The organism is Gaoshiqia sp. US2, assembly GCF_059705485.1.
On sequence record NZ_AP048550.1, the window covers coordinates 2,940,811 to 3,056,153 of the forward strand.

The 115,343-nt window shown below is 45.0% G+C and carries 101 protein-coding genes and 1 pseudogene (2 of these 102 only partly in view); 62 read left to right on the plus strand and 40 right to left on the minus strand.

Annotated features, from left to right (window positions below; genetic code table 11):
• From AC6H3C_RS11705 to fucP, 9 genes are all read left to right on the plus strand, one after another.
• A protein-coding gene (locus tag AC6H3C_RS11705; protein ID WP_497521003.1) for a sulfatase/phosphatase domain-containing protein crosses the window boundary here: on the plus strand, positions 1 to 439 show its final stretch. 809 nt of this gene lie to the left of the window's left edge; 439 of the gene's 1,248 nt are visible here — the last part of the coding sequence; its start codon lies off the left edge, out of view; its stop codon occupies positions 437 to 439.
• Between the two features lie 26 nt (positions 440 to 465).
• Positions 466 to 2,499, plus strand: a complete 2,034-nt coding sequence (locus AC6H3C_RS11710) for an alpha-L-fucosidase (RefSeq protein WP_497521004.1) — start codon at positions 466 to 468, stop codon at positions 2,497 to 2,499.
• A gap of 16 nt (positions 2,500 to 2,515) precedes the next feature.
• Positions 2,516 to 2,938, plus strand: a complete 423-nt coding sequence (tnpA, locus tag AC6H3C_RS11715; RefSeq protein WP_497521005.1) for an IS200/IS605 family transposase — start codon at positions 2,516 to 2,518, stop codon at positions 2,936 to 2,938.
• 453 nt (positions 2,939 to 3,391) lie between these two features.
• Positions 3,392 to 4,729, plus strand: coding sequence for a rhamnogalacturonidase (locus AC6H3C_RS11720; RefSeq protein WP_497521006.1), 1,338 nt, complete (start codon positions 3,392 to 3,394; stop codon positions 4,727 to 4,729).
• A gap of 190 nt (positions 4,730 to 4,919) precedes the next feature.
• Positions 4,920 to 6,113, plus strand: a complete 1,194-nt coding sequence (locus tag AC6H3C_RS11725; protein WP_497521007.1) for a C1 family peptidase — start codon at positions 4,920 to 4,922, stop codon at positions 6,111 to 6,113.
• A gap of 163 nt (positions 6,114 to 6,276) precedes the next feature.
• Positions 6,277 to 7,284: a LacI family DNA-binding transcriptional regulator gene (locus tag AC6H3C_RS11730; RefSeq protein WP_497521008.1), complete on the plus strand. Its 1,008-nt coding sequence runs from the start codon at positions 6,277 to 6,279 to the stop codon at positions 7,282 to 7,284.
• A 47-nt stretch (positions 7,285 to 7,331) separates the two neighbouring features.
• Entirely contained in the window at positions 7,332 to 8,489 is a 1,158-nt protein-coding gene (locus tag AC6H3C_RS11735; protein WP_497521009.1) for a glycoside hydrolase family 172 protein, read from the plus strand.
• 15 nt (positions 8,490 to 8,504) lie between these two features.
• A complete protein-coding gene (locus AC6H3C_RS11740) occupies positions 8,505 to 9,764 on the plus strand; it encodes a DUF6786 family protein (RefSeq protein WP_497521010.1) in 1,260 nt (419 codons plus the stop codon).
• Between the two features lie 6 nt (positions 9,765 to 9,770).
• The gene (gene fucP / locus AC6H3C_RS11745) at positions 9,771 to 11,207 is read left to right on the plus strand and encodes an L-fucose:H+ symporter permease (protein ID WP_497521011.1); all 1,437 of its coding nucleotides are present in this window, start codon (positions 9,771 to 9,773) and stop codon (positions 11,205 to 11,207) included.
• A gap of 12 nt (positions 11,208 to 11,219) precedes the next feature.
• Here the strand turns inward: fucP and AC6H3C_RS11750 are convergent, their stop codons facing one another.
• Complete coding sequence (locus AC6H3C_RS11750) at positions 11,220 to 11,954, minus strand: FadR/GntR family transcriptional regulator (RefSeq protein WP_497521012.1); 735 nt, start codon at positions 11,952 to 11,954, stop codon at positions 11,220 to 11,222.
• A 138-nt stretch (positions 11,955 to 12,092) separates the two neighbouring features.
• Here AC6H3C_RS11750 and AC6H3C_RS11755 point away from each other — a divergent pair, with 138 nt between their 5' ends.
• From AC6H3C_RS11755 to AC6H3C_RS11795, 9 genes and pseudogenes are all read left to right on the plus strand, one after another.
• A complete protein-coding gene (locus tag AC6H3C_RS11755) occupies positions 12,093 to 15,449 on the plus strand; it encodes a SusC/RagA family TonB-linked outer membrane protein (protein ID WP_497521013.1) in 3,357 nt (1,118 codons plus the stop codon).
• Positions 15,450 to 15,469: 20 nt separating this feature from the next.
• Positions 15,470 to 17,023 (plus strand): RagB/SusD family nutrient uptake outer membrane protein, encoded by a 1,554-nt coding sequence (locus AC6H3C_RS11760; protein WP_497521014.1) that lies wholly within the window; start codon positions 15,470 to 15,472, stop codon positions 17,021 to 17,023.
• Positions 17,024 to 17,276: 253 nt separating this feature from the next.
• Complete coding sequence (locus AC6H3C_RS11765) at positions 17,277 to 18,911, plus strand: sialidase family protein (protein WP_497521015.1); 1,635 nt, start codon at positions 17,277 to 17,279, stop codon at positions 18,909 to 18,911.
• A gap of 175 nt (positions 18,912 to 19,086) precedes the next feature.
• Positions 19,087 to 20,889: a family 20 glycosylhydrolase gene (locus AC6H3C_RS11770; RefSeq protein WP_497521016.1), complete on the plus strand. Its 1,803-nt coding sequence runs from the start codon at positions 19,087 to 19,089 to the stop codon at positions 20,887 to 20,889.
• Positions 20,890 to 20,915: 26 nt separating this feature from the next.
• Complete coding sequence (locus AC6H3C_RS11775) at positions 20,916 to 21,836, plus strand: dihydrodipicolinate synthase family protein (protein WP_497521017.1); 921 nt, start codon at positions 20,916 to 20,918, stop codon at positions 21,834 to 21,836.
• Between the two features lie 78 nt (positions 21,837 to 21,914).
• A complete protein-coding gene (locus tag AC6H3C_RS11780) occupies positions 21,915 to 23,018 on the plus strand; it encodes a Kelch repeat-containing protein (RefSeq protein ID WP_497521018.1) in 1,104 nt (367 codons plus the stop codon).
• Between the two features lie 41 nt (positions 23,019 to 23,059).
• Entirely contained in the window at positions 23,060 to 24,265 is a 1,206-nt protein-coding gene (locus AC6H3C_RS11785) for a n-acyl-d-glucosamine 2-epimerase (RefSeq protein WP_497521020.1), read from the plus strand.
• Positions 24,266 to 24,275: 10 nt separating this feature from the next.
• Positions 24,276 to 24,632: pseudogene (locus AC6H3C_RS11790) on the plus strand (MFS transporter); the annotation flags it as partial.
• Between the two features lie 61 nt (positions 24,633 to 24,693).
• On the plus strand, positions 24,694 to 25,524 hold the full coding sequence (locus AC6H3C_RS11795; protein WP_497521021.1) for an MFS transporter: 831 nt from the start codon (positions 24,694 to 24,696) through the stop codon (positions 25,522 to 25,524).
• A gap of 33 nt (positions 25,525 to 25,557) precedes the next feature.
• Here AC6H3C_RS11795 and AC6H3C_RS11800 read toward each other — a convergent pair whose 3' ends face one another.
• The gene (locus AC6H3C_RS11800) at positions 25,558 to 26,370 is read right to left on the minus strand and encodes an alpha/beta fold hydrolase (RefSeq protein WP_497521022.1); all 813 of its coding nucleotides are present in this window, start codon (positions 26,368 to 26,370) and stop codon (positions 25,558 to 25,560) included.
• A 7-nt stretch (positions 26,371 to 26,377) separates the two neighbouring features.
• Positions 26,378 to 27,094, minus strand: coding sequence for a pyridoxine 5'-phosphate synthase (locus AC6H3C_RS11805; protein WP_497521023.1), 717 nt, complete (start codon positions 27,092 to 27,094; stop codon positions 26,378 to 26,380).
• Between the two features lie 69 nt (positions 27,095 to 27,163).
• Here AC6H3C_RS11805 and AC6H3C_RS11810 point away from each other — a divergent pair, with 69 nt between their 5' ends.
• The 8 genes from AC6H3C_RS11810 to murI all read left to right on the plus strand — a co-directional run bounded on the left by AC6H3C_RS11810 (position 27,164) and on the right by murI (position 35,117).
• Positions 27,164 to 27,829, plus strand: a complete 666-nt coding sequence (locus AC6H3C_RS11810; protein WP_497521024.1) for a CBS domain-containing protein — start codon at positions 27,164 to 27,166, stop codon at positions 27,827 to 27,829.
• Positions 27,830 to 27,843: 14 nt separating this feature from the next.
• Positions 27,844 to 28,725: an NAD kinase gene (locus tag AC6H3C_RS11815; RefSeq protein ID WP_497521025.1), complete on the plus strand. Its 882-nt coding sequence runs from the start codon at positions 27,844 to 27,846 to the stop codon at positions 28,723 to 28,725.
• Between the two features lie 186 nt (positions 28,726 to 28,911).
• Entirely contained in the window at positions 28,912 to 29,688 is a 777-nt protein-coding gene (locus tag AC6H3C_RS11820) for a DUF6089 family protein (RefSeq protein WP_497521026.1), read from the plus strand.
• A gap of 5 nt (positions 29,689 to 29,693) precedes the next feature.
• On the plus strand, positions 29,694 to 30,437 hold the full coding sequence (gene uppS / locus AC6H3C_RS11825) for an undecaprenyl pyrophosphate synthase (protein WP_497521027.1): 744 nt from the start codon (positions 29,694 to 29,696) through the stop codon (positions 30,435 to 30,437).
• A gap of 13 nt (positions 30,438 to 30,450) precedes the next feature.
• Entirely contained in the window at positions 30,451 to 33,072 is a 2,622-nt protein-coding gene (gene bamA, locus AC6H3C_RS11830; protein WP_497521028.1) for an outer membrane protein assembly factor BamA, read from the plus strand.
• A 64-nt stretch (positions 33,073 to 33,136) separates the two neighbouring features.
• Positions 33,137 to 33,649, plus strand: a complete 513-nt coding sequence (locus AC6H3C_RS11835) for an OmpH/Skp family outer membrane protein (protein WP_497521030.1) — start codon at positions 33,137 to 33,139, stop codon at positions 33,647 to 33,649.
• Between the two features lie 42 nt (positions 33,650 to 33,691).
• Positions 33,692 to 34,201, plus strand: a complete 510-nt coding sequence (locus AC6H3C_RS11840) for an OmpH/Skp family outer membrane protein (RefSeq protein ID WP_497521031.1) — start codon at positions 33,692 to 33,694, stop codon at positions 34,199 to 34,201.
• A gap of 79 nt (positions 34,202 to 34,280) precedes the next feature.
• Positions 34,281 to 35,117, plus strand: a complete 837-nt coding sequence (murI, locus tag AC6H3C_RS11845; protein ID WP_497521033.1) for a glutamate racemase — start codon at positions 34,281 to 34,283, stop codon at positions 35,115 to 35,117.
• Positions 35,118 to 35,146: 29 nt separating this feature from the next.
• Here murI and AC6H3C_RS11850 read toward each other — a convergent pair whose 3' ends face one another.
• Positions 35,147 to 36,046, minus strand: coding sequence for a nucleotidyltransferase family protein (locus AC6H3C_RS11850; protein WP_497521034.1), 900 nt, complete (start codon positions 36,044 to 36,046; stop codon positions 35,147 to 35,149).
• A 26-nt stretch (positions 36,047 to 36,072) separates the two neighbouring features.
• A complete protein-coding gene (locus AC6H3C_RS11855; RefSeq protein WP_497521036.1) occupies positions 36,073 to 36,594 on the minus strand; it encodes a gamma carbonic anhydrase family protein in 522 nt (173 codons plus the stop codon).
• Positions 36,595 to 36,808: 214 nt separating this feature from the next.
• On the opposite strand from AC6H3C_RS11855, the gene AC6H3C_RS11860 reads away from it, so the two are divergent.
• The 3 genes from AC6H3C_RS11860 (at position 36,809) to AC6H3C_RS11870 (ending at position 42,828) form a co-directional block, all read left to right on the plus strand.
• A complete protein-coding gene (locus tag AC6H3C_RS11860) occupies positions 36,809 to 38,647 on the plus strand; it encodes a 2-oxoacid:acceptor oxidoreductase subunit alpha (protein WP_497521037.1) in 1,839 nt (612 codons plus the stop codon).
• Positions 38,648 to 38,650: 3 nt separating this feature from the next.
• Positions 38,651 to 39,724 carry a 2-oxoacid:ferredoxin oxidoreductase subunit beta gene (locus AC6H3C_RS11865; protein ID WP_497521038.1) on the plus strand — a complete coding sequence of 358 codons (1,074 nt, stop codon included), beginning with the start codon at positions 38,651 to 38,653 and terminating at the stop codon, positions 39,722 to 39,724.
• 116 nt (positions 39,725 to 39,840) lie between these two features.
• Complete coding sequence (locus AC6H3C_RS11870) at positions 39,841 to 42,828, plus strand: PEP/pyruvate-binding domain-containing protein (RefSeq protein ID WP_497521039.1); 2,988 nt, start codon at positions 39,841 to 39,843, stop codon at positions 42,826 to 42,828.
• On the opposite strand, the gene AC6H3C_RS11875 is transcribed toward AC6H3C_RS11870, so the two are convergent.
• The 5 genes from AC6H3C_RS11875 to AC6H3C_RS11895 form a co-directional block, all read right to left on the minus strand.
• Positions 42,825 to 43,574, minus strand: coding sequence for a shikimate dehydrogenase family protein (locus AC6H3C_RS11875; RefSeq protein ID WP_497521040.1), 750 nt, complete (start codon positions 43,572 to 43,574; stop codon positions 42,825 to 42,827). The genes AC6H3C_RS11870 and AC6H3C_RS11875 overlap by 4 nt on opposite strands.
• A gap of 10 nt (positions 43,575 to 43,584) precedes the next feature.
• Positions 43,585 to 44,523, minus strand: a complete 939-nt coding sequence (locus AC6H3C_RS11880) for a polyprenyl-phosphate transporter (protein WP_497521042.1) — start codon at positions 44,521 to 44,523, stop codon at positions 43,585 to 43,587.
• Between the two features lie 237 nt (positions 44,524 to 44,760).
• Positions 44,761 to 45,489 carry a hypothetical protein gene (locus AC6H3C_RS11885; protein WP_497521044.1) on the minus strand — a complete coding sequence of 243 codons (729 nt, stop codon included), beginning with the start codon at positions 45,487 to 45,489 and terminating at the stop codon, positions 44,761 to 44,763.
• Between the two features lie 179 nt (positions 45,490 to 45,668).
• Positions 45,669 to 46,619: an aldolase catalytic domain-containing protein gene (locus AC6H3C_RS11890; protein WP_497521046.1), complete on the minus strand. Its 951-nt coding sequence runs from the start codon at positions 46,617 to 46,619 to the stop codon at positions 45,669 to 45,671.
• Positions 46,620 to 46,622: 3 nt separating this feature from the next.
• Entirely contained in the window at positions 46,623 to 46,931 is a 309-nt protein-coding gene (locus AC6H3C_RS11895; RefSeq protein ID WP_497521048.1) for a chorismate mutase, read from the minus strand.
• Between the two features lie 425 nt (positions 46,932 to 47,356).
• On the opposite strand from AC6H3C_RS11895, the gene AC6H3C_RS11900 reads away from it, so the two are divergent.
• From AC6H3C_RS11900 to AC6H3C_RS11925, 6 genes are all read left to right on the plus strand, one after another.
• Positions 47,357 to 47,587: a DUF2061 domain-containing protein gene (locus AC6H3C_RS11900; protein ID WP_497521050.1), complete on the plus strand. Its 231-nt coding sequence runs from the start codon at positions 47,357 to 47,359 to the stop codon at positions 47,585 to 47,587.
• 5 nt (positions 47,588 to 47,592) lie between these two features.
• Positions 47,593 to 48,057: a precorrin-2 dehydrogenase/sirohydrochlorin ferrochelatase family protein gene (locus tag AC6H3C_RS11905; protein ID WP_497521052.1), complete on the plus strand. Its 465-nt coding sequence runs from the start codon at positions 47,593 to 47,595 to the stop codon at positions 48,055 to 48,057.
• Positions 48,047 to 49,840: an assimilatory sulfite reductase (NADPH) flavoprotein subunit gene (locus tag AC6H3C_RS11910; RefSeq protein ID WP_497521054.1), complete on the plus strand. Its 1,794-nt coding sequence runs from the start codon at positions 48,047 to 48,049 to the stop codon at positions 49,838 to 49,840. The genes AC6H3C_RS11905 and AC6H3C_RS11910 overlap by 11 nt, the downstream gene beginning before the upstream one ends.
• A gap of 112 nt (positions 49,841 to 49,952) precedes the next feature.
• Positions 49,953 to 51,647: an NADPH-dependent assimilatory sulfite reductase hemoprotein subunit gene (locus AC6H3C_RS11915; RefSeq protein ID WP_497521056.1), complete on the plus strand. Its 1,695-nt coding sequence runs from the start codon at positions 49,953 to 49,955 to the stop codon at positions 51,645 to 51,647.
• Positions 51,648 to 51,652: 5 nt separating this feature from the next.
• Positions 51,653 to 52,390 carry a uroporphyrinogen-III synthase gene (locus AC6H3C_RS11920; RefSeq protein WP_497521058.1) on the plus strand — a complete coding sequence of 246 codons (738 nt, stop codon included), beginning with the start codon at positions 51,653 to 51,655 and terminating at the stop codon, positions 52,388 to 52,390.
• A 60-nt stretch (positions 52,391 to 52,450) separates the two neighbouring features.
• Complete coding sequence (locus AC6H3C_RS11925) at positions 52,451 to 53,275, plus strand: NAD-dependent epimerase/dehydratase family protein (protein WP_497521060.1); 825 nt, start codon at positions 52,451 to 52,453, stop codon at positions 53,273 to 53,275.
• Between the two features lie 8 nt (positions 53,276 to 53,283).
• On the opposite strand, the gene AC6H3C_RS11930 is transcribed toward AC6H3C_RS11925, so the two are convergent.
• Positions 53,284 to 54,219, minus strand: a complete 936-nt coding sequence (locus AC6H3C_RS11930; protein ID WP_497516243.1) for an IS982 family transposase — start codon at positions 54,217 to 54,219, stop codon at positions 53,284 to 53,286.
• A 182-nt stretch (positions 54,220 to 54,401) separates the two neighbouring features.
• Here AC6H3C_RS11930 and cobA point away from each other — a divergent pair, with 182 nt between their 5' ends.
• A complete protein-coding gene (gene cobA / locus AC6H3C_RS11935) occupies positions 54,402 to 55,169 on the plus strand; it encodes a uroporphyrinogen-III C-methyltransferase (RefSeq protein WP_497521062.1) in 768 nt (255 codons plus the stop codon).
• Between the two features lie 55 nt (positions 55,170 to 55,224).
• Here cobA and AC6H3C_RS11940 read toward each other — a convergent pair whose 3' ends face one another.
• The 9 genes from AC6H3C_RS11940 to AC6H3C_RS11980 all read right to left on the minus strand — a co-directional run bounded on the left by AC6H3C_RS11940 (position 55,225) and on the right by AC6H3C_RS11980 (position 64,697).
• Complete coding sequence (locus AC6H3C_RS11940; RefSeq protein WP_497521064.1) at positions 55,225 to 56,091, minus strand: enoyl-ACP reductase FabI; 867 nt, start codon at positions 56,089 to 56,091, stop codon at positions 55,225 to 55,227.
• 90 nt (positions 56,092 to 56,181) lie between these two features.
• On the minus strand, positions 56,182 to 56,931 hold the full coding sequence (locus AC6H3C_RS11945; protein ID WP_497521065.1) for a tetratricopeptide repeat protein: 750 nt from the start codon (positions 56,929 to 56,931) through the stop codon (positions 56,182 to 56,184).
• A 22-nt stretch (positions 56,932 to 56,953) separates the two neighbouring features.
• Positions 56,954 to 58,780, minus strand: coding sequence for a BatD family protein (locus AC6H3C_RS11950; protein ID WP_497521067.1), 1,827 nt, complete (start codon positions 58,778 to 58,780; stop codon positions 56,954 to 56,956).
• Positions 58,781 to 58,868: 88 nt separating this feature from the next.
• A complete protein-coding gene (locus tag AC6H3C_RS11955; RefSeq protein WP_497521068.1) occupies positions 58,869 to 59,675 on the minus strand; it encodes a tetratricopeptide repeat protein in 807 nt (268 codons plus the stop codon).
• Positions 59,672 to 60,700, minus strand: a complete 1,029-nt coding sequence (locus AC6H3C_RS11960; protein ID WP_497521069.1) for a VWA domain-containing protein — start codon at positions 60,698 to 60,700, stop codon at positions 59,672 to 59,674. The genes AC6H3C_RS11955 and AC6H3C_RS11960 overlap by 4 nt, the downstream gene beginning before the upstream one ends.
• 16 nt (positions 60,701 to 60,716) lie before the next feature.
• Positions 60,717 to 61,709 (minus strand): vWA domain-containing protein, encoded by a 993-nt coding sequence (locus AC6H3C_RS11965; RefSeq protein ID WP_497521070.1) that lies wholly within the window; start codon positions 61,707 to 61,709, stop codon positions 60,717 to 60,719.
• 7 nt (positions 61,710 to 61,716) lie between these two features.
• Positions 61,717 to 62,709: a hypothetical protein gene (locus tag AC6H3C_RS11970; protein WP_497521071.1), complete on the minus strand. Its 993-nt coding sequence runs from the start codon at positions 62,707 to 62,709 to the stop codon at positions 61,717 to 61,719.
• Between the two features lie 3 nt (positions 62,710 to 62,712).
• Positions 62,713 to 63,594 (minus strand): DUF58 domain-containing protein, encoded by an 882-nt coding sequence (locus AC6H3C_RS11975; protein ID WP_497521073.1) that lies wholly within the window; start codon positions 63,592 to 63,594, stop codon positions 62,713 to 62,715.
• Between the two features lie 107 nt (positions 63,595 to 63,701).
• The gene (locus AC6H3C_RS11980; RefSeq protein ID WP_432205910.1) at positions 63,702 to 64,697 is read right to left on the minus strand and encodes an AAA family ATPase; all 996 of its coding nucleotides are present in this window, start codon (positions 64,695 to 64,697) and stop codon (positions 63,702 to 63,704) included.
• 165 nt (positions 64,698 to 64,862) lie between these two features.
• On the opposite strand from AC6H3C_RS11980, the gene truA reads away from it, so the two are divergent.
• Complete coding sequence (truA, locus tag AC6H3C_RS11985; RefSeq protein WP_497521075.1) at positions 64,863 to 65,627, plus strand: tRNA pseudouridine(38-40) synthase TruA; 765 nt, start codon at positions 64,863 to 64,865, stop codon at positions 65,625 to 65,627.
• Between the two features lie 11 nt (positions 65,628 to 65,638).
• On the opposite strand, the gene AC6H3C_RS11990 is transcribed toward truA, so the two are convergent.
• Entirely contained in the window at positions 65,639 to 66,505 is an 867-nt protein-coding gene (locus tag AC6H3C_RS11990; RefSeq protein ID WP_497521077.1) for a transglutaminase-like domain-containing protein, read from the minus strand.
• A gap of 13 nt (positions 66,506 to 66,518) precedes the next feature.
• Positions 66,519 to 67,388 (minus strand): nucleoside phosphorylase, encoded by an 870-nt coding sequence (locus tag AC6H3C_RS11995; protein ID WP_497521078.1) that lies wholly within the window; start codon positions 67,386 to 67,388, stop codon positions 66,519 to 66,521.
• Positions 67,389 to 67,554: 166 nt separating this feature from the next.
• Here AC6H3C_RS11995 and AC6H3C_RS12000 point away from each other — a divergent pair, with 166 nt between their 5' ends.
• Positions 67,555 to 68,370 (plus strand): prohibitin family protein, encoded by an 816-nt coding sequence (locus tag AC6H3C_RS12000; RefSeq protein WP_497521080.1) that lies wholly within the window; start codon positions 67,555 to 67,557, stop codon positions 68,368 to 68,370.
• 43 nt (positions 68,371 to 68,413) lie between these two features.
• Positions 68,414 to 68,905 (plus strand): PaaI family thioesterase, encoded by a 492-nt coding sequence (locus AC6H3C_RS12005; protein WP_497521082.1) that lies wholly within the window; start codon positions 68,414 to 68,416, stop codon positions 68,903 to 68,905.
• Between the two features lie 59 nt (positions 68,906 to 68,964).
• On the opposite strand, the gene AC6H3C_RS12010 is transcribed toward AC6H3C_RS12005, so the two are convergent.
• Entirely contained in the window at positions 68,965 to 73,302 is a 4,338-nt protein-coding gene (locus AC6H3C_RS12010) for a translocation/assembly module TamB domain-containing protein (RefSeq protein WP_497521084.1), read from the minus strand.
• A gap of 152 nt (positions 73,303 to 73,454) precedes the next feature.
• On the opposite strand from AC6H3C_RS12010, the gene tsaD reads away from it, so the two are divergent.
• Both tsaD and AC6H3C_RS12020 read left to right on the plus strand, forming a co-directional pair.
• Positions 73,455 to 74,492 carry a tRNA (adenosine(37)-N6)-threonylcarbamoyltransferase complex transferase subunit TsaD gene (gene tsaD / locus AC6H3C_RS12015; RefSeq protein WP_497521086.1) on the plus strand — a complete coding sequence of 346 codons (1,038 nt, stop codon included), beginning with the start codon at positions 73,455 to 73,457 and terminating at the stop codon, positions 74,490 to 74,492.
• A gap of 207 nt (positions 74,493 to 74,699) precedes the next feature.
• On the plus strand, positions 74,700 to 75,671 hold the full coding sequence (locus AC6H3C_RS12020; RefSeq protein WP_497521088.1) for a CobW family GTP-binding protein: 972 nt from the start codon (positions 74,700 to 74,702) through the stop codon (positions 75,669 to 75,671).
• Here the strand turns inward: AC6H3C_RS12020 and AC6H3C_RS12025 are convergent.
• The 3 genes from AC6H3C_RS12025 to AC6H3C_RS12035 are packed head-to-tail and all read right to left on the minus strand — an operon-like array spanning position 75,668 to position 77,353.
• On the minus strand, positions 75,668 to 76,366 hold the full coding sequence (locus AC6H3C_RS12025; RefSeq protein ID WP_497521090.1) for an LrgB family protein: 699 nt from the start codon (positions 76,364 to 76,366) through the stop codon (positions 75,668 to 75,670). The two genes, AC6H3C_RS12020 and AC6H3C_RS12025, sit on opposite strands and share 4 nt — an antisense overlap.
• Positions 76,347 to 76,715, minus strand: a complete 369-nt coding sequence (locus AC6H3C_RS12030) for a CidA/LrgA family protein (protein WP_497521092.1) — start codon at positions 76,713 to 76,715, stop codon at positions 76,347 to 76,349. The genes AC6H3C_RS12025 and AC6H3C_RS12030 overlap by 20 nt, the downstream gene beginning before the upstream one ends.
• A gap of 44 nt (positions 76,716 to 76,759) precedes the next feature.
• A complete protein-coding gene (locus AC6H3C_RS12035) occupies positions 76,760 to 77,353 on the minus strand; it encodes a beta-phosphoglucomutase family hydrolase (protein ID WP_497521094.1) in 594 nt (197 codons plus the stop codon).
• Between the two features lie 228 nt (positions 77,354 to 77,581).
• On the opposite strand from AC6H3C_RS12035, the gene rpsF reads away from it, so the two are divergent.
• Genes rpsF through rplI form a run of 3 tightly spaced genes read left to right on the plus strand, consistent with a single transcriptional unit; the run spans position 77,582 to position 78,670 of the window.
• On the plus strand, positions 77,582 to 77,935 hold the full coding sequence (gene rpsF, locus AC6H3C_RS12040; protein ID WP_423127343.1) for a 30S ribosomal protein S6: 354 nt from the start codon (positions 77,582 to 77,584) through the stop codon (positions 77,933 to 77,935).
• 3 nt (positions 77,936 to 77,938) lie between these two features.
• Complete coding sequence (gene rpsR, locus AC6H3C_RS12045; protein WP_282590340.1) at positions 77,939 to 78,208, plus strand: 30S ribosomal protein S18; 270 nt, start codon at positions 77,939 to 77,941, stop codon at positions 78,206 to 78,208.
• A 15-nt stretch (positions 78,209 to 78,223) separates the two neighbouring features.
• On the plus strand, positions 78,224 to 78,670 hold the full coding sequence (gene rplI, locus AC6H3C_RS12050) for a 50S ribosomal protein L9 (RefSeq protein ID WP_497521097.1): 447 nt from the start codon (positions 78,224 to 78,226) through the stop codon (positions 78,668 to 78,670).
• A 97-nt stretch (positions 78,671 to 78,767) separates the two neighbouring features.
• Here rplI and AC6H3C_RS12055 read toward each other — a convergent pair whose 3' ends face one another.
• Both AC6H3C_RS12055 and AC6H3C_RS12060 read right to left on the minus strand, forming a co-directional pair.
• Positions 78,768 to 79,316 (minus strand): hypothetical protein, encoded by a 549-nt coding sequence (locus AC6H3C_RS12055; RefSeq protein WP_497521098.1) that lies wholly within the window; start codon positions 79,314 to 79,316, stop codon positions 78,768 to 78,770.
• A gap of 192 nt (positions 79,317 to 79,508) precedes the next feature.
• Complete coding sequence (locus tag AC6H3C_RS12060) at positions 79,509 to 80,015, minus strand: thioredoxin family protein (protein WP_497521099.1); 507 nt, start codon at positions 80,013 to 80,015, stop codon at positions 79,509 to 79,511.
• 177 nt (positions 80,016 to 80,192) lie between these two features.
• On the opposite strand from AC6H3C_RS12060, the gene AC6H3C_RS12065 reads away from it, so the two are divergent.
• From AC6H3C_RS12065 to dinB, 3 genes are all read left to right on the plus strand, one after another.
• A complete protein-coding gene (locus tag AC6H3C_RS12065; RefSeq protein ID WP_497521101.1) occupies positions 80,193 to 80,879 on the plus strand; it encodes a NigD1/NigD2 family lipoprotein in 687 nt (228 codons plus the stop codon).
• A 159-nt stretch (positions 80,880 to 81,038) separates the two neighbouring features.
• Complete coding sequence (locus AC6H3C_RS12070; protein ID WP_497521102.1) at positions 81,039 to 82,241, plus strand: anaerobic sulfatase maturase; 1,203 nt, start codon at positions 81,039 to 81,041, stop codon at positions 82,239 to 82,241.
• Positions 82,242 to 82,350: 109 nt separating this feature from the next.
• Entirely contained in the window at positions 82,351 to 83,424 is a 1,074-nt protein-coding gene (gene dinB / locus AC6H3C_RS12075) for a DNA polymerase IV (protein ID WP_497521104.1), read from the plus strand.
• Positions 83,425 to 83,442: 18 nt separating this feature from the next.
• On the opposite strand, the gene AC6H3C_RS12080 is transcribed toward dinB, so the two are convergent.
• Positions 83,443 to 84,471, minus strand: coding sequence for a LacI family DNA-binding transcriptional regulator (locus tag AC6H3C_RS12080; RefSeq protein WP_497521106.1), 1,029 nt, complete (start codon positions 84,469 to 84,471; stop codon positions 83,443 to 83,445).
• 132 nt (positions 84,472 to 84,603) lie between these two features.
• Between AC6H3C_RS12080 and kduI the strand changes: the two genes are divergently transcribed.
• From kduI to AC6H3C_RS12095, 3 genes are read left to right on the plus strand one after another with little or no spacing between them, the layout of a single operon-like run.
• Complete coding sequence (kduI, locus tag AC6H3C_RS12085; protein WP_497521108.1) at positions 84,604 to 85,446, plus strand: 5-dehydro-4-deoxy-D-glucuronate isomerase; 843 nt, start codon at positions 84,604 to 84,606, stop codon at positions 85,444 to 85,446.
• Positions 85,447 to 85,498: 52 nt separating this feature from the next.
• Complete coding sequence (locus AC6H3C_RS12090; RefSeq protein ID WP_497521109.1) at positions 85,499 to 86,293, plus strand: gluconate 5-dehydrogenase; 795 nt, start codon at positions 85,499 to 85,501, stop codon at positions 86,291 to 86,293.
• A gap of 11 nt (positions 86,294 to 86,304) precedes the next feature.
• Positions 86,305 to 86,826 (plus strand): DUF4861 family protein, encoded by a 522-nt coding sequence (locus AC6H3C_RS12095; RefSeq protein ID WP_497521110.1) that lies wholly within the window; start codon positions 86,305 to 86,307, stop codon positions 86,824 to 86,826.
• A gap of 8 nt (positions 86,827 to 86,834) precedes the next feature.
• Here AC6H3C_RS12095 and AC6H3C_RS12100 read toward each other — a convergent pair whose 3' ends face one another.
• On the minus strand, positions 86,835 to 87,770 hold the full coding sequence (locus tag AC6H3C_RS12100; protein ID WP_497516243.1) for an IS982 family transposase: 936 nt from the start codon (positions 87,768 to 87,770) through the stop codon (positions 86,835 to 86,837).
• 118 nt (positions 87,771 to 87,888) lie between these two features.
• On the opposite strand from AC6H3C_RS12100, the gene AC6H3C_RS12105 reads away from it, so the two are divergent.
• Complete coding sequence (locus AC6H3C_RS12105; RefSeq protein WP_497521265.1) at positions 87,889 to 88,650, plus strand: DUF4861 family protein; 762 nt, start codon at positions 87,889 to 87,891, stop codon at positions 88,648 to 88,650.
• A 153-nt stretch (positions 88,651 to 88,803) separates the two neighbouring features.
• Here AC6H3C_RS12105 and AC6H3C_RS12110 read toward each other — a convergent pair whose 3' ends face one another.
• On the minus strand, positions 88,804 to 90,444 hold the full coding sequence (locus tag AC6H3C_RS12110) for an alkaline phosphatase family protein (RefSeq protein WP_497521111.1): 1,641 nt from the start codon (positions 90,442 to 90,444) through the stop codon (positions 88,804 to 88,806).
• A 183-nt stretch (positions 90,445 to 90,627) separates the two neighbouring features.
• On the opposite strand from AC6H3C_RS12110, the gene AC6H3C_RS12115 reads away from it, so the two are divergent.
• From AC6H3C_RS12115 to AC6H3C_RS12150, 8 genes are all read left to right on the plus strand, one after another.
• Positions 90,628 to 91,377, plus strand: coding sequence for a sensor histidine kinase (locus AC6H3C_RS12115; RefSeq protein WP_497521112.1), 750 nt, complete (start codon positions 90,628 to 90,630; stop codon positions 91,375 to 91,377).
• A complete protein-coding gene (locus tag AC6H3C_RS12120) occupies positions 91,340 to 92,059 on the plus strand; it encodes a LytR/AlgR family response regulator transcription factor (RefSeq protein WP_497521114.1) in 720 nt (239 codons plus the stop codon). The genes AC6H3C_RS12115 and AC6H3C_RS12120 overlap by 38 nt, the downstream gene beginning before the upstream one ends.
• Before the next feature lie 121 nt (positions 92,060 to 92,180).
• Entirely contained in the window at positions 92,181 to 92,954 is a 774-nt protein-coding gene (gene ntrB, locus AC6H3C_RS12125; RefSeq protein WP_497521116.1) for a nitrate ABC transporter permease, read from the plus strand.
• A 5-nt stretch (positions 92,955 to 92,959) separates the two neighbouring features.
• Positions 92,960 to 94,336, plus strand: a complete 1,377-nt coding sequence (locus AC6H3C_RS12130; RefSeq protein ID WP_497521118.1) for a CmpA/NrtA family ABC transporter substrate-binding protein — start codon at positions 92,960 to 92,962, stop codon at positions 94,334 to 94,336.
• A gap of 12 nt (positions 94,337 to 94,348) precedes the next feature.
• Positions 94,349 to 95,173, plus strand: coding sequence for an ABC transporter ATP-binding protein (locus AC6H3C_RS12135; RefSeq protein WP_497521119.1), 825 nt, complete (start codon positions 94,349 to 94,351; stop codon positions 95,171 to 95,173).
• Positions 95,174 to 95,194: 21 nt separating this feature from the next.
• A complete protein-coding gene (locus AC6H3C_RS12140) occupies positions 95,195 to 95,647 on the plus strand; it encodes a hypothetical protein (protein WP_497521121.1) in 453 nt (150 codons plus the stop codon).
• Positions 95,648 to 95,670: 23 nt separating this feature from the next.
• On the plus strand, positions 95,671 to 97,752 hold the full coding sequence (locus AC6H3C_RS12145; RefSeq protein ID WP_497521123.1) for a cation:proton antiporter domain-containing protein: 2,082 nt from the start codon (positions 95,671 to 95,673) through the stop codon (positions 97,750 to 97,752).
• Between the two features lie 4 nt (positions 97,753 to 97,756).
• Complete coding sequence (locus tag AC6H3C_RS12150) at positions 97,757 to 100,030, plus strand: cation:proton antiporter domain-containing protein (RefSeq protein WP_497521125.1); 2,274 nt, start codon at positions 97,757 to 97,759, stop codon at positions 100,028 to 100,030.
• 136 nt (positions 100,031 to 100,166) lie between these two features.
• On the opposite strand, the gene AC6H3C_RS12155 is transcribed toward AC6H3C_RS12150, so the two are convergent.
• Positions 100,167 to 100,682: a hypothetical protein gene (locus AC6H3C_RS12155; protein WP_497521127.1), complete on the minus strand. Its 516-nt coding sequence runs from the start codon at positions 100,680 to 100,682 to the stop codon at positions 100,167 to 100,169.
• Between the two features lie 133 nt (positions 100,683 to 100,815).
• The gene (mltG, locus tag AC6H3C_RS12160; protein WP_497521129.1) at positions 100,816 to 101,877 is read right to left on the minus strand and encodes an endolytic transglycosylase MltG; all 1,062 of its coding nucleotides are present in this window, start codon (positions 101,875 to 101,877) and stop codon (positions 100,816 to 100,818) included.
• Between the two features lie 157 nt (positions 101,878 to 102,034).
• Here mltG and AC6H3C_RS12165 point away from each other — a divergent pair, with 157 nt between their 5' ends.
• The gene (locus AC6H3C_RS12165) at positions 102,035 to 103,222 is read left to right on the plus strand and encodes an FprA family A-type flavoprotein (RefSeq protein ID WP_497521131.1); all 1,188 of its coding nucleotides are present in this window, start codon (positions 102,035 to 102,037) and stop codon (positions 103,220 to 103,222) included.
• 105 nt (positions 103,223 to 103,327) lie between these two features.
• On the opposite strand, the gene AC6H3C_RS12170 is transcribed toward AC6H3C_RS12165, so the two are convergent.
• Together AC6H3C_RS12170 and AC6H3C_RS12175 are read right to left on the minus strand one after the other, a co-directional pair.
• Complete coding sequence (locus AC6H3C_RS12170; RefSeq protein WP_497521133.1) at positions 103,328 to 104,815, minus strand: UxaA family hydrolase; 1,488 nt, start codon at positions 104,813 to 104,815, stop codon at positions 103,328 to 103,330.
• Positions 104,816 to 104,840: 25 nt separating this feature from the next.
• On the minus strand, positions 104,841 to 106,361 hold the full coding sequence (locus AC6H3C_RS12175) for a tagaturonate reductase (protein ID WP_497521135.1): 1,521 nt from the start codon (positions 106,359 to 106,361) through the stop codon (positions 104,841 to 104,843).
• A gap of 551 nt (positions 106,362 to 106,912) precedes the next feature.
• Here AC6H3C_RS12175 and AC6H3C_RS12180 point away from each other — a divergent pair.
• The gene (locus AC6H3C_RS12180; RefSeq protein WP_497521137.1) at positions 106,913 to 107,680 is read left to right on the plus strand and encodes an SGNH/GDSL hydrolase family protein; all 768 of its coding nucleotides are present in this window, start codon (positions 106,913 to 106,915) and stop codon (positions 107,678 to 107,680) included.
• Positions 107,681 to 107,750: 70 nt separating this feature from the next.
• Here AC6H3C_RS12180 and AC6H3C_RS12185 read toward each other — a convergent pair whose 3' ends face one another.
• From AC6H3C_RS12185 to AC6H3C_RS12205, 5 genes are all read right to left on the minus strand, one after another.
• Entirely contained in the window at positions 107,751 to 109,778 is a 2,028-nt protein-coding gene (locus tag AC6H3C_RS12185; protein WP_497521139.1) for a transketolase family protein, read from the minus strand.
• 160 nt (positions 109,779 to 109,938) lie between these two features.
• Positions 109,939 to 111,108: a phosphoglycerate dehydrogenase gene (locus tag AC6H3C_RS12190; RefSeq protein WP_497521141.1), complete on the minus strand. Its 1,170-nt coding sequence runs from the start codon at positions 111,106 to 111,108 to the stop codon at positions 109,939 to 109,941.
• A gap of 99 nt (positions 111,109 to 111,207) precedes the next feature.
• Entirely contained in the window at positions 111,208 to 111,777 is a 570-nt protein-coding gene (locus tag AC6H3C_RS12195; RefSeq protein WP_497521143.1) for a DUF2179 domain-containing protein, read from the minus strand.
• 45 nt (positions 111,778 to 111,822) lie between these two features.
• Complete coding sequence (locus AC6H3C_RS12200) at positions 111,823 to 113,397, minus strand: peptide chain release factor 3 (RefSeq protein WP_497521145.1); 1,575 nt, start codon at positions 113,395 to 113,397, stop codon at positions 111,823 to 111,825.
• A gap of 66 nt (positions 113,398 to 113,463) precedes the next feature.
• A complete protein-coding gene (locus AC6H3C_RS12205; RefSeq protein ID WP_497521147.1) occupies positions 113,464 to 114,567 on the minus strand; it encodes a gamma-glutamyl-gamma-aminobutyrate hydrolase family protein in 1,104 nt (367 codons plus the stop codon).
• Between the two features lie 122 nt (positions 114,568 to 114,689).
• On the opposite strand from AC6H3C_RS12205, the gene AC6H3C_RS12210 reads away from it, so the two are divergent.
• On the plus strand, positions 114,690 to 115,343 hold the 5' portion of the coding sequence (locus AC6H3C_RS12210) for a glycoside hydrolase family 16 protein (protein ID WP_497521149.1). It continues 369 nt past the right edge of the window; the window shows 654 of its 1,023 coding nt (coding positions 1–654); the start codon lies at positions 114,690 to 114,692; its stop codon lies off the right edge, out of view.

The window sequence follows — 115,343 nt, forward strand, 5'->3', positions numbered from 1 at the left end:
TACGCCTTTATTGATGCGTTTCCCGAAAAACGATCAGGCACATGGACAAATCAGACAGTTGGTCCAGAATATTGACTATGCGCCGACTTTACTGGAGTTGGCTGGTGTACCGATCCCCGAAGATATCCAGGGAGAATCTCTTTTGCCTTTGGTTCGCGGCGAACAAACAGACAACTGGCGCAAAGGCTTGTATTACCACTATTACGAGTATCCGGGCGAACATGCGGTGAAACGCCATTACGGTATTCGTACAGACCGGTATAAACTCATTCATTTTTATAACGATCTGGATGAATGGGAATTGTACGATCTGCAAAACGATCCAACTGAAATGCACAATCTCTGTGACCGGCCGGAATATCAGGAACTGGTTGACAGTCTGAAAACGGAGTTACGTGAACTACAACTATATTATAAAGAACCTCATATAGCTCAATAAACGATTCTTATTACATAACTGCTACCATGAAGATACAAATAATCCCGGGTTTCATTTTTTTCCTGATCAGTGGCTTGGCGGCACAGGAGCAATTACCCAAACCTACCGCTTTGCAGATGCAATGGCAGAAAATGGAAACCATTGCTTTTGTGCATTTCAGTATCAACACCTTCACCGATATGGAGTGGGGTTATGGTAACGAGTCTCCCGACTTGTTCAATCCTACAAACCTGAACTGTCGACAATGGGTAAAGATTTGCAAAGATGCCGGTTTAAAGGGCATCATTCTCACTGCCAAACATCATGATGGCTTTTGTTTATGGCCTTCGGCCTACACCGAACACAGTGTAAAAAATTCGCCCTGGAAAAACGGAAGGGGCGATGTCGTGCGCGAATTTGCCGACGCATGCAACGAGTACGGATTGAAAATGGGACTTTACCTTTCACCGTGGGACTGTAATCATCGTGACTACGGAGAACCCGGATACAACCAATATTTCAAAAACCAGCTGACCGAGTTGCTTGTCAATTACGGAGAACTGTTTGAGATCTGGTTTGACGGAGCCAATGGCGGTCGTGGCTATTACGGGACCGACTCATTACACAATCGCAGTATATCAGACAATTATTGCGATTGGAGGGGATTTGTTGATTTGGTTCGGAATTTACAACCTAACTGTATTGTACACGGAGGCGGGCTTCCGGATATCCGCTGGGTAGGCAACGAAGACGGCTATGCTGGCGAAACACATTGGAGCACATTGTTTCCCAATGACCGGTTCAGTAACGATAAGAGCAGTCAGGAACAACTAAATGAAGGTCATGAGAACGGCTCCCGCTGGCTGCCTTCCGAAACAGATGTTTCTGTACGCCCCGGTTGGTATTATCATACCGCAGAGGACCATCAGGTGAAATCTTTACCTCGTTTAACGGACATTTATTATGAAAGTGTCGGGCGAAACAGCTTGCTCTTGCTTAACCTGAGCCCCGATAAACGCGGATTGGTACATCCGGTCGATTCGCTTCGCCTGTTGGAATGGAAGCTTCAGCTTGACAGGGATTTCAGTGAAAACCTGATGACTTCGGCCTGTCGCTTTTTCTCGAATAGAAAAGAAAATTTAAAAAAGGCGTTTGACGACGACTATGAATCGTACTGGGAAGCCTCAGGCGAAGCCGATTACCTGGAAATTGACTTTGTAAAGCCTTTTTCCATGAATCGTCTGCTGATTCAGGAATACATTCCGGAAGGACAGCGGGTTAAGGCATTCCGGGTCGAATACTTGCACAACGGGAGTTGGGAAAGGCTGGTTTCGGCGAGCACCATCGGCTACAAGCGTATCCTTCGTTTTAAACCGGTTAAAACCCAAAAGCTCCGGATTTCTTTCGAACAGATGCTGGCTCCGGCGATGATAACGAAAGTTGCCGTTTTTAACGCGCCTATTTTGTTGGACGAACCTGTTATTTGTCGAAACCAGCAGGGGATGGTCACCATTCTTTCTCCTGAAAGATTTGGCGAAGTGTTTTATACAACCGACGGTTCTGCTCCCTCCCGGTTTTCTTCAAAATATACCGAACCGTTCATGATGGATGATAAAGTATTGATAAAAGCCGTTGTTTATCATGGTGACGTCCACGGCGAAACCGGCAGGCAACTGTTTGGCATTTCCAAAGCAAACTGGCGATTGGCCGGGAGCGATCAACCCAAATTACCGCTGTTTGACGGTAATCCGAATTCCAGTTGGGTGAGTACGCATGGCATGAAAGAAGCGATAGTCGAATTTGGTCAGCCAGTCCGGTTTTCCGGAATAAGGTATCTGCCCGATCAGGCGCGCTGGCCTCGAGGTGTTGCGCTCGACTACCGGATTTCTGTTAGCGACAATGGTGAAAACTGGCTGCCCGTTGCTACCGGAGATTTTTCGAATATTCGCAATAATCCGGTCGTGCAAACCATTAATTTCGGGAAAACGATAGAAGCGGGCTTCCTGAAATTTGAAACATTCTCAGTTGCAGACAGTCAGCAAATGCTGGGCATTGCCGAGCTTGATCTGATAGACGAATAATTATAAATAAAAGAAAATGTTTAGTTTTAAGAAGTTGTCGCATGCGATCTGGCATTGCATGTACCATATCGTATGGACCCCTAAATATAGGTATAGAATATTGAAGGGAGAAATCAAAATTGAAGTGGAACACTGCATCAAGGCTTTCTCGGAGCAGAAAGGCTGTATTATTGAGGAGTTGAACGTACAGGAAGATCACGTACATCTGGTTTTGATGGTTCCGCCGAAAGTCTCTATTTCTGACATGGTTGGGATTTTTAAAGGACGAACAGCAATTCGGCTGTTCAACAAATATAAGAGCTTGAAGAGCCGCCCCTATTGGGGCAATCATTTCTGGTCAAAAGGCTACTGTGTGGATACAGTAGGACTGGATGCGGAGATGATCAAGAGGTACGTCAAGTATCAGGAAAAGAAAGATAAACGAGAAGAAGAAAAGTAGTCATTAACCTGTGGGGACAACAACTTTTACCTTCTTTGAGGGTAAAAGCAAATTACCCCTTCCAGGGGTTATCCCAAAGCCACATCCTTTGGGTGTGGATTTTTAGTCCGGTGGTCAGCAAATAATGAGCCGACATCGGGGTAGAACTTCAGGGCTACCGGGATGTCACCCTCCGGGGTGGGAGGTCAATCAGTAATCGGTGGTGAGTTGGTGGCGGAGTTTTGGATAATTGGTCGCATTGCAGCTTGGGGCATGGGGCATGGGGCTTGGAACTAAAAAGTACCTGAGTAAAACCGAAACTGATTACTGAACACTGGCACTCAGCTTTTTTATAAAAAAAACAATTTGACAGGTCTGTTACGTACAAATCTACCCCTTGTAATTTCAGTTAAAACCGATTTTTGTTCTTCTAAAATGAACTTATAAAAGAACAAAACCAATTAGCAGTTTGATATGAAAAGATTGACAACAATACTGGGGATATTTACAATGCTTTTTCAACTGATTTCATGTAATACGGCCGTGAAACAGCAGGTGGATTATTTTCCGGACGGAACTGAAATTCCGGCATGGTTCAGCAATACGGGTAAGATTAATCCCGATACGCTGGGTGTGCAACTCGTTGTAACCGGCTATGGGGCGGTAGGCGACGGACAAACCATGAATACCGAAGCCATACAACGGACAATCGATGACGCAGCCAGCCAGGGAGGAGGAGTGGTTATCATTCCGGAGGGACGTTTTTTAACCGGCGCCTTGTTTTTTAAACCCGGAACACATTTGCACGTGCAGGAAGGCGGGGTTTTGCTGGGTTCGGATGATATTGCAAATTTTCCTTTGATGCCATCGCGGATGGAAGGACAAAGCATCGATTATTTCCCGGCTGTGGTAAATGCTTATGGGGTCGATGGCTTTACCATTTCGGGAAAAGGGACCATCGATGGAAACGGGCTCAAATACTGGGAGGCTTTTTGGCAGCGAAGGGCTGAAAATCCGCAGTGCACAAACCTGGAAGTATCCCGCCCCCGCCTCATTTTCATCCAAAACAGTAATCATGTTCAGTTGCAGGATGTGAAGCTGCTGAATTCCGGGTTCTGGACCACTCACCTTTATAAATGCAACCAGGTAAAATTGCTTGACTTACATATTTATTCTCCTGCAGAACCGGTGAAGGCTCCAAGCACCGACGCCATTGATCTTGATGCCTGCGCTGATGTATTAATTGATGGTTGTTACCTGTCGGTAAATGATGATGCCATTGCCTTAAAAGGAGGGAAGGGGCCGTGGGCCGATACCGATCCGGACAATGGCCCGAACATCAATGTAATTATACAAAATTGTGAGTTTGGTTTTTGTCATTCGGCGGTCACCTGCGGCAGCGAATCGATCCACGATCGCAACATTATTGTGCGAAATTGTTCGGTTGACGGACCTTCCCGGGTTTTATGGCTGAAGATGCGACCCGATACGCCGCAACATTACGAATACATCCTGGTTGAAAATATCACAGGGCAGGCTCAGCGTTTGATTTATGCCAAACCGTGGCGCCAGTTTTTCGATTTGCAGGGACGCGAGAGTATGCCCTTGTCATTGTCCGAACAGGTGGTGTTCAGAAATATCGATCTGAAATGTGCGATTTTTGCCGACCTGGACGTTTCTGAAAACGACATTCTGAAAAATTTCACCTTCGAAAATGTAAACATCGTGGCCGAAAACGGTGAATTGAGAAAAGACCTTTTTGACGGACTGACCCTGATTAACCTGACCGTGAACGGCGAAAAAATTAATTAAACAGGAATCCGGGTGTAATTCATATTAATTTTTGAATACCCATACCGAAAATTAATCCGGAAACATGTTGTAAAGATTAATTCTAAGTTAGTTTTTCAGTCAAAATCCGATGCGTCCTGTTAATAAAATATGATTATCTTGGGCGTCAGAAGGGAATATAATAAAAGGGAAGATGAAGAATTTTGGAAAGATGGCACTGTTTACAGTGTTTGCCGTGTTATTAAACACGTTTGTATTTGCGCAGAATGAAGCCGTTCAGGCCGATGAGGGTTTTCAGTTTACCGACATCAATATATTGCCGGTTACATCAGTTAAAGATCAGTACCGCTCGGGAACCTGCTGGTCGTTTTCAGGTCTCAGCTTTTTGGAGGCAGAGATGCTCAGGTTGGGTAAACCCGATGTTGATTTATCGGAAATGTTTATCGTGTGGCACACCTATGATGAAAAGGCCATTAAAACAGTTCGTTTGCACGGTAACCTGAATTTTTCGGCTGGTGGCGCTTTTCACGATGTGACCCATATGATCAGAAAATACGGGATTGTGCCTGAATCGGTTTATGCCGGATTAAACTACGGTGAAGAGAAACATGTACACGGCGAAATGGATCGTGTGCTCGAAGAACAGGTGAAGGCCATTGTTGAAAACCGGAATAAAAAATTGAGTTCTTCGTGGGAATCGGTGATTCGCCGAACCCTGGATTCATATTTAGGAAAGCTTCCTGAAAAGTTTGTTTATGAAGGAAAAGACTATACGCCGATCAGCTTTGCCAGAGATTATGTCGGCCTGAATATGGACGATTACGTGGAAGTTAGTTCCTATACGCATCATCCGTTTTATACCAAATTCATTATTGAAGTGCCCGATAACTGGATGTGGGACGAAGTTTACAATGTTCCCATGGACGAACTGGAGGAAATTATCGATTTCTCCATAGCGAGCGGTTATACCGTCGCCTGGGCTGCCGATGTCAGCGAGAAAGGATTCAGCACCTCCAAACATGGAGTGGCTGTTGTTCCCGAGCGTGACAAAACGGAAATGTCGGATGCGGAGATTGGCAAATGGGAAAAGCTCTCGGAAAAAGAAAAAGAAGAACAGCTCTACTCCCTGAATAAGCCGGGTAAAGAAAAACAAATTACCCAGGAAATAAGACAAATTGATTTTGATAATTATCAGACCACCGACGATCACGGGATGCTGATTTTCGGAATGGCAAAAGATCAGAACGGCAATTTGTATTACAAAGTGAAAAATTCGTGGGGCGATTACAACGATTACGGCGGTAATTTTTACGCATCAAAACCATACGTGAAATATAAAACCATGAGTATTATGGTCCATAAAGATGCCATCCCCAAACACATCCGGAAAAAACTGGATTTATAATAAGCTGAAAAGCAAACTTGGAATCACAAAAGGCTGTTACGAACTATTCGGACAGCCTTTTGTGATTTTATGGCTTGCATCATCATCTGCTGTAAAACATCGGTTCTTTTCTGAATTGATTAAACGATTAAGCATATATTTATTGGCGCTATTCACTACGAAAATGTCAAAAAAAGTATCGTTAAAAGATATTGCCAATAAGGTCGGTGTTTCAACCGCGGCGGTGTCGTATGTCTTAAACGGATTGGAGAAAGAAAAGCGTGTTGGCGCGGATGTGGTTAAACGGATTAAACAGGCAGCCAAAGAGTTAAATTATCAACCGAACCAAATCGCCCGGAGTTTACGCAAAGGGGCTACCAGTACGATCGGACTGATTGTTGCTGATATTGCCAACCCGTTTTTCGGACATTTGGCACGAATCATCGAAGATGAAGCCATCAGGTATAATTATACGGTCATTTTTGGGAGTTCGGATGAAAGTTGTTCAAAATCGGAGTCACTGCTCGATACTTTTTTAAACCGGCAGGTCGATGGCTTTATCATCGTGCCATCGGAGGGATGTGACGAACAGGTGAGATCACTTTGGAAGAAGAATATCCCCGTTGTTTTAATCGACCGTTATATCCGGGAACTGGAAACAAATTATGTGATCCTGGATAATTTTAATGCGGTTTACGATTCTGTTACCCACCTGCTGTCTAAAGGTCATAAACGAATTAGCCTGATTGTTTACCGGAGTTCGTTGATTCACATGGAGGAACGAATAAGGGGTTATGTCCGGTCGATGAGCGACCACGGTTTGGACGATTTTATCTGTATCGAAGAAGTGACTTATCATTCGATGAATGATGAAATGGACGGTGTTATTCGGCGAATTTCGCAGGAAGATAAAACAGATGCCTTAATCTTTGCGACCAATGCCTTATCGCTGGCAGGTTTGTATGCGCTGAAAAAATATCAGATTAAAGTACCTGATGAACTGGCCATTGTTGGATTCGATGGCAATGAGGCCTTTGATTTTTTTGATCCTCCGCTGACCTATATTCAACAACCCCTGGAAGAGATGGGCCAACTGGCCGTTCAGTTGCTTGTGAGCCAGTTGAAAGGTGTCGGTGAAATATCCCAAGTGATACTGAAACCCCAGTTGGTTCTGAGAACATCGTGTGGCTGAATTTTTTGAATAGGATGAATGACCAATTAAACTAAAATAAATACATCATGAAAAAAATCGGATTTTTAGTCGTCATCTGCTTCATGGCGTTTGACGTTTTCTCCCAGTCGGGCTTTAACGGACTGGAATTGAATATGGGTAATTTATACCGGCTTTCGAATGCCGAAACACGCTCAATCAGTCCTGAAAATTTCACAGGTGAAAAAGGGAAAGGTGGTATGGCAAAGATCGAAGACAAAGATCAGCGCAATGTTGCCAATGCCTCTCATGCTGCCCGTGATCTGGGGCAGGGCTGGAAAGTTAACCCTTTCATCATCATTAACCCGGGCGAAACTTTTACATTGGCCGAAATTGACGGCCCCGGAGCGATACAGCATATTTGGATGACGCCTACCGGAAACTGGAAATTTTCGATTATCAGGTTCTACTGGGACGACGAGAAAGAACCTTCCGTGGAGTGTCCGGTTGGCGATTTCTTTGCGATGGGATGGAATGTATATGCGCCCCTGAGTTCGCTGGCGGTTTGTGTCAATCCGGGGAGTGCTTTTAACTGTTACTGGCCCATGCCGTTTAGGAAGAAGTGCAGGATTACGATGGAAAATATTAACGATCGTGAAGAAATGCGCCTGTACTATCAGGTTGATTATACGCTTGCCGATGTGCCGCAGGACGCCGCTTATTTTCATGCCCAATACCGGCGGGCAAATCCGAACGTCACCTCCGATTATACGATTGTTGACAACATTAAGGGACAAGGCCATTTTGTGGGCGTTTACATGGCCTGGGGTGTCAATAACAATGGCTGGTGGGGCGAAGGCGAAATCAAGTTTTTTATAGATGGCGACAAACAATTCCCCACGATTTGCGGTACCGGCACCGAGGATTATTTCTGTGGTTCCTACAATTTCGACCGGGAGGGACAATATAAAGAATTTTGTACCCCTTATGCCGGTCTTCACCAGGTCATCCGACCCGACGGAACCTATAAATCACAACAACGTTTCGGCTTATACCGTTGGCATATTCTCGATCCGGTCCGGTTTAAAAAAGACTTGAAAATTACCATTCAGGATTTGGGCTGGCGTCACGGAGGAAGGTATTTGCCCCAGAAATCGGATATCTCATCGGTTGCATTCTGGTATCAGACAGAGCCCCATGCGAAATTCCCCAAATTACCCTCGTGGGAAGAACTGGAGGTTAATTAACGAAGACAATTTAGGATGAGCTACCATAAATTTTACCGGATGAACCTTCCGCTCCTGCTGTTGGTTTTGGCGCTTGCCTGTACATCAGGCGGCAAAAAGTCGCAAAAAACCGAAGACAATCAGAATGAATATCTCCCGGGCACCTATGGCTATGATGTTGCATTTTTGGAAGCACATCAGATCGGAACCATTGAACTGAAAGATGAGCATGCAAAAGCCAGTCTGTTGCTGGTCCCTGAATACCAGGGAAGAGTAATGACCTCGTCGGCAAATGGAAGAAAAGGCGCCAGTTTCGGCTGGATCAATTACGACTTGATTCGCTCCGGCATCCAAAGCAAGCAGTTTAACCCGGTGGGCGGTGAAGAACGTTTTTGGATCGGCCCTGAAGGAGGCCCGTTTTCAATCTATTTTAAAGAAGGAGAGGAGCAGGTATTTAAAAACTGGCTTGTTCCGCCGGTGCTCGATACCGAAGCTTACAAGGTGAAAGAACTGGATTCGCGGCATGTTGTTTTCGAGAAAAATACCGTGCTTAAGAACGCTTCGGGTACGGAATTTCAGGTAGACATTGTTCGGAAAGTATCGCTTGTCGGCCGGGACGAACTATCTTCGGTATTTCATGTCGGCCTGCCAGAAAAAGACCTGGACGTGGTGGCCTATCAGACTGATAACACCATCACAAATACGGGGAATAACCCGTGGGTAAAAGAAAGCGGCTTGCTGTCAGTTTGGTTGCTGTGTATGTTTAATCCCTCTCCGTCTACTACGGTTTTTATTCCTTATAACGAAGCGGGCGACGGAGTCGTTGTGAATGACGAATATTTCGGAAAAGTTCCTTCAGACCGGTTGATTGTTGAAAAGGGGACAGTTTATTTTAAGATCGACGGCAACTACCGGAGTAAAATAGGCTTGCCGCCGGGAAGAGCCAAAGAGTTGTGCGGAAGTTACGATTCGGAGAAAAACATCCTCACGCTGCTCTGGTGCACCTTGCCCGACGAACCCCGGGAATACGTAAATTCAAACTGGGGAATGCAGGAAAATCCGTATGCCGGCGATGTGATTAATTCGTATAACGACGGACCGGTGGACGACGGATCAATGATGGGGCCTTTTTATGAAATTGAGACTTCGTCGCCGGCAGCAGCGCTGGCGCCGGGCGGGTCGCTTACACACAGCCAGCGGGTCGTGCATATTCAGGGCGAAAAAGCAGAACTGGCCAAAGTGGTCAGCAGCTTGTTTGATCTGGATCTTTATGCTATTGAGTCGAAATTCAAGTAATCTTTTATGGAAAAGAAACCCATTATACCGAAAGGAATTGTTCTGGCCTTCATTTTGCTGACCTCGCTGTTTTTCGCATGGGCTTTGCCCAATAACCTGACCGATACGATGCTGGCGGCATTTAAACGGATTATGAGCCTCTCCGATTCCAAAACGGCCTGGATTCAGGTTGCCTGTTACCTGTTTGGTTACGGTTGTTTTGCGGTTCCGGCTGCTTTGTTTATCAAACGGTTTACCTATAAAGCCGGGGTGATGCTGGGCCTGGGCATGTACTCGGCCGGGACCTTTCTTTTTTATCCCGCGATGCTGATTGCCGGCTGGAACATCAACATCAGTTTTTTGATGTTCTTGTTGGCGATCCTGGTTCTTTTCGCCGGACTTTCAATTCTTGAAACTTCAGCCAACTCTTATGTTTGTGCGATCGGACCCGAAGAAACGGCCACGCAGCGATTAAATTTTGCCCAATCGTTTAACCCGTTTGGAGCCATAACCGGAGTGGTCGTCAGCCAGGTTTTTATTCTATCGCAGTTGAATACCATGAGCGCTGCCGACCGGGCAGCCCTTCCGGCAGAAGAGCTAATCAAGATACAAGGGGCCGAGTTAAATGCCGTCACCATGGCCTATATGGCTGTTGGTGTGGTCATTGTTGCCTTGCTCATCACGATTTATTTTACCCGGATGCCCAATCTGAGAGAGGAGGATGATAAAAGTCTGGATTTTGCTGGTACGCTCAAACGGCTGAAAAAGAATAAGAATTATGTGTGGGGTGTAGTCGCCCAGTTTTTTTATGTTGGCGCTCAAATAGCGGTCTGGTCGTTTATTATCCGCTATGTCATGCAGCAACTGCAGCTCGAAGAAGTGGTAGCCGGTTTGGGAAGAGATGTTTCATCAGAGGAAATTATTATCAGCTTGCGCAATCTTGAGCCATTGGCGGCAGGTTTTTATAATTTGTTTGAATGGATGGGCCTCGAAGCCATGCTTCCCCGGACACCGGAGCAGGCAGGAGCTACCTATTATATCATCTCTCTTGTTCTGTTTGTGATGGTCCGTTTTATCAGTACGGGACTGATGAAATTTATTAAACCGCGCCTGTTACTGACTGCCCTGGCTTTATTCGCTGTTGTTTGCAGCCTGGTGGTTATTTATGCAAATGGCTGGATCGGGGTTTATGCGTTGATCGGAATTTCAGGCTGCATGTCGCTGATGTTTCCTACAATCTACGGATTGGGAATTGCCGGTTTGGGCAGCGATACCAAGATGGGGGGCGCCGGAATGGTGATGGCCATTGCCGGGGCAGCCGTTCTCACCCAGATCCAGGGAATTGTTTCCGATCAGTCAGGAAGCATCAAACTGGCCTATTGGGTTCCGGCCGTTGCCTTCCTCATTATTGCCTATTACGGCGGCATTGTTTGCCGAAATCAACAACGGTTAGCGAAAGCGTAAAACAGTTCGGCCTTATTCGGCGTGGTTGTTTCCATGCTGCTCAAGGGTGAGTATTCGTTGAAAATGGTTCTCCAGGTGTTTTCTCATGGCTACGCGGAATTCATCGGGAGAACCATTTTTTAATATATTGACGATTCCCTTGTGGGACACATATCTTTTGTTGGTAACATTTTTGTGGATTAATCCACTGTCATATACGTAGTTGAATACGGGTAATAACAGTTTCTGGAAATTCTTCAGCGTCTTGTTTCCCGTGATTTCATACAGCTTGCCATGAAAGGTAATCTCGTGGCTGATATCGAAAAGAATATCTTCGCTGAATTCGGGTTCCTGATCAACGATTTCCTCCAATTCTTTGATGTCGTCGCCTGTAATATGTCTGAAAATCAAATCCCCCATGCCGATTTCGAGGACGAGCCGGAGTTCAAAAATATCTTTTAACGTGCTGTTGTCTAGAATGTGAGGAATCATCGATTTTTCAAGGAGTGAAGAGATGTCCGGACTGGTGATAACGGTTCCGATGTGCTTTTTGGATTCAATCATCCCCATTGTTTTTAAGCGGTTCAGTGATTCCCTGATCACGGTACGGCTAACGCCCATCGCGGTGGCCAATTCTATTTCCTTCGGAATGACATCGCCGGGTTGCAGGGCTTTCCTTTTGAAAAAATCAACCAGGTTCATTTCCACTTTATCTACTAAACTCCTCGTATCAATAGCAGCGATCAGGGTTTTATCGTCTTGGCTCATAAAGATGTGTTTTGTAATATGTAGGACATAAGACGCAAATTTCGGAAAAATGTTTGGAATAAAAAAAACAATTTCTATTTTTGTTGTGTATTATGTAGGACATAAGACAAAATGTATAAAAATGAAAAACTAAAACCAATGAGAAAGATGAAAGAAAAGACGCTGTTAATCAGTTTGTTGTTGCTGCTGGTGCTGATGAGTAGCTATACCTTTGCCCAGCGGAGTATCACCGGGCATATTACTGAGGCCGACAGTGGCGAGCCATTACCGGGGACTGCCGTGGTGGTATCGGGAACCACAATCGGGACAATCAGTGATCTTGACGGAAATTATGCGCTAACTGTTCCGGCAGGAACGTCACAGCTTGAGTTTTCGATGATCGGGTTTGAACATCAGGTGGTGAGGATAGCTGGCTCGGATGTAATCCATGTAGCCATGAAAACCTCGACAACCGCGATTGATGAAGTCGTTGTTCTGGCCTACGGTGGACAACAGGTCCGCTCAAAGGTGACCAACTCCATTTCCAAGGTAAGGGAAGAGTCTCTGTCTATTGGTTTGCATTCGAATCCGGCGCAGGCTCTTTCGGGCGCAGTGGCTGGTTTGGTGGTGCAACAAACTTCGGGTAATCCGGGAGCCACACCAACGCTTATTCTTCGCGGCGGCACCAACCTCAACGGAACCGGTTCTCCGTTGGTGATTGTTGACGGACAAATCCGCACCATGAGCGATATTAACCCCAATGATATCGAATCGATGGAGGTCATGAAGGATGCAGGCGCAACAGCTATTTACGGGGCCCGCGCCAATAATGGCGTTATTTTGATTACGACTAAAAAAGGAAAAACCGGAGCAGGTAAAATCGAATTCTCAGCAAAAGTTGGTTTAAACTATTATAACGAAGGGATTTATGATTTTTTGGGAGCAGAAGACTACCTGACTTATATGCGCACCGCTTACTGGCGTTCATCAAACATATACCAAACTAAAGCCGGAAACTGGACGGGGACAACCAACCTGAACAGTTTGTCGGCAGCCCAGCCCTATGGTACCGGCAACAGGTATTTCGATACCGAAGGGAATGTTCTTGACGGAAACAAGAATTCGGCAGCAGTATGGAGTCCGATGGTCTATACGAGTGATTTGGCATTTTTGCTCAACAAAGGATGGCGAAAAATGACCGACCCGTTGGCTGTCTACAGCTCTGCCTATGATCAGGAGATTATTTTTAAAGAATTTCATCTCTCCGATGTAAACCTGCGTGATCCATCTGTTTCACAGGATTATAATATAAATTTTAGCGGAGGCAACGATAACGGACATTATTATGCCGGATTGGGGTACAACTACAGCAATGGTACTGCTATTGAGAACTGGTACCAGCGAATTACCTTCTTATTCAATGCCGATTACAAAATCCGTGACTGGCTGACTTCGTATTCATCAATTAATTTTGCTGATGCAAAATGGCGCGACTTGCCCGAAACGGCTACTTCGGAACAGGAGTATTTCTCAAGGATTTTCTCGTTGCCTCCAACGTTCAGGGAAACCAATGAAGATGGCGAGTGGCTGATTGGTACCCGCGGCACAGGAGATGCCAATCAGAAAATTAATGCCGATAAATTTTATCGCAGTAAGAATACCGATAAGTTCACCTTAAATCAATCATTTAAAATAGATTTGATGAAAGGCCTTTATTTTAAGGTTGCAGCCAATTGGTACTTCAATGAAGGCAAATACGAGTCGTTCAACAAAGATTTTATGACTAATGTCGGCCCAAGATACAATACAACAAGAAATTCTTCTGCTGAGTTTGACCGTACTTTAGACCAGACTTACAATGGGATACTGAATTATGATCTTTCCATTAAAGATCTTCATAACATCTCGGTTATGGGAGGTGTTGAATATTACGACTCCTACAACAAAGGTTTTTATGCGGGCGGTTACGGAGCTCCGACGGACGATTTTATGGATTTAGGCTATACATCAACCGATGAAGGAGCCCGCACAATTGATTCGTGGCATAGTCGGCAGCGCATTATGTCGTTCTTTGGCCGGCTTAATTACGACTACGATGGCAAATATCTGCTTTCGGGTGTTCTCCGTCACGATGGTTATTCAAAGCTTGCTTCCGGCAACCGTTGGGGCACATTTCCCGGTATTTCGGCAGGTTGGGTGATAAGCAAAGAAGAGTTTATGGAAAGGTTCGGCAATATGATTTCATTCGCCAAACTGCGTTCGAGTTATGGTTTAAACGGGAACGTGTCCGGCATTGGTAACTACGACGTGCAGGGCGCTTATACCAGCAACAAATATGCGGGCGAAACAGGTTTCCTGATCAGTACGCTTCCGAATCCCGGACTTAAATGGGAACGTTCCCGGACCGCCGAACTTGGTTTGGATTTGGGTTTCATAAAGAACCGCTACAACCTGAGTTTGACTTATTACGACCGTCTTACAAAAGACAAATTTGCCGATATCACTCTTCCTTCTCATTCGGGTATCTCTACCTTCCGGTCGAACAATGGTGAAATCAGAAATAAGGGGATCGAACTGGAAGCAGGAGCCAGATTGTTAAACAGAAAGGATTGGAAGTGGAGCGTTAATGTGAACGCGGCACGTAACCAAAATGAGATTGTTTCGCTTCCGTACAACGGATTGGAAAATAACCGCCAGAATGCCTTCCAGGTGTACAACCGCGATGGCAGTTTAAGCTGGGTAGGCGGTTACCAGGAAGGCAAGCGTCCGGGCGATGTTTATGCTTTCAAGGCCCTGGGGATTTACAAAAATATAAACGAAATTCCGGCAAAATGGGTTGATAAATCAACCGGTAACAATGGGTCCAACAACCGTTTCCTGTACGGTACAAGTTCATGGGATGCTGTTTATGAGGCCGGCACACAGGGAACAGGCCTTCCCATTCAACCCGGCGATGTTAAATTTTTGGATGTGAACGAAGACGACCTGCTTGACAACTTCGACCTGGTAAAAATTGGCAATACCACCCCCACATGGACCGGTGGCCTTTCAACCAGCCTGAGCTGGAAAAACCTTACCCTGAACGTTCGTACCGACTTTGCATTGGGACATGTTGTTACCGATACCCGCTTCCCCTGGATCATGGGCAACATGCAGGGCACCTACAATACGATCGAAAAGGTGAAGAACACCTGGTCGGAGAGTAATCCCAACGGAAAATATCCTGTTTATGTATGGGCCGACCAGTTAGGCAAACGCAACTACGCCCGTAACTCATCAATGTTCATTTACAACGGCGATTACCTTGCTTTCCGCGAGATCAGCCTTTCATACCGCTTACCCGGAAACCTTGTTAAAAAGATGAATATGGAAGGTCTGGAATTTTCGGTGACAGGTCAGAATCTGGGTTACTGGACGGCGGCCAAGAATATTTATTCGCCTGAATACGGTGCTAACGGATGGGGAGGATACTCCCTGCCACGCACAATTATTTTCGGCGCAAACTTTACCTTCTAATCAGAAAATACGAGATCATTATGAAAAAAATACTTTATAGTTTAATGGTGATTGTAGCAGCAGTTTCCTTTTCCGGCTGCGATGATACACTCGATTTGGGCCCGATTGATTACTACGGTTCCGGAAACTTCTGGAATAACGAATCGCAGGTAGCAAGTTTTATGGTGGGCCTCCACCAGGATTTGAGGTCGATGTACCAAATGTTTTACTACCTGGGCGAGGCCCGCGGCGGCACATTGAGACTTGGTACTTCTTCCATGGGAACTTCAATGGATAATGAAGCGCCTGTTAAAGCGAACACGTTTACGGCAACCAGCACCGGAATTTCGAACTGGTACGGCATCTATGCGAAATTGCTGCAGGTTAACCACTTTATTCAGAGTGTGGAAGATGGGGCCAACTTTTTAACTGCCGATAAAAAAGGCTATTACCTGGGACAAGCCTATGGCTTAAGGTCGCTGTACTATTTTATGCTGTACCGGACCTATGGCGGAGTTCCTCTTGAATTAACGGTGAAGGTTCTGGGTGGGGTCATTCAGGCCGAAAATCTGTACCTGGCCCGTTCAACTGCCGCGGAAACGCTGAACCAGATAAAAGCTGACATCAATAAATCGGAAAGCTATTTTGGAACAGGCACAACGGTGGCAAGCAAGTACTTGTGGTCTCCTTATGCCACGGCCATGCTGAAGGCCCAGATTTATTTATGGTCGGCCAAGGTAACGACCGGTGATCATACGGCAACCGGCACAGCCGACTTGCAGGTGGCAAAAACGGCTTTACAGAAAGTGACCGGCAGTAATTTTTCGCTTCTGACCGATTTCTCCAAAATCTTCACTCAAAAAGCAAACAGTGAAGTGATTTTTGCACTGTATTTCGACCGGGAAGAATCAACCAACTGGGGACACAATTTCCTTTATCAGCCCAACGACTTGTTGGCAAGTGCTACCGATCTCAATGGCAACCCGTTTTCCTCCGATCCGCTAAATCTGGTGAATGGCGGTGTCATGCGTCACGAGTACAAAGAATCGTTTGTGAAAAGCTTTGATGTGACCGATACGCGTCGCAGCGGTACTTTCTTCGAGTACATCCGGGCCGTACACGGCGCTGCTATGAAAAAACTTATTGGCAACTATTCAACAACACTGGGAACCCGGGCCTATGATTCCGATATCATGATCTTCAGGTATGCTGATGCCATCCTGATGTTGGCTGAAATTGAAAACAGCTTAGGCGGCGATCCGGCAACATACATCAATCAGATTCGCGAACGGGCTTATGGCAGCGAATACCCGGTTTTCACCAGCGGTACTTTTGAAGAAAACGAAATAGCAATTTTGAAAGAACGCGATAAGGAATTTGTGAACGAAGGCTCGCGTTGGTTCGATCTGATCAGGATGCAGGATGCCGGTAAAAAGCCGCTGGTGTTTACGGCCGGCGTAAATTATGCCGGCGTTTACGGAGAAGCCCCGGCTCCGGTTCTGACATCTGATCAGGCGTATATGATTTTATGGCCGATTGATGTCAATGTGTTAAACGGTGATCCGCTCCTGGAGCAAAATCCGGGTTATAATTAAGCAACAAACTAATTCGATCAGCTTTTGAATAACATGAGGCAGTACCAGAAGTCTTGAATCTTTGGGAATCTGGTCACCCCGAATTTATTTCGGGGTCTGTCATTCAACGGGTTGAGATACTGATCCGGCAACTGTCGGCCAGGATGACTCTATTCAAGACTTCTGGTACTGCCTCATATGTTCCGCCAAATATTTTTTACGGGTCCTTAATTTCCTTAAATTTAAGCTGATGAATAATCTAATACCTGTGTTAATGAGTAAAAATCAATTAATCATACTGGCGTTTCTGGCGGCTGCTTTTTGGAGTTGTTCAGACACCGAAAATATTCAGGGCATTCATGATGTCCGCTTGATTCAGCCTCATGTGCCTCTTTTTGTCGGAAGAGACAATCCGGGTGCGCTTGAATTCAGTTTTACAGTCACCGGCGGGACGACCTCGCTTGAATTGCAATCGGTAGAGTTGTTTTTTGCCGAAGCCGGACCAAGCGGAATACTGGATGCCGTTACCGGAAATTTAACGGCAATTGACGGGGATAACACCGAAAAATCCTTATTCGGAGAAACCGGAACGATTGCTTCGTCGCTTAAACTGACCGGTTCGCTCGAATTTGGTGAAGGCGTTCATACGCTTTCTTTCAGTTTCAGGGTGAAAGAGGATGCCGGATTGGAACAAAACGTGCAGGTGGAAAAAATTGTAATGCGTTTTGGAAAGCATAAAAAATTAGCTGTCGAAGCCGATAAAAATCATCGCTATCGTCTTGCCAAAGTGCTTCGAGCAGCCGGTCAGGACCATTGCGATACATACCGGATCCCGGGTTTGGTAACCACCAAAGAGGGAACGCTTATTGCCGTTTACGATAACCGCTACAACAACAGCAAAGATCTTCAGGAGGACATTGATATTGGTATGAGCCGAAGCATCGACGGCGGACAAACCTGGGAACCGATGAAGGTTATTATGGACATGGGCGAATGGGGAGGCCGTCCGGAGCGGCTTAACGGCATTGGCGACCCCTGCGTGCTCTACGATCATCATACTCATACCCTTTGGGTTGCGGCTCTGTGGATGAGTGGCGCAACTGAAAAAGACATGCTGTGGTGGGCCTCAAAACCCGGGACGAGTCCCGAGGTCACCGGCCAGTTTATGATTGCCAAAAGTACCGACGACGGACTGACCTGGTCGGAACCCATCAACATCACCGAACAGGTTAAGGATCCGTCGTGGCAGTTGCTGTTGCAGGGCCCGGGACGGGGAATTACCCTCGGTGACGGAACGCTGGTTTTTCCGGCGCAGTTTAAAGCCGGCCTCGGCGAGAAAGCGCTTGACGGCGGCCAATATACCTGCCATTCTACGATTGTGTACAGCAACGATGGAGGAAAAAGCTGGCAGATTGGCTCCGGCGCCAAATCCAACACCACCGAAGCGCAGGTGGTTGAACTGACCGACGGTAGCCTGATGCTGAACATGCGCGACGACCGCAACCGGACCGATAAAGGTGACACCAACGGCCGGGCGGTGGCCATAACCAACGACCTTGGTAAAACCTGGGCTGTGCACCCGTCATCCAATTCAGCGCTGCCAGAGCCGAACTGTATGGCCGGCATCATTTCAACCGACCTGAACCTGGGCGGCCAAACCAAACGGGTATTATTCTTTTCAAACCCGAGCCATAAAAGCCAGCGAACCAATATGACCATCAAAGCCAGTCTGGATGAAGGGCTTACCTGGCCCGAAGAACTCCAGCTGGAGTTGAACGAAACGGCCGGATACGGGTATTCGTGCATGACCATGATCGATGAACAAACGATTGGTATTTTGTACGAAGGTGTTAAAGATCTTTATTTTCAGAAGGTTTTGGTTGCAGATGTTTTAAAATCAGGTGATTAGTATTTTTTGGAGATTGAGAGACATGAAAAAACAGTTGATCCTGAAACTTGCAGGTGCTTTGTGTTTGTTGTTGTTTATTTCTTGCAATACACCCGAAAGCCTAAAGCCAGCACTTATTCCTAGTCCACAGCAACTCAGATGGAATCAGCTTGATTTTGATTTAAAAGATAGCAGCTTGGCCTTCGTTCAGCGACTGGTGTCTCAAATCACTGCGGTGCCTTTTAACGACGAAGAGGCATACAAATTGAGCATTTCCCGCGATTCGGTTGTTTTAGAAGCCACAACCAAAACCGGACTTTACAGGGGATTACAAACAATAAAACAACTGACCTTTGAAAACAACGGAAAACGTTACCTGAAAGGATGTTCAATTGTTGACTGGCCGGCTTTTAAGGTTCGTGGTTTTATGCAGGATGTTGGCCGCAACTATATGCCGGTTTCGCTTTTGAAGGAACAGATTGACGTGATGGCGGCCTACAAATTCAACGTATTTCATTTTCATGTGACCGATAATCCTGCCTGGCGGCTCGAGAGCAAGCGTTATCCTGAGTTGTCCGAAGCCTCATCCATGAGTCGTTGGCCCGGCAAATTTTACCGGCAGGAAGAATTTGTTGATCTCCTGGCGTACTGTGAAGAACGTTTCATTACCCTTATTCCTGAATTCGATATACCCGGGCACAGTGAGGCTTTTCGAAAGGCGTTTGTCATCGACTCGATGAGCGATCCCCTGGTACAGCCGATCTTGCTGAATTTGGTTGATGAGTTGTGTGACTTAGCCCCGGCGGGAAAAATGCCCTATATTCATTTGGGAACCGACGAAGTATGGCATGCGCGTGAGCGTTCGGCCCCGGGATTACTATCGGCATTGGTTGAACGCGTGAGGCAACACGGACGCGAAGTGATTGTGTGGCGTCCCGGCCAACCCATTGATGGCGACGATTCTTCCGTCACACAACTGTGGTCATCGGATGGAAGTCCGAAACCGGGGCATCGTTACCTGGATTCCAGACTCAACTACCTCAATCATCTGGATCCGTTGGCCGGTATAGCTCAGCTGTATTTTGACCGTATTTGTGGAGCTGCTCAGAGTGACTCCCTGCGTCTGGGAGGCATTCTGTGCTGTTGGAACGACAATATGGTGGCTGACCCCAACGATATCATCAGGCACAATATGGTTTATCCGGGGATGCTCACCTACAGCGAAACATCCTGGACGGGACAATCAAAAGATCTGGGGGAAAACTATTTGGCTAAAATACCAATGCCCGACAATCCTTTGTATGATGAATTTCGGGATTTTGAAGAACGGCTTTGCCAGCATCGCGACCTTTACTTTAAAGGAAAGCCCTTTCCGTATGTCAGGCAAACGCAAATCGTCTGGAGTCTCTTGGGACCTTTTGATCATGAAGGCGATTTATCCCTTGAGTTTCCGGTAGAAGAGCTGTTGAATGATCACAAGGCATTTGAACAATTGGATTGGAGCGGTCCGTATTACGGAGGAACCATCCACATCAACCATTTTTTTGGATACCCTTCCCATTTTTCAGAGAAAGAAGGAACAATCTATGCCGCAACAGATATCTGGTCTCCTGCGAATCAGGAAGTCTACTGCTGGATTGGTTTTCACGATTGGTCACGATCCGGAGGTCGTCGGGGAGGGCCTTTCCCCGAGCAGGGCCAATGGCACAATACCGATCCAAAGATCTGGCTCAATGGATCGCTGATAGAACCGCCCGTCTGGAATAATCCCGGATTGGCAGCGAAAACGGAAGAAATTCCTTTCACGGATGAAAATTATGCGATACGCCAGCCAACTTCGATCGACCTTCGGAAAGGATGGAATCGTGTGGTTTTAAAGCTTCCCCATAGTAGAAGCTCCTGGAAATGGATGTTCACCTTCGTTCCCATACGCCTGGATGCCGATGGACTGTGCGAAGTGGAAAACGTAAAATTTTCAGTAAATAAATTAGTGAATTGAACAGAAAAAAATAAAGCTTGAACATCATGATAAAAAAAATTGAAGGACTTATTGCGGCGCCATTTGCCCCGATGTTTCCAAACGGCGAAATAAATATTGATCAGATACCCGCTTATTACGATTTTCTGATTAAGAATGGGGTCGTTGGCGCGTTTATCAACGGCTCAACCGGCGAGGGCGTTTCGCTTTCACAAAAAGAAAAAATTAAAATCACGACGGCCTGGACATTTCAGAATAAGAAACAAAAGGCATTAAAAGTAATTGATTTGGTTGGAGGGACATCGTATGCCGAGTGTATTGAAAATGCTCAAACTTCAGCTGCGCTGGGCGTAGATGCGATTGCCATTCTGGCGCCGTTTTATTTTAAACCTGCGGGAGCGAAACAATTGGCCGAATTTTGTGCCAAAATTGCAGAATCAGTCCCGCAACTCCCGGTTTATTTTTACCACATTCCCGTTTTAACCGGTTGCCACGTGGCAATGTTTGATTTTTTGCAGGAAGCGGAGACGATGATTCCCAACCTCGCCGGGATCAAGTACACCCACGAAGACTTTATGGATTACTTGAGCTGTTTGAATTTCAGGGATGGCAAATACGACATGCTTTGGGGACGGGATGAAAATCTACTTTCGGCCCTTATTTTGGGAGCTCGTGGCGGTGTTGGAAGTACGTTTAATTATGCAGCGCCACTTTATCATCAGCTAATGACAGCGTATGATGAAGGACACTTCGTTGAAGCCCGGAAGTTGCAACAATTGTCAATCGATATGATCCGGCTGCTCGGCAAGTACGGCGGTATTGCCACCGGAAAAGCTTATATGCGTTATGTCGGACTGGAATGCGGCGAATTCCGCTTGCCGGTTAAAAATATGACAGCCGAAATTTATCCGTTATTCAAAGCGGATGTAATGGCGCTGAACATGGAAGATTTATTCTCTAAATTTTAAGGTGTGAAAAACAGGATGTGGATTTGGCTTGCGTCTGTGCTTTTAACATCGTGTAATCCAAGTCAACAAAAAGACAGAATGAACATGAAAATCAACTGGGATACCCTGGCTATTATTCCTCCGGCTGCAGGGCGGAAGATTCAGCACGGTTTGGCCGGACCAGTGGCCGGAGTTTATCAGGATCACCTGTTGATTGCCGGAGGAACAAACTTTGAAGATGCCATGCCCTGGCAAGGGGGAACAAAATTATATCACAACGACTGTTATATTCTTACAAAAAAAGCCGAAAACCAGTTGGAATGGTCTCAACCTGAATGGAAATTGCCTTCTCCAATCGCTTACAGCGCCTGTATTTCTACCGGAATGGGAATCTTAAGCATAGGCGGTGAATCGGCTGATGGACCTGTTACCCGGGTTTTTATGCTTTCGGTGGAAGGTAATAACATCCGGTCGGTAGATTTCCCGGACTTGCCGGTTGCTCTTTCGAGTTCGTGTGCTGCGATCAAAGGAAGCCGGGTTTATTTAGCCGGCGGACTCGACCGGGACGGAGCTACAAACCATTTCCTTTCACTCGACCTCTCTGCCGAAGAGTTGACATGGCAAACGCTTCCTGAATTGCCGGTACCGCTTTCACATGCGGTGGCAGCCTGTCAGTTTGATGGAAAAGAAGTCTGCATCTATGTGTTGGGTGGACGGAATAAAACAGGTATTACCTCAAACTTTCTGAGCGACATCTGGAAATACATTCCGTCGGAACAGAAATGGCTAAAAGCCGGAACACTGAAGGTCGGCGATGAACCGGCTTTTGGATTATCAGCCGGGACCGGACTGGCTTTTGGTGAGCATGCTATTTTGCTTTTTGGAGGCGATCAGGGACCGATTTTCAACCAAACAGAGCGATTGATCGACGCGGTTTTAAAAGCAGCTACGCCGGAAGAACGGGACGTTTTTTTGAAACAAAAAGAAAATAATCTGACAAACCACCCGGGCTTTTCCGGAGATATTTACCGGTTTAATACGCTCACCGAAAAATTGAGCCGTTTGGGGCAACTTCCAGGGATGACTCAGGTGACGACTAATGCCTTTTGGTGGGATCAGCAAATCATTATTCCCGGTGGCGAAGTCCGTCCGGGAGTTCGATCTGCAAAAATCACCCGGGGAACAATTTTGTTGGGCGAGTAGTTTGTCCTGACGTGCTCAATTCAACAAAAACAGGCAGAAATATGAGTTTGGATTTAAATAAAACAGCATCAAAGTACCAAAAGGAATTGCTCGAAAAGGTGATTCCTTTCTGGGAAAAAAATTCAAAAGACGAGCAGTGTGGCGGGTATTTTACCTGTCTCGACCGGCAGGGAAAGGTGTTTGATACCGACAAGTTTGTGTGGCTGCAAGCCCGGCAGGTATGGATGTTTTCATTACTGTATAACAAGGTCGAAAAAAAAGAACAGTGGCTTGACATGGCAGAACATGGCGCCCGTTTTTTGCGCCAATTCGGACACGACGGGCAGCTTAACTGGTATTTCTCGCTTACCCGCGAAGGGAAACCGCTGGTTCAGCCATACAATATTTTTTCGGATTGTTTTGCAACAATGGCCTTTGGGCAGCTTTACCAGGCTAGCGGCAACGACGAATATGCTGATCTGGCTAAACGTACGTTTGACAATATTCTGGCGCGCCAGGACAACCCCAAAGGGCGATTCAATAAACTGGTTCCGAAAACCCGGCCATTGAAAGGTTTTTCGCTGCCGATGATTCTGAGTAATCTGGCTCTCGAAATCGAACACCTTTTGCCGGAAGAATTGGTCGAGAAAACCAGTAGTGAGGCTATTCATGAGGTGATGGATGTATTCTATCAAGCCGATTCCGGATTAATCCTGGAAAATGTAAATCCAAACGGCAGCTTTTCCGATTCCTTTGAAGGCCGGCTTCTGAACCCGGGACACGCCATCGAAGCCATGTGGTTTATGATGGACCTGGCTGAACGTCAGAATAATCAGGCACTGATGCGAAAGGCTGTTAAAATTTTACTCGATACCTTGGCGTATGGTTGGGATGAGGAATTCGGCGGTATTTTCTATTTTATGGACATCAAGGGATACCCGCCGCAGCAACTGGAGTGGGACCAAAAACTGTTGTGGGTACATGTGGAAACATTAATCAGTCTGATTAAAGGATATGATCATACCCAAAATGAGGAATGCCTGTGCTGGTTCGAAAAGGTGCACGACTACACCTGGTCCCATTTTGCCGATCAGGAACACGATGAGTGGTTTGGTTACCTGAATCGTAGGGGAGAGGTGTTATTGCCGCTGAAAGGCGGAAAATGGAAAGGTTGTTTCCATGTTCCCCGCGGATTATACCAGGTATGGAAAACACTGGAAAAAATAAACGGATCATCTGACAAACCTTCTGAGAAGGTTTCAGAATAAAAAAAAGAACATGCAAATCAACGAAAAGAAGTGGTACCCCTGGCTGGTTGTCGGCTTATTGTGGGTAGTGGCTTTGCTGAATTATATGGACCGGCAAATGCTTTCGACCATGAAAGTGGCGATGATGGGAGATATCAAACAGTTGGAATCGGCCGAAAATTTTGGACGGCTGATGGCTGTTTTTCTGTGGATATACGGGCTGATGAGCCCAATGGCCGGCCTGATTGCCGACCGGATCAACCGCAAATGGCTGATTGTAGGCAGTCTCGGGGTATGGTCGGGCGTAACCCTGGCGATGGGTTATGCCACCACCTTTGATCAGTTGTATGTTTTACGGGCCGTGATGGGCGTAAGCGAGGCCCTTTATATTCCGGCAGGTTTGGGCCCTGATTGCCGATTATCATCGCGGAAATACGCGTTCGCTGGCCGTGGGCATCCACATGACCGGTTTGTATTTCGGGCAGGCCCTGGGCGGTTTTGGGGCCACGGTGGCCCACACCTGGACCTGGCAGACCGCTTTTCACAGTTTTGGATTGGTGGGCATTGTTTACAGCGTGGTGCTCCTGTTCTTTTTGCGTGAAAAACGAACCGTTCGTGAAAGTCCTAAAAAAGAAGTGAATCTTCAGTCAGGCTTCGGTTCCGTGAAACACAGTCTGAGTCTGCTGCTCGGAACAGTCAGTTTTTGGGTAATCCTGTTTTATTTTGCTGCTCCCAGTTTTCCGGGCTGGGCGACTAAAAACTGGCTTCCAACCTTGTTCTCCGAAAGTTTGGGAATTGATATGTCAATGGCAGGGCCGCTCAGCACCTTCACCATTGCATTTTCGTCATTTATCGGAGTGATTGGCGGTGGAATTCTGGCCGACCGCTGGATTGTACACAACCTGCGCGGGCGGATTTACACCGGTGTAATTGGTTTAACCCTCATGATTCCGGCGCTGGTGCTTTTGGGTTTCGGGCACAGTTTTTCATTTATCGTTGGTGGCGGCGTGTTGTTCGGGATTGGTTATGGCATGTTCGACGCTAACAATATGCCTATTTTGTGCCAGTTTGTATCGCCGCGCCATCGGGCTGCCGGCTATGGACTGATGAACATGACCGGTGTTTTTGCAGGCGCCTTCATTACCAGCTGGCTGGGTAAATCAACCGATGCCGGCAATCTGGGCCATGATTTGGCATTTCTGGCGATCCCGGTTGCGTTGGCTATTATTTTACAACTGATTACCTTAAAACCAAAATTTGCAGACAAAATTGAGGATTAAATTGCCTGTTTTGCAGGATTGTTTTTGTGATTTCTATATAAACCGGTGCAAGGTTTCCCAAAAGAGTGCAGGCTGCTCGGCATGAAGCCAGTGCCCTGCACCGGGAATGCTTACAATTTGTGCTTCCGGGTATATTTTTTTGATGACGATTTCATCTTCCGCTTCCAGGTAGTTCGATTTTTCGCCCCGGATAAATAAAACCGGGTAGGCAACGATTGGGATCCGGTCTTCCAGCCAGCGGTAATTTACCCCGCTAATGATTTCGTCCAGCGAATTGTACAGAACATCCACGTTAAAACGACACTCAAATAAGTTGGTTTCTTTGTTCAGATAAATGCTTTTTAAAAGAAACCGGACCAACTCCTGGTTTCCCAACCGGAGCTCCAGAAAACCGGCAATTTCTTCTCTTGACGCGTAATCTTCGCGGTGGTAGCAAAATTCACGGAGCGTTTGCAAAATAAGTTCGTGTTGGTAATACTGGCTGGTTTCCTGATATTTTGTGTAATCTTTTGGCGCGATATCAACAACAATTAATTTTTCTACCTTTTCGGGATATTCGGCTGCAAAGTACATGGCTGTTTTTCCGCCCATGCTATGTCCGATCAGCGTGGCTTTTTCGAGTTGCTGACCTTCAAAAAAACCGGCCAGATCATCTTTCATGCTTTCGTACGAGTGTTGGTCCGAATTGGGAGAACGGCCGTGGTTTCGTTGATCGACCAGATAAACATGGTAACGTGCGCTTAATTTTTTTCCAACAGTCAGCCAGTTATCCGATGAACCGTACAGCCCGTGCACGATAACGATATTATTTGTTCCCTGACCCTCTTCCCTGAAAAATAATTCCATAAACGATTTACGGTTTGATGCATTCCAGGTATTCCTGAATGGTGTTGCGAAGTCCGAGGTATAAGGCATCTGCAATTAACGCATGTCCGATTGAAACTTCTGCAACATCAGGAATCATGTCGGTGAAGTATTTTAAGTTCTTCAGGTTTAAATCGTGTCCGGCATTGATACCCAAGCCAAGTTCTTTCGCCAGTTTGGCTGCTTTAAGAAAAGGAGCAATGGCTTTTTCCGGGTCAGCTTTGTAATTACTGGCATAAGGTTCGGTGTATAATTCAATGCGGTTAGTTCCCACTTTTTTTGCTCCTTCAATCATTTTCAGGTCAGGATCAACAAAAATAGACGTGCGGATTTTATGTTCCTGCAGGCGTTTGATCACTTCGGTCAGGAAAGCTTCGTGTTTAATCGTATCCCAACCATGGTCGGATGTTAATTGCCCCGGTGCGTCGGGAACCAGGGTTACCTGGTCGGCTTTCACATCAATGACCAATTTTAAAAAATCTTCATCGGGATACCCTTCAATATTTAATTCGGTGGTAATGTGTGGTTTAATATCGTAAACATCTTGCCGGCGAATATGTCGTTCGTCGGGGCGGGGATGAACGGTAATGCCTTCTGCCCCAAATTTTTGACAGTTAATTGCGGCATCAACGACGTTTGGGATTGATCCTCCGCGGGAATTTCTTAATGTCGCTATTTTGTTTATATTTACACTAAGTCTGGTCATAATCATATGAAATAGGGCTGCAAGTTACGATTTACTATTGAAAGAAGCAGAATTCAAACTTGAAAAGTTTTGCTGGCAAAAGATCTCATATCAGATGTAATTCCTTCGTTGAGGCTAACCGACAACGGGCAAAAAGCCTTGAACTGGATGGAAATTTTCCGGATTTCTCACTTACCGGTTGTTGATAATCATGAATACCTGGGTTTGATTTCGGACAAATCGATTTATGATCTGAATCTGAATGAACGGCCCATGGGAGAGTGTCTCGAGTTTGTGCTTCACCCTTACGTTCGCGTTAACCAACATATTTACGAAGTTGTTTCGGTTGTTTCTGAATTGAAAATATCGGTCGTTCCCGTGTTGAGCCTGGAACAACAATATACCGGGGTGATTACGGTTTTTGATATGGCTCAGCAGTTTGCCGATTTGGTTGCCGTGAGAGAACCCGGTGGCGTGATCGTGCTCGAATTAAATCCGATCGATTATTCGTTGGCCGAAATTGCCCGGATTGTCGAGGGAAATGATGCCAAAATCCTGAGCCTGTATGTATCGCGGGGTGACGATTCGAAAGAAATTACCGTTACCCTTAAAATTAACCTGATCGACCTTTCTCCGGTGATTCAGACCTTTGTGCGGTACGATTACCAGATAAAATCTGTTTTCATGGACGACTCCGTGTTAAAGCATATGTACGACGACCGGTTTGAATTATTGATGAAGTACCTGAACATTTAGATTATAAAACGAATATGAGTATCGCGATTTTTGGTCTGAGTATCGACCCATCGTTTTCGCCTGATTTAGCCAGGCTTTTTTTATTGCTGAAGGAAAGGCAAATCAAAGTTTATTTGTACAAACCATTTTTTGAGTTTGTTAAAGAACAGTGCAGTATCCAACCTGATATCGCGGGCCTTTTTATTTCGGGGCACGAATTGCCCGCGACTGTGCGCTATCTTTTTAGTATTGGTGGCGACGGAACCTTTTTGAAATCAATTCTCACCCTGAAAAATAAATCCATCCCGGTGATTGGAATCAATTTGGGACGAATGGGATTTTTATCGGCTATTTCGCGTGAAGATATGGGTGAAGCCATTGACCATGTTCTGAACGATAACTTTGAAATCGAAGAGCGTTTGGTGTTACAGGTTGACGGAGAACCTGATTTATTTGGCGATTTTAATTATGCCCTGAATGAAATTACGGTCACTAAAATGGATAGCTCTTCGATGATTAATATCCATACCTATTTAAATGGGGAGTACCTGACGACTTATTGGGCCGACGGATTAATCATTGCCACGCCTACCGGCTCCACCGCCTATTCGTTAAGCGTGGGCGGGCCTATTCTTACCCCCGATTCAAAAAGCATCATCATTACGCCAATAGCGCCCCATAACCTGACCATGCGCCCCATTGTTGTACCCGATTACAATAAATTGACTCTGAGGGTAGAAGGGAGGGGGCAGCAGTTTCTGGCTTCACTTGATTCTCGCTCCGAAGCCGTGAACTTCCCCGGCGAGATAAAAATCCGAAAGGCCGACTTTCAGGTGAAAACACTGAAACTTGCAGGACATGGATTTTTCAGTACGCTTCGTAATAAATTGATGTGGGGTACCGACAAAAGAAATTAATCTTCATGCTTAACAATTTTTAACCTCTATTTCGGTTTTATAGTAGGCAGTGGGCATGATGTTTTGAGAATTATATTACTTTTGTAGCTCTTGAAAGGTGTTATGTTTAAAATGTAGATTTTAATGCCGGAACAAAATGCGAAGCTGTCTTTTTTATTATAATCTTTCATGTAAATAAAAAAGTCAATGAAGAGATTGTTTTTACTTGCAGTCGGTTTATTCGTGTTTGAAGTATTATCAGCACAAAAGACAGCAGACATCGGTATTTGGGGTGGCATTGGAAGTTACACCGGAGACATGACGGAAATTGAACACCAAAGTTCTTTGGGGCCTGCAGGAGCAGTATTTGTCCGGTATAATTTTAATCCGCGTGAAAGCGTACGCGCTACGATTATGCTGGGAAATATAAATGCGACAGGAGCATTTGAATCTCATCCGTGGGAATTCAGTAAGACAGTAACCGATCTTTCACTGATGTATGAGTTTAATTTTTTTCGTTACATCATGGGGAGCAAAAAGCACTGGATTACTACCTACCTGATGGGAGGTCTTGGGGTAAGCGTTTACCCTTACGAATATGATCCGGTTGCGTTGACCGGAGTGGTTGCCTATTTGAATGCATCGGCTCCGGCGCTGCCACCTGAATATGCAGATGCTTATAAAGAAACGGTTACAGGTGTCAATATTCCGCTGGGCTTTGGTTTTAAGTTCAACATTGGTGAACGTATGGCTGTTGGAATGGAGGCACAACTGAGAAAATATTTGGATGACAGAATGGATAACCTTGACGATCCGAGAAAATTCTATACTGAAGGTCCAACTAATTCAGGTGCAGCAGGTTACTGGACTACCTACACCGATGCTATCCATAACAACGACTGGACATTTCATTTAGGGATACACGTCACCTATCTGTTTTACAGGGGAGGCAAAAAGTGCCCTGCGTACGATGAAATAAATTAGTTTGGATGACATTAAAAAAACAAATCAGTACAGGTAAATTACCTCAACATGTGGCGATAATCATGGATGGTAACGGCCGGTGGGCTGCCCTTCATGGCAACGAACGAACTTTTGGACATGAACACGGCGTTGAATCTGTTCGTTCGGTTGTTGAAGGGGCAGGCGAAATTGGGCTGAAATACCTGACCTTGTATGCTTTTTCTACCGAAAATTGGGGAAGACCCCGCGACGAAGTTGATGCACTGATGAGCTTATTGGTACAGGCGATCAATAACGAAACCGCAAAACTGAAAGAAAGTAATGTCTCGTTGCAGGTAATCGGCGATTTCTACAGCTTGCCGGATGAAGTACAGGAGAAACTCAATTGGTCAATTACCGAATTAGCCGGTTGTACGGGGTTGTCACTCATACTCGCCCTGAGTTACAGCTCAAAATGGGAGATTACCCAAGCCGTTAAACGCATCGCGTTGGATGTAAAAAACGGTAAACTCGACATTGAAGACATACAAAAAGAATTAATCGATACATACCTTACAACCAATGGAATTCCAGACCCGGAATTACTTATCCGTACCAGCGGGGAAAACCGGATAAGTAATTTTTTATTATGGCAGATAGCCTACACCGAATTTTATTTTACCCCAACTTTATGGCCCGATTTCAGAAAAGAGGATCTTTTTGAAGCCATTCGTGAATTCCAGAACCGCGAGCGGAGGTTTGGAAAAACCAGTCAACAAATAGAGAGCTAACCAATTTACAGAAATGCGAAAACTGAAAATTTTCTTAGTATTATTTTTATTGAGCTTAGGGACTTATGCTCAACAAGAAGGGACAAATTTTTCAATTTATTATTCCAGCCCCAGAAAATATATCATTGCAGGAATTGATGTTATGGGAATCCGTTATCTTGACACCGATGTATTGATCCAAATCTCCGGTCTGGCTGTTGGCGACGAAATTTTGATCCCCGGCGAAGAAATCTCAAACGCCATAAAAAAACTTTGGGGACACCAGATGTTTTCGGATGTGAAAATAGAGGCAAGCAAAGCGGAAGAAAATTTTATTTGGCTGAATATTTACCTTCAGGAAAGGCCGCGCCTCTCTGATGTAAATTTCTTTGGTGTTTCGAAATCGGAAAAAGATGATATTACCAAGCGTGTCCTTTTATTAAAAGGAAGCCAGGTAACCGATAACCAGCTAAACAATGCCGAACGGATCATTAAAAGTATTTTTCTGGAGAAGGGCTTCCTGAATACCGATGTGAAAATCGTTCAGCGCGATGATACCGCCCAGGTAAACAGTGTTATTCTCGATATCCGGGTTGATAAAAAGGAAAAAGTAAAAGTGGATGAGATCGTATTTCATGGCACGGAGAACCTGAAAGAAGTGACCCTTAACCGGGCTATGAAAAAAACCAATGCCCGGAAACTCAGGAATTTCTTCAAAACCAAGAAATTTTTGGAAGAAAAATTCACGGAAGATAAACGGAATGTTGTTGCCAAGTATAACGAGAAAGGTTATCGCGATGCGACCATTGTAACCGATACCATAACCCCGGTTGGTGAAAATCGTGTTCGTTTGGATATTTGGGTCGACGAAGGAAATAAATATTACTTCGGAGATGTAAAGTGGATGGGAAACACCATCTACCCTGCGGAATACCTGGATGCCAAGCTGGGAATCAAGAAAGGTGATGTGTTTGATCAGAAACTGCTTGATAAACGTTTGACCAGTGACGATGATGCCGTAGGGAACCTTTATCTGGATAACGGGTACCTGTTCTTTAACCTTGATCCGGTTGAAGCAAATATCAAAGGAGATTCGATCGACTTTGAGATGCGGATTTATGAAGGAACCCAGGCTACCATTAACCGGGTTATTATTGAAGGAAATACAAAAACACATGAACACGTTGCCCGCCGCGAATTGAGAACGTATCCGGGAGACCTGTTTAGTAAATCAGATATCATTCGTTCGGTGAGGGAATTGTCTCAGTTAGGGCATTTCGATCCCGAAGCGATCAACCCGGTGCCAATTCCACAGCCGGAAGACGGAACGGTGGATATCAAATACGAATTGCAGGAAAAAGCGAACGACCAGATTGAGTTATCCGGAGGTTGGGGTGCCAGAATGTTTGTTGGTACCGTTGGTTTAAGATTTTCCAACTTCTCCGTGCGGAATATATTCAACAAAGAAGCCTGGCGTCCATTGCCCACCGGCGACGGCCAAACGCTGAGTATCCGGGCCCAGACAAGCGGTAAGTTTTATCAATCATACAGTGTTTCATTTGTTGAGCCCTGGATGGGGGGCAAAAAGCCGAACTCGTTCTCTGTATCGTTTTCGCGTTCTAAAATCAATTACACAGCAAATAATTATTATAACAGGGCTTACAGTCCTTACGGAAGCGGTTATGGCGGTTACGGCAGTTATGGCTATGGATACGGATCTTACTACGGGGGCAGTTATTATGATCCGTATAGCGCCTATTCGAGCTATAAGGGCGAAAGCGAAGATGATCAAGTTCAAATCACCTCGTCATTGGCCTTGGGTTACGGGTACCGCTTAAAGTGGCCCGATGACTATTTCACCCTTTATCACGAAGCGTCCATTCAGCATTACGATCTTCAGAATATGGCTAATTACTATTATTTTTTGAATGACGATAGTGGCGACGGAAGCGGTAGCTTTTTCAACCTCAGTTTTAAAACGAGTTTCGGCCGTAACTCGGTTGATAACCCCCTGTATTCGCGGCGCGGTTCGGATATTTCACTCGGATTACAGTTTACTCCGCCCTATTCCTTATTTAACGGAGTAGATTACAGCGACCCCACCTTGTCGAGTGAAGACCGGTATAAATGGATTGAATATCACAAGTGGAAACTGAAAGGCGCTTGGTTTACGCCGATCTCGGGTAATAATAACCTGGTGTTGCATACCAAGTTTGAATATGGATTTTTGGGATATTATGACAAAAATCGTCGGTCGCCTTTTGAACGTTTCCGGGTAGGAGGATCCGGGATGTCGGGGTATAATTTCTATGGCGCGGATATCGTCTCATTGCGCGGTTACCAGGACTACAGCTTAAGCCCGACCACCGGTTCAAACCTGTATGATAAACTGACGATGGAGTTGCGTTATCCGGTTACCCTGAAACCATCGGCCACGATTTACCTGCTGGCCTTCCTTGAAGGAGGTAATGCCTGGATGAATTTTGAAGATTACAATCCGTTTGACCTGAAACGATCTGCCGGACTTGGTGTACGAATCTTTCTGCCCATGTTTGGTTTAATGGGGATCGATTGGGGATATGGATTCGATCCGGTTAACGGCGATAAATCGGTTGGCGGAAGCCAATTCCACTTCGTTATGGGTCAGCAGTTCTAATAGTTACGAATTTGGCTTAGTATTTGATAGAACGAACCAGTACAAACTTAAAAATAGTGTAGTCATGAAAAGAATCATATTAGTTGTGGCTTTTTTGATTGTTGCAGGAGCAACAATGGCTCAGAAATATGCATTTGTCGATACCGACTATATTCTTGAAAATATACCGGCGTATACAGCTGCTCAGGAACAATTGGACCAAATCTCAAAACAATATCAGAAAGAGTTGGAAACCATGTATAATGAGATCGAGAAAATGTATAAAGATTTTCAGGCAGAGTCGGTTCTTTTGTCGGATGATATGAAGCGCCGGCGCGAAGACGTCATCATTACCAAAGAGAAAGATTACAAAGCTCTGCAACGGAAATATTTTGGTCCGGAAGGCGACTTGTTCAAAAAACGGCAGAGCTTGGTTCAACCGATCCAGGACGATATCTTTAATGCGATTCAGGGCATAGCCAACGAGGGGAGTTATGCGGTTATTTTTGATAAAGCAGGAAGCCTTTCGATGGTTTACACCAACCCCAAATTTGACCTGAGCGATCAGGTTCTTCAAAAACTTGGTTATAAAAATTAATATCCTATATTTGTGTTCAAAAATTAAAATTCAAGGAATAACATGAAAAGTATTTTCAAAATTTGTCTGATCGCGATCGTGCTGTTTTCAGCAGGACTGGTACAAGCGCAAACGCTTAAGTTTGCCCATATCGATTCGCAGGCGTTGATTTCGGCCATGCCCGAAACTGCAGCTGCTCAAAAAACATTGGAAGAACAAGCCAAAGGACTGGAAGATCAATTGGCAACCATGCAGAAAGAATTCCAGACGAAATTGGGAGAATACACACAAAGCGTTGAATCATTAACTGATCTTGTCCGTCAGGCGAAAGAAGAAGACCTGCAAAACCTGCAGCAACGTATTCAAAGCTTTAACTCAACGGCCTCACAAAAGTTACAGCAAAAACAAGGCGAGTTGATGGAGCCCATTTTCGACAAGGCAAACAACACCATCGAAGCCGTTGCCAAAGAACAAGGCGTAATTTACGTATTCGATAGCAATGCGGTTTTATACAAATCCAACGCAAGTATCGACCTGTTGCCGCTTGTTAAAGCTAAATTGGGCATAAAATAAGATAAAGCGAACTATTTATTATAACGAAAAGCCATCTGTATTTCAGGTGGCTTTTTTAATTTTGCTGAAAAGCTTTTGTATGACAATGAATTTTCAACCGATTGGCGTTTTTGATTCCGGCTACGGGGGTTTGACTGTACTGAAAGAGTTTCTTCACGATTTGCCGCAATACGATTTTGTTTATCTGGGTGATAATGCCCGGACACCTTACGGAACGCGTTCATTCGACGTGGTTTATGCCTATACGCTCGAAGCGGTGACCAGGCTGTTTGATCTGGGCTGCCACCTGGTTATTTTGGCCTGCAATACAGCATCGGCAAAGGCCCTGCGTTCAATCCAGCAACGCGATTTACCTCAGCTTGATCCGGATAAACGCGTGCTGGGTGTTATCAGGCCAAGCGTTGAAATAGCCGCTGAGCTGACCGGAAACGGGCATGTCGGGGTATTGGCCACTTCGGGGACGGTCGCATCCGGATCTTACCCGATTGAATTGGAAAAATGGTCAAACGGCCGGGTAAAAAGAACAAGTCAGCAAGCCTGCCCGATGTGGGTGCCGATTGTTGAAAATGACGAAATCGGAACGCCGGGAGCCGACTACTTTATTGAAAAGAACATCGGTCAATTGTTTGAACAAGATCCGGATATTGATAGTTTGATCCTCGGATGTACGCATTATCCGCTGCTAATCGACCAGATTAAACGGTTTTTGCCACGGCCGGATATCCGGGTCATTGAACAGGGAAAAATTGTTTCAGCCAGTTTGATCAACTACCTGGAAAGGCATCCCGAAATAGATGCAAACTGTTCGAAAGGCGGCAGGGTAAGTTATTACACCACCGAACAGGTTGAGCTGTTTGAGGCCCGCGCCGGATTATTCATGGGACAGGCCGTCAATGCTCAAAAAATTCAGCTTTGATAGCTGCAAGCTGCAATGAACAACATTAACTACCAAAGCTTTTCCGGGTAAATTCCCTGTTCCGACAATTTTTTTACCTGTTCGGTGACAAAAGCTTTATCCTGGGGATATGTGACTCCAAACCAGGGCGAATCAGCCTGCAGCACCTTGGCCTTTACCGCTCCCGACCTGATCAGGTTAAACACCACGCTGGGGATGTAAAATTCAGATTTGGGTAAGTGTTTGTTTTTATCCAGAAAACTCGTGAACTGATTTTCGAGGTGAGTGAATAAGCTGGGATGAAATCCCCAGAAATTCATCGACACGGGGGTGTTTTCGTCCACTTGTACTTTTCGTTCCTCTTCGTCCGAAAAAAACAGGGCATTGCCTTCGCGTGCAATCTGGTGACGTTCGGTAATTTCAACCAGATTTCCAGCTTCATCTGTTTTGCAGATTCCCCTGGAGACCGTGCCAAAATCAGACAGGGTATTTTTCAGTAAATATCCAACCATGCTGTAGTTCTTTTCTGACACATCATTTTTTAAGAATCCGGCAATAGCCTGGAACGCCTGTGCTCCGTAAAAGTCATCTGCATTGATGGCGGCAAATGGTTCTCTAATGATGTCTTTGGCCATTAAAATGGCATGACCGGTTCCCCAGGGCTTTTCTCTTCCTTCGGGAAGCTGGTAACCATGCGGAAGCTTATCTAATTCCTGGTAAACATATCCGACTTCAATTTTTCCGTTTAGCTTGTTTTCAAAACGCGATTTAAAATCGTCGGCAAAGCTTTTACGGATCACAAATACCACCTTGCCAAAGCCTGCGCGGATGGCATCGAAAACAGAATATTCGAGGATGGTTTCGCCGTTAGGGCCTACCGGTTCAATTTGTTTTAAGCCCCCGTAACGGCTTCCCATGCCAGCCGCCAGAATGAGTAATGTTGGTTTCATTTTAAATAATTCAGTTTAAGGTATATTTATAGGTCCTCCTGATACCATCCGGCGTACATGCTGTAAGCATTTGCAATGCGGTGTAGTTCTCCTTCAAGCAGTTCAGGACTGAGTGTTTTTATTTTTTTTGCCGGGATCCCCGCATATACGCTGCCGCCTTCGAGCCGGGTTCCCTTGGTCACAACCGATCCGGCGGCGATGATGGTATTCCTTTCAACCACGACATCGTCCAGCACCACTGCATTCATCCCAACCATCACATGATCATGAATGGTACATCCGTGAATGATGGCGCCATGAGCGATGATCACATGATTCCCGATATTCGTTGGCGATTTTTGATAAGTAGCATGAATGACTGCCCCGTCCTGAACATTGGTATTGCTCCCGATTTTGATTGAGTGAACATCACCGCGCAGGACAGCGCTGTACCAAACACTGCAATGGTCTCCAATTTCTACATCCCCGATAATTGCAGCGGTTTCTGCCAAAAAACAGTTGTTTCCGATTACCGGTGTTTTTCCTCTGAGTGACTTGATAAGTGCCATTATCTGTATTCATTTTAAATTATTTGCAAAGATAAGAATCCCTTCAAATTATTGGTTGGATCATGAAAAAGGTATTAATAAATGGTTATTTTTGTTTGCATCGCTAACTGAAAACGATCCATTTTAATGCTTCTGAAGTGATAAATCATTATTTTTATGGGCATTTTTATGAGAGATCGAAAGAAAATATACTGGATTTTTAAAAATATGTCACATGAAAGACGCTAAAGTAATTGAGCTTGAGGAAGTATCCATACGATTTTCCGGTGATTCAGGAGATGGAATGCAGTTGACCGGAACGTTATTTTCGGACACCTCTGCACTTTTCGGTAACGATATTTCCACCTTTCCTGATTATCCTTCCGAGATCAGGGCTCCGCAGGGAACCGTGGGAGGTGTATCGGGGTTCCAGGTACAATTTGGGAAGAAACAGGTCAATACACCGGGAGATTATGCACATGTGTTGGTTGCCATGAATCCGGCGGCCGTAAAAGCGAATGCCAGCTTTATGAATCCGGGCGGAACCATCATTTTTGATGTGGATTCATTCACCGAAAAAAATATGGAGAAGGCTAATTTTAAAACAAATGATCCTTTTGCCGAATGCCATCTGGATGATTTCAATAAAATTCCGGTTCCAATTACCAGTTTGACCAGAGAAAGTTTGAAGGAGTACGGGCTGGACAATAAATCAGTACTGCGTAGTAAAAATATGTTTGCGCTTGGTCTGGTTTGCTGGATGTTTGGCCGTCCGCTCGATTATATTGAGACTTATCTGAAAAAGAAGTTTGCTAAAAAGCCGCTTGTGGTTGAAACTAACCTGAAAGTTTTACGGGACGGGTACAACTACGGGATGAATATGCAGCATATGACGCCGCAATATATGGTACACCCTGCGGCAATCGAAAAAGGATTGTACCGGAACATCAACGGTAACCACGCGACTGCGATGGGGCTTCTGGCTGCTGCTGAAAAAGCAGGATTGGAACTTTTCCTGGGATCATACCCCATTACCCCGGCTACCGATATTCTTTCAGCTTTGTCTGAGCGCAAGGACCTGGGGGTGAAAACTTTCCAGGCTGAAGATGAAATAGCCGGTATCTGTACCGCGATTGGCGCTTCGTTTGCCGGCGATTTGGCGGTTACAACCACTTCCGGTCCGGGCTTCGCGCTGAAATCGGAAGCGCTTGGTTTATCTGTTATGACAGAACTTCCGCTGGTGGTCGTGAATGTTCAGCGCGGGGGGCCGTCAACCGGCTTGCCAACCAAGACAGAACAATCGGATTTGTTGCAAACGCTTTACGGGCGAAACGGCGAAAGCCCGGTTGTGGTCATCGCGGCCAGTACGCCGTCCGACTGCTTTTACTATGCATATTTGTCGGCTAAAATAGCGCTTGAGCGCATGTTGCCGGTTGTATTACTGACCGACGGCTTTTTGGGTAACGGCAGCGAACCCTGGCGTGTGCCGGCCATGGATGAGCTTCCGGAAATTAAACCTCGTATCGCACAAAATAAAGATACTTTTAAGGCCTATGCCCGTGATCCGGAAACTTTGTCCCGTGAGTGGGCAGTGCCGGGAATGGCCGGCTTTCAGCACCTTGTCGGCGGTTTGGAAAAGAATGTTGCCGGCTCGGTGAGCCATGCCCCGGAACAGCACCAGAAAAATACCGAATACCGGACAGAGAAGGTGGAACGTGTTGTCGAAATGATTCCGACGCTGGATGTATGCGGCGATGCTTCAGGCGATCTGCTGGTTGTAAGCTGGGGTGGAACATACGGACATACGCTCAGCGCGGTCAGGGACATGCGCCTGGAAGGAAAAAATGTTAGCCTGGCGCATTTCAACTTTATCAAACCGCTTCCAAAAAATACCAGGGAAATATTCAGCCAATTCAAAAAAATTGTTGTTTGCGAATTGAATATGGGGCAGTTTGCCGCTTATCTGCGCGATAAAGTTCCGGGATTTGAATACCACCAGGTGAACAAAGTGCAGGGCCTGCCTTTTACGGTGCTTGAATTGAAAGAGAATTTTAACAAATTGCTGGAGGTTTAAATCATGCAAGAATTCAACTATACGATCAAAGATTTTAAGAGTGAGAACGAAGTTCGCTGGTGTCCGGGATGTGGCGATTATGCGATCATGAATGCCGTGCAGCGTACGATGGCCGAAATGAATGTTCCGCATGAGAAATTTGCTGTCATCTCCGGTATCGGATGTTCGTCACGCTTCCCTTACTACATGAGTACTTACGGGTTTCACTCGATTCACGGACGGGCCACGGCGATTGCCTCGGGTGTTAAAGTGGCCAATCCCGATCTGAATGTTTGGGTTATTACCGGCGATGGCGATGCGATGGCGATTGGCGGAAATCATTTTATCCACCTGGTTCGCCGTAATATCGACCTGAACCTGGTTCTCTTCAATAATAAAATTTACGGTTTGACCAAAGGGCAATATTCACCGACGTCCGACCGGGGAGTGGTTACCAAAACCTCGCCTTTCGGTACGGTAGAAGATCCTTTTGTGCCGGGACAACTGGTACTGGGGGCCCGGGGTACTTTTTTTGCGCGGGCAGTCGACAGTAACGTGAAACACACCCAGGCGGTGCTGATGGAAGCAGCCAAACATGCCGGCACTTCGGTGGTTGAAATATTGCAAAACTGCGTTATTTTCAACGATGGAATCCACGAACAGATTGCCGATCCGAGATACCGCGCTGAACGTCAGTTATTTCTCGAGGACGGTAAGCCCATGATTTTCGGACAGGAGAATGAAAAGGGACTGGTGTTTGAAAATGCCCGCTTGAAAGTGGTGACTATCGGACAGGATGGTTACACTGCAGATGATATCCTGGTACACGATGCCAAAAATCCGGATCCGATACTTCATATGGCATTGATTAACATGAGTTTTCCCGATTTTCCGGTAGCGATGGGGGTTATTCGCAGTGTGGAGGCTCCTGTTTATGACCGGGAAGTGGTGAAACAAATTCAAACGGTACAGGAAACCCGAAAAATCTCCAAGGTGGAAGAATTGCTCCGTTCAGGGAATACCTGGGAAGTGAATGAACCGGGCAGCAAAGAACCGGTTCCGTTTTTTCAGAAAAAATGCCAGCTTAACGGGCAATAAGATAAAAAAATGTTTCAAAAAAGAGGCTTCGGCCTCTTTTTTTGTTTTCGGCAGACAGATTTTCTCCTTAACTTCACTAAGTTCATTTTCTCGCGGGCAATTTTAAACCGAATATTATGGAAAAGCTCGAACATATTAGCCTTGCATCAATTTACAAGCACAAAAAAAGTGATCGCGATATCTTTGAAGAACTCATGCCGACAAAGGTCAAAGAGGTCATGTTGGTGGCTACTTTGTACGACAGTTACTCCATCGTGCGCGAGGGGCAGTTTACCGATAAAATATTTGGCGAGTTTTTGCAACTCAACCTGTACACCTATCCGCGGTTTACCAGTGTGAACTCTGAAGCCGAAGCGCTGCGAATGCTTAGGGTCCGCGATTTTGACCTGGTTATTATCATGGCTGGCGTTGATAAGGTGATTCCCGTAAAAATGGCCGATGTCATCCATCACCGGAAACCGGATGTTCCGATCTTGCTTCTGGTGAACAACAACGGGGACCTGCGTTATTTTCAGAAATCAGCTCATCAATTCGCATCAATCGACCGTGTTTTTGTTTGGAACGGCAATTCCAACGTCTTTTTGGCCATGATAAAATATATTGAGGATAAAAAGAATATCGAAGCCGATACAAAAAACGGAAACGTAAGAGTTATTTTGCTGGTAGAGGATTCCATTCAATATTATTCGCGCTATTTACCGATGATGTACACCAACATCATGACTCAAACGCAAAACCTGGTACAGGATGAATCGGCCGATGAATTGCACATGATCTTAAAAATGAGGGCGCGTCCTAAAGTAATTCTGGTAAGCACCTACGAAGATGCGGTCAAGATTTTGAATAAATACCGCGATTACCTGCTGACGGTCATATCGGATGTTAAGTTTCAGCGAAACGGTGTGGAAGATGAAGATGCCGGGATTGAATTGCTTCGGTATGTGAACCAGATTTTACGTTTCCCGATTCCTGTTTTATTGCAAAGCCATGATATCAAGAATGCAGCAAGAGCAAAAGAGGTGGGGGCCGAGTTTATCAACAAGAACTCGGAAAATCTTTCCATGGATATCCATAACTTCATTTACAAGCGTTTGGGCTTTGGGAATTTTGTTTTTAAAGATGAACAGGGTAATCCGATTATGGTCGCTCATAACCGGCAGGAATTTCAGGATATGTTTAAAGTGGTGCCGGATGAGGCTTTAGCTTATCACGGAAAACGTAATTCTTTTTCAACCTGGCTGATGGCCCGGGGCGAAATTAATATTGCCGAGCAATTGTTGCCCTACCGTTTCGAAGACTTTAGCAGCCCGGATGAACTGCGGCAATTTTGTCTGGATGTATTTGAACGGGTGCGCCTGAAAAAACTCAGGGGGCGTATTGTTAATTTTGATCCGGACCTGTTGAAAAGCGAACGCTATGTGGTTCGCATGGGAAAAGGTTCACTGGGAGGAAAAGGGCGTGGTGTCGCCTTTATGAGTAATTTTATTGAAAATATCGACTTCAAAAAGATTATTCCGAATATTAACATCCGCATCCCGGCCACGGCGATCATCGGAGCCATTGAGTTTGATAAATTTCTGGAAATAAATAACCTGCACGAAGATATTTACAGCAGTAACAACTACGAACATATCCGGTCGCTCTTTTTGGAGTCAGGTTTGAGCGAAGGTCTGCGCGAAAAGCTGTATAAATATGTCGAAAAGATAATACGCCCCTTGGCAATCCGCTCGTCCGGTTTGTTTGAAGATTCGTTGTTGCAGCCCTTTTCCGGAGTTTATTCTACCTACCTGATTCCCAATAACCACCCGGATATACAGGTCAGGTACCGCCAATTGGAAACAGCAGTTAAATTAGTTTATGCCAGTATCTTTACCGACTCGGCCGTGGCTTATTTTGATGCGGTAAACTATAAGATTGAAGAAGAAAAAATGGCGGTAATCATTCAGGAAGTGGTGGGGCACGAGCATCACGGCCGGTATTACCCGACGATCAGCGGGGTAGCCCAGTCGTACAATTATTACCCGGTATCGTATATGGAACCGGAGGATGGTTATGCCGTGGCAGCCTTGGGTTTGGGAATGTACGTGGTGGGTGGTGAAAACGCCTATCGGTTTTGTCCGAAGTACCCCCATATTAATCCCAGCAGTATCAAAGATCAGGTACGGGATTCACAACGAGAGTTTTATGCTCTGGACATGAGCCGGCACGATATCGACCTGGTGAAGGGCGGCGAAGATGCAGCCATCGTCAAACTCCATATTCGGGAAGCCGAAGCCGACGGCACGCTGGAACATTGCGCTTCGGTATATGATCCGGAAAACGACGATTTATTACCCGGGCTTGAAGTACGCGGGCCGCGGGTGATTAATTTTGCCAACGTATTAAAATACAATCAGATTCCATTGGCAGCAACACTTAGCTTCTTGTTGCGCCTGTTTCGCGAAGCGATGGGCTCGCCGGTGGAAATGGAATATGCCATTGATCCGGAAGGCGGCGACGATGGAGAACCGACATTTTACCTGCTTCAGATCAAACCCCTGATCCGGCTCGAAGAAGATTTGGTGATTGACCTGGGAGATATGGACCGGGAGAAAACTTTATTGTATGCCAAGCGGGGCATGGGCAACGGGAAGCTGGAGGGAATCCGCGATGTCATTTATGTTCCGGCAGAAAAATTTGATAAAACAAAAACAAAAGAAATTGCCCGCGAAATAAGCCATTTTAATAAAAAGATGGACATCGCTGGATGTGAGTATATTTTGATTGGTCCTGGTCGCTGGGGAACCCGCGACCCGTTTACCGGTATACCGGTTACCTGGGCTCAAATTTCGAGGGCGCGGGTCATCCTCGAACTGGGTCTGTCGGATTTTCCGCTTGATGGTTCGCTGGGCTCTCACTTCTTCCATAATGTCACCTCCATGAATGTGGGCTACTTCTCTGTTCCGCATAATTCACGGGATGTCATGGTCAATATGGATATGTTGAATAAACAAAGCCTTGTTGAAGAACTCAGCTTTGTCAAACATGTACGCTTCGATCGCGAACTGAACGTTTTGATGGACGGGCGTAAACGTGAAGCCTTAATCAGTATCGGCGGCGATTAGCTGTTCCAGATTTCCCAGGACTTTTTCGCTTGTAAATGAAGCATTTCCAGTCCGTTTTTAATCGTGGCGCCCTGCTCTTTCCCTTTTTTCATGAACAGGGTTTCTTCGGGGTTGTACACCAGGTCAAACAATACATGATCGCTGGTTAGTTTTTCATACGGAATGTTCGGACAGGCATCAACTTTCGGGAAGGTTCCCAGCGGCGTGGCATGTATGACGATCAGGTATTCTTTCAGCAGGTTGCCGTCAATCTGTTCATAACGGATTTCTTTTTCAAAAAGTTCGGCTTCGATCGAGGCCGAAAGATAGTCGATACCCAATTTGCCGAGAATGTATTTGATGGCTTTTGACGCGCCCCCGGTGCCAAGAATCAGGGCTTTTTCGTGCTTCTCATTCAGCAGGGGTTTCAGCGAATTTTCAAAGCCGTACACATCGGTATTGTATCCCTTTAATTTCATCTTTCCGGCATCTCGGATAATTTTTACCGTATTGATTGCGCCTACTGCTGCAGCCTCCTGGTCAATCTCGTCCATAAACGGCATAATTTGCTGTTTGTACGGAATGGTGCAGTTTAGGCCTGCAATGTGGTCATTCTTTTCAAAAATTCCGGGAAACTCATTGATGCTGTTTAGTTCAAAGTTGACATATTCATGTTCTTGCAGATTTTCTTTTTCAAATTTTTCCGTAAAAAATCCTTTCGAAAATGAATATCCCAGGCGATGCCCAATTAATCCGTATGTTTTCATCTTTATTTCTTTATTTCTTTATCAGTTTCTTGCTTAATCCTTCAACAACAAAAATAAGAGCAAAACCACCGGCGGCAAGCAGTAAGGCATAAGCCAGTTGCGGGGCCTGCCCGGTCAGTTCGAGGTAATTTGTGGGCAATACGTTTTGTTCAATCAGTGGTTTTTCGAGTCCGTGGCGGTCAATAAAGGTTTCGATCACCTGTTTCCAGGGCCAGACTTTATTCAGCGAGCCGATCATAAAACCGGCAAGCAGGGCGATTGTGAGGTGATAATATTTTTTTAGCAACCACGACAGAACATTGGAAAAAGCAATGATCCCGATAGCCGCACCCAACAGGAAAATGGCGATCACCGGAATGTTAAAGTCGGAAACGGCTCCCAGGATAAACCGGTACATGCCCAGTAAAACCAAGATAAAACTTCCTGAAATCCCGGGCAGGATCATAGCGCAAATGGCAATGGAACCTGACAGGAAAATGAACAGATAGCTGGTATTGGCTTCAGCAGGGGTGATCACCGTAATAAACCAGGCGATAACGACCCCTGTGATCAATGAAATAAAGGTGCTTAACGACCATTTTTTGATGTCTTTGGCCACATAAACGGCCGATGCGACAATTAAGCCAAAGAAAAATGACCACACCAGGATGGGATGATGATCAAGCAAATATTTCAAACCTTTTGCCAATGAAACGATGCTGATGCCAATTCCTAAAACCAGGCTAAGCAGGAAGCGGGCGTTTACAGCTTTCATGAAATCACTGAATTTACCGGAGAGTAATAATTTCAGGGCCGAAAAATTGATCGATTTGATTGAGTCGATCAATTCCTGGTAAATACCGGTAATAAAAGCGATTGTTCCGCCCGAAACGCCGGGAACAACGTCGGCAGCGCCCATGGCTAACCCTTTAAGCGTAATTAAAAGGTAATCTTTAGTGGTTCTTTTCATTTTTAGAAAATTAAGTGGTCCGGCCGTTCTCCCGGGGTTCGCTGAAAACGGAATTTGGCAAAAATAGTGTTTCGGGAGCAAATATGGCGGAGTGAATCGAAAAATTTATTTATGGTTAGAAACGCAGCACCGTGATATGCAAAATATGCCGCCTGTTTACAAGCTAAAATAAAAACGATCTCACCGGTATGTTGTTCCCGTGGAGATCGTTTTTGCAGCTAAATTAACGGATGTCATTTAATCGTCGTCGTCGTCATCGTCATCGTCATTTTCAAAGCAGGTAATCTCTTTTATCCTCTTTTTGAGCAAATGAGTGAGATTCGGGTTCGTTTCATCGTTAAAAATCAACACGCCGTTTTCGTCAGCCTGTGCGTAGGCAAGATTAATGCTTTTAAAAAGATTTTCGAGTTTAAAAAGGACTAAAATGTCAGTGATGACACCTTCACTGATCATAATTCCGTCATCGTCCTCAACCTCAACTTCAAATTCGCTTGATGTACTGAATTCAAAAGGAACTTCACTGTTATCGGCCAGTAGAATTATTCCGTTTAGCATGATCGACTTTCCCCCTTCCAGTACACCCGCTGTTTCAAATTCGATCTCTTCATACAATCCGGGCGTCACGGTTGTCCAGTTTATTTCAGGAACGGCAACTCCTGTGAGCAGATTAACCGCAAAGGGTCCGGTAAATACAACTTTTTCAGGGGTATCCGCATTTTCGTGCTCAAACGGTTCTAATTCAATTTTCTCGATTCCGATATGAGCGTCGCTGATTTCTACCGATTTTGCATAGATACCTGCAGGATCGGAACTCAGTGTGGATGCACTCTTCATCGTGCCGGAAGTACTGGCTTTAAAGGTAAGTTTTACGCCAGTTTGCCCTTCAGGGTCGTCATGATTACAAGCCGTCATCACCAAAAGACATACAGCTATTACCATCTCCAAAACATTCTTTACTGTTTTCATGTAACTTAGCTTTAAGTATGGATAATTTTGGTCTATCGTTACTTGAACGTTTTAGGTGTGCCTGATATTGTAATTTGCTTTTTTTTGAAGGTCAATGTCTTTTGGAGCGTAGAAAAAGTCTTTCACATTGCGAAAGGCTTAAAAATAACTTATAGACCGGATTGTCTGCTGTGCTCCGCTTATTCTAACAGTTCATAGTCATGCATTTCTTTCATGAACGACACAAAATCGTCTTTTCGTTCCGAGTCCATCCAGGTCATGGCGCTTCTCGGATGTTCATTCAAGGCTCCTGTGATCAGGTAGGGGACATGGTAGCCCCAGTCTATCTTTTGCTGCCAGGGCAGAATCTCTTCCTGAATGGCCCGTAATAAAGGTAATAAACGGTATTTCGGATTTTTTAGAAAGGCGATCAGGATTTCAATCGGGCAATTTCCTGCGCCACGTCCCATGCCCAACAGGGTCGCGTCGAGGTAAGTTGCGCCTCCCATCAGGGCGGTAATGGTATTCGACATAGCCAACTGCATATTATTGTGTGCATGGATGCCGATTTCTTTGTCTCCCAGGGCGTTTTTGTATTTATTCAGTAAATGATCAACGGTTTCGCAGTACATACTCCCAAAACTGTCAACCAGGTAAAAAACCGGAACACGGGATTGGGCGACATCTGATAGCGCTTCTTCGAGGTCGCGTTCGTTGACCTTCGAGACAGCCATCAGGTTAATCGTCGTTTCATATCCTTTATCCATACAGTGGTGAGCCAGATCGATGGCTTTATCCATTTGATGTACGTAACAGGCCACACGCATCATGTCGATAGCGCTTTCGCCGGCAGGGGGGATATCATCGGGATCAATCCGGCCAATGTCGGCCATGGCCGATATCTTAAGTTTGGTGTTGTTCTCTCCCACAATACGCCGTAAATCACCATTTGAACAAAACTTCCAGGGACCGACCTCATTCCGGTTAAAGGCTTTTTCGCTGCTGATATAGCCGATTTCCATATAATCAACTCCGGCTTCCAGGCAGGCATCGTAAACACCCTTCACAAATTTATTGTCGAACTGCCATTTATTCATCAATCCGCCGTCGCGAACAGTACAGTCCAGCACTTTAATATCCTTTTTATACATAAGTTAAGTAATACTGATTTTTGATTGGCTGAATAATTCCAGCTCTTTTTTTATGTTATGATGGATCATTGTTTTATAGACCTCTTCAATCATATCGGCCGAAAGGTTTAATTCTTCGGCCCAGGCCCGCCTTTGTCGATAAACCTGATCCTGGCGCGATTCAGCAACAATACTGGCTTTGTCGGTTTTAAAACGTATTATTTCGTTGACATATTCCTGGCGTTTGGCGATCAATTCGACGACCATTCGGTCAATCCGATCAATTTCGTGCCTGATTTCATGAATATTTGTACAGGATTTTGCCTCTTTCATAATTTCATGATAATTGTCACAAATATAATAAAATGAAGATAAATTGAGGCTAATTATTGGAAAATGAAATATATTTCAACGATATAGTTGATTTTCTTAAAACATTTTTCTGTTTTTTAATAAAAAAAGTATCCTATTTTTTTGGATAATTGGATTTAGTCTCTATTTTTGCATCATCAATAAAAAAAGAGTAGAATATCTGAGATGAAAAATACAACTTCTGCAATAATGAATCTGAATAACGCAAACATGATGATGTGTATGTGTTGTGGTTCTTTTTTGCAGAAGGAAAGAAGTTAGATTTGGTATATTAGATTGAATCTGAATAAAACGAAAAGCCCTTCTGCAACAGCAGAGGGCTTTTTTGTTTTTAGGCGGTTGAGAAAGATTTAAAAATTGACATAACAGAATGAACAAAGAGCGAAATGAGAGAGAAACCTTACCGTAGTGTTGTAAAAAGTATTTCGTGGAGAACGATCGGAACCATGGACACCATGCTGATTGCCTGGCTGGTGACCGGACATCTTGATTTTGCTGTGACTATTGGCGGAGTTGAATTGTTTACCAAAATGTTTCTATACTTTTTGCACGAACGTACCTGGAACAAGATCAAATTCGGGAAAATTGACAGTTCAAACATCGAGTATCAAATCTGATAGCCATGAAGAAAAACTTTTTACCCATAGCCATCAATATTGCCGGAGAAAAAATCCTGATTATTGGAGGAGGGCAAAGCGCCTGGAAAAAGATACAGATTTTTAACCGTTTTGATGCCTCGCTGGAGGTGGTTGCGCTAACCGTTTGTGACGAAATTAAAAACAGCGGGATTTTATATCGGGAAAAAGCCTACGAAAAGACTGACCTGAAGGGCTTTCTGCTTCTCTGTTCGTGCACAAACAACCCGGAACTTGACCGGCAGATTGCACTTGACGGAAAGCAAACAGGTGTTCTGGTCAATATTCACGATCAACCGGCTCTTTGCCAGTTTGTATCTCCGGCTATTTATCAACGAAATAATATGCGGGTGGCTGTTAGCTCAAATGCAGAAGATGTGTTTGAATCCATCCGGCTTAGAGACGAAATAAAAGAATATTTGGAAAATAAAAACAAAACTGATGAGTATTAAATTGAATCCTTTAAATGAAGCGCAGGCAAAAGCGCTTGAGCAATTACTTGAGGGCGCTCAGCCCCAACAGTTGATCTGGCTGAGTGGTTATTTTCAAGGGTTGACGGCGGGTGGGGATCAACAAGTGAAGCCGGATGCTCTTGTTCAAAGCCAACCAGAGGCGCTTGCGGCCGCGATTTCACTGACTATTTTGTACGGTTCGCATACCGGCCGCAGTGAAAGCCTGGCCAAAAAACTGAAAGAAAAGTTTGCCCGGCAATCGCTCAGCGCTTCGGTTTTTCCGATGGATGATTATAACACGAAGCAGCTGGAAAATGAAAAAAATGTATTCATCATCGTGAGCACGCACGGAGAGGGCGAACCGCCCGAAATGGCTGAGGATTTTCACCGCTTCATCACCGGCAACCGGGTCCCGAAACTTCCGGGTCTGAATTACTCGATCCTGGCCTTGGGCGATAAGAGTTACAAATTGTTTTGCCAGACAGGACTGGATATGGACGAAGCCTTACGAAAAGCAGGAGCCAGTGAATTGGTTCCCCTCGTCGCCTGCGATGTGGATTATGAAGAAGACGCTGCCAAATGGATAGATGCCGTTGTGGCTAAAATAGCGACTCAGGTTCCGGTGAGCCCGTCATTGTCGTTGAATGGATCTGAAGTTTTGGAAGCGGTTGTCTATAACCAGAAAAATCCATACCGGGCAACAATCCTGGATAAAGTGAAAATTACCGGACGCGAGTCTGACAAGGAAGTTTATCATGTTGAAGTTTCACTTGCCGGATCCGGTATTTCTTATCAACCGGGTGACTCGCTTGGCATCCTGGCCGATAATCCGCCTGCACTGGTTGAGAAAATACTCGAAAGCTTAAAGCTGGATGCCGGAGCGATCGTCAAAATTAAGAAGGGTGAATTTACACTGGAAAATGCACTGCGGCATCAATTGGAAATTACGCTGCTCACAAGGGATGTTATTCAAAAATATGCTGAAAAAACCGGCTTGGAGGCCGTTACAAAAATAGTGGATGAAGAAGCATTACTCGATCAGTATTTATGGGGGCACGATGTGCTTGATTTGATCCAGGAGTTTCCCTTTGCGCTGACTGCCCAGGAACTGGTTGATCTGCTGCGGCCTTTGCCTCCGCGTTTGTATTCGATTTCCTCCAGCCAGGATTTCGTCGGAGATGAAGTCCACATCACGGTGTCAACCGTTCGCTACGAAAACAAAGGAAGGGAACGTCAGGGAGCAGCGTCAACTTATCTGTCCGACCGGATTGAGATTGATCAGGAAATCCCTGTATTCATTGAACGTAACCCGGGCTTCAGATTGCCTCAGAATGAAGAAACGCCTATTATTATGGTGGGGGCGGGAACCGGAATTGCTCCATACCGGGCATTCCTGCAGCAACGCGAAGCTTCGAACCAGAAAGGAAAAAGTTGGCTGTTTTTCGGCGAGCGCCGGTTTAGCTCCGATTTCCTGTACCAGATTGAATGGCAGAAGTACCTGAAAAAAGGCTATCTCGGAAAGATTGATCTGGCCTTTTCACGCGATCAGCATGAGAAAGTTTACGTGCAGCACCGTTTGGCCGAGCAACAAGCCGAGCTGTTCAACTGGCTGGAAAATGGCGCCAGTTTTTACCTGTGCGGCGATATGAAACACATGGCCAAAGATGTACAATCAACCTTGCTGGATATCCTTCAAACACAGGGTGGTATGAGTGAAGAGCAAGCCAGGGAATATTTCAGAAAACTGAAAAAAGAAAAGCGTTTTCAGGCCGATGTGTATTAAGTGATCGTGTTATTTAATTGTTAAAAATAAAAATAAACCACTGAGATAGTAAGTATAAATACGTATATTTAATTCGTATAAATGCTTACTAATCGAAAAAAGAGGATTTGAAATGAGCGAGCAAATAGATTGGAGCATATTATCAGAAACGGAAAAGCTGAAGTACGAGAGCAATTACTTACGCGGAACCCTGGTGGAAAGCCTGGCCGATCCGGTAACCGGAGCAATTGCCGATGGAGATACCCAATTGTCGAAATTTCACGGTATTTATCAGCAACACGATCGCGATCTGGAAAAAGAGCGCAAACGCCAGAAACTGGAGCCGGCCTACTCTTTCCTGATTCGTGTCCGGCTGCCGGGAGGAGTTGCCACGCCGGCGCAGTGGCTGCAATTGGACCGTTTGGCCGATGAACACGCCAACGGAACCTTAAAGTTGACGACACGTCAGGCTTTCCAGTTGCACGGCGTCATTAAAAAGAAACTGAAGCTCACCATTCAGGGAATTAATGAGGCTTTGATGGATACCATTGCGGCTTGCGGTGATGTCAACCGGAACGTGATGTCTCATGCCAATCCCGAAGAGTCGGAGATTCATGCGCAGGCATATCAACTCGCCGGAGACATTTCGGCTCATTTAACGCCGCAAACAACCGCCTATCACGAGATCTGGCTCGACAAAACGCTATTGGTTGACGGTAAGAAAGATGTGGAACCTATTTACGGTAACCGCTATCTTCCAAGGAAGTTTAAAATAGGAGTTGCTGTTCCGCCGTATAACGATGTTGATGTGTTTTCGCAGGATTTAGGTTATATCGCGATACAGGAAAACGGAAAACTGGTCGGCTATAATATCGTGGTTGGCGGTGGCTTTGGTTCAACTTTCGGTATTCCGGAAACCTATCCGCGCCTGGGCGATGTGATTGGTTTTTGTACGCCCGAACAGGCAGTGGATGTAGCCGAAAAAGTCGTTTTGGTTCAAAAAGATCATGGTAACCGGCAAAACCGGAAGCAGGCCCGCCTGAAATATACCATCGATCATAATGGCCTGGATTGGTTTAAGGGCGAGCTGAACAAATACCTGGGTTATTCGCTCCAGCCCGCCCGTGCGTATCAGTTTACGCGTAATGGCGATCGTTATGGCTGGGTAAAAAGCACGAATGGAAAATGGAGTCTGAACTTGTTTGTCGAAGGCGGTCGTGTTAAAGATACCGAAGTGCTGAAACTGAAAACCGCTTTGCGGGAAATTGCCCGGCAGGTGGATGCCCGGTTTATTTTGACGGGAAACCAGAACCTGATTATTGCCAACACCACAGAAAAGGACAAGGTTAACCGGATTCTTGGAAAATACGGCGTGTGGCCGGTGCCGCTATCCGGGTTGCGGCAAAACTCAATTGCCTGTGTTGCCTTAAACACCTGTGCGCTGGCCTTTGCAGAGGCTGAACGTTACCTGCCCTCGCTGATCTCAAAACTGGAACTGATTCTGGATGAGTATCATTTATTAAAAGAAGAAATTGTGATTCGTATGACCGGTTGCCCCAACGGATGCGGAAGGCCGTATCTGGCTGAAATTGGTTTTATTGGCAAGTCCCCCGATCATTACAACCTCTATTTGGGAGGAAATTTAAACGGTACGCGTTTGAATACCCTCTACAAAGAAACGCTTTCCGAAGAAGAAATTCTTGCCGAACTTCGCCCGGTTATTGCCGATTTTGCACAGGAGCGAAAACAAGGCGAGGGTTTTGGCGATTTCGTTATTCGTAAAGGATATGTAAAGGAAACAGTACAAGGAAAAGATTTTAAACACTGATAAAAATGGAATTACCTTCAATATTTATAGGAAGAAGTTTATCGGCTGCTACCCGGCGTTGGTTAAAAAAACAGCCGATCCGGTTTATCGAACATCCTTTTATCCGTATTCAGTTCCGCAAACCGAAGGTGGAATTTCTGCAATCGATAAAAGATGAAAAGGTGAGCCTGGTTGTTACCAGCTCGTACGCCGCTCACTGGCTGCTGCGGTTTCGGCGGCACTTTGGTTTACGTTCGAAACACGAAATTTACTGCCTCTCGGAAAAACAGCGGGATATTCTGCGCAAAACACGTATGAAGATTCATTTGGCCGCTGAGCCCAACACCTTGTCGCTGGCGCAACTCATTGCTGAAAACAGCAGCGGGCAACGTGTGGTTTATCTGCGTGGCGACAAAGCCTTGAATGATTTGTATGAACGTTTGTTTGTACTGGGAGTTCCGGCGCATGAAATGGAAGTTTATAAAAATACACCGATTGAAAAGTGGATTAATGAAGCTTTTGATGCTTACCTGTTCTTCAGCCCTACGGCTATTGAAAATTATAAAGCATCCGGTAACTTTCCGCCTCCCAAGGCCCAGATTATGGCAGTTGGCGAGAATACGGCCATGACTGCCTGGAAAGTTTTCCCGAACTCGGTAAATGTTTCTCCCGATCAGGAAGAACTTTCATTTGTGAAGTACTCGGTCGACCGGATTATCAAAAAGATGAACCAACCGGAACCCAAAAGAAAGATTATTTATTGAGTATTGGCAGAAAACCGGGTTATCAAATAACCCGACAGCCAAAACATTGTTACAGGGAGTATGATAAAAAGAATATCCGTATTAGGTTGCGGCTGGCTTGGTTTTCCGCTTGCCAAAGTATTGCTGAATGACGGTTTTGAAGTGAAAGGGTCAGTGACTGAACCGATAAAGTTCGGAAGAATGGAACAGGCCGGAATCCGTCCGTACCGGTTGGTGATTTACGAAGACCGTGTGGAGTTTGACAATCCGGGATTTTTCGGCAGCGACCTGGTTATCGTGGCCATTCCGCCGCGGAGAATACCCGATATCGAAACGGTATTTCCAAACCAGATCAGGCAACTGACCGCTTTACTGGAGAGACATAAAACCGAAAAGGTATTGTTTATTTCATCTACTTCCGTTTATGCCGAATCGGAGGGTACAGCTACCGAAGAAGACGAGCTAGTTCCCGACAAACCTTCGGGAAGGGCACTGGTTGCTGCGGAGAATTTACTCAGGCGCAATCCGAACTTCAGGACAACCGTTTTGCGCTTCGGCGGCTTAATTGGCGCCGACAGAAACCCGGCCCGCTTTTTAAGTCGCCAGCGGGAAGCTTTGGGAGGCACGAAACCCGTGAACCTGATCCATCAGGATGACTGTATCGGGATTATTCGTGAATTGATTCGTCAACAGGTGTGGGGAGATACCTTCAATGCCTGCTGTCCGGCGCATCCAACGCGAAAAGAATTTTATGAAAGAGCATCAGCTGTATCCGGATTGCCTGCGCCGGAATTTGCAGATGTGAGGGAACCATACAAGATTGTCGACAGCACCAAATTGATCCGGAGTTTGGGATACCAATTTAAATATCCAAGCCCGATGGATTATTTGACTAAAATAACGTGAGTTTTGGGTTAAGCGACTAATGGTAAATAGTTCAGGAATAAATACTCCCGGAACCTTATATTCTTATTTTTAACCGATGGTTTATGGTCAAGGAACGAGTATGCAGCAAGGCCTGCCAGGACATTGACCATCGCATTTACCGGGCTTCTGTGTCTTGAATGCTCTATATCACAGATATGCTTTAGCAGATCGATGACCGATTCGATCACCCCCCGGCTTTGCAGCCACCTCTTGTCTTCGAAAAACATTAACTTATTTTTCATGTTCTTTTTGGTTTTTGTAATCAACAGGAGCCCTTGTCTTGCCAATGCTTCCCGGAGCTTTTCACTAATGTAGCCTTTGTCCCCGAAAAGCTTTCCGCACAGACCTTTACATAGCTTGACGCCCAATTCAAGGTTGTTGTCCGCCACATTTCCGGGGGTTATAATGAAGGAAACAATCTCCCCAAACTGGTTGATGGCCAAATGCAGTTTCAAGCCAAAAAACCAACCTGTCGAGGTCTTCCCCCTTTTGGCCAGCCCTTTAAAAACCTTGTGCGAATGTATCCGCAGGTTATGGCAAACCACCAGTTTGGCCGAATCAATGTAATAAGTTCCGGTAACTGCCCCCATCCTGCAGGCCAGCAAAAAACAAAAAAGGTATAGCAGCATCCTGGGTTTGAGTTGGACAAAACGGTTGTAGGAAGGCAAGCCTGGAAAATAGCCTTTCAGGTGTACCTCTACAAAGTACCTGTAATAATATTTGAAACATTTGCTCCCCTGTAAATGGTAAAACATTTCAACGGCCATCATCTCACTCATTGATAACCCGCAGGGGACTTTGGATTTTTTGTTTTGCAATACCACGGGTATTAATTTATGCTCTATTTCTTTCTCAAATTGTTGGCAGAAATCATCGGCACAACAAAAAATTTCAATTAATTTTAGTTCCAAATTTTCTGTCATGGGAGCTTTGTTTTATGTTTTGCACTTAAAAGCTCCCATTTTTTTAAATACAATCTCTATTGAACTATCATAAGTTATTAACTAATAGCTGTTTATATCCAAAACTCACGTTAAAATAGAGTGTTAAGTGACCAGTGACCAGTGACCAGTAACCAGTAACAAATCCAATCCAATCCAATCCAATGTCCAATATCCCTAACCACTTGATTTCTATCGTTGGCGCGGGCCCGGGTGATCCGGAATTGCTTACCCTACGTGCTCTTCGCAGGATTGAGCAGGCTGATGTGATTTTGTACGATGCTTTGCACGGCGACGAAATCCTGGAACTGGCCTCTGTTCATTGCCTGAAAATATATGCGGGCAAACATTATCAGGATGGGCAGCTTCAAACAGAGCGTCAGCACGAAATACTCAGGCAACTCCGGGAATTTGCCCTTGCCGGGAAGCGCGTTGTGCGCCTGAAAGCCGGTGATCCGTTCATTTTCGGGCGTGGGGCAGAGGAGCTCGAATTTTGTCTTTCCGAGAATCTGAATGTTGAAGTTATTCCGGGTATTACTGCCGGACTGGCGGCTACTGCACACTTCCACATTCCGGCGACCCTGCGGGGAGTAAACAGCATGGCGCTTTTTTACACCGGCCATAAACGGAACGGCGGGTTCGACGATATTGAGGTCGTGGCGTCGGTGTTGAAAACAGATGCTCCTGTCATGATTTATATGGGATTGAAGAATCTCGGATTTTTGTCAGAAGAATTACAAAAATTTGCTATCCCCGCCGGAACTCCTCTGCAAATTGTCAGCCGGGTGGGGCATCCCGACCAGAAAATTTTTACATCAACCCTGGGCGAAATCGCCTGTTTTTTAAAAGCAGAAGATCCGCCTATGCCTTCTCTGATTATTCTGGGTACATATGCGCAGCCGCTTAAAGGCGATGGTTCGGTTTTGAAATAAAAAAAGCCATCCGGTTCAGTTTCGGACGGCTTTTCTGTTTATCATGAATTTGGTCTTAATCAAATTGGTGATCGCCTTCAGCAGGTCCGCACTCACAGTCGCAACCCAATCCTTTTTCGTATTGTTCCAGGGCACGCAGGCTCATCCCCATCGACGAGAATCCGCCATCGTGGAAAAGGTTTTGCATGGTCACTTTCCGTGTCAGGTCGGAGAAGAGGGTGATACAGTAATTGGCGCATTCGTCACCTGTTGCATTACCCAGGGGAGACATCCGTTCTCCAAAATCGAGTAATTTATCGATGCCTTTTACCCCGCTTCCTGCGGTTGTCCGCGTTGGCGACTGCGAAATGGTGTTGATGCGTACATTCCGTTCTCTTCCGTAAATGTAGCCAAAGCTTCGGGCAATTGATTCGAGCAGGGCTTTGGCGTCAGCCATATCGTTATACCCGTAAAAGGTACGTTGGGCTGCCACATAGGAAAGGGCGACGACTGATCCCCACTCATTGATGGCATCCAGTTTACGGGCAACCTGTAATACTTTGTGAAAGGAAACAGCTGAAATATCAAGTGTTTTCTCCAGGTAATTATAGTCCAGATCGCTGTAATGGCGGCCTTTTCTTACGTTGGGGGACATCCCGATGGAATGCAGGATGAAGTCAATCTTTCCTCCCAAAATCTTCACCGATTCCCGGATCAGGTTTTCCAGGTCTTCAACACTGGTTGCATCTGCCGCAATTAGTTGTGCATTGCATTTTTCAGCCAGTTGGGCTGTATCGCCCATACGCAGGGCTACGGAAGTATTGGTTAATGTGAAGGTTGCGCCTTCTTCAAAAGCACGCTCGGCCACTTTCCATGCAATGGATTCGGCGTTCAGCGCGCCAAAAATAATTCCTCTTTTACCTTTTAGTAAATTATAAGCCATGATTTTAAATTTATGAGTTAAACAACTCGCGTTTAAAATGGTTTTAAAAATCTCTTCAACAAAAAAAACCGGCGTTTGCCGGCATTTATATCATATCTTTTCTAAACTGCTTTCAGGTAACCACCCCTGGTTGCCATTCGCTAAGCGGATTTCTCTCCAGCTTCCGATGCTGTCCTTAATCTCAACTTTTAATCCTTCGTGAATTAAGAACAGGTCGGTGCCGCTTTCAGAGGGTGAGCTTTTCACGGTTACGCTTGCCTGCGTGATAATCGCGAATTTATGCTCCGTCATCCGGTTTTTCTGCCGGGCGGCAAAGTTAAAACTTAAAATGGAAATAACTACAATTAAAATTCCGAACCAAAATGAGATTCGTTTTACAGCCGGGATTTGGCTGAAAAAGAAAAATCCGGCTAAAACCAAGGTGATCAGGAAGGAAATGACACTGATTTTGGCCCAGCCGTCGGTCGAAAATTTATTGGTGATGTCGTTCCACCAGCGGATGAAAAAAACCTGAGGCAGCGGCTCAATGGCATCGATCACGTACTGGTTGGCCAATTCCAGGTTAAACTGAATGTCTTCGTCGTTAGGCGCCAGTAATTTGGCCCGTTCGTAATGGAGGATTGATTTGGTGTATTGTCCTGATTTGTAATAAGCATTACCCAGATTGTAATAAACTTCGGCAGACTCCAGGTTGCTGTTCAGTATCTCCTGGTAGGCTTCAATGGCTTCGGCATATTCGCCGGCTATGTAATGCTGGTTTGCTTTTTCAAGAACGGTTTCCTGAGCAAAAATTCCCGTTGAAATGACCAGGAAGAATATGATGTGAATGATCGCTTTCATTTTTCCTACTTTTTTATTTAACTCAACGAATTTGTTTTTCCAGTCTTCCCATCAAACTGACTGACTCGCGGTACAACTCTTCAAGTGTACCTCCTGCTGCACTTGGCGCGTAGCGGGCAAACTCACAGGTGTCAACAATCCGGATAAATTCATCAATGACTTCGCCGCTAACCTGGCGGCTGGCTAACGATTTTGTTGCCTTATCCCGGTTCAGGTCGGCTACCGGGATGCTCAGTTTATCGCTTAAATATCCCCAGAATGCCCTTAGGGTTGCTTCGTAAAACTCTTCTGCTTTATTGTTTTTCATGAAGTTGGCTGCTTCTTTTAAGCGTTTGCGGGCAACTTTATTGGCTTTTTTATTTTTTACCAGTTGTAAGTTGGCATTTTCACGCAGTTTCTTCCGGTAAACCAATGCGATCATCAGGAAAACCAGCAACGAGCCGAGATAAGAAAGCCAGAAGGCCGGACTGCCATAAAAAGAACTCGATTTTTCGTGCAATTTATAACGGTTCTGCTTGATGTAACGGATGTCTTTCCCGAGGTAACGAACATCCGATTTCGAGAAAGCGCTGGTAACGGTCGCATTTTGTTCGTCGCTGCCTTTTTCAATGTGCAACCGAAAAACGGGTGAACTCTGAGTTTTGTATTGTCCGGTGGCCGGGTTAAATGTTGAGAAATTGATTGGCGGAATGGTGAAATCGCCTTCGACGCGCGGAATGACGAGGTATTCGAAGGTCTTGTTGCCGGTTAACCCGCTTTCGGCTGACCGGAGATTTTCTGTTGTTTTTGGATCATAGGTCTCAAAATCAGCTGGAAATTCTACCTTGGGCGCTTCAATTAATCTTAAATTTCCGCTCCCGGAGACAGTTATCTTCAAGTTAAGAGCTTCATTGGATTTTGCATCGGTTTTATCAAATGAAGCAGAAAAATTAAGATTACCAACTCCGCCATAGAAACCGGCAGGAACGGGAGAGGGCAGTTCCTTAACCGACACGGTAACCGGGGTACTGGCAACCCGAGCGGTTACGGTACGGTAATTATCAAAAAAGTCGTCAAAAAAACTGCGCTGTCGTTTCACTTGCTGGCGGACCATACAGGTAATTTCGAAAGGATCAATCCTGATTCGTCCGGTTTGCTGAGGGAAGAGGATGGTCTTTTTCAGCACGCCAACCTGGTAGATCTTATTATTGTATACTTCGCGCGAAAAACTGATTTGGTTAGGTATGTCGATGTTTTGAGTCCAAAACCCTTCAAAGGAAGGAATTTTTACATCATCGAAACTGGTAATGGGGACATCGGGAGAAACATAGATTTTTACCGTGGCAAGGATTTGTTCTCCTTTATATACATTTTGTTTGTCGAGTTCAACCCGTACAAATAAATCTTCTTTACTGAGTTCGGTTGAAGCACTTGTTTGTTCCTGTGGTTGCGCTTGTTGCTGTTGAGGCTGGCTTTGCTGAGAAGCCTGTGCCTTCACAACTTGTATTTTCAGGTCGTTTGATTCATAAACTTTCCCGTCAACTTTGATGGATGCGGGACGAATGGTGAAGCTGCCTTCTTCTTTTGCCCGAAGAATGAAGATATACGAAAAAGTGACCGATTGCGTGGTTTGACCATTTATCATCTGAAAGCTGGAGCTTTGCGAGGTTGATGGTCCCATTAAGATGTCAAAACCAGACATGTCGGGCAATTTGAGGTCGCTCCCTCTGTCGTTCAGGGTAAACGAAAGCCTGAATTGTTCGCCAATTGTCACCACATTAGGGCCCGACATAACAAAACGAACGTTGTCGGCCATCACATACATGGCAGAAATCAGCAGAAAAACAGAGATCATGATTCTTCGAAACATTTGGCTCATCCTATTTTGATTAAATCCGGTTTAAAAGTAACAAATAATCAGTTTTTTTATTTTGTGGAAAGGGCTTTAAATTTTATGCTTACCAGTCTTTATCCGTTTGTCGCTGCCGGGCCTTTTCAGCTTGTGCTTTTTTTACTTTTTCCTGTATTTTTTCTTCATCGTTTTGCAAGGCTTGCAACAATCGTTCCGCATTTTCCTTTGAAATCTTTTGTTCCTGCGGTTGCTGATTTTGCTGATCCTGCTTTTTATCCTGGTTCTGATCCTGATTATCTTTATTTTGATCTTTCTCCTTGTCCTTGTCCTTGTCCTTGTCCTTGTCCTTGTCCTTGTCCTTGTCTTTGTCTTTATTCTTGTCCTTGTCCTTGTCCTGCTGATCCTTGTTTTGATCTTGTTTTTGCTTTTGTTCGTCCTGACGTTTTTTCAGGTTCATGGCATAAAGCAGGTTGTATTTGGTTTCCAAATCATTCGGGTTGTTTCGCAAGGCATTTTTGTAGGCCGCAATGCTTTCGTCCAGTTTGTTTTGCATCAGCAGGGAGTTTCCTGTGTTGTGGTAAGCCCGTGATTTTTCGGTTTTATCGGTACTTTTCTCTGCTATTTCATTGAATTTACCTGTCGATTCTTCAAATTTCATTTGTTTGTAAAGCGCATCGCCCAGGTTGAAGTTCCATTTTAAATCATCCGGGCGTTTGTCTAACGCGCGCCGGTACGCCGTTTCGGCCAGGCTGAAACTCAGGGTATCCAGCCTGGTGGTATCGGCCAGGGCGTTCTCGTAAATTTTATTTCCCTGGCGGACGAATTTTCGTTCATTTTGCGCCTGAACCCCAAGGCTGGTCAGGCAAACAAGGAGGATGGATAATCCTGAATATGTCAGCAATTTTGTTTTCATTTTCCAAATAACCTGATGTTTTTCAAATATTTGTTTTTCCGTTCCAAGATCAAAAAATCAAGCAGAATAAATAGTAGAGCCAGCCCAATAAACCATTGAAACTGATCTTCATACTCCGAGTAAACCAGTGATTCCAGTTCCGCTTCCTCCATCTTGTTAATTTCGTTGAAAAGGGTATTTAAACCGACCTGCGCATTGTTTGCCCGCACATAAATCCCGTTTCCGGCAGCTGCAATTTTTTGCAGCATCTGTTCGTCGAGCTTGGTGATCACCACCTGTCCGTCTTTATCTTTCCGGTAATCGCGTTGTCCGTTGCGAATGACCGGAATTGGCGCTCCCTGTGGTAAGCCCATTCCGATGGTATGGACAATAATTCCGTTTCCGGCGGCAGCAGTGGCTGCTCCAACCGCGTCATCTTCATGGTTTTCTCCGTCGGTAATGATGATAATGGCCTTGTTGCCTTGAAACTGAGGGCTGAATGAATTAACCGCCAGGTTGATTGCCGCGCCGATCGCTGTTCCCTGCCGGGGAACAATGTTTGTGCTGACGGCATTCAGGAATAACTTGGCCGATGAATAATCGGAGGTAATCGGCAATTGAGTATAGGCGTCTCCTGCAAATACAATTAAGCCGATTTTGTCGTTATTGAGGTTGTCTACCAGCCGCGAAATGGCCCGTTTGGCCCGCTCCAGCCGGTTGGGCTGAATATCTTCGGCCATCATGGAGTTCGAAACGTCCAGTGCGATGATCAGTTCGACGCCCGATCGTTTTTCGGTTTTTAGTTTGCTGCCAAATTGAGGTCGGGCAATGGCTAAAATGACCGAACTGATAGCCAGCATCCATACGAAAAATTTTATGAACGGCCGGTTTTTGCTGACATTGGGCATCAACTGGTCGACAATTTCTTTCTGCCCGAATTTAGCCAAAGCTCTTCGGCGGTGCAGTCTGGTTAAGACAAACACAACCAGGAGCAGCGGAACGATGGCCAGGGCGTAGAGGTATTCGTTATTTGCAAATCTGAACATTTCCATATCGTTTCACTTAAGGAATGTTTCGGAATAGGGTTGTTTTTAAGAATAAACCGGCAAGCAGGATTAATCCGGCCAGGATGGCGTATCGTTCGTATTCTTCATCTTTCCGGCTGTATTCTTTTACTTCGATTTTCGATTTCTCGAGCTGGTCGATTTGTTCATAAATCTGTTTCAGCTTATCGTTATTGGTAGCTCTGAAATAACTGCCGTCGGTGAGATCGGATATTTTTTGCAGGGTTTCTTCGTCAATTTTAACTTCCACGTCGCGAATTTGTGTGCCAAAGGGCGTTTGCATCGGGTAGGGGGCTGTGCCGATCGTTCCTACTCCGATGGTGTAAACCCTGATCCCAAATGTTTTGGCCAGTTCGGCCGCTGTTACCGGTGCAATTTCTCCCCGGTTGTTCTCTCCGTCGGTCAGCAGAATGATGACTTTGCTAATGGCGTCGCTTTCTTTCAGCCGGGCAACAGAAGTGGCCAGACCGTTGCCGATAGCTGTCCCGTCTTCAATCATACCGCTGTGGATGTCTTTGAACAGGTTAATCAGTACCGCATGATCGGTGGTCAGCGGACACTGGGTGAAACTCTCGCCCGAGAAAACGACCAGCCCGATCTTGTCATTCGACCTTCCCGAAATAAAACGGGTGGCCACCTCTTTCGCTGCTTCAAGCCGGTTGGGTTGAAAGTCGCGGGCAAGCATCGAACTGGAAATGTCGAGGGCGATTACCATGTCGATTCCTTCAGTGGTTACATTTTGCCAGCTGTTTGACGATTGGGGCCGCGCCAGCGCTACCGTAAGCAACGAAATACCTGCCAGTTGCAGCACAAAAGGCAAATGGCGCAGGTAATGCTTCCAGGTAGCCGGTATCGTACTAAATCCCATTGTCGTAGAGTACCTGATACTCGCACCGGCTCGCCGGTATCTGAAAATGTACCAGGCCAGCATGGGGACCAATACAAACAACAAATAAAAAAACTCCGGATTTTTAAATGTAATTCCGTTCATTTCTTCTCTATTTTAAAACAACATCGTCGCCTTCCCGTTCATCTTTCTCCTGAGTCGTTTTCTTTTCTTCCGCTTTCGTATCATTTACAAAGAAGTAGGCGTTCATCAGGGTCATATTGTGGTCATCGGGCAGCGGGTGGTATTTGGCAAATTTTACGAGATCCGACAAACTGAGGATGTCCTTCAGCTCGTTGAAGTTTTTCCCGTTCAGCAATCCTTTCTGAGATTCAAATGCCCGGATGGTTTCGTCGGTTGTGTATTCCATCGCATTAATGCCAAAACGTTCTTCAATATAAATACGCAACGTGTCGGAAATGTCGCTGTAGTACAATTTTACCTGGTTTTGCTGCCACAATTTTTGTTCCTTAATCCGATCCAATTCCCGAAGCGCCACGACATGAGCAGGATCTTTGGGTTTTTCTGTCCATCCGAAAACAGGTTTGTTCCTTTTCCGGCGTTCGATGTAATAGAACAGGAAAAAGATCAGGGCTCCGATCAGGATGGTGCCTAAGATATAAGGCGAAACTTCCTTTAAGGTAACCGGGGCAGCATAGGGCATTTTGATATCCACCGGTCCTTTGGTGGTATCAATTTCCATCCCGTGCACATAAAATTCGGCTGGTTGGCTTTCGATAATTTGCGCGATGTCCTGGTATTTCAACTGAAATTTTAATGACGGAACCACTTGTTTGCCGGTGTCGAAAGAGGTGATGGTCAGGTTTTGAATGATCTTGATTTGTTCACTTGCATCCAACTGAAAAGTATCCAGCGGCGAGCTGGCCACGATTTCGACGGTTGCCGACAAGGAATCGCCAAATTCCGGGAATTCTACACGGGCGCTTTTGGGTTGGTCCACTTCAAGACGTAGGTTAAACTGATCGCCGATCAGCACATTTGTCGAATCAATCACCGCCCGTACATGGACTTGCTGGGCCCGAAGCGGATTGAAATGAATTGTCAGAAGGCCGACGAAGATGATTGTATAAATGTATAATTTCATTATTTATGCTTTTAGCCCCCGCTTTTTAAACAGGGTCATCAGGGATTTGACATAGTCTTCTTTCGTGTTGATGTTGGCATAATCCACACCGCTTTTTTTGAAGGCATAATCAAGCCTGCTGTTGGTTTCGCGCCACCAGTTCGCGTAAGTGTCCCGTACCTTTTTACTGCCGCTGTCGACCCAGACGTACTTTCCGGTTTCGGCATCTTTTAATTTGACTAAACCGATCGGAGGGAGGGCGCTTTCGCGTTCGTCGAAGATCCGCAGGGCCACCACGTCGTGTTTGCTGTTGGCAATGGTCAGCGCTTTCTCAAATTCAGCTTCATTCTGAATAAAGTCTGAAATGATGAAACAGGTGCTTCGTTTTTTTATGGCATTGGTCATGTACCGAAGAGCGCCGGTAATATTTGTTCCTTTGTCTTCGGGCTCAAAATCAATCAACTCACGAATGATACGCAGGATATGAGATTTCCCTTTTTTAGGCGGAATGAATTTTTCAATTTTTTCGGAAAAGAAAATAACGCCAATTTTATCGTTATTCTGAATGGCCGAAAATGACAGGATGGCCGAAATTTCGGTGATGACATTCTTTTTAAATTTTTCGAACGATCCGAAATCCCGCGACCCGCTGACATCAATCAGCAGCATGACCGTCAGTTCGCGCTCTTCTTCAAAAATTTTGATATACGGTTTGTTGTAACGGGCTGTCACATTCCAGTCGATGCTACGGACATCATCTCCGAACTGGTACTCCCGAACCTCGCTGAATGCCATACCCCGCCCTTTAAACGCCGAGTGGTATTCACCTGCAAAAATATTCCGGCTTAACCCGCGGGTTTTAATCTCAATCTTCCGAACCTTCTTAAGTAATTCCGTATGTTCCATCAAATAAAGATATTAAAGTTCCAAATTTCAGGTTTCAGATTCCAGGTTCCAAGTTCCATGTTTCAAAAATGACCTTCCTTTTGATTGTGCTTGGAATTTTGGCTTCGTTACGGAACTTCAACTGTATTCAGTATTTCAGTAATAATTTCTTCGGTTGTGACGTTGTTGGCCTCTGCTTCGTAGCTCAATCCGATCCGGTGACGCATCACATCCGGACAAACTGCACGAACATCTTCAGGGATGACATAGCCGCGCCGCTTGATGAAGGCAAAGGCTTTTGCCGCCTGGGCCAGGCTGATGCTCGCACGCGGCGAGGAGCCATAAGAGATCATATCGACATATTTATGGAGTTTGTAATCGGCCGGTGTTCGGGTGGCAAACACGATATCGACAATGTATTTGCTGATTTTTTCGTCGAGGTAAACGTCTTTTACCACATCACGTGCTTTGATGATGTCTTCAGGTTTCAATACCGTTGATGCCTGGGGAAATTGTTTCAGTAGGTTTTGCTGGATGATGAGCTTTTCTTCTTCTTTCCCGGGATAATTGATGACCACTTTAAGCATAAACCGGTCGACCTGTGCTTCGGGCAGGGGATAAGTTCCTTCCTGCTCAATCGGGTTTTGGGTGGCCATCACCAGGAATGGTTCTTCAAGCTTAAATGTTTTATCGCCGATGGTAATTTGCCTTTCCTGCATGGCTTCCAACAAGGCCGACTGCACTTTTGCCGGGGCGCGGTTAATCTCGTCGGCCAAAACAAAATTGGTAAAGATGGGCCCTTTTTTAACCACGAATTCTTCGTTTTTCTGGCTGTAAATCAAGGTACCCAGCAAGTCGGCAGGAAGCAGGTCGGGCGTGAACTGAATACGGGCAAAATCGGCGCTGATGGTTTTTGCCAGCGTGTTGATAGCCAGTGTTTTTGCTAAACCGGGTACTCCCTCTAACAAAATATGGCCGCCGGAAAGTAAGCCGATCAATAAGCTTTCTACTAAGTGCTTTTGTCCGACAATCACTTTGTTCATTTCCATGCTGATCAAGTCCACGAAAGAACTTTCTTTTTGGATTCGTTCGTTAAGCTCACGAATGTCAACTGCTTGGTTCATACTGTTCTGATATTATTTTTTAATGGTTGACGAAAATAATTCATTTGTATACAAAAAAGGGTATAACTTTGTTAAAAGTTGTTAAGCCCCAAAGCTGATGAAAGAGCTGTAAAAATAATAATTTCGGCCTTTCGGCAAGCTGTTATTTTTTATTTATTTAAAGGAATGATTTTGAAACAGCGCTATTTTATTGAATTAGCCTATAATGGTACCCGCTTTCATGGTTGGCAGATACAACCGAATGCCAAAAGCGTACAGGAGGTGCTTGAAATTGCGCTGAGTACCATTTGCCGCGAAGAAATTGCAGTGACCGGCGCCGGTCGTACCGACACCGGGGTGCATGCCGGTTATTTTGTTGCACATTTTGATTCAGAAAAAGATAGGCTCGATCATCCTGATTTTGCGTATAAACTGAACAGTTTTTTGAATGCCGACCTGGTGATTTTCCGCCTGACGAAAGTTGGTCCCGAAGCCCATGCCCGGTTCGATGCAGTTTCGCGCACTTACCACTATTTGATCAACCGGCAAAAAGATCCTTTTTCGCAGGAAACTTCCTGGTACTACCTACGCCAACTGGATGTGGATAAAATGAATGATGCTTGTGCTGTTTTGTTCGATTATGACGATTTTACCAGTTTTAGTAAATTACATTCCGATGTAAAAACCAATTACTGTAAGATTTACGAAGCTAATTGGAAACAGCAGGAAAACCGGTTGATTTTTACGATAAAGGCCGATCGTTTTCTTCGGAATATGGTGAGGGCCATTGTTGGAACAATGGTCGAAATTGGCCGGTATAAATTGACCATCGACGACTTCAGGCAAATTATCGAAGCAAAAGACCGGGGCGCTGCCGGCGCTTCAGCTCCTCCCGAAGGACTTTTTTTGGCAGATATCGCGTACCCGGAATCGGTATTTCGGAGAATTTGAAATTCCTGTTTTTACAATAAACCCGCGATGGAAGTCAAGTCGTCCACCTTATCCTGAAAGCCTTGCGCATCGTAAGCTTCAATTAAACTTTCGATGAGTTTTTTAATAATAACGCGGTCTTCGCAGGGTTCGTAAAAGATTTCTTCGTTGATCTGTTCATTTTTTTTGAGAAAAAATTCAATCTCCTTTCGTCCGATAATAGCGCCCCGGTTCGATGGATTGATGTAAAACAAAACCGGCGAAGGATAATCTTCGCCATGCGCTTTTCTGGCGGTTTCAGGATCGATGTAGGCAAGCAGCGGATTTCGGGGAAAGTCGATGAGTTGCACCGGGAAATTAAGCTCCCGGGCAACGAGGGTATACAAAATGGCAATGGATACGGCATTCCCCTTTTTGGTCTCGAGTAATTGGTTGAGGTAGCAGTTTTGAGGCGATTGCAGGTTGCTCAGGTTGATGGTAAACTTGTTCACATCGTAAAATATGTGATTCAGGATAGTTACTTTCTCAATTGACGTGAGCTTGTTGCTGATTTCCAGCCAAACGTCGCTGCTGATTTTTCTGATCTTGTTTTTGATTGTTTTCAGCTTTAACTCCGGATATTGGTATTGACTGATCAGGAAAAATCCCTCAAACAGATCTACTTTTTCCTGTTTAGACCAGTTCCTGATTTTCCTGCGGGTGTCGGCAAACTGGATCTGCTGGATCAGGTTTTCAATCCGGTTTTGCATTAGTTCATCCAGACTGGTTTCCCAGACCTGTTCCAACTGGTCGATGATTTTAACATCCTCCTGCAACAGCTCTTTTTCAACCATCCGGTAAACCGCCTGATCGGGGTCGTCGAGCAACGCGATGAGCGCCTGTAATTTTTCTTCTTTCATCCTGCTTGCCTGATTAAGATGTTAACCGGTCCAGTATCAATTTGATTAGTTTTTTCATCTCTTTCTGGTAATCGCCATTGGCATTTTTACTTAATCGGTTGGCAATAATCAGGCAAACCGTTAAGGCCTGATGACCCAGCAAGGCAGCCAAGCCGTATATGGCCGAACATTCCATTTCGTAATTGGTGATTTTATATTGGCCATAACTGAACGATTCAATTTTCTTATTGATATCAGGATCAATGATTTCCAGTCGTAAAACCCTTCCCTGAGGCCCGTAAAATCCCGGAGCCGAAATAGTTACACCGGACGTAAAATCGTCGTTGGCCATTTTATTGTACAAGAATTTTGAGCAGCTGACTACGTAGGGCGAAGTCAGAATGGGGTTCCAGTTAAGGTGGGTTTTAAACTGTTTTTCAAAATCGGGTTCCGAAACCGTGTTCCGGTCAGCATAAAAATTCAGCAGGCCGTCAAACCCGATGGCTTTTTCGGACAGGACAAATGAATTCAGATCCAAAAAATCCTGCAATCCGCCCGATGTGCCGATACGGATGATGTTCAGCGAACGTTTCACGGGCCTGATTTCACGGGTTTTGAAGTCAATATTCACCAAAGCATCCAGTTCGTTCATTACGATATCAATGTTGTCGGTACCAATTCCGGTAGAAACAACGGTAATCCGCTGATTATTGTAGACGCCGGTAACCGAAACAAACTCCCGGTTCCGGATTTTCATTTCAATAGCCGAAAAGTAAGCCGAAATCATCTCAACCCGTCCGGGGTCGCCAACCAATAGTACATGATCTGCCAGTTGTTCAGGTTTCAGATGCAGGTGGAAAATACTCCCATCCTGATTAATAATGAGTTCGGAAGGACCTATCATGTCAAATTTTATTTTTGAATATCTTCAAAACTAAATAAAAAATCGAATCAGACGGCAATCCTTTTTGGATTATCACCGGTGTTTTTTACTTTTATTAACCGTGAACAGGCTGAAATTGGGCAAAATCCGCTATTTTTACAGAAATCATAATTGAAAACTTACCACGATGAATTCCTTAAAAAAATCTTACCTCATTATCGCTGCAGTTGTGTTTGTTGTGCTCATCATTTTTGGCAGCAACATGTTTGTGACCATTCAGCCCGGCGAGCGGGCGATCATTTTCCGTCCGTTCAGTTCGGGACTGGATAAGGAACATATTTATATTCCCGGGTTTCATATTGTTGCTCCCTGGAATGATATGATTGTCTACGATGTGAAAGAACAGCAGCGGGAAGAGACCATGGATGTGCTGGATAAAAACGGTTTGTCGTTAAACGTCGACGTGTCGGTCAGGTTTAATCCCATGTACAACCAGATCGGTTACCTTCACGAAGTATTTGGGAAACGGTTTATTGAGCAACTGATTGTTCCCGAGGTCCGTTCATCGGTCCGTCAGGTAGCAGGTCGGTACACTGCCGAAGAAATTTATTCGACGAAACGAAGCGAGGTGGAATCTTCCATTATTAACGAGACGAAAGAGATTCTGGAAGCAAACAATATCGACATGCGTGCCTTGCTAATCCGTTCCATCAATCTGCCCGACCAGATCCGGATCGCGATCGAAAACAAGCTGAAACAGGAACAGGAAGCGCTTGCTTACCAGTTCAGACTGACCCGGGAAACTTCGGAGGCTGAACGTAAACGGATTGAGGCAGAAGGTATCGCGGCATTTAACCGGATCATTAACTCCAGTTTGACGGATAATATTCTGAAACAACGCGGTATTGAAGCTACGCTGGATTTGGCTCAATCACCGAATGCAAAAGTCGTGGTGGTAGGAAGCGGAAAAGACGGACTCCCGCTTATTCTTGGAAATAACTAAACACGTATAGCCGGTTCTGTAGCCGGCTTTCTTTTTTTATCGCATGAAGAAAATACTCAATGTACACCTGAACGATGATCCGGATCAATATCAGTGTATTGGTTGTTCTCCCCATAACCCGGTCGGGATAAAGCTGGAATTTTGGGACGATGGGGAAGGACTTTATGCCGAATGGCTGCCACGGCGTGAGTTTATGGGATGGGTTAACGTATTGCATGGAGGAATTCAGGCTACTTTGCTTGACGAGATAGCGGCCTGGGTGGTGTATACCAAATGCCAAACAGCGGGCGTGACCACGGAGATGCAGGTTAAATACACGAATCCGGTTTATACCAACCAGGGAAAAGTTGTCCTTCGTGGCCGCTTGCTGGAACAAAATAAACGGATTGCTACAATCCTCGCACAATTGTTTAATGCCGAAGGTACTTTGTGCACCGAGGCAAGGATTAACTATTTTATTTACCCCGAAAATGTGGCCCGTAAGAAGTTTCATTATCCGGGTGTTCAGGCATTTTATGAGCAAACGGAGGAATGAATAAGTGAAGAAATCCGGTAGTTTGAAATGAATCTCAGCCGAACCGGGTATTTTTCACCTTAACGGGACGTTACAGTAGTTTTCTTCCGGAACAAGCGGGTGAATTTCGCCCACAGTTCGTCAAAGGTGTCGTAATTCTCTCGGTAAACAAGACCGATTCCCTGTGTATAGGGCGAAGTTTCGTAAATAATGTTGGTATTGGAATGATTGTAGGCTTTAAACTGTAATTTCCCGTTGCGGGTGAGTTTTACATTAATATCGAAGTCGCCGACAATATTGGCATTGTTGGCAGCCACCGCCTGCGTACTGTTATTGCCGATGTTGCCGTTTACCGTAACGCGGTCGTTGAAAATCTGCGTACTCAGCGCCAGTTCAATCTCGTCGTTACTCATCTGGCTGCCGGGGCGGTAATTTACCCCAATGTCGAAGTCATTGCTGATTTGCGACAGCCAGTTACTCAGCTGGTTCGAGAAAAGCTCGCTCGATGTAGTGCCCACCAGGTTTGGATTCGATGCTTCATACGAACCCCGCAGGTATTCCGGAGTATAAAAACGCCCCAGTACCAGTAACGACAAAATCTGGCGGTTCATATCTTCTTCGGTGCTGAAAAATTGCCTGACCTGCTCTTCGATTCTTTTTTCGGCTGAGGGGAAAGCAATATCGAACGCGATGGACGGATTGTTCAGGTTGTCGGTCAGCCGAATTTTACAATTAACCGGGATACGCATGTTCTGGTCAATATATTCATTCGTCCCGGCAAATAATTCGTTTAAAGTGGCCCGCAGCCGGTAGATCGCGCTCAGGTTGATGTCGGCGTTGTACGGGTCTCCGCTCCACCTGATGGACCCGCCCTGTTCGATTTCAAACTTTTTGTTGATCACATTTTGAAGGGTAAACAGGTAATCTCCTTTCTCTACATGAAAGGTCCCGGACATATTGATATTAAAATCCGGATCAATTTCGATCTGAAGGTTGCCGTTCCCCTGCGACCTGATCATATCGCCGATCTGCGAATTATAAATTAACTGGAACCGGGCGTCGGGACTGATGTCGACATCAAAATTCATCCAGGTTTTTGATCTGCTTTTAGGCAAGATCCGTTCCTTGCTGACAACGGAGTCCTTGCTGTTGATAAAGCGGATGAAGTCGTAAACCTGCGCTTCCTTATCGTAATCGAGCGAGATGTTAATGGTGGTGCCGTTCATGGTCCGGGCGGAGCCGTTCAGCCAGATTTCCGATCCTTTCCCGGTAATATGAAGTATTCCGTTCGCGTATATTTTGCCGTAAAACTGTTCGTTGTGGCGGGAGGTGGTATTGATGGCCAGAAATCTGGACGATTGAAGCCGGAGGTCATAGTCCATATTTTCAAAGTTATCGTGCCGGATCGATCCGTTGAACGTTCCTTTATTTCCTTCGAAATCGTAGACTGTAATCTTGTCGAAAACGATGGAATCGCCACGAAATTTAACCAGGTCGCTGAAATAATAGCTCATCTGCAAATAATCGAGCGAAAATCCGGCATTGTTTCCGTAAACGTCTCCCCGCATCAGTATTTTATCCGGGTTCCCGTATATTTTGATTTCGCCGGTTGCGTTGCCGTGGATATTACTAAAACTGTTTTCGAGAACCGGCTGAAGCACAGTCAGGGACAGGTTATCGACATTGACCGTAAAGTCGAGGCTGTCGCGCGAAGGCATATAACTGCCATAACCGTATAAGACTTGCCGGTTGTTGTTGTCAACAATCAATTCCGATTGGATCGATTGCGAAGGTCGGTCCCATTTACTCAGGATGCTGATGTCGCCGATATCTCGTTCGCCGTATTTAAAATCCCGGATCTTAAGATCTGACATGAGCAGCGCTTTCTCGTAAATGTCAAAAACACTGGCTGTGCCGCTTAATAAACCCTGAAAGTTGAGCTTTTTATCGACAACCAGATTCAGGTTGTTCAGGTTAAATTCGTTTACTTTCAGATTGATGCGTTCGCTTTTGTCCTTCGAAATGACCCCGTCGAGTGCAAAATACTGTTTGTTGTTGGAAATGACGAAATTGTTCACCTCAATCCGGGACGAATCAATTTTAATGGTCGACGGCTGGATATTCCACAAGGTATCGGCCAGGTAAATTTTGGTTGGCAAAACAGAGAGATCGATATGCGGTTCACCTGGCGTTTCCATCGAAAAATTGACTTTCGTTTCAATTTCGCCGCTGTATGTCCGGGTATCGTAATTATTCCATACCACTTTGGCTTGCATGCCGTTATTTTTTGCGTCCGACAGGAAAGCCACGTTATACAGTTTTTGTCCGTTGCTGGTCTGAAATTCTTCGAGCCGGCTTTTTGCGCTAAGTTGTTCAGCCGAGTGAAGAGACAATGAATATCCTTTAAAAACCATGTCGTTATACTCAATCAGGGGAATTTCGGTGTACAGATCGATCTGATGCTTTTTTTCGTCAAACCGGCCGAGTATATTGGATGGACTGATATACAGGTTCGGAAACAAGGTTTGCGTAACGAGGTCGGCATTTTTGATTTTTATTTCAAAGTTGAAATTATTTAAACCCGGGGTTGCCTGGTATTCAATTCCCGACGCGGGGATATAATGGTGAATCAGATTTTCAAAACCCTGTTTGATGGTGACGAAAGAGTATGAGCCCTTGATATCCAAATCGACAAAATCGGACCGGAGTTGCAGATTCTTATCCTGGTCGGTAAAGGTGGAAATTATCAGGCTGTTTAACAGGAAAAAATCGTTTTCGTTGGCATATAAACCATCGTCGAACCAAATGGTTCCGTTCAGGTTGTCAATGCTATTCCCGGTAAAATTGGCTTTCATGTCTAAGGTGAGGTCCGAATACCGATACTTTTTGTCAATATTCAAAGCCACCAGGTTAGCCCTGTTGAGCAGAAGCTCAAAGTCGAAAACCGGTATTTTCGGGTTCAGGTCTACTTTTCCGGCGAATCGGGCTTTCAGGTTTTTATCGTCAATACTTAAATCACCTTCGAACTTTTGATCCTGTACCTGCCCATCAAGAATGACGTTTTTATATTGGTAGGAGTTGAAAAAAATACTGTCGATTACCCCGTCAATATTTGCAGTGAAATTTTTCCTTGATTTTTGATAGCTTCCGCTAATCTCGCCGTTAAATGTAATGGCTCCTAAATCGTCGGCGTTAACCAATTTTCCTAAACCAAAATTTACCGTTTTCAGATGTCCTTTTATTTCCAGTGAATTATTCGACGAGGGATTAAACGAAAGGTCGGTATCCAATCGACCAAAGTTCGATTTCAGCGAACCATAGGCTACGAAATCACTCCAGAATCCCGAAAAATTTCCACGGTATTGAATTAGGCCGGCATCGTATAAAAAATCGGGAATATCGGGGAATCTTCGTTCGGCAGAGTCAGGCAATCTGACTTTGCGGATGTCTCTGAAGTCGGTTGTCAGATTTTTCAAGTCGAGGTACATGTACGATTCTTCGATATTCGGGAGTCCGTTGACGTAAAAATCGCAGGTGAGGGTCGAATAGTCTCCGAAACTGATGGAAAGGTCTTTGGCCTTCAGGTCTTTCAGGGTGCCGTAAACATGGCCTGACAGGTTCATTTCCAAATCCATTCCTTTCAGTGAAGGTACAAACTGCGACAAGTCCTGTAAATCGAGAATAGATTCATTTAATTCCAGGTCAATTTCAGAATAAGTCAGATCTTGTCCTTTGTCTAGGTTGGTCTGATCGATCGTAAAATTGGCATCGACGATTTTTGAATTCGGGGTCATCAGCTTTAAATCATTCAGCTTGATGATATGTTGATAAGAAACGAAATTGACGCTCATCGTACTCAATTCAAAGGACTTATTGTCGTCAAAACTAAGCTGGTTGATCCGGAATGAAATCGAATCCTGATGCAGGTGCAGGTCTGTCAGGTCAAGCTGTATATTATACAAGTCAATCAGGTGAACGTCTTCTTTCTGGAAATAGGAATAGCCCAGGCGGGTATCGTTAAAGATGAAATTCCGGCACGAAATGTCCCAGCTTTGCACCTGATCTTCTTTCTTTGGTTTTCGAAGCGCATCAATCAGAAATTTGTAGTTTGGCAGGTGATCTTCATCGAGCGATACATACAGCCGGGTGTCAAGCATAGCCAACGACGATAAGCTCACGCTTTTCCGTTTCAGGCTGAATTTATTAATCGAAGCAACCAATTTGTTTACATAGAAAAGTGTGTCGGCTTTTTGATCTTCAACAAGCATTTCATTCAGAATAATCTTGTTGAAAAAAGCGATGTCAACCCGCTTGATGCTGATCTTCGCATTTAGCTTCTCAGACAGATGTTTGGTAATCTGGCGGGCAATGAATGTTTGTACAACGCTTGCCTGAAAAGCCAGAAAAAGCGATAACATAAGCACGGCCAGTGTGCCCAGAACCCAGAGTGATATTTTGAATGATTTTTTAATATTTTTGCCTTCCTGTATTTAAAGCAAAATAAACTAAATTCGATGGATTTCGTTAGGTGTACTTGTGAAATATATTTAAAAATTGCAACGAAAAATTAATGGGACAAATACAAGATATTACAATTTTGGGGATTGAATCTTCCTGCGATGATACATCGGCTTCGGTGATCCGGAACGGTTACCTGCTATCGAACATCATTGCCAGCCAAAAAGTCCATGAAGCCTACGGCGGGGTGGTGCCCGAATTGGCTTCGAGAGCACATCAGCAAAACATTGTGCCAGTGGTTGATCAGGCCATGAAACAGGCAGGCGTTAAGCGCGGCGAAATTACGGCCGTTGCATTTACGCGGGGTCCGGGCTTACTGGGGTCGTTACTGGTCGGCACATCGTTTGCCAAGGGATTTGCTTTGGCCTCGGGCATCCCGATGATCGATATTAATCATTTGCAGGGGCATGTTCTGGCGCACTTTATCCGGGAAAAGGATGTTGAATTCCGGGAACCGGAATTTCCGCATTTGTGCCTGTTGGTGAGCGGAGGAAATTCGCAGATCATCCTGGTGAAAGATTACCTGGAAATGGAGGTGATCGGCCAAACCATTGATGATGCTGCCGGCGAGGCGTTCGACAAATGTGCCAAAGTGATGGGCATGCCCTATCCCGGCGGACCCATGATTGACCGGTTGGCCAAAGAAGGAAATGCCGGGGCATTTCAGTTTGCCAAACCGCGGATAAATGAGCTCGATTACAGTTTTAGCGGATTAAAAACCAGCTTCTTGTATTTTCTGCGCGACCGTTTGCAGGAGAATGAAAACTTTATTGAAGAGAATAAGCCTGATTTATGCGCCTCGCTGCAAAAAACCATCATCGATATTTTAATGGACAAACTGGTGAAAGCGGCCAAACAGACAGGTATTCGCGAAATAACGGTGGCAGGAGGAGTCTCGGCCAATTCGGGACTGCAAAATGCCTTGCGCGCCGAGGCGCAAAAGCGACGGTGGAACCTGTTCATTCCTAAATTTGCCTTTACGATGGACAATGCAGCCATGATTGCCATTACCGGTTACTACAAATACCAGAAACGCGAGTTTATCGGGCAGGATGCGATACCTTTCGCCCGGATGAATATCAACGAATGAGCCTGGGGATTGGTTGGTGATTGGTCATTGGATGCCAGGAGCTTGGAACTTGCGGCTCGCAAGTAAAACCGCAACTGAACACTGCTACTTACTTCTGCCTCCTTACTCACGACTCGCTACTCGCGGCTTGGAGCCGTTAAAAAGTACCTGAGCAGCTACGTGCCAAAGTAAAAGGCGATTTTTATTTTTTTATTCGGAATCTTTAAGGTGAAAGAGCAAGCAAAAATACCTGTTATTTTAGTTACCGGTTTCTTAGGGGCCGGGAAAACGACTTTCATCAACGGGCTGATTAAAGCACATCCGCATGTGAAGCTGGCCCTGGTTGAAAATGAATTTGGGATGGCCTCCATCGATCCGGAGCTGATTGTGGGGATGCGTTCTGAGAATATTTTCGATTTAAGTAACGGTTGTATTTGTTGCAGTATTTCGAACGAGTTTTCGCTTACACTGCTCGATTTGGCTGAAAAAGCAGGCGAAATTGACTATTTGCTGATCGAAACAACCGGAGTCGCCGATTTGTCGAATATCATCCGTCCGTTTTATGGCGATGAGGATCTGAAGAAACGTTTTCAATTGCTAGGCAGCATTTGCCTGGTGGATGCCCTGAATATCGATGAACAGCTAAACGGGCACGAGCAGCACATGCAGGTGATCCTGAGCGATTTGCTGCTGATGAACAAAACGGCCGGGCTGGATGAACGACATTTGACGGAAGTTGAAAGACGATTAACCGCATTTAATTCTTCGGCAACTATTTTTCGCGCTAATTTTTCCAAACTTGAAGGCTTTCATTTGGAAGATTTTGCAGAGAAAAATCAACTACGGATGGAACAAAAACTGGCTGCTCCTCAGCTATTCCCGGTGATTGAGTCAAAAAAGTTCACCACCTTCACCCATCAGTTTCATGGCGACCTTGATCTGGATCGTTTTCAATACTGGTTTAACTATTTTGTTGCCATCAATCAATTGCAGATTTACCGGATAAAAGGTGTTTTATTTCCCAAAAATTCACCCGATAAAGTAATTGTTCAGGCGGTGGGCGGCGCTGTTTCCTACACCTCTGGTTCGTTAATCTTACCTTCGGAAACGCATCTAAATACCCTCGTGTTTATCGGGAAGCAAATGGACCATACGCGAATTGCCGATGAACTGGATCGTTATTTAAACCAGGTGGATTAATACCATTGAAAATACTGGAGCAGGATAACCAATACGACGGTGGTCAATGCGGCAAGTCCGATCGCCAAACTGCTCATGGCGCCCTCCGTTTCGCCCATTTCTATCGCTTTGGTGGTACACAGGGCATGTGCCGAGGTTCCTAGACCAATTCCTTTGGCAACCGGATGAACAATACGCAGCAGCTTGTAAACCAGCGGAGCAACCAGGGCGCCCAATATACCGGTAATAATAATCGACAGGATCACAATGCCTTCCGTAGCTCCAAGTAAATCGCTTAACCCGATACCAATGGGCGTAGTTACGCTGTGGGGCAGGAGCGAACGTTCGAGTAACTCATTCAGCCCCAGCCAACGGCAAAGCACGATCACCGACACAATCGCCGAAATCACTCCTGAAAGGATACCGCCCATGATGGAATATTTATGAGACATCAGTAATTTTCGTTGACGGTATAGCGGTAACGCCAGGACCACGGTAACCGGTCCCAGAAAAGCATGAATAACGCTGCCGCCTTTCATGTAATTCTCAAAAGAAATGTCAGTCAGACTTAAAATGAGGATGATGAGCGCGATGGACAACAACAAGGGGTTGATCCAGTTTCTCCGCGTTCGGTTTCGCAAAAAGGCAATGCCGTAAAAACAGGCAACCGACAGAAGGATGCCAAAAAGGTGGGTGTCAGTTAGTTTTTCGATCATGTTTTTTTCCGGATTTGATGAGTAACTGGGTAACCAGGCTGGTTACTGTTAAAACAATCAACGTGGAGAGGATAATGACCGAAATGGTCTCAGCATAACTGCCTTCAACGGCCTGGTAGGAAACCATTATGCCGACACCTGCCGGAATAAAAAAGAAACCCATGTTGTTCAGAAAAAAATCGGCCGTTTCGGCAATGTGTTCCTCCTTTAACAGTCCGGTTAAAAGTAAAACCAACAGCAGAATCATGCCGGTGATACTCCCCGGGACGGGCAAACGGAGCAGTGAACTCAAGAATTCACCACCAAAATTTAGTCCCAGAATGATCAGCATTTGTTTAAATATTCTCATTCCCTGCAAGATTCGACTGTGTGATCATCCATGTAAACTGCTTATTAATTACCGTATGTAAAGGGGCGGACGTCAATCAGGTACATCCCGGCTGTTTTCGCGGCCTGCATGCCCAAGACGCCATCTTCGAGCACCTGGCAATTTTGAGGAGCAACACCAATCAAATCGGCACATTTAAGAAAAGTTTCGGGTTCGGGTTTGTGGTTGCTGACGTCGTCAGCCGTGACGATGGCGTCGAAATAGCGGGTCAGGTTCAGTTTTTCGAGCTGAACCATGGCGCTGCGACGGCTGGCGCCTGTTCCAATGGCCAATGGAATTTTACCATGATATTTGTACACCAGGTCAACAACCGGCAGGTGAGGCTTCAGCAAATCGGCGCAACTCCAGAATATTTCCTGTTTCATGCGAACCATTTCTTCCGGGTCAACTCCTTCGAGCCGGTTGTCTGCGATGATCCGTTCGGCGAAACGGATCGTTGGCATGCCGGTCAGTTCGTCCACCATCTTCTCGTCAAAGCGGCAGTTAAAGTGGGCGCATACTTTGTGCCAGGTAGCGATGTGTACCGGAAGCGAATCCGATAAGGTTCCGTCCAGGTCGAATATCAGCGCTTCCGCGTCAGGGTGTTTATCCAATATCATTTCGTAGATTTTGTGCTGCAAAAATAGCAAACAATTGTATTCGCCGGCAGTTCGCCATCCGCGGTTGGCCGAAACGGGCAAATTCTTAAAATTGAGTTAGGATTAACTGCTCTGACCTGAAACTGCGAAAAAGCAGTAAAAGACTTTGCACAGAAATAAAATATTCCTAATTTTGCGCGACCTAAAATATAGGTGTAAATTTTTAATGTTTAATAAATTAGATGTTTTATGAAAAACCAGTATGAAACCGTTTTCATTGCAACTCCCGTTTTATCTGAAGCCCAGATAAAGGAAGCGGTAAGTAAATTCAGAGACATCATCACCGGGAACGGTGGCGAAATTGTCAATGAAGAGGACTGGGGATTGCGTAAATTGGCTTATCCCATTCAGAAAAAAAGCACCGGTTTTTATCATTTGTTTGAGTTCAAAGCTGAACCTGAATTCATCCAGACGTTAGAAATCCAGTATCGTCGTGACGAACGCATTATTCGTTTTCTGACTTTTAAGTTGGATAAATATGCGGTCGAATACAGTGAGAAAAGAAAAAATAATTTGAAAGCTAAAACTGAAAAGGAGAACTAAGCTATGGCAAGTAATCAAGGTGAAATCAGATACCTGACCCCCCCGTCGGTTGAAATCAAAAAGAAAAAGTACTGCCGCTTTAAAAAGAACAAGATTAAGTTCGTGGACTACAAAGATCCGGAATTTCTGAAAAAGTTCCTGAACGAACAAGGTCGTATTCTTCCGCGCCGGATCACCGGTACATCGCTGAAGTATCAGCGTAAAGTGGCTAAAGCGGTTAAAAGAGCCCGTCATTTGGCCTTGCTGCCCTTCGTAACAGATATGTTGAAATAAGTAAAAGAAAAGAAAATGGAAATTATTTTATTGCAAGATATTCAAAATTTGGGGAGCAAAGATGACATCGTCAAAGTAAAAGATGGTTACGGACGTAACTTTCTGATTCCTCAAAAAATGGCTATTGTGGCCAATTCGTCTACCAAAAAAGTGTTGGCTGAAAATATCAGACAACGCGCTCATAAAGAGGCTAAACTGAAAGATGCCGCTTTGGCGCTTGCCGCAAAACTCGAAGGTCAGGGCGTTGTGATTGGTGCAAAAACCAGTTCTTCGGGTAAAATTTTCGGTTCTGTGAATACCATCCAGTTAGCTGAAGCTATCGGTAAACTTGGTTTTGAAATTGACCGGAAACAAATCCGTATTGCCGAAGACAGCATCAAGGCCGTTGGTAAATACACAGCCAAAATTAAACTTCACAGAGAAGTTATTGTTGACTTCGATTTCGAAGTGGTTTCAGAGTAATTTTATATCTACACACACAGGTTCAAACGTTTTTTCAAACAAATAAAAAGCCGTCAGCTTCACACACTGACGGCTTTTCTTATTACTGGTTGACGGTTTATTCTGCTTCAACGATCTTTTTTACATCGGCGTGAAACCGGAGTAATTCATTTTTATAGACCTGGAAATATTGGTCGAGCAAGTCTATCATACGATTTATAAATGAGCTCAGTTCATTTTCATCATCAACTTGGGTTAGCTGGTCTAAAAATTCCCAGCGTTTGTGCTCAAACCAATTTTCATCCTTCAGGATTCGACGTTTTCCGTATTTCAGGTAATAATACAAATAAACATCCAACGCATGCCTGACGGTTTTTTCTTCCATCAGTTTTTTCAATCCTCCTGAATAGGCGCGCAGCACAAACCAATACCGGTTCAGGTTATCAGCGTATTCGACCAGAAATTTGAGATTATTTAATTTGATGTAGAAATTATAGAATTGGCTGCTGTCGATATATTGCTGCAGTTCATCCATAATTTCAGGCACATAAATCAGGAACTCGTTAATAAAAATATTTTTTCCCCTTAACGGAGTTTCTCCTTTCTTATTTACCGCTTTAAATAAGGACTTGTTGTAATGCCGTACAAAACTTTCTGCTGCAGCCATATTCCCTTGATTGTGAACATGCAATTTAAGCCAAGCCGGAATATTTTTCAATAAGGATTATCCCGTATTTATTAAACCGTCTGTTCTGCTTATCGTTCGGGTCGTTCTGACTATCAAACCCATTGTTTTACGCGATGGATTCGCAAAAAATCAACCACAATCTGGCTAATTTTACTGTTTTTCCGGTGTATGCTACTCCTTACTTAGCAGAAATTTGTTGATGTTTTCGATAAACATCGTTTTCGTTTCATCTTTGGTGCGGGCGATCCCGGACGTCATGACCGGTTTCCCCTTAACCGGGATATACAGAAAGGCCGGAATGCTTTGGATGCCAAATACGCCTGCGAGTTCGCGTTCTTTTTGCGTATCAATTTTATAAACTTTCACCTGGCCTGCAAATTCGTGCGAAATTTCTTCCAAAATCGGGGAGGCTGTACGACATGGACCGCACCAGTCGGCATAAAAATCGATAATCGCAGGTTCTTTGCCTAAAAACTTCCACTCATTCGGCGATTCATTGTAATTCCAGACTTCTTTTATAAATTGGTCTTTGGTAATTAGAATGGTTCCGCCTTTTTCGTTGGCGTTTTTCGAAACTGTTGTCGTTGGATCAGGATCCGGACTTGTTTGTCCGTTTCCGGCTGCACATGCCTGAAAACTGACGGCTGCGAGCGTAAAAACAAATAGTAGCTTTTTCATATTTCAATCTCAATAATTATTTATTTCCGGCTTAATTCGGTATTTATGCCATAAAAATATAAATATATAGATATATCTAAAAATAAATGTCAATTATTGTGCCATTTTTTTTTCATCAATAACGCAACCATTTTTGTCATTTCTCACTCTTTGGTATAAACACTAAAAAGAAGGACTATGGAACGATTTTTAAGATTTGGCTTGATCAGTCTGATTGCCATTAGTTTATTTAGCTGCGACCTGGATGATGATGACCATTATTCACTTGGAAAATTCTGGATTGGTTTTGGCTTGATTGAACCTGAAGACACTGACGGGACAAGTTTTACCATAAAAATGGATAATGGTTCTGAGCTTTTTCCTGTAAACTGGAGCCATGTTCACGACTGGGAAGATTATGACCGTGTTTTGGTTAATTATACCATTTTAGGCGACAAGCTGGTGAATGATGAAGTTAAGCAATACTACGTAAAAATCAATTCATTAAAGGACATTTTATACAAGGGGATACTGGATATAACGCCAGCCATAGAAGACAGTATCGGTAACGATCCGATTAAGGTTGAAGATGTATGGAAAACGAACCACATGTTGACTTTCGAACTTGTTTTTTACGGAAATGTAAAGACCCATTTTATCAATTTGGTTAAAGAACCCGGTGAGCTGACAGGCGATGATCAGCCGATAGCGCTTGAATTAAGGCATAATGACAACGGTGATGATCCAAGGTACAGAATGACTGCATTTGTGACATTCGATATGTCTGCTATTCAAATCGAAGGTCAGGATACCGCGGCTTATGTCATTACCTGCAAGGATTACAATAATCAAACATTTACTTATGAAGGGGTTTATCGTTATTGATTGAAGTCATCATCACGTGAAAAAAGACACCTGTTCCCGCCAAAGAGCAGGTGTCTTTTCATTTTCATTGCAGTGTTTTCAGGCATACATCCGATTACAGTTTGAGACTTTCGATCGTTTTAGTATGTTTGTGGCTGACTATTCGTAGAACTTTCGGAGATGGCAAAGAAAATAAAACCTCTTAATTCTGTGTTAATCAAGCCTTCAGGGCCTGATTGTAATTTAAACTGTACCTATTGTTTTTACCTCGAGAAATCGGTCTTGTTCGACCAAACGAGAACGCACCGGATGAGCGCCGAAGTGCAGGAGGAGACCATCAGGCAGGTGATGCAGCAATCGGGCGAAAACGTTTCGCTGGCCTGGCAGGGTGGCGAACCCACCTTGATGGGGCTGGAGTTTTATCAACGGGCTGTTGAACTGGAAATGAAGTACGGTCATGGTCAGATGGTGGGGAATGGATTGCAAACCAATGGCCTTTTGCTGAATCGCGACTGGGCTAAATTTCTGAAAAAATACGATTGGCTGGTAGGCCTTTCGCTTGACGGGCCGAAGTTTATTCATGATCGCTACCGCTTCGACCAGGGAGGAAAAGGAACGCACCAGCGCGTGGAAGACCATGCCAAAATGTTGCTGGACGAAGGTGTGGCCGCCAATGCGATGTGTTGTGTGACCAGTCATTCCGTGAAACACCCCGAAGAGTTGTATCATTATTACAAAGACTTGGGATTGACCTTCATGCAGTTTATCCCGATTGTGGAAACCGATAAGAATGACCCGACAAAAGCAGCTGATTTCTCGGTTTCGGCAGAGGATTACGGGCTATTTCTGAATAAATTGTTCGACTTGTGGCTGGCAGATTTTAAAGACGGGCAGCCCACCACCTCAATTCGTCATTTCGAGTCGGTTTTTTATACCTATGTTGGTTTGGAGGCGCCTGAATGTACCCTGATGAAAGAATGTGGGCCTTACGTGGTAATCGAACACAACGGGAATGTATATAGCTGCGATTTTTTTGTGGAACCCAAGTGGAAGTTGGGCAATATCATGCACGACCGGATCATCAATATGCTAAACTCAAAAAAACAAACCGTATTTGGCCAAGCCAAAGCGTTGCTGCCCCGCGAATGCCGTCAGTGTTCGTGGCTGACCAAATGTTACGGCGGTTGTACGAAAGACCGGATAAAAGATCCGCGCGATAATCGCAAACCGCGTTTTTGCACTACTTATAAGATGTTTTTTAAACATGCCGATCCGGTGTTGTCCGATCTGGCGGTACAATGGCAGCAGCAACAGCACGATTTAAGAGATGCTCAGCAAAACCGGGGAAACTATAATGCGTTTTCCGATTTCGTGAAAAAATAACGCGGACGATAGAATCGTGGATTTCTGATTCGCAGTTTCAGCGTTTCAAGAAAGCGATGAATATTGACAGAACAACGGAGCGATTCGGTGTTGGAGGGCCAGGAAAAAAATGGATACGGCGGTACGAAAGATTATACATGTCGACATGGATGCTTTTTTTGCTTCGGTGGAGCAACGCGACAACCCTTCGTTACGGGGGAAACCGGTTGTTGTCGGAGGCGATCATGTGCGGGGAGTTATCGCGGCAGCCAGTTACGAAGCGCGCAAATTTGGCGTCCGCTCGGCTATGTCGTCCATTTTGGCCAAGCGAAAATGTCCGAACCTGATTTTTGTGAAAGGCAATTTTGAAAAATACAAAGCCGTAAGCCGACAAATCCGCGATATTTTTTACGAGTACACCGATTTGGTTGAACCCTTGTCGCTGGACGAAGCTTTTCTGGATGTAACCCTGGCAAAAAAAGGGAAGCCTTCGGCCACGCTCATCGCCAAAGAAATAAAAAATCGGATTAAGGAAACGACCGGTCTCACGGCTTCTGCCGGTGTTTCGTATTGTAAATTCCTGGCTAAGGTGGCCTCCGATATCAACAAGCCGGATGGTTTATACGTCATTACCCCCGATCAGGCCGAAGCATTTCTCGAGACGCTGGATATCCATAAATTTTTTGGGATTGGCAGGGTGACAGCCGAAAAGCTGAATAAACAAGGTATTTATACCGGGGCCGACCTTAAAAAAATGGATCAGGCCGATTTGTCGCGTCAGTTTGGGAAGTCGGGCAATTATTATTACCAGATCGTGCGCGGAATTGATCCCCGTCCGGTTGTGCCAAGCCGGGAGCGAAAATCGCTTGGCGCAGAGTATACGTTTAGCAACGATTATTTTACACTGGATGAACTGACCGAGCGGATGCAGGAGGTTGAGGATGAATTGTGGCGTCGTATGTCAAAGTCAAAGGTCTGGGGCCGTACGCTGACCTTAAAAATCAAATTTGCCGATTTTGAACAGATTACCCGGAGTAAAACATTGCCGGAGCCGATTGAAGAACAAGCTATCCTGCATCGCATTGGCCTGGAACTGCTGGAAAACGAAGCGCCTTTTGTGAAAGGAGTGCGACTACTCGGCCTCACGGTTTCCAATTTTCCGCATAGCGAAAAGGGGCCTGTTCAACTGACACTCGATTTTTGAGAAAAAAACAAAAACCGCTTAGCGCTTCCGTAAGGATGACTCCCTGATAACCAGCTCGGTAGGCATGGCAATCGTTTGATATTTCTTTGATTTGTTTTTTGCGTCAATTTCTTCGATCAATAATTCCGCGGCCTTCACACCCATTTCAAAAGCCGGTTGCTTCAGGGTGGAGATGGAAGGGGTGACCACTTCTGAGAAAGGTTCATTGCTGAACCCGATGATCCCGAATTCCTCCGGTATTTTCATTCCAATCTTTTTCAGGTAAACAATCATACTCAGGGCAGAGGTGTCGTTTCCGCAGAAAACGGCATCAGGCGGGTGGGGAAGGGCCAACAGTTGCTTAATGGCTTCCTGTCCGTCCATCCGGGTCAACCGGTTGCAGATGATCAGTTCGTCATGAACAGGAAGATTGTTCGTCCTGAGCGCCGATATATAACCTTCCATCCGCTCTCGGTAAGTATTCAACACGGTAGGACCGGCTAAATGGGCAATCCGTTGATACCCCTGGTCAATCAGGTGTTGCGTGGCCGTAAAACCAACTGAAAAATCATCCACCACTATTTTATGGGCATCCAGTTCGGGCACAACCCGGTCAAAAAATACCAGTGGAATATTTTTATTGGTAAATAATTGAAAATGATCAAATTCATCGGTTTGCATGCTGAGCGATGCAATCAGCCCGTCAACCCGGTTCGAGAAAAGAGAATGCACAATTTTCTTTTCTTTTTCCAATAGATCGTTTGATTGGGAGATGATTACGTTGTAACCTTTTGCAAAAGCAACATCTTCAACTCCCGTGATAAATGTTGAAAAGAAATGACGATTGATCAGCGGGACTACGATGCCAATGGTATTGGTTTTCCGGTTTCTCAGGTTCGATGCGATGGTATTGGGTTGATAACCCATTTGCAACGCAAGCGTTTTGATTTTATCTTTCGTGGCCTGACTGATTCGTGGGTTATCGTTTAATGCCCGGGATACAGTGGATGCTGAAATTTTTAATTCGCGGGCAATATCGTGTATCGTGATTGATGCTTTGTTATCCATTCCTTGTGAAAATATGTGCAAATATGACAATAAATTTTGATTTTTTGCTAAATTACAAATTTATGCGCAATCGATTGTATTTATTTGTTTTTAATTCTATATTTGCATAACAGATCAATAAAATATAAAACTATGGCAATCACTTTTGATGAACGTTTTGCTTATAATCCGGAAGATTTTAAGCAGTATGATACGCAACGAATCAGGAAAGAATTTTTAGTCGAGAAATTGATGGAAGAAGATCATATCCATCTGGTTTATTCGCATATTGAACGATATATTGTTGGCGGGGCAGTGCCGGTGGCAGCTCCTCTGAAACTTGAAGCTGTTGATGCCCTGAAAGCGGAATATTTTTGTCAGCGACGCGAACTGGGCATAATTAACGTGGGAGGGAAAGGTTCGGTTACGGTTGACGGAACGGAGTATCTGATCGATTTTAAAGATGCCCTGTACATTGGCCGCGGCAAAAAGGAAATCATTTTCACTTCGGCTGATGCTTCAAAACCTGCCCGTTTTTACCTGAACTCCGCTCCGGCCCACAAAGAACTTCCGGTAAAACACGTAACCCTGAAAGATGCCAACGTGCTGCACATGGGATCGCTGGAAACTTCGAATGAACGAAACATTAATCAGTTGCTGATTAACACGGTTGTCGAAACCTGCCAGCTGCAAATGGGGATGACCGAACTGAAACCCGGGAGCGTTTGGAACACCATGCCCGCTCATACGCACAGCCGGCGCAACGAAGTGTATTTCTATTTCAATATTCCCGAAGGTCAGGCTGTTTGTCATTTTATGGGGCAACCAACCGAAACCCGTCACATCTGGATGGCCAATGAACAGGCCGTTATTTCCCCAAGCTGGTCAATTCATTCGGCTGCCGGAACCAGCAATTATATTTTTATCTGGGGAATGGCCGGCGAAAATCTCGACTACACCGATATGGATACGATCAAACCTTTTGAATTAAGGTAACAACCGCTTCGGAAAAATATCATTTGATTGGATAAAATTTAAAAATACGTTTATGAATGAATTGTTTGATTTGACAGGAAAAGTGGCTCTGATTACCGGTGGAACACACGGAATTGGCATGGCGATCGGTAAAGTATTGGGTAAAGCCGGCGCTAAAATTTGTGTGAATGATCTGTCGGGAGAAAAACTGGAAGCCTGTCGCGACGACTATAAAAAAGAAGGCATTGATGTATTTGCATTGAAATTTGATGTCACCGACGAAGCCGATGTCGACCGCGGTATTTCTGAAATTGAGAAAGCAGTAGGGACCATCGATATTTTGGTAAACAATGCCGGCATCATCAAACGCATTCCGATCCTGGATATGCCGATCAGCGATTTTAAACAAGTGATCGATGTTGACCTGGTGGCGCCGTTAATCGTTTCTAAACGTGTTGCCCCGGGGATGATTGCTAAACGCTCGGGGAAAATCATTAACATGTGCTCCATGATGAGCATTTACGGTCGTAACTCCGTCTCAGCCTATGCCTCCGCCAAAGGCGGGCTCAAATTGCTAACTGCCAATATGTGCTGTGAATGGGCCAAATATAACCTGCAAATCAATGGAATTGGCCCGGGGTACATTGCTACGTCGCAAACGGCGCCGATCCGCGAAAACGGGCATCCGTTCAACGACCTGGTGATGACCCGTACCCCTGCCGGACGTTGGGGAGAGGCTGAAGATGTAGGTAACGCGGCCTTGTTTTTGGCATCAAAAGCCAGCGATTTTGTTAACGGACATATTTTGTTTGTTGACGGAGGGATCCTGGCGAACTTTGGCTATGTGAAGGGAGAAAACGATCTTTAATAGCACAGGAGATGAAATTAAAGATACTACCGCTCGTTGGAATTGCACTGCTATCCCTGGCTTGCAGTCAGGAAAAGCAACTGGTGCTGACCAATCCGCTTAATCAGGCCAGATTCGATGAAGTCATTGTGCTTGACCGTGCAGTCATTGAAGCTTCGTTCTCACCGGTGGATGCATCGATGGTCCCGGTGGTAAAAAACGGCGAATCGCTTCTTCCTTCCCAGGTGGATGACCTGGATGGAGACGGCGAATGGGATGAGTTGGTGTTTGTGGTCGATTTTCGGGCAAATGAAGAACTGAAGCTGACTGTTGATTTTGTTCAGCCAACAGCATATCCCGAGTTTGAAAAACGGACCAACCTGCGCCTTGGAATCGACCAGGGAGATCATACATATAAAGAAGTGGATTATTACCTGGCGCCAGACAATAAGGAGGGCTTTAAAATTATTGCACAGGGCGAAAGTGTTGGCTGGGAAAACGACAAGATGGGATTTCGTTGTTATTTTGATGTGCGCAATGTTAAAGATACGTGAGTTTTGGGTTAAGCGACTAATGGTAAATAGTTCAGGAATAAATACTCCCGGAACCTTATATTCTTATTTTTAACCGATGGTTTATGGTCAAGGAACGAGTATGCAGCAAGGCCTGCCAGGACATTGACCATCGCATTTACCGGGCTTCTGTGTCTTGAATGCTCTATATCACAGATATGCTTTAGCAGATCGATGACCGATTCGATCACCCCCCGGCTTTGCAGCCACCTCTTGTCTTCGAAAAACATTAACTTATTTTTCATGTTCTTTTTGGTTTTTGTAATCAACAGGAGCCCTTGTCTTGCCAATGCTTCCCGGAGCTTTTCACTAATGTAGCCTTTGTCCCCGAAAAGCTTTCCGCACAGACCTTTACATAGCTTGACGCCCAATTCAAGGTTGTTGTCCGCCACATTTCCGGGGGTTATAATGAAGGAAACAATCTCCCCAAACTGGTTGATGGCCAAATGCAGTTTCAAGCCAAAAAACCAACCTGTCGAGGTCTTCCCCCTTTTGGCCAGCCCTTTAAAAACCTTGTGCGAATGTATCCGCAGGTTATGGCAAACCACCAGTTTGGCCGAATCAATGTAATAAGTTCCGGTAACTGCCCCCATCCTGCAGGCCAGCAAAAAACAAAAAAGGTATAGCAGCATCCTGGGTTTGAGTTGGACAAAACGGTTGTAGGAAGGCAAGCCTGGAAAATAGCCTTTCAGGTGTACCTCTACAAAGTACCTGTAATAATATTTGAAACATTTGCTCCCCTGTAAATGGTAAAACATTTCAACGGCCATCATCTCACTCATTGATAACCCGCAGGGGACTTTGGATTTTTTGTTTTGCAATACCACGGGTATTAATTTATGCTCTATTTCTTTCTCAAATTGTTGGCAGAAATCATCGGCACAACAAAAAATTTCAATTAATTTTAGTTCCAAATTTTCTGTCATGGGAGCTTTGTTTTATGTTTTGCACTTAAAAGCTCCCATTTTTTTAAATACAATCTCTATTGAACTATCATAAGTTATTAACTAATAGCTGTTTATATCCAAAACTCACGTTAAAGATCTGTACGGTAAGCTGAAACCCGCAATGGTACTCGATAAGATACACACTCCCGAGTTGGGCAATTACCATGTATTGGCCGACTGGGGTATGGATGTGCTTCATTGCGGAAGTTCATTGGGCTCGGGTGGATTGGCCATGCTGGAAAACGATTCTTTGTATCGTTTGGGATCAACTGAAGTTTATGAGTATCAGAAAATTGCGGAAGGACCTGTTCGTTCGGTTTTCGATCTGAAATACGGAGGTTGGGATGTGGCCGGCCAAAACTTGTCGGCTGTTGAGCGGATCAGCATTTATCCGGGAAAATACTGGTTTCAATCGGATGTGACGGTATCCGGCTTCGCCGGTGAAAAGCAAATTGCAACGGGAATTGTGACCAGCCTGCTGAAAAATGATCCTTACGAATTTGACGCGAACCGTGAATACAAAGCGGTGGCAACGCTCGACGTCCAGTCGCTGAATAAGGATGAACTGGGAATGGCTGTTTTAGCAAAGACTGACGAAATTACCCGGATTGACAGGACGACAGATGTTAACTTTTTCAATTTAGGCTATCAAACCGTTCCTGAAAAGAATTTTAGCCAGGTCATCTCAGAAACCTGTTACCTCGCGCAGAAAATTAAGAACGACGAAGCTTCGCGGCATTTCTTTTTCTCTGTTTGGGGTCTGGAAGATCCGAAGTGGAAAGAGATCAGCGAATTTCAACAATACATCGCTGCCGAAGCCGACAAATTGAGCCATCCGATTGATGTTATGATTAGATAAGTTTACTTTTTCTTAGATGAAGCGGCCGGCCCGATTGGGTTCGGCCTTTTTTTCGATAAAAGCATGGAGGTAGCCGGTAACCGGTAACCGGTAACCGGTTAGCTTTGTACCTCGTGGTCTGGTATCTTTGCTTTTAAATTTTGATCTTGTGCGTTACCAAAGAATTTCGTCGAGTACGCGCCCCTGGCAGTGAGAGGGGATGTCGAAGCCCAGGATCTCGAAGATGGTGGGGACCAGGTCGATGGCATCTGCTTTTTCGCGGAACCTACCGTTTTTCACCCCTTTTCCCAACCATATCAAGGGGATGCGCGCGTTATCGTTATAATTGGTACGTTGGAATTTAAATTTTGGCTGCCAACCGTCTTCAAACACGTATAACACATCGCCAGAGCGTTTCAGGTTGTATGATTTGGCCATACTCATCAGTTGACTGTTCAGAAAGTCGCCCCGCTCAAAATCGGCAGAGGGCAGGGCCAGTTTCACGCCTTCGAACTGATTGATAAAACTGGCTGTTTTTGACTGGATTGTTTCCAGTGAAAGGCCTTTCTTCTCAATCAGCTCCCGGTTAAGGTAGATTTGCTGGTCGCCTGTAAATTCAATCCAATCGCCTTGTCCGTAGGTAATATTCAGGTATGATTTCAGTAAGGCAATCATGCTTTCGGGCGACACGAATCCCACAGGCATATTAAATTCTTCTTTCAGGTATTCAACCGGGTAGCTGGCCGAGCAGGCCGAAGTAAGCACAACCAGGGTATGATCGAGGCCAATATTCTTTTCCAGGTAGTTCAGTAAGGTAGCGACATCCTGGTCGAGCCGGAGGTAAGTGTCCTGCATTTCCACCGAGACAGGTCCAAACGAGCCGTTTTCGTAGTCCATCGATGAGAAGTTGATGCAGAGTAGGTCGGGGATTTCATCACGGCCCAGGCGTTCATATTCCATCAGGTTGATCGAGAAGTCAAGTACCATTTTGTTGCCGTAAGGTGTTGTTTTCAGCACCTTGTAGCTTCCGGCCCGCTCCTTTAATTTGCTGAGGTTGTAGGGAAAAGTATTCCACTTTTCGTAATAACCGGTTTCCAGCAGGTAATCGTCTTCGACGCTGGCCCCGTAACTGCCCGAGGGCAACAACAGCGACCAGTCGCGCTTGATATACAGATCGGCGAGTTTTTTATAGTTGAAGTCGATGGCCCAGGAAGGAAACTGATCGACATAATAGGAACTGGAGATCATGTTGCCGGTTTCGTTGTCGAGCCAGTAGGCCCCGTCGGCAGCATGCCCGGCTGAGAAAACCGCGCTGTAGTCATTCAGTCCAACCGAAAACACCTTGGCCTGGCCATTGGTTTTCAGTTTTAACCCATCGCCCAGGCCGGGGCTAAGCAGGCGAACAGCCGAGCGTTGCCCTTCGCGCGAGTCGCTGCCCACGGTCATGTAAAAATTATCTTCAATCGCGTTGATTTCTTTCCCTTTCAACCGGTCTAACCAGCTTTCGTTAACAATACCGTGCCGGTCGGGATAAACGCCCGTGAACAAGGTGGGGACACCGGTATAAGATTTCAGTACATGCAGGTTCATGGATGCATTGGAGCACACGGCTCCCTGGTTGAGCAGCCGCAGAAAACCGTCCTGCTGAAACTTATCGGCGTAACGCGACAGGTAATCGGTACGCATTTGTTCGATATTGATCACCACGACCAGACGGGGTGGATTAACCGATGGATTGTTTACTCGTTGTGCAGCCAGAACCCCACTGAACATCAAGGCTGCCATCACCAGATTGATTCTTTTTTGCAATTGCATGTTGTTGTTTGTTAAGAAGGCTCAAAAATAAGAAATTAAGGGTGAATGAAAACAGTTGTCAATAAATATTCAATGAGGGTGCAGGTACTTTTTATAAATGCAAACGACGCGGAGAAAACGTGAGGATCTGACACAAAATAGTTACATTAGTACACAAAATATCAAATTCTGATCAAACAAACGATGGATTTAGTTTATACCATAGCAGGTGTCGGATTGTTGTTGCTGGCAACAAGCGTTTACTTTTTTATAAAGTGGTTCCGGGCTGAAACGTTGAGAAAGGAGTCGGTTTCCAGGCTTCAGGAACTTGAGGACAAAACCGCCGGCTTACAGCTTGAATCGATTGAAGCGAAATTAAATCCGCATCTTTTTAAGAACATCCTGAATTCGATTCAATCACATGCCTATCAGACCTATTTCGCCCTGGATAAACTGTCAAACGTACTTGATTATATTCTCTATGAAAGCCGGAAAAAATTTGTGAGTCCTAAAGAAGAAATTGAGTTTGCATTAAACCTTATCGAAATCAATAAAATCAAACTTAGTCCGCTATTCGAGCTAAAGGTAAAGACCAGGATCAACGATTCAGAACCCTTATTCGAACAAAGGCTTTTAGCGCCGCTTATTTCGATCGACTTAATTGAGAATGCCTTTAAGCATGCCGATTTACAAAGTCAGGATGCCTTTATTTCCATTACTTTCGAGTTTAAAGAACATTGTTTTTATCTTACCGTGGCGAACAAAATTTCACAGAAGCCCCCGATTAAGAAGGAGAAAAGCGGAATTGGAACGGATACGCTTGAACGCCGGCTGGATATTATTTACAAAAATTGTTATAAGCTCGATCGGTTTGTCGAAGAAAATGTGTATATCGCTCACTTAAAAATTAATTTGCTTGAACACAAAGCTAAAGTGTTTGCTGCTGGACGATGAGTTACCGGGTTTAACCTACCTGAAGATGCTCTGCGAACAAATTCCCGGGTTGGAGGTTGTCAGGGCATTCAACAATCCTGAGATTTTTATACGGGAGATTCCCGATCTTGAATTCGATCTGTGCATTCTGGATATTGAAATGCCCGGGATGAATGGTTTACAGATAGCAAATCTGCTTCATGGAAAACCGGTAATTTTTGTAACGGCTCATCGCGACTATGCAGCAGATGCTTTTGACCTGAGTGCGGTGGATTATATTCGCAAACCGGTTAAAAAAGAACGCCTTGAACAAGCGGTTACTAAAGCGATTGCCTTGATTAACAGTGCAAAGAACCCAAAGAATTTTATTCAGCTGAATACGGATAAAGGCAAAGCGCTTTTGTTCTTTGATCAGCTTTGCTACATAAAAACTGCCGAAACGGATAGCAGGGATAAAATTGCCCGCTTAACCGATGGCGGGGAATTCATCTTGAAAAACATCTCATTCGAACGGCTGGCAGAAATGCTTCCCGCCGGTGATTTTTGCCGGATCAACAAAAAAGAGCTCATTGCACTGAAAATAGTCCGCGTGTTTTCGTTTGACGAAATTACCACGACACTTCAAGGCACATCGGGAAAAAACCTTACGCTTACCCTCAGCGAGGCCTACCGGAAAGAGTTCATGCAAAAAGTAAACAGCTGAGTTTGATTACAAGTTTTCTCCTTCTTATTCCAATTTCCGGTTACTATGCTCCAATCGCAAATTTGCAGCCCGGGGAAGTTGCAACTTTGCGATACACGGATGATCACAATGAGAGAACGTTATGGGAGCATTTCGCAAAATATTATACCCGCTTTGGGGTTTTGTTTTCCTAATCGCGCTATGGTGGCTGGTTGCCAAATATTTGACTCATTTAATGCCTGCGCCGCTCGATGCCTTGAAAGCCAATATTGACTTTATTCTTAATCCGTTTTATGTTAGGGGGCCGGGCGATGTGGGTATCGGATTTTTATTACTGGAAAGTTTGAAAAGGGTACTAACCGGCTTTGTTCTGGGCAGTCTGTTTGCTGTACCGCTTGGTTTTATGATCGGTTTATCCAAAACAGCCCGACAGATCTTCAATCCACTGGTGCAGGTATTACGACCTGTTTCTCCGGTAGCATGGTTGCCTGTTGCCCTGGCTGTATTCAATCTGGCAAATCCTTCGGCCATATTTGTGATTTTCATTACTTCACTCTGGCCTACCGTAATTAACACAGCCGAAGGCGTTTCAGGAGTCAGCAAAGACTTTCTCAATGTGGCCAGGGTACTGGAAATGCCGCGATGGAAACAGATTTATAAGATTATTCTTCCTGCAAGTTTACCTTATATATTTACCGGGTTGCGGATCAGTCTGGGAATAGCCTGGCTGGTCATTGTTGCCGTTGAAATGCTTACAGGGGGACGCGGAATCGGATTCTTCGTCTGGGACGAATGGAACAGGCTCAACTTAAGCTCTGTTCTGCTGGCCATAGTCGTCATTGGTTTTACCGGCTTGGCGCTTGACTGGCTGATCAGAAAAATTCAGCAATTATTGAATTTCGATTATCAAACTTAACCGGGATGATTCATAAAAAATATAACAGAAGGGATTTTATTGGGTTGGCAGGCAGTGGTGCGTTGGCCTTGAGTCTTTTTAATGCGTGCAATACCCCTGGTGGTTCTGCTGTTTCGCTTATCAAAGAGCCTGACGATGTTGAACCCGTGGTTGATCCGAAAAGTCTGGAAAAACCTGAACTTACCATCGGTTATGTACCGGTTAATGATTGCCTGCCCTTTGCTGTTGCCTACACCCGGGGTTTTTTCATGAAATACGGGTTGAAGGTTAAACTGAGCAGGGAATCAAGTTGGGCAGCTTCACGCGACGGGGTCATTTTTGGTCGGCTTGATGCTGCGCCTGTTGTTTCTGGCGCTGTAATTAATGCCAGATTAGGAGCTGAAGGAGCCGTACCCGCAAAATTGTGTGCAGGTATGACCATCCATCGTCATGGGAACGCCATAACTATGAGCCGGGGCATGTGGGAAGCCGGCGTACGTCCTTTACACGAGTACCAGGGCGATTTGGAACGAATGGGGAAAGACATCCGGTCGTATTTTCAATCCTTGCCCGGTTCTCAACGCAATGTAGCAGTTGTACTCAGCTCGGCCATCTACGAGTACCTTGTCCGTAATCTTCTGAATATATGTCAAATGAATGTTTTGAGAGACTTCCGGATAATGATTATCCCACCTCCGCAAATGGTAGCCAATATGCGTATAGGCACCATGTATATGTATATGGTGGCTGAGCCTTGGAACACGCGGGCCATCAGCGGTAACGAAGGAGTTGGATTTACTTTTGCCCACGGGAAGGAATTGTGGAGCGGACATCCCGACCGGCTGCTGGGAGTCATGGAAGATTTTATAGAAAAATATCCCAAAACATACCGTTCGTTAATAAAAGCAATGGTTGAAGCCTGTCGTTGGTGCAGTCGGATTGAAAGCAAAGAAGAGCTTGCAGAACTTGCATCAGCACGTGCATTTACAGGAGCGGCGACCAAATATACACGGGCAGCATTGACAGGAAGTTATAATTACGGAGGATTTGACGGCATTGAACGGAAGAAGTACATTCCTGATGCCACGATATTTTTTGATCTGCCCGAATACCTGAAAGATGATATCAATGATCATTCAACTTTTTTATGGCAATCTCAGGGGCTTTGGCTTATGGCACAGGCGGCCAGATGGAAGCAAATAAAAACCCTGCCCGAGAATCCCCTGGCAGTAGTAAACAAAAGCTGGCGGACGGATTTGTACCGGGATATTGTAAGTGAAATAGGCATTGCCTGTCCATCTGAAAACTTGAAAACTGAACCGGGAAGCCGTTTTATAGATGGAATGGAGTTTAATCCCCGGAATCTTCAAGGCTATCTCAATTCAATAAGTAAAAAATTATAACTCATAGAGGGTATGACATCAAAAACTGAAAATAAAATACTGCTCGAAGTCCGTGGTGTTTCAAAAGTTTTTTCAAAAAACGGTTCTTCCAGTATAATTTTTGAAAATCTGAATCTTATGGTTTATGAAAACGAATTCGTAGCTATTTTAGGTCATTCCGGTTCCGGGAAATCAACCCTTTTGCGTTTGATTGCAGGACTCGAGTCTCCTACTTCCGGAACTATTTATTTAGGAGATCAAGCGATATCCGGCCCGGGAAAAGAACGTATGATGATATTTCAGAATTACGCCCTGTTGCCCTGGTTGTCGGTATATGGTAACATCAAACTGGCTGTCGATGAAGTTTTTCCCCAAAAGAGCAAAAAAGAGAAAGATGAACTCATCAAATCGTACATTCGAATGGTTCATCTGGAGAATGCCCTTCACAAAAAGCCCGATGAGCTTTCGGGAGGAATGAAACAACGTGTAGGAATAGCCCGCGCGTTAGCCGTTCATCCACTCATGCTTCTGATGGATGAGCCATTGGGCGCACTTGACCCGTTTACGCGGTCACATTTGCAGGATCAGATTTTGGAATTGTATTATAAACAACACCAAACCATCATATTGGTCACACACGATGTCGAAGAAGCCCTGTTGATGGCCGACCGGATCGTCGTGCTTAATGTGGGAAAATCAGCCTTTATCGGGGAAGTGATTGAAGTGCCGTTTGCACATCCCCGTGACCGTGTAAAGCTTAGGGAGGATGAAACATTTAACCGGCTGAAAAATGAAACCCTGAAGCTCATGGAATCCTATTTTGAGCATGTACCAATAGAAGCGTCAGAAACAGTTTAATGCGTATTAAAATAAAAACCAATGAGATGCAGAATTATCAGATACAGTATGGCAGCTTTGGCCATTTGGCTGGGCGCCTGCATCAGTCCGGGGGCAGAAAAGGAAAATGATGTTTACATCGTCAGTACCTGGCAGCTTGATGAAAAAACACACCATTCAATCGTGCATCACTGCGTGGAAACCGAATTTGCAGACAGTCCGGCAATATTTGTATTGAAGAGAAAGGGAGATGACCTGCTTTTGCAATTTAACGGGCAGCATCATATCTGGGTGGCACCGGCCAATAAAAAATATTTTTATGCCTGCCAGGTACTGAAATCATCCACATCAGGCCGATTTTGCGGTTTTCAAACGGAAATCAGCATTTATTTCAGCCTGGCTGGCCGCGACCAAAATAAAATAAAGGGTTTATGGAGGGCTACCACCTGCGACTATTGCCCGAAAGTAGCGTTTATAGCCCACAGAATTGATTAACCAAATCATAAAAACAACAGTTTATGAGTGAAATTAGTTTGCCAATAAATGACCATGTATTATTATTTTTTGCGCTGATATTCATTATTCTGGTGGCGCCGATTTTATCGCGCCAGATAAAATTGCCGGGAATTGTAGGAATAATAATCGTAGGGGTAATCGTTGGTCCAAACGGGCTGAACATGATTGCGATGTCTTCGGCAATTGAGCTTTTAGGAGCGGTAGGTTTATTGTACATCATGTTTTTGGCAGGTTTGGATATTAACCTGCTCGATTTTAAACGGAATAAAGATAAAAGCCTGATTTTTGGGATTCTTACATTTATAATCCCTCAGGTTTTTGGTACCTTTCTTTTCAGGTTACTGGGCTTCTCGTGGCCGGCCGCCATTCTGATCGCAAGTATGTTTGCCTCTCACACATTAGTCGGTTATCCAATCATTACCAAATTAGGAATCGTTCGGAACAGGGCTGTTTTAACCACGGTAGGAGGGACCATTTTTGCCGATACCCTTGCACTGTTGGTGCTTGCAGTAGTTGCACGTTCGGCAAACGGTGGCCTCGACCTCAATTTCTGGATAACATTAACAGTTCTTTCAACCGTCTACGTTCTTGCGATGGTATACCTGCTTCCGATTTTGGGACGTTTGTTTTTCCGCCACGTAGACGATGGGATTATACAGTTTCTTTTCGTGCTGGCCGTCGCATTTTTGTGCGCTTTTCTGGCCCGGGCAATTGGTATCGAACCCATTGTAGGCGCTTTTCTGGCCGGCTTGGTATTAAACCGGATGGTGCCGGCCTCAAGCCAGTTGATGAACCGGGTTCAGTTTGTCGGGAACTCCCTGTTTATCCCGTTCTTTTTGCTTTATATCGGGATGATCGTCGATGTGGAGGTCTTGCTGAAATCGCCTGCATCATGGATCATCATGTTAACCATGCTTGCTACCAATATGTTGACTAAGCTGGTTTCGTCCAAGTTGACTCAGCGCATCTTCAGATTTACCAAAGAGGAGGGGTGGGTTATTTTCGGGCTGACAACTACCGAGGCTGCCGCTACCCTGGCCGCTACCCTGGTGGGCTACAGATTGGGCATCATTGGCGACGAGATATTGAATGGCGTTGTGTTAATGATCCTGGTGACCTGCATCATTGGTCCCTGGGTGGTTGAACATTTTGGGCGTAAAATCGCCCTCGAGAAATCGGGACAAAAATTTGAACGGGTCAGATTTCCGCACGTACTGGTGCCGTTATCCAATCCGTCAACCGTAAATAACTTATTATCTGTTGCCATCATCTTAAAAGATTATGCATTAAATCATATTTCGGCACTGTCGGTTATGACTGACCCGATGAATCTGGAAGATCATCAGGATTTTTCGGAGAAGTTGTTGGAAAATGCCAGGGAATATGCTGTTTCTGCGGGGGTAGAACTGAACACCCTGAAACGGATTGATGTAAATGTAGCCAATGCCATTGCCCGCGCTGCCCTCGAAGAACATGCCAATTTGCTGATCATCGGGTGGAACGGACAAATTTCAGCACAAGACCGTATTTTTGGAAGCGTACTCGACCAGTTGCTGGAGCTTTCGTCACAATCTGTCTTTGTTTGTAAAATGGATAGTTCGATCATGAGCAATTCCCGGGTTGTATTGTACCTGCCTCCCAAATCAGTTAAAGAACCTGGTTTTTTCGACGTGATGACATCGGTTATTCATTTGGCAAAAGGCATGAATGCCCCGCTTCATTTGGTGCTGGATGAAGGATTGCTTGAGATTATGGAATTAACCCTGAAAGACCTGAAAACAGAAGCCGAAATCGATTTCCACCCGTTTTCGGAGGCGGAGTCTCCGTTCGAACAATTATCGTCGGTCGTTAAACAAGACGATCTTTTAATTGCATTTGGAGCCCGCCGGAAAACCATGAGCTGGCTGCCTTACGCCGATCATTTGCCCAATAAATTGGCGGCTGATTACCGGGATATGAATTTTATTATTGTTTATCCGGGTATCCCGTACGAAAAACATGAATTTGTTACCTTTGAGGAAGAATCATCCGTTCTTGACGATCTCGCTTTTCGTTTTACCGAGACAAGCAAACGGATACCATGATAATATGAGAAGATTCAGGAGTACATTCTTTTACATGGGTATTGCCGGAAGCCTTTCCTGTTTGATCATTCTTACCATTTGGCTTGGCGCAGACCTGGACCCGGGAGGAATTGAAGGAATCGCGGGAGCCGGGAAAAATCACCTTGCAGCATTTTTTCATTTATTTGTTCAGAATCTGAATCATCCGCTTGCCACATTATTGGCACAAATTATTCTGATTGTTCTTGTTGCCCGCTTGTTCGGATGGGGATGCAGGAAAATCGGACAACCCCGGGTCATTGGTGAAATTCTGGCCGGCATTGTTTTAGGTCCGTCCTTGTTAGGCTTTTACTTTCCGGCTGTCTTTTCTTCTGTTTTCCCGTCCGGATCGCTTGATAATCTGCATTTTGTCAGTCAGATCGGTCTCATTCTTTTCATGTTTGTGATTGGTCTTGAACTGGATTTGAGTGTATTAAAAACCAACGCCTACAACGCGGTCATAATCAGTTATGCCAGTGTTATCTTTCCGCTGGCTTCGGGAGTCGCCCTGGCGTATTATCTTTACGCCTCATTTGCTCCTCCGGGGGTGCCGTTTTCTTCCTTTGGTTTATTTCTGGGAGTGGCCTTAAGTATCACCGCATTTCCGGTTTTAGCAAAAATAGCCAAGGAAAAAGATATTCACCGAAGCCGGATCGGAACCATTGCTGTAACCTGTGCAGCCTCTGCCGATATCATTGTTTGGGCCGTATTGGCTGTGATTATTGCAATTGTCAGGGCCGGATTTATTTTAAGCGCCATTTACTCCATCCTTTTTGCGCTGCTCTACCTGGCCCTGATGATCAGAATCGTCCGACCGTTTCTGAAACGGGTCGGCGAGTTGCATCCGGCAAAAGAAAACCTGAGTAAACCTGTCGTTGCTATTTTTTTTATTACGCTGGTGCTTTCGGCGTATGTGGCAGAGGTTATTGGAATACATGCCCTGTTTGGCGCTTTTTTGGCAGGAGCAATTATGCCGGAAAATGTAAAGTTCAGGAGCTTGTTTATTGAAAAAGTTGAGGACATTGCCATCGTGCTTTTATTACCCCTATTTTTTGTATTCACCGGGCTTCGGACTCAGATTGGCTTGCTCGACCAGTTATTCTTATGGAAAATAACCGGGTTGATTATCCTCGTTGCTATCGCGGGAAAATTTCTGGGAACAGCCTTACCTGCCAGGTTAACAGGAATGAATAACAAGGAAAGTTTTATCCTTGGAGCCTTAATGAATACCCGCGGCCTAATGGTTTTGGTTGTCCTTAATATTGGATACGATATCGGCATTTTAACTCCCGAAATCTTTACCATGATGATGATTATGGCCTTGGTGACAACGATTATGACCGCGCCGTCCCTGTCGGTAATTGATTGGGTGTTTAAGCCAAAATCAGGAGATTTTAAATATGAATTGAGTTCGTGGAGCAAGTACCATATTTTGATTTCGTTTGCAAATCCCGAAATGGGAAGATCGTTGTTACGTTTGGCCAATAAGCTGGTAAAAAAGCTCGATGAAAACGCGTCAATTACGGTGATGCACCTTTTGCCTGACACGGAGTTTCATCAGCACGATCTTGAGGCGTATGAGCAGGAAAGTTTTGCGCCGGTGGTTGATGAATCAAAAAAACTTAATCAGAAGATTTCCACTTTGTTTAAAGTTTCAAATAACATTGATGCCGATATTCCGGAAATGGCAGACGAAGGTCATTTTGATTTGCTTTTGATCGGGATTGGTCAATCGATCTTTGAAGGCAGTTTATTGGGAAAACTGCTTGGTTTTACTAGCAGAATCATGAATCCGGACAGAATATTGAACCAGCTCACCGGAAAGGAAAATTTATTCGGGAATTCCCCTTTTAACGAAAGAACCCAGGCCATAATATCGGGGACAAATGTTCCTGTTGGTGTTTTAATTGACAAAGGACTGGAAAGTACCGATTTCGTTATTGTTCCTGTTCTTTCTGATCAGGACTGCCACGTCATCGGTTTTTCAAAAAAACTGATCCGAAACTCCGGCTCACAGGTTGTTGTATTGGATCCGTCAGATTTGATTAAAAATAATGTTGAATTCAAGGAACTGATAAAAAGTATCGAACAGATTGCGCCAAATCATATCGCGGTTTTTAACGACAGCTTGATTGATTACAACCTGCTGGAAAAAAGCAATTTGATGCTAATCAGCGTCTCCAGTTGGAAAAAAGCAATAAACAGGAAAAGTAGCTGGTTAACAATGATTCCTTCAACGCTCATTATTTCGGGGAAGTAAGATTCGGAAGCAACCTGATATTGATATTTTGAATGTCCAGGCGGATTCTTATCTTCAGCCTCATGCACGGCGAAATTAAAACATATAACCTGACAGACACCGCGGGGAAGCAGGTTGAATTTATACTCAAAGACATTTATTTCCTTTTTCGGGAAGAGCGGATCAGATCGCTGAGGTTGAGTTGCAGTCCGGGGTTTACCCGGTCTGGATTGTACGGGTTGCCGTATGATTTTATCACGGCGTTGTTTCGTAGTCCGAGATTGGCCAGTTGGGCGTAGAGTAACTGCATATTTTTCTCAAAATATTTCATTTCCAGGCTGTAGGTCACCACCGGTTTTATCATATAATTCCGGTAGGCGACGAAAAAGGTATTTTCCGTGGCTTTACCAGGGTTGGCATGAACAATTTTGGGCGACAGCGACAGATGATTAATCATGAGCGAATCGCCTTCCTGTAAATAAGTACGAAAATAACCGGCGCTGTCGGTGGCAACAATTTTTAAGGTCCGGTAGTTGATCAAATAGGCATTTTCAACCGGGACGGAATCTTCGCTAAACAAATAACCTTCGAAGATGATCAGTTTTTCGTCCTGACTTTGAGACAGAACGATGAGCGGAATAAAGACAGCAAAAAGCAGTATGCCTGACTTCATTGTTTTTTCCTGCAAACATAGGCTTCTTCTCTGTTAAGATTAATTAAGTTTAGCCAACAAACCTAAAGCACTGTTAAATGATGTTACCGGATGGCTGCCGGGCGCTTTCTTTAATCCGCAATTTGTACTTTTCCTATTGCCAAATCTGATTCTGGTTCAGGGCTTCGCGGTAGCGTTGGGCGTTTTTGTTATGTTCGCTCAGGGTGCGTGCAAAATTATGGTAGCCTGAGAAATCTTCGCGGGCACACATGTACAGGTATTTGTTGTCGTCGGCATTCAGCACGGCATCAATACTCGAAATTTCGGGAAAATTGATTGGCCCCGGCGGGAGTCCGGCATATTTGTAAGTGTTGTAGGGCGATTCAATTTCAAGATGCCTGGTTAATACCCGTTTGATCTCAAAATTGCCCATCGCGAACTTGATGGTTGGATCGGCCTGGAGAAGCATTCCTTTACGGATGCGGTTGATGTATAAGCCGGCTACAATTGGCTTTTCGTCGGCTTTAATGGTTTCTTCCTGTACAATGGAGGCCAGGCTAATCACTTCAACCGGACTTAAACCAAGCTCCCTGGCTTTTTCCAGCCGCTGTTCAGTCCAAAAACGCTCATATTCCGCCTTCATCCGTTCGGCAAACTGTTCGGGGCTGGTTGTCCAGTAAAATTCATAGGTGTTGGGAATAAACATGGCATGAAAGGAATATTCATCAAAACCCATTTGTTCAATCACTTCCGGCCGGGTGAAATAAGTGATTAGTTCAACCGAATCGGGTTCGATGTATTTGGCTACTTTGCCGGCCAGCTCGGCCATGAAGCGCAGGTTGTTAAAGGTCACCGATACGGGTTGCTGATTCCCCGACCGCAGCATATTGACGATTCTGTTGGTGTTCATCCCTTTATCAAAAACATATTTGCCGGGCTTAATCAGGTTGGGGTAGCTCTTCTTTTTGGCCACCCATTTAAAGGCCTTCTCATTTAGAAGAATATCCCGGGCCCGAAGAGAATCCAGAACCTGTTCAAAACTGGCGTCGGAAGGGATGGTAATACTGCCCGGATTTTTTACATTTCCGTCAAATATGTAGTTAAAAAGCTGGTAACCTCTAAGTCCGGTCAATACAAAGGCTATAGCAAACAGAACGATCAAAAGTTTATTTAACTTGGGGAAAAGCATAATCCGGTTATTCAAATTCAATTTCATCTTGTGTTGTTTTTGAACTGCAAAAATAAACTTTTCGGCGAATACCGCTTCATGTGAGCTTTACCTTAAATTTCGGCAAAATTAAAACCCGGCAACATAGGTTTAATCTAAATTGCCTATTTTCGTGTACTCGCAGATTCAAATAAAAACGAAACATATGCACCAGGTTAAATTAGCTGAAAACATTTATTATTTGGGTTATAATGACCGCCGGACACATTTGTTCGAGAATATCTGGCCGATACCGCGCGGGGTATCCTATAACTCATATCTGATTGATGATGAAAGAGTTGCCTTGATTGATACGGTGGAACGTCAATTTATTGATGATTATCTGGAAGATATTGATGCAATTCTTGGCGGGCGAAAAGTTGATTATCTGGTAATTAACCATATGGAACCTGATCATTCGGGAGCCTTGAGGGCGATTGTTGGTAAATACCCGGAAATTACGTTGGTGGGAAATAAAAAGACCTTTGGTTTTGTTGAGAGTTTCTACCTGAAGCCGGTTCATGTACTGGAGGTCCATGACGATTCTGTGTTGAAGTTGGGCAAAACAACGCTTCAGTTTCAAACCATTCCGATGGTACACTGGCCCGAGACGATGGTTAGCTACGAGGAGACGAATAAAATTTTGTTTGCCGGAGATGCTTTCGGCAGCTTTGGCACCCTCGACGGCGGTATTTTTGACGATGAAATCAACCTCGATTATTACGAGGTGGAAATCATGCGTTACTTTACCAATATCGTTGGGAAGTATTGCCCGCACACCCAGAGAGCCATCAAAAAATTAGCTCCGCTGGAAATTAAGATGATAGCCGCTACGCATGGCCCGGTTTGGAGGAGTCATCTCGATTGGGTATTAAGCCGTTACAACAAATGGAGTACTTACACCACCGATCCGGGTGTCGTCGTCGTTTACGGCTCGATGTACGGAAATACCCAAAAGATGGCCGAAGTGATTGCCCGCCAGCTATCGGTCCGGGGGATCAGGGATATTCATGTGTATGATGCTTCAAAAACACATGCTTCCTACATCATCAACGACCTGTTTAAGTATAAAGGATTTATCGTGGGCAGCGCCGCTTATAACAACGAAATGTTCCCAACCGTTGAAACCTTGCTGAGCAAGATTGAACACATGGGGGTAAAAGATCATTACCTGGGTATTTTTGGAAATTATTCGTGGAATGGAGGAGGGGTTAAAAACCTGAAAAAATTCGCGGAAAATATAAAGTGGGAGTTAATTTACGACCCGGTTGAAGAACAGGGCGCCCTGAAAAAAGACAAATACGAAATGTGCATTGAACTGGCCAACGCCATGGCAGACAAATTACTTGGATAAACGAAGCAACAGCTTAAAAACAACAGCCATCCGACAGTTGCCGGATGGCTGTTTTACTACTACTCAATTACTACTAACCACCCCTACAAGAGGGGATATCTTCATTTATAAGGTGATTCCGGTTTTAAAGATAGCAATTTCTTTAAAACCGCTGAGTTCATGTTTTAATTTTTTACCTTCAGCAACTGCGATCAGTTCGGCAACAAATTCTTCCAATGCTTGCTCCATCGTTTGGTTCTCGACCAGTTTCCCGGCATTGTAATCAATCCAGTTCGATTTTTTTTCAAACAAGGGCGTGTTGGTCGAAATCTTCATGGTTGGAACAAAGCTTCCAAAGGGGGTGCCCCGGCCGGTGGTAAACAGTACAATCTGGCACCCGCTGAATCCCAGGGCCGAAGCGGCAACCAGGTCGTTACCCGGCGCATAAAGCAGGTTTAGCCCGTTCTTTTTAATCGGATCGGCATAAGCCAGCACATCAACCACCGTTGCGGTGCCGCCTTTCTGGGTACAGCCCAGCGATTTATCTTCGAGTGTGGTGATTCCGCCTTTTTTATTTCCGGGGGAAGGGTTTTCATAAACGGGCAGATCGTGCCTCAGGTAGTATTCTTTAAAGCCGTTAATCATGTCAACGGTTTTATCAAACACCTCCTTGCTTTCGGCTCTTTCCATCAGCAAATGTTCGGCTCCAAACATTTCGGGTACCTCGGTAAGGATGGTACTGCCTCCCTGCGCTACCAGAAAGTCAGAAAAAACACCAACCAGCGGGTTGGCGGTGATTCCCGACAAACCGTCGGAACCACCACACTTTAACCCGACTTTTAAGCTGGAGAGAAGTACATCCTCCCGCTTATCATGGCGCATTTGCTCATAAATTTCCTGAAATAACTTCAGGCCTTCCTCCACTTCATCTTCTACTTCCTGAGCAACCAGAAATTTAATTCGTTTGGGATCGTAATGACCGATAAATTTTTTCAGGTGATCAATCTGGTTGTTTTCGCAACCCAGTCCAAGCACCAGGACACCCCCGGCATTCGGGTGATTGATGAGTTGTGCCAGGGCTTTCTGGGTGTTGGTATGATCGTCGCCCAACTGCGAACATCCGTAACTGTGTTTAAACACATGGATGCTGTCAATATCATCGGCAGCATGGTTTTCTTTGAAAAGCGAAATGATTTGTTCTGCCTGCCCGTTAACGCAACCAACGGTCGGCACAATCCAAAGCTCATTCCGAATGCCCACGTCGCCGTTGCTTCGCTTAAATCCTTTAAATGTAAGCTGTTTGCCTGCAAACGGCAGCTGATTGATTTTTGGTTTATACTCGTAACAGATTGTTCCGGACAGATTGGTTTTTGTGTTGTGAACATGCACATGTTCTCCTGCCGGTATGGCTTGGGTGGCATGGCCAATTGCAGAGCCGTATTTTACCACATCGCTCCCTTCAGCAATGGTTTCCAACGAAATTTTATGGCCGCGGGGAATCTCGTTAAGGATTCTTACCTGCCGGCCGTCAAGCTCAATTGATTCGCCTTTTACGTAATCCTTTAAGGCAATTGCCACATTGTCTGCCGGATTTATTTTTATAAAGTCTGCCATTTACAGCAATTTAAGTTTGTCGAAATTAGTTTGCCGAAGCCGATAAGTTCTGTTTCGATTTAGCCTCGATGGTTATTTGCATTAAGGGGTTATTGGCATTTAGTACGGCCTTAACCGCTTTTTTCATGCCTACCTGCTGAATTAAAAACAGGTAGTGACTGACCGTGATGGTGAGGTTGGGAATCCGGTTCAGGTCTTGTTTCCATACCTTATCCAGACTCAATACTTTTTCAACCAGCTGATAAATTGAAATGGGTCTGCCGTCACATGCGGCCCAGGCTTCCCGGTAGAAATCAAGAATCCATTCGTCGTCCTGAACTTTATACCGTACTCCGTCAGATTCGCCCTTGAAGTACGCGATCATGGCTGCCAGCGAAAAGACCAGCTTTTGTGGTAACATCTGGTAGCTGTCTACAAAGTTGAGCAGCGACGGCAGGTTTCTGGTTTCCCATTTCGACATGGCATTCAGGGCAATACTTTGCCATAAGTGACGGATATACGGATTTGAAAAACGTTCAAGAATTTTATTGGCAAATTGGGTCAGCTCTTTTTCGGTTCCGTCGAGAACAGGCAATACTTCGTCGTAAACCAATCCTTTCATAAAGTCGCCCACTTCCAGGTGTTCGTAAGCTTCGCGGACCGTTTCAATACCGCTCAGGTACGAAACAGCATAACTTCCGGTATGGCACCCGTTCAGTACCTGGACTTTTTGTTCGCGGAAACGGGTCATGTCTTTTACAAACTTCACATCCAGGCCGGCTTTGTTTGCCGGAAATTCTTTAGCTACCCATTCGGGCGCTTCAATTACCCAGAGGTGAAAATATTCGCCCACGACCACCAGCTGATCTTCATAGCCCAACTCAGTCTGAATTTCCCGGATGTCGTCTTTGGGGAAACCGGGTACAATCCGGTCAACCAGCGTATTGCAGAACGCGCAGGCCGTTTCTGTCCATTGTTTGAATTCGTCGCCCAGCTTCCAGTTTTCGGCGTGTTTCAGGACATACTTTTTCAGCATGTCGCCGTTGCGGTCGATCAGCTCGCAGGTGAAAAAGATCAACCCTTTATCCGCGGCGCCGTTGAATGCGTTGAAACGTTCGTAAAGCAAAGCGGTAACTTTGCCGGGGAATGATTGCTGAGGTTGCATATCCAGCCTGTCGTTTTCGTCATAGCAAATCCCGGCTTCGGTGGTGTTGGAAATCACAAAACGCAAATCCGGGTTCAGAACAGATGCTTTGTAGGTTTCAAACTCAGTATAGGGATTAATTCCGCGGTTGATACATTGAATGAACTCGTATTCCTTAACTGGTTTGCCGTTTTTAATTCCTTTCAGGTAAACATGGTAAAGTCCGTCTTGTTGGTTTAACAGGTCAACCATCCCGGTAGCCAGAGGCTGAACCACATCGACACCCGCGTTAAACCCGATTTCATTATTCATTTTTTGAACCATCCAATCGGCAAATGCCCTTAAAAAGTTACCTTCTCCAAACTGTAAAATACGGGTTGGGTATTTTGCAGCGTCTCTTACGTTTGTTCTGTCCAGTTTCATGATCTTGGTTTATTTTTTAAATTTTTTGTTTTTCCGTTATCGCACACGGTAGTTGTTTTAAAAAAAATCGTGTTTGTACACGATATTTGCCGCGAATGTAGAAAAAAAATTTTTGATCGCCCAAATCCTCAAATGTTAAAAATTTTATCGTGCTTATTTATAGGTTGTTATAAATAGGCATTCCGGATTCTTAATGTTCAGTTTAAATTGGATTTCAACCTGCTGAAAGATTTTAATAATTTTATTCATCTACAAGGTGAAAGTGTGACAAAAACAGGGAGGGATTTTTGGTGACCCGGGGTTTGGAAAAGACGGTTAATATATGAATAGAGTGGAAATATAAGTATGATCGTCGTTTTCCATAATCCCGGTAAAAAAAGAAAATTATGCCGGCGATGCAAAAAGAAGAGAACGTTTTAACAAAGCTTGCGAACTTCATCCGTATATTTGTGAAACATCAGGCAAGCCCGGTGACGGGTTGACTGACTTACCACCCGAAAATGCGGTAAGCCGGGCCTGTTTCATTACAAATCAGTTAACTAAATAAACAAATGAACCTTTCAAGAAGAAATTTTATCAGACGGTCGGCCTTCCAGGTGGCCGGCGTTGCCAGTGTTCCAATGATTTTGTCAGCTGCTTTGCCGGCTACTGGCAGTAAAAAGAAAGCCGGAACTTCGCTTTTCAATACAGGTGATGTTGTTCTGTTTCAGGGCGATTCTATTACCGATGCCGGACGGAACAAACAAGAGCAAAAACCCAATCATGGCGGCTCGTTTGGCGGGGGTTATGCCTTAATGACTGCTGCCGCTCTGCTGGAGCAGATGCCCGGGAAACAACTCACCATTTACAACCGGGGCATCAGCGGAAATAAAGTATATCAACTGGCTGAACGCTGGCAGCAGGATTGCATTGATTTGAATCCGAAGGTGTTGAGTATTTTGATTGGTGTAAATGATTACTGGCACAAACGGAACGGCAACTACGACGGAACTGTTGAGGTTTATGAAAAAGATTACCGCGCCCTGCTGAAAAGAACGCTGGCGGAACTTCCGGGTATTCGCCTGGTGGTCTGTGAACCTTTCTCGGTAGACGGCGGTACGGCTATTGGCGAGGGCTGGCAGGAAGAATTTGCCCCGTACCGGAAGGTTGCCCAGGCGCTGTCGAAAGAATTTAACACCTTATATGTGCCTTATCACACCATTTTCGAAGAAGCATTAAAACATGCTCCGGCTGATTACTGGTGCCCGGACGGCGTTCATCCGTCGATGGCCGGAGCGCAGCTGATGGCGCAGGCCTGGCTGAAAGTGGTGAAGGGATAAGTCTTTAAAACTGATATAAAATAAATGAGGCCGGAAAACTCCGGCCTCATTTATTTTATCAGCTGCATCATTATGCCAATAATGCTTTTACTTGATTGTAAACATTTTGTCCGGTAAATCCAAGCTTCTCATCCAGTATGGTATAAGGCGCCGAAAAACCGAACGATTCCAGACCAAATACCTGGCCGTCGGCTCCAACCAGGCCTTCGAGTGTTACAGGCAACCCGGCAGTCATGCCGAATTTTTTCACCCCGCAGGGAAGTACCGATTTTTGGTATTCTTTGCTTTGGCTGCGGAACAATCCCTCAGACGGAACCGAAACGATCCGGCATTTTACACCGTCGTTTTCCAGTAATTCTGCTCCTGAAAGCAGCGTGCTTACTTCGGACCCGCTGGCCAGCAAGATCACATCCGGTGTTCCTTCGCAGTCGGTAACAATGTATGCTCCTTTTTCAGCTTGTAAGGCTTCGGCATACCGGTCTGTTTTGGCAGGCAGGTTTTTGATGTTTTGACGCGAAAGGATCAGTGCCGTTGGCGTAGAAGTATTTTCCAGCGCCATTTTCCACGAAACAGTGGTTTCTTCAGCATCGGCCGGACGGAGCACAAGCATTGAATTCTGACCGTGGTGGTTTTTCAGTTTTTCCATCAGTCGGATTTGGGCTTCCTGTTCTACCGGCTGGTGGGTTGGCCCGTCTTCGCCAACACGGAACGCATCGTGTGTCCAAACATATTTCACTGGTAGTTGCATCAGTGCCGCCAGGCGTACAGCCGGTTTCATATAGTCAGAGAAAACGAAGAATGTTCCGCACACCGGAATAACTCCCCCGTGCAGGGCCATTCCGTTCATTAAACAGGCCATCGTTAATTCGCAAACACCAGCCTGAAGAAATGCCCCGCTGAAGTCGCCTTTTTTGAAGGCCGTGGTTTTTTTCAGGAAGCCATCGGTTTTATCCGAGTTGGATAAGTCGGCCGACGAAACGATCATGTTTTCAACCTGACCGGCAAATGCGGCCAATACATTAGAGGAAGCGGCACGCGTAGCGATTCCTGCTTTTTGTTCAATTTTGCTGAAATCAAAGTCGGGAGTTTCTTTTGAAAAGAATTTTTGAAGTTTGACAGCCAGTTCCGGATTGTTTTTGGCCCATTCGGCTTGGGCTGCTTTTTTCTCGGCGGCAGCTTTAATCAATTCATCTTTCCGCGTATTGAAAAGTTCCTGCACCTCGTCGAAAACAGTGAACGCATTTTCAGGATCGCCTCCCAGGTTCAGAATTGTTTTCTCCAGAGAAGCGCCGGCTTCTCCAAGCGGCATACCGTGGGTAGCGCATTTGCGTTCGTAGTTTTCGCCGGTAGCTGTAAGGGCGCCTTTACCCATGATGGTTTTACCAATAATCAGGGTCGGTTTTTCTGTTTCAGCCTTAGCTGCTTTCAGGGCTGCGCGGATTTGTTCTACCTCGTTGCCGTCGATGGTGATGACTTTCCAGCCCCAGGCTTCGTATTTTTTTGCTGTATCTTCAGTCGTTACTTCTTTAGTCTCGGTTGAGAGCTGAATGTCGTTTGAATCATAGAACATGATCAGGTTACTCAGTCCCAGGTATCCGGCAATACGACCGGCTCCTTGTGAGATTTCTTCCTGAACGCCCCCATCCGAAATGAAAGCGTACGTTTTGTGTGACATCCAATCGCCAAAACGTTCAGTCAGGAAACGTTCGGCGATGGCGGCGCCCACCGCCATGGTATGGCCTTGTCCGAGCGGGCCGGAAGTGTTTTCAACTCCGCGCGATGCGTCAACTTCAGGATGTCCGGGGGTTATGCTTCCCCATTGTCTGAAGTTTTTCAGGTCGTCCATGCTGTAGTTTCCTGTAAGGGCCAGGATGGAGTACAGCATCGGAGACATATGTCCCGGATCCAGGAAAAACCGGTCGCGGTTGATCCAGGTCATATCACTTGGATCGTAATTCAAAAACTCGGCATATAAAACACTTACAAAATCAGCTCCGCCCATGGCGCCACCAGGATGGCCGGATTTTGCTTTTTCAACCATAGCAGCCGAAAGAATACGAATATTATCTGCTGCTTTTTCAATCAACTTGTTACTCATGATTTTTTTAATTTTTTGCCAGAATTATATCTTTCGATTGATGACATCGCATGCAAAAATAAAATATTTTCCAGATAAAGGACGGTTTAAAAAAAGATACCGGTAAGTTTCGCAGATGCGTTTTACATACCGGTATCTTTATGTCCTTTATTTGTTTGCATTACGGAAGGATGCGGACCATAATGATTCCTTCGACAGACGACAGTTTTTCTGTGAGCCCGGCCGAGGGAGCGGGTCCGTCAATATCAATAATGTTATAGGCAATATCTGCTTTGTTTTTGTTAAGCATGTTGGCAATATTCAGGCCTTCCGATGCCAGTATGCTGGAAATCTGGCTGACCATATTGGGAACGTTTTTGTTGGCAATAACAATGCGGGGGCCGCCATTACGTTCCATTTCGGCTTCGGGAAAGTTAACCGAGTTGACGATGTTGCCTTTTTCAAGGTACTCGCGAACCTGGTCAACAGCCATAACGGCACAGTTGGTTTCCGATTCTTCGGTGGAAGCCCCCAGGTGTGGAATGGCAATGACGTTTTTCATTTTTAAGGTTTCCTCATCCGGGAAATCGGTGACATAGCAACCGACTTTGCCCGATTCAAGCGCTTCTTTGATGTCGGCCGTTTTGACCAGGCCTCCGCGGGCAAAATTGAGGATACGCACACCGGGTTTCATCATTTTGATCTTGTCTTTATTGATGTAACCTTTTGTTTCGGGTGTTTGCGGGATGTTAACCGATACGTAATCGGCTTGAGATAACAACACCTCGATCCCTTCAGCACGCTTTACATTGCGGCTCAATCTCCAGGCTTGTTTTACCGAGATATAAGGGTCGTATCCCAGCACTTCCATACCCAATGCCTGGGCTGCATTGGCAATCAATACACCAATGGCTCCCAAACCAATCACGGCAAGTGTTTTTCCGCGAATTTCATTTCCACCGAAGTTTTTCTTTCCGGCTTCAACAAGAGCGGGGACTTCGTCGCCTTTGCCAATCAGGGTTTTTGTCCACTCAATGGATTGGGCAATGCCGCGCGACGATAACAATAAACCTGCAATAACCAGTTCTTTCACGGCATGGGCATTGGCTCCCGGGGTATTGAAAACCACAATTCCGTTTTGCGTACATTTTTCAACGGGGATATTGTTTACTCCGGCTCCTGCCCGTGCAATGGCCCTTAAGCTTTTGGGTAATTCCATGTCGTGCATTACCTGACTTCTGACGATAATCGCGTCAGGGTTTTGAAACTCACTGGCAATTTCATATTGGTCCAGCGGGAAATTTTTTAGCCCGACGGGATCAATCTTATTTAAGGTCTGAATCTTAAACATGTGTTATAAATTTTGTAAAGTGCCTTTATTAATGAGAAGTTTTAAAGTATGACAAAGATCACAATTTTATTTAAGAAATGATAAGCGAAGAGCATTTTTTTATTTGCCTTTACGCCATGTTCTGGCGGGTGAGAGGAGCGACTGTACGCCTTTGCTCACAAACTTTACATCTTCAATCGAATAGAAGGCCTTGGGATTGTACGACCGGATAATTTCGATGACAACCGGCAAATCCGATCGTTTGATGATTGAATAGATGACGGCGACCCGTTCGGTGGCGCCGTGCGCTTCATGATAGGTAATCCCGTAACCTTTTGCTTTCAGTTTGGCAATCAGGTTGTCCGCATTGGCCCGGGTAATAATTTGAAGTTGGACAATGCCAACTGCGAGTTTTTCTTCCAGAATCAGACCGATATAATTTCCTGCGGCAAAGCCTAAACCATAAGCAATATAGGCCACCCAGTTTTCGATGTTCTGAATGATTTTACTCATGGTGATTAACCAAATAACGACTTCAAAAAAGCCGAGAACCGGTGCAATCAGCTTTTGTCCTTTGGAAACCATGACAATCCTTAAGGTACCGATCGTCACATCGCTGATCCTCGCGACGATGATCAACAACGGGAGTACCAGGTATGAAAACAAATCTGTTTGATAGAATTCCGTCATGCCCGCTAATTTGTTTACTACGAATATAGGAATAAAAAGAAGGACTTAAAATTCGCTGGTGAAATGAAATTTGATGTCCTTAAATTCGTCCTGGGTCATTTGTAAAATGAATGCGGAATCGGCCATGAATACATCCCGTCCGCGTTTGTCAACGGCCATTTTCTGATGTTTACGTTTTTTAAACTCGGCCAGTACTTTTTTATCATCACATTCAATCCAGCAGGCCTTGTGCATGGGCATATTTTCGAACCGGCATTTGGCGTTGTACTCGTGTTCCAACCGGTACTGGATGACTTCAAACTGGAGCTGGCCAACCGTCCCGATAATTCTTCGTCCGTTAAACTGGCTGGTAAACAATTGGGCGACACCTTCTTCCATTAACTGGTCGACACCTTTAGCCAACTGTTTGGATTTCATGGGGTCGGCATTTTCGATATAGCGGAACATCTCGGGGCTAAAACTGGGCAATCCTTTAAAATGAATGTTTTCGCCGGAGGTGATGGTGTCGCCGATAACGAAGTTCCCGGTATCGGGAACCCCGATGATATCGCCGGGGTATGCTTCGTCAATGACTTCTTTTTGCGATGCCATAAACGCTGTTGGGCTCGAAATCCGGATCGTTTTTCCGGATCGGATGTGTTTGTATACATTGTTGCGTTCGAACTTGCCTGAGCAAACTTTCACGAAAGCTATCCGGCTGCGGTGGTTGGGGTCGATGTTGGCATGAATTTTAAAAACAAAACCCGAAAAATCGTTTTCATCCGGTTTAATTTCACGCTCTTCCGTATAACTTGGACGTGGTGGCGGGGCAATTTCAACGAAAGCATCCAGCAACTCCTGTACGCCGAAGTTATACAGGGCGCTTCCGAAAAATACCGGGGCCAATTCGCCTTTCAGGTACTCTTCGGCATCAAATTCAGGATATACGCCGTCAACCAGTTCCAGTTCTTCACGAAGGTTTACCGCATCGTTGCCAATGTGCTTTTCAAGTTCCGGGTCGTTGATGTCGTCAAACAAAAAGCCTTCTTCGATTTCCTGAACATTGGCATTGAACAGGTTAAGGCTGCGATTGTATATATTATAAACCCCTTTAAAATCGGGGCCACTGTTGATGGGCCAGCTTAAGGGGCGGGTTTTTATTTTTAGCTGGTTTTCAATTTCATCGAGTAAGGCAAAGGTGTCGCGGGCGGGGCGGTCGAGTTTATTGATGAATACAATCACCGGAGTTTTCCGCATCCGGCACACGTTCATGAGCTTTTCGGTTTGAGGTTCTACCCCTTTGGCCGAATCGATGACAATAATAACGCTGTCGACAGCAGTGAGGGTACGAAAGGTATCTTCCTGAAAATCCTGGTGTCCGGGTGTGTCGAGGATGTTTACCTTGTAGCCGCGGTATTCGAATCCCATTACCGAGGTGGCCACCGAAATTCCGCGCTGGCGCTCAATCTCCATAAAGTCAGATGTTGCCCCTTTTTTTATTTTGTTACTTTTTACGGCGCCTGCAACGCGGATGGCTCCACCAAAAAGTAATAATTTTTCGGTCAGCGTGGTTTTTCCTGCATCGGGGTGACTGACAATCCCAAACGTTCGTCTTCGTTTAATTTCTTCTAAAAAGCCCATGTTGAAAATTTGAGTTGCAAAAATAGAACTTTTTGAAGAAGTATGAAGAAATAAAAGAGGAATAGATCAATTGACCATTTTGGATATTCGTTTCCAGAACTGTTTGTGAAATTTCAGTCCGTCTTTCCCGATTCGTTCGTAATAACTTTGCATGTTATCGCGGGGAGAAAACCGGTATTGGGGGCCAGGTGAAAATAATTCCGGAATTTCGGGATGAAACTGTACCCCGATCACGTTTGGATATTTTTTATGTCTGAAGGCTTCAATGACTTTTCCATCCATCGATCGGGCGGTAACTTCCCAGCAATTGCTCAGGTTTTCAACAGCCTGATGATGTGAACTCAAAACGGGAGGCGATATATTCGATTTCCATTTAAGGTCTTTCATAAAGAATCCGCCAATTTCGAGCCGGAGCGGATGAAAGCTGACTGCCATGAGTTGAGGGTTGTCAAAAATTTCCTGCCAATAGTTGCGGTGCATGTTATCCGGATCAATCTGAACGGTGCTTTGCGGGTTCGTGGCGTTATACAGTTCTGCCGGAATATCCTGGATCAGGGTACCGCCGGTAGCTACGTTCATGGTTTGCATACCCAGACAGAAGCCAATGACGAAAAACTTGGGGTTACGTTCGAGAAAGGGAGTGAAATTTGGGTTTTTATTGCTCCCCAACAAGTGAAAAGCGAATGAAACTTCAAATAAATGCCTGTCGGGATCAGTAATCACGGAATACGTTTTTTCTTCACCATAGATGTCCGGTTGAATGTCGGGGCCTCCAAAAAGAAATACGCCTTTGGTTTGGCTGAACATGATGTCGAAGTTGTTGGTAAAATCGTTGGGCTCAAAAATATTATCCGTTGTTAAAGTTCCTGTAAGTCGCTGTAAATGAAATTTTTCGAGGTTATTGTCCCGGATGTAGCGGATCGATTGGGAATAATCATATTTCTCGGCATAAAAATAAATCCCGATAAATTCCGTTTCACCAACAAATAAAAGATGGTTATCTACCAGGTATTTTATTTTTTCGATGTTACTGACGGTGGGATTGGTCATCAAAATATATGATTTGGCCGGATCATAGTCAGTATTGAAGAAATTCTGGGAATAACCGGATATGGAGAGGAAAATGCTAAAGATCAGTAAAACTGAAAATAAGATTCTTTTACCTTTCATATCGATAACAATTTGTTAGAATTTTGGTGATGAAATTAATCTTTTTCGGCAGAACAAAAAAAAAGTGAACGAGTATATTTTTTATTATTATTTTTAACTTTCGTTTTAATAAACCGGAACCTATGTCATTCAAGCTATTTTTCCTTAAAACTTTTAAGGGGTTAAACAATACCGATAAAGTTGAAAACTATCGGGATAAACTTTGGTCCGATTACCAGAGTTTTGTGAAAGTTCAGCAATCTGATGATCTGATGCTGTACATGGAATTAGATCAGTACATCAATTCTCCCAATTTTAAGAAGGATAAAGCCGGAATAAAATCGAAAAACTTTGAGGGTAGTTCCGAAGAAAAAAAACTTCTTGAATCAACGATTCAACAAAAAGAGCAAACCTATCAGCGGTTAAAAAAAGATCCCGGCATCCAGAATTACTTAAAATATAAAGAGTCGAATGCTTTCGCTTTTTTCAGAAACTGGGATTTGGTGTTTGAAGACCGTTTTGACGGTAATGAACTGGACCGGACGAAGTGGCAGCTCATTTCGCCCGCAGCGCAGAAAACCATTGGGAAGAATTTTTCGAAACACGGCGATTTACATGCGTATACCGATGGCAAAAATGTTCAGATTAGGAACAACCACCTTCAGGTTGTAGTGAAACGGGAAAAGACCGAATCGCTGGTTTGGAACTTGCCCTTAGGTTTTAAAACAGAAAAGTTTGATTATTCGTCCGGACTGCTGAACAATGTGGCATTTGATGCCCATTTTGGTATCCTCGAG

What these genes read in the sequence shown, in the direction of transcription:
- AC6H3C_RS11710 (WP_497521004.1), top strand. Translation starts at nt 466, where the DNA reads ATGAAGATACAAATAATCCCGGGTTTCATTTTTTTCCTGATCAGTGGC.
- tnpA (WP_497521005.1), top strand. Translation starts at nt 2,516, where the DNA reads ATGTTTAGTTTTAAGAAGTTGTCGCATGCGATCTGGCATTGCATGTAC.
- AC6H3C_RS11720 (WP_497521006.1), top strand. Translation starts at nt 3,392, where the DNA reads ATGAAAAGATTGACAACAATACTGGGGATATTTACAATGCTTTTTCAA.
- AC6H3C_RS11725 (WP_497521007.1), top strand. Translation starts at nt 4,920, where the DNA reads ATGGCACTGTTTACAGTGTTTGCCGTGTTATTAAACACGTTTGTATTT.
- AC6H3C_RS11730 (WP_497521008.1), top strand. Translation starts at nt 6,277, where the DNA reads ATGTCAAAAAAAGTATCGTTAAAAGATATTGCCAATAAGGTCGGTGTT.
- AC6H3C_RS11735 (WP_497521009.1), top strand. Translation starts at nt 7,332, where the DNA reads ATGAAAAAAATCGGATTTTTAGTCGTCATCTGCTTCATGGCGTTTGAC.
- AC6H3C_RS11740 (WP_497521010.1), top strand. Translation starts at nt 8,505, where the DNA reads ATGAGCTACCATAAATTTTACCGGATGAACCTTCCGCTCCTGCTGTTG.
- fucP (WP_497521011.1), top strand. Translation starts at nt 9,771, where the DNA reads ATGGAAAAGAAACCCATTATACCGAAAGGAATTGTTCTGGCCTTCATT.
- AC6H3C_RS11750 (WP_497521012.1), bottom strand. Translation starts at nt 11,954, where the DNA reads ATGAGCCAAGACGATAAAACCCTGATCGCTGCTATTGATACGAGGAGT.
- AC6H3C_RS11755 (WP_497521013.1), top strand. Translation starts at nt 12,093, where the DNA reads ATGAGAAAGATGAAAGAAAAGACGCTGTTAATCAGTTTGTTGTTGCTG.
- AC6H3C_RS11760 (WP_497521014.1), top strand. Translation starts at nt 15,470, where the DNA reads ATGAAAAAAATACTTTATAGTTTAATGGTGATTGTAGCAGCAGTTTCC.
- AC6H3C_RS11765 (WP_497521015.1), top strand. Translation starts at nt 17,277, where the DNA reads ATGAGTAAAAATCAATTAATCATACTGGCGTTTCTGGCGGCTGCTTTT.
- AC6H3C_RS11775 (WP_497521017.1), top strand. Translation starts at nt 20,916, where the DNA reads ATGATAAAAAAAATTGAAGGACTTATTGCGGCGCCATTTGCCCCGATG.
- AC6H3C_RS11780 (WP_497521018.1), top strand. Translation starts at nt 21,915, where the DNA reads ATGAACATGAAAATCAACTGGGATACCCTGGCTATTATTCCTCCGGCT.
- AC6H3C_RS11785 (WP_497521020.1), top strand. Translation starts at nt 23,060, where the DNA reads ATGAGTTTGGATTTAAATAAAACAGCATCAAAGTACCAAAAGGAATTG.
- AC6H3C_RS11800 (WP_497521022.1), bottom strand. Translation starts at nt 26,370, where the DNA reads ATGGAATTATTTTTCAGGGAAGAGGGTCAGGGAACAAATAATATCGTT.
- AC6H3C_RS11805 (WP_497521023.1), bottom strand. Translation starts at nt 27,094, where the DNA reads ATGACCAGACTTAGTGTAAATATAAACAAAATAGCGACATTAAGAAAT.
- AC6H3C_RS11815 (WP_497521025.1), top strand. Translation starts at nt 27,844, where the DNA reads ATGAGTATCGCGATTTTTGGTCTGAGTATCGACCCATCGTTTTCGCCT.
- AC6H3C_RS11820 (WP_497521026.1), top strand. Translation starts at nt 28,912, where the DNA reads ATGAAGAGATTGTTTTTACTTGCAGTCGGTTTATTCGTGTTTGAAGTA.
- uppS (WP_497521027.1), top strand. Translation starts at nt 29,694, where the DNA reads ATGACATTAAAAAAACAAATCAGTACAGGTAAATTACCTCAACATGTG.
- bamA (WP_497521028.1), top strand. Translation starts at nt 30,451, where the DNA reads ATGCGAAAACTGAAAATTTTCTTAGTATTATTTTTATTGAGCTTAGGG.
- AC6H3C_RS11835 (WP_497521030.1), top strand. Translation starts at nt 33,137, where the DNA reads ATGAAAAGAATCATATTAGTTGTGGCTTTTTTGATTGTTGCAGGAGCA.
- AC6H3C_RS11840 (WP_497521031.1), top strand. Translation starts at nt 33,692, where the DNA reads ATGAAAAGTATTTTCAAAATTTGTCTGATCGCGATCGTGCTGTTTTCA.
- murI (WP_497521033.1), top strand. Translation starts at nt 34,281, where the DNA reads ATGACAATGAATTTTCAACCGATTGGCGTTTTTGATTCCGGCTACGGG.
- AC6H3C_RS11850 (WP_497521034.1), bottom strand. Translation starts at nt 36,046, where the DNA reads ATGAAACCAACATTACTCATTCTGGCGGCTGGCATGGGAAGCCGTTAC.
- AC6H3C_RS11855 (WP_497521036.1), bottom strand. Translation starts at nt 36,594, where the DNA reads ATGGCACTTATCAAGTCACTCAGAGGAAAAACACCGGTAATCGGAAAC.
- AC6H3C_RS11860 (WP_497521037.1), top strand. Translation starts at nt 36,809, where the DNA reads ATGAAAGACGCTAAAGTAATTGAGCTTGAGGAAGTATCCATACGATTT.
- AC6H3C_RS11865 (WP_497521038.1), top strand. Translation starts at nt 38,651, where the DNA reads ATGCAAGAATTCAACTATACGATCAAAGATTTTAAGAGTGAGAACGAA.
- AC6H3C_RS11870 (WP_497521039.1), top strand. Translation starts at nt 39,841, where the DNA reads ATGGAAAAGCTCGAACATATTAGCCTTGCATCAATTTACAAGCACAAA.
- AC6H3C_RS11875 (WP_497521040.1), bottom strand. Translation starts at nt 43,574, where the DNA reads ATGAAAACATACGGATTAATTGGGCATCGCCTGGGATATTCATTTTCG.
- AC6H3C_RS11880 (WP_497521042.1), bottom strand. Translation starts at nt 44,523, where the DNA reads ATGAAAAGAACCACTAAAGATTACCTTTTAATTACGCTTAAAGGGTTA.
- AC6H3C_RS11885 (WP_497521044.1), bottom strand. Translation starts at nt 45,489, where the DNA reads ATGAAAACAGTAAAGAATGTTTTGGAGATGGTAATAGCTGTATGTCTT.
- AC6H3C_RS11890 (WP_497521046.1), bottom strand. Translation starts at nt 46,619, where the DNA reads ATGTATAAAAAGGATATTAAAGTGCTGGACTGTACTGTTCGCGACGGC.
- AC6H3C_RS11895 (WP_497521048.1), bottom strand. Translation starts at nt 46,931, where the DNA reads ATGAAAGAGGCAAAATCCTGTACAAATATTCATGAAATCAGGCACGAA.
- AC6H3C_RS11900 (WP_497521050.1), top strand. Translation starts at nt 47,357, where the DNA reads ATGAGAGAGAAACCTTACCGTAGTGTTGTAAAAAGTATTTCGTGGAGA.
- AC6H3C_RS11905 (WP_497521052.1), top strand. Translation starts at nt 47,593, where the DNA reads ATGAAGAAAAACTTTTTACCCATAGCCATCAATATTGCCGGAGAAAAA.
- AC6H3C_RS11910 (WP_497521054.1), top strand. Translation starts at nt 48,047, where the DNA reads ATGAGTATTAAATTGAATCCTTTAAATGAAGCGCAGGCAAAAGCGCTT.
- AC6H3C_RS11915 (WP_497521056.1), top strand. Translation starts at nt 49,953, where the DNA reads ATGAGCGAGCAAATAGATTGGAGCATATTATCAGAAACGGAAAAGCTG.
- AC6H3C_RS11920 (WP_497521058.1), top strand. Translation starts at nt 51,653, where the DNA reads ATGGAATTACCTTCAATATTTATAGGAAGAAGTTTATCGGCTGCTACC.
- AC6H3C_RS11925 (WP_497521060.1), top strand. Translation starts at nt 52,451, where the DNA reads ATGATAAAAAGAATATCCGTATTAGGTTGCGGCTGGCTTGGTTTTCCG.
- AC6H3C_RS11930 (WP_497516243.1), bottom strand. Translation starts at nt 54,219, where the DNA reads ATGACAGAAAATTTGGAACTAAAATTAATTGAAATTTTTTGTTGTGCC.
- cobA (WP_497521062.1), top strand. Translation starts at nt 54,402, where the DNA reads ATGTCCAATATCCCTAACCACTTGATTTCTATCGTTGGCGCGGGCCCG.
- AC6H3C_RS11940 (WP_497521064.1), bottom strand. Translation starts at nt 56,091, where the DNA reads ATGGCTTATAATTTACTAAAAGGTAAAAGAGGAATTATTTTTGGCGCG.
- AC6H3C_RS11945 (WP_497521065.1), bottom strand. Translation starts at nt 56,931, where the DNA reads ATGAAAGCGATCATTCACATCATATTCTTCCTGGTCATTTCAACGGGA.
- AC6H3C_RS11950 (WP_497521067.1), bottom strand. Translation starts at nt 58,780, where the DNA reads ATGTTTCGAAGAATCATGATCTCTGTTTTTCTGCTGATTTCTGCCATG.
- AC6H3C_RS11955 (WP_497521068.1), bottom strand. Translation starts at nt 59,675, where the DNA reads ATGAAAACAAAATTGCTGACATATTCAGGATTATCCATCCTCCTTGTT.
- AC6H3C_RS11960 (WP_497521069.1), bottom strand. Translation starts at nt 60,700, where the DNA reads ATGTTCAGATTTGCAAATAACGAATACCTCTACGCCCTGGCCATCGTT.
- AC6H3C_RS11965 (WP_497521070.1), bottom strand. Translation starts at nt 61,709, where the DNA reads ATGAACGGAATTACATTTAAAAATCCGGAGTTTTTTTATTTGTTGTTT.
- AC6H3C_RS11970 (WP_497521071.1), bottom strand. Translation starts at nt 62,709, where the DNA reads ATGAAATTATACATTTATACAATCATCTTCGTCGGCCTTCTGACAATT.
- AC6H3C_RS11975 (WP_497521073.1), bottom strand. Translation starts at nt 63,594, where the DNA reads ATGGAACATACGGAATTACTTAAGAAGGTTCGGAAGATTGAGATTAAA.
- AC6H3C_RS11980 (WP_432205910.1), bottom strand. Translation starts at nt 64,697, where the DNA reads ATGAACCAAGCAGTTGACATTCGTGAGCTTAACGAACGAATCCAAAAA.
- truA (WP_497521075.1), top strand. Translation starts at nt 64,863, where the DNA reads ATGATTTTGAAACAGCGCTATTTTATTGAATTAGCCTATAATGGTACC.
- AC6H3C_RS11990 (WP_497521077.1), bottom strand. Translation starts at nt 66,505, where the DNA reads ATGAAAGAAGAAAAATTACAGGCGCTCATCGCGTTGCTCGACGACCCC.
- AC6H3C_RS11995 (WP_497521078.1), bottom strand. Translation starts at nt 67,388, where the DNA reads ATGATAGGTCCTTCCGAACTCATTATTAATCAGGATGGGAGTATTTTC.
- AC6H3C_RS12000 (WP_497521080.1), top strand. Translation starts at nt 67,555, where the DNA reads ATGAATTCCTTAAAAAAATCTTACCTCATTATCGCTGCAGTTGTGTTT.
- AC6H3C_RS12005 (WP_497521082.1), top strand. Translation starts at nt 68,414, where the DNA reads ATGAAGAAAATACTCAATGTACACCTGAACGATGATCCGGATCAATAT.
- AC6H3C_RS12010 (WP_497521084.1), bottom strand. Translation starts at nt 73,302, where the DNA reads ATGTTATCGCTTTTTCTGGCTTTTCAGGCAAGCGTTGTACAAACATTC.
- tsaD (WP_497521086.1), top strand. Translation starts at nt 73,455, where the DNA reads ATGGGACAAATACAAGATATTACAATTTTGGGGATTGAATCTTCCTGC.
- AC6H3C_RS12025 (WP_497521090.1), bottom strand. Translation starts at nt 76,366, where the DNA reads ATGATCGAAAAACTAACTGACACCCACCTTTTTGGCATCCTTCTGTCG.
- AC6H3C_RS12030 (WP_497521092.1), bottom strand. Translation starts at nt 76,715, where the DNA reads ATGAGAATATTTAAACAAATGCTGATCATTCTGGGACTAAATTTTGGT.
- AC6H3C_RS12035 (WP_497521094.1), bottom strand. Translation starts at nt 77,353, where the DNA reads ATGATATTGGATAAACACCCTGACGCGGAAGCGCTGATATTCGACCTG.
- rpsF (WP_423127343.1), top strand. Translation starts at nt 77,582, where the DNA reads ATGAAAAACCAGTATGAAACCGTTTTCATTGCAACTCCCGTTTTATCT.
- rpsR (WP_282590340.1), top strand. Translation starts at nt 77,939, where the DNA reads ATGGCAAGTAATCAAGGTGAAATCAGATACCTGACCCCCCCGTCGGTT.
- rplI (WP_497521097.1), top strand. Translation starts at nt 78,224, where the DNA reads ATGGAAATTATTTTATTGCAAGATATTCAAAATTTGGGGAGCAAAGAT.
- AC6H3C_RS12055 (WP_497521098.1), bottom strand. Translation starts at nt 79,316, where the DNA reads ATGGCTGCAGCAGAAAGTTTTGTACGGCATTACAACAAGTCCTTATTT.
- AC6H3C_RS12060 (WP_497521099.1), bottom strand. Translation starts at nt 80,015, where the DNA reads ATGAAAAAGCTACTATTTGTTTTTACGCTCGCAGCCGTCAGTTTTCAG.
- AC6H3C_RS12065 (WP_497521101.1), top strand. Translation starts at nt 80,193, where the DNA reads ATGGAACGATTTTTAAGATTTGGCTTGATCAGTCTGATTGCCATTAGT.
- AC6H3C_RS12070 (WP_497521102.1), top strand. Translation starts at nt 81,039, where the DNA reads ATGGCAAAGAAAATAAAACCTCTTAATTCTGTGTTAATCAAGCCTTCA.
- dinB (WP_497521104.1), top strand. Translation starts at nt 82,351, where the DNA reads ATGGATACGGCGGTACGAAAGATTATACATGTCGACATGGATGCTTTT.
- AC6H3C_RS12080 (WP_497521106.1), bottom strand. Translation starts at nt 84,471, where the DNA reads ATGGATAACAAAGCATCAATCACGATACACGATATTGCCCGCGAATTA.
- kduI (WP_497521108.1), top strand. Translation starts at nt 84,604, where the DNA reads ATGGCAATCACTTTTGATGAACGTTTTGCTTATAATCCGGAAGATTTT.
- AC6H3C_RS12090 (WP_497521109.1), top strand. Translation starts at nt 85,499, where the DNA reads ATGAATGAATTGTTTGATTTGACAGGAAAAGTGGCTCTGATTACCGGT.
- AC6H3C_RS12095 (WP_497521110.1), top strand. Translation starts at nt 86,305, where the DNA reads ATGAAATTAAAGATACTACCGCTCGTTGGAATTGCACTGCTATCCCTG.
- AC6H3C_RS12100 (WP_497516243.1), bottom strand. Translation starts at nt 87,770, where the DNA reads ATGACAGAAAATTTGGAACTAAAATTAATTGAAATTTTTTGTTGTGCC.
- AC6H3C_RS12110 (WP_497521111.1), bottom strand. Translation starts at nt 90,444, where the DNA reads ATGCAATTGCAAAAAAGAATCAATCTGGTGATGGCAGCCTTGATGTTC.
- AC6H3C_RS12115 (WP_497521112.1), top strand. Translation starts at nt 90,628, where the DNA reads ATGGATTTAGTTTATACCATAGCAGGTGTCGGATTGTTGTTGCTGGCA.
- ntrB (WP_497521116.1), top strand. Translation starts at nt 92,181, where the DNA reads ATGGGAGCATTTCGCAAAATATTATACCCGCTTTGGGGTTTTGTTTTC.
- AC6H3C_RS12130 (WP_497521118.1), top strand. Translation starts at nt 92,960, where the DNA reads ATGATTCATAAAAAATATAACAGAAGGGATTTTATTGGGTTGGCAGGC.
- AC6H3C_RS12135 (WP_497521119.1), top strand. Translation starts at nt 94,349, where the DNA reads ATGACATCAAAAACTGAAAATAAAATACTGCTCGAAGTCCGTGGTGTT.
- AC6H3C_RS12140 (WP_497521121.1), top strand. Translation starts at nt 95,195, where the DNA reads ATGAGATGCAGAATTATCAGATACAGTATGGCAGCTTTGGCCATTTGG.
- AC6H3C_RS12145 (WP_497521123.1), top strand. Translation starts at nt 95,671, where the DNA reads ATGAGTGAAATTAGTTTGCCAATAAATGACCATGTATTATTATTTTTT.
- AC6H3C_RS12150 (WP_497521125.1), top strand. Translation starts at nt 97,757, where the DNA reads ATGAGAAGATTCAGGAGTACATTCTTTTACATGGGTATTGCCGGAAGC.
- AC6H3C_RS12155 (WP_497521127.1), bottom strand. Translation starts at nt 100,682, where the DNA reads ATGAAGTCAGGCATACTGCTTTTTGCTGTCTTTATTCCGCTCATCGTT.
- mltG (WP_497521129.1), bottom strand. Translation starts at nt 101,877, where the DNA reads ATGAAATTGAATTTGAATAACCGGATTATGCTTTTCCCCAAGTTAAAT.
- AC6H3C_RS12165 (WP_497521131.1), top strand. Translation starts at nt 102,035, where the DNA reads ATGCACCAGGTTAAATTAGCTGAAAACATTTATTATTTGGGTTATAAT.
- AC6H3C_RS12170 (WP_497521133.1), bottom strand. Translation starts at nt 104,815, where the DNA reads ATGGCAGACTTTATAAAAATAAATCCGGCAGACAATGTGGCAATTGCC.
- AC6H3C_RS12175 (WP_497521135.1), bottom strand. Translation starts at nt 106,361, where the DNA reads ATGAAACTGGACAGAACAAACGTAAGAGACGCTGCAAAATACCCAACC.
- AC6H3C_RS12180 (WP_497521137.1), top strand. Translation starts at nt 106,913, where the DNA reads ATGAACCTTTCAAGAAGAAATTTTATCAGACGGTCGGCCTTCCAGGTG.
- AC6H3C_RS12185 (WP_497521139.1), bottom strand. Translation starts at nt 109,778, where the DNA reads ATGAGTAACAAGTTGATTGAAAAAGCAGCAGATAATATTCGTATTCTT.
- AC6H3C_RS12190 (WP_497521141.1), bottom strand. Translation starts at nt 111,108, where the DNA reads ATGTTTAAGATTCAGACCTTAAATAAGATTGATCCCGTCGGGCTAAAA.
- AC6H3C_RS12195 (WP_497521143.1), bottom strand. Translation starts at nt 111,777, where the DNA reads ATGACGGAATTCTATCAAACAGATTTGTTTTCATACCTGGTACTCCCG.
- AC6H3C_RS12200 (WP_497521145.1), bottom strand. Translation starts at nt 113,397, where the DNA reads ATGGGCTTTTTAGAAGAAATTAAACGAAGACGAACGTTTGGGATTGTC.
- AC6H3C_RS12205 (WP_497521147.1), bottom strand. Translation starts at nt 114,567, where the DNA reads ATGAAAGGTAAAAGAATCTTATTTTCAGTTTTACTGATCTTTAGCATT.